The sequence below is a fragment of the Lacrimispora sp. genome (assembly GCF_046972725.1).
Lineage (GTDB): Bacteria > Bacillota > Clostridia > Lachnospirales > Lachnospiraceae > Lacrimispora.
Genome location: NZ_JBKVXF010000002.1, coordinates 1 through 115,343, shown reverse-complemented (window position 1 = coordinate 115,343; position 115,343 = coordinate 1). Strand labels below are relative to the sequence as shown.

General features: G+C 43.2%; 112 protein-coding genes and 4 tRNA genes (1 of these 116 running past the window's edge). 14 read left to right on the top strand and 102 right to left on the bottom strand.

Going from position 1 to position 115,343, the window contains the following annotated elements:
* The 20 genes from ACLTWA_RS08765 to mtaB all read right to left on the bottom strand — a co-directional run.
* Positions 1-321: the start of a transketolase gene (locus ACLTWA_RS08765; RefSeq protein ID WP_412328109.1), read on the bottom strand. The gene continues 495 nt to the left of window position 1, outside the view; only the first 321 of its 816 coding nucleotides appear in the window; its start codon is at positions 319-321; its stop codon lies off the left edge, out of view.
* Between the two features lie 34 nt (positions 322-355).
* Complete coding sequence (locus ACLTWA_RS08760; protein ID WP_412327319.1) at positions 356-1,363, bottom strand: ABC transporter permease; 1,008 nt, start codon at positions 1,361-1,363, stop codon at positions 356-358.
* Positions 1,357-2,865 carry a sugar ABC transporter ATP-binding protein gene (locus ACLTWA_RS08755; protein ID WP_412327318.1) on the bottom strand — a complete coding sequence of 503 codons (1,509 nt, stop codon included), beginning with the start codon at positions 2,863-2,865 and terminating at the stop codon, positions 1,357-1,359. The genes ACLTWA_RS08760 and ACLTWA_RS08755 overlap by 7 nt, the downstream gene beginning before the upstream one ends.
* Positions 2,866-2,914: 49 nt before the next feature.
* Positions 2,915-3,913: a sugar ABC transporter substrate-binding protein gene (locus tag ACLTWA_RS08750; protein ID WP_412327317.1), complete on the bottom strand. Its 999-nt coding sequence runs from the start codon at positions 3,911-3,913 to the stop codon at positions 2,915-2,917.
* A gap of 322 nt (positions 3,914-4,235) precedes the next feature.
* Positions 4,236-4,931 carry a FadR/GntR family transcriptional regulator gene (locus ACLTWA_RS08745; RefSeq protein ID WP_412327316.1) on the bottom strand — a complete coding sequence of 232 codons (696 nt, stop codon included), beginning with the start codon at positions 4,929-4,931 and terminating at the stop codon, positions 4,236-4,238.
* 233 nt (positions 4,932-5,164) lie between these two features.
* The gene (locus ACLTWA_RS08740; protein WP_412327315.1) at positions 5,165-6,553 is read right to left on the bottom strand and encodes a glycine--tRNA ligase; all 1,389 of its coding nucleotides are present in this window, start codon (positions 6,551-6,553) and stop codon (positions 5,165-5,167) included.
* A gap of 14 nt (positions 6,554-6,567) precedes the next feature.
* The gene (locus ACLTWA_RS08735) at positions 6,568-7,197 is read right to left on the bottom strand and encodes a hypothetical protein (protein ID WP_412327314.1); all 630 of its coding nucleotides are present in this window, start codon (positions 7,195-7,197) and stop codon (positions 6,568-6,570) included.
* Positions 7,198-7,395: 198 nt separating this feature from the next.
* A complete protein-coding gene (recO, locus tag ACLTWA_RS08730) occupies positions 7,396-8,046 on the bottom strand; it encodes a DNA repair protein RecO (protein WP_412327313.1) in 651 nt (216 codons plus the stop codon).
* A 15-nt stretch (positions 8,047-8,061) separates the two neighbouring features.
* On the bottom strand, positions 8,062-8,967 hold the full coding sequence (era, locus tag ACLTWA_RS08725) for a GTPase Era (RefSeq protein WP_412327312.1): 906 nt from the start codon (positions 8,965-8,967) through the stop codon (positions 8,062-8,064).
* A gap of 17 nt (positions 8,968-8,984) precedes the next feature.
* On the bottom strand, positions 8,985-11,909 hold the full coding sequence (locus ACLTWA_RS08720) for an insulinase family protein (protein ID WP_412327311.1): 2,925 nt from the start codon (positions 11,907-11,909) through the stop codon (positions 8,985-8,987).
* Positions 11,910-11,942: 33 nt separating this feature from the next.
* Positions 11,943-12,764 carry a YdcF family protein gene (locus ACLTWA_RS08715; protein WP_412327310.1) on the bottom strand — a complete coding sequence of 274 codons (822 nt, stop codon included), beginning with the start codon at positions 12,762-12,764 and terminating at the stop codon, positions 11,943-11,945.
* Positions 12,765-12,977: 213 nt separating this feature from the next.
* Positions 12,978-14,210, bottom strand: a complete 1,233-nt coding sequence (locus ACLTWA_RS08710; RefSeq protein WP_412327309.1) for a peptidase U32 family protein — start codon at positions 14,208-14,210, stop codon at positions 12,978-12,980.
* A 19-nt stretch (positions 14,211-14,229) separates the two neighbouring features.
* Positions 14,230-14,871: an O-methyltransferase gene (locus ACLTWA_RS08705; protein WP_412327308.1), complete on the bottom strand. Its 642-nt coding sequence runs from the start codon at positions 14,869-14,871 to the stop codon at positions 14,230-14,232.
* Positions 14,868-15,263 carry an endolytic transglycosylase MltG gene (locus tag ACLTWA_RS08700; RefSeq protein ID WP_412327307.1) on the bottom strand — a complete coding sequence of 132 codons (396 nt, stop codon included), beginning with the start codon at positions 15,261-15,263 and terminating at the stop codon, positions 14,868-14,870. Before ACLTWA_RS08700 ends, ACLTWA_RS08705 begins: the two co-directional genes overlap by 4 nt.
* Positions 15,264-15,312: 49 nt before the next feature.
* Positions 15,313-16,965, bottom strand: a complete 1,653-nt coding sequence (locus tag ACLTWA_RS08695) for a ribonuclease J (RefSeq protein ID WP_412328108.1) — start codon at positions 16,963-16,965, stop codon at positions 15,313-15,315.
* Positions 16,966-17,092: 127 nt separating this feature from the next.
* Complete coding sequence (locus ACLTWA_RS08690; RefSeq protein WP_412327306.1) at positions 17,093-17,368, bottom strand: hypothetical protein; 276 nt, start codon at positions 17,366-17,368, stop codon at positions 17,093-17,095.
* A 52-nt stretch (positions 17,369-17,420) separates the two neighbouring features.
* Entirely contained in the window at positions 17,421-17,702 is a 282-nt protein-coding gene (locus ACLTWA_RS08685; protein WP_412327305.1) for a DUF1292 domain-containing protein, read from the bottom strand.
* Positions 17,699-18,133 carry a Holliday junction resolvase RuvX gene (gene ruvX / locus ACLTWA_RS08680; RefSeq protein WP_412327304.1) on the bottom strand — a complete coding sequence of 145 codons (435 nt, stop codon included), beginning with the start codon at positions 18,131-18,133 and terminating at the stop codon, positions 17,699-17,701. The genes ACLTWA_RS08685 and ruvX overlap by 4 nt, the downstream gene beginning before the upstream one ends.
* Positions 18,134-18,261: 128 nt before the next feature.
* Positions 18,262-18,522, bottom strand: coding sequence for an IreB family regulatory phosphoprotein (locus ACLTWA_RS08675; RefSeq protein ID WP_394522983.1), 261 nt, complete (start codon positions 18,520-18,522; stop codon positions 18,262-18,264).
* Between the two features lie 67 nt (positions 18,523-18,589).
* The gene (mtaB, locus tag ACLTWA_RS08670) at positions 18,590-19,921 is read right to left on the bottom strand and encodes a tRNA (N(6)-L-threonylcarbamoyladenosine(37)-C(2))-methylthiotransferase MtaB (protein WP_412327303.1); all 1,332 of its coding nucleotides are present in this window, start codon (positions 19,919-19,921) and stop codon (positions 18,590-18,592) included.
* Positions 19,922-20,069: 148 nt separating this feature from the next.
* Between mtaB and ACLTWA_RS08665 the strand changes: the two genes are divergently transcribed.
* Positions 20,070-20,303, top strand: coding sequence for an HPr family phosphocarrier protein (locus ACLTWA_RS08665; RefSeq protein ID WP_412327302.1), 234 nt, complete (start codon positions 20,070-20,072; stop codon positions 20,301-20,303).
* A gap of 56 nt (positions 20,304-20,359) precedes the next feature.
* Here ACLTWA_RS08665 and thiI read toward each other — a convergent pair whose 3' ends face one another.
* The 10 genes from thiI to hrcA all read right to left on the bottom strand — a co-directional run bounded on the left by thiI (position 20,360) and on the right by hrcA (position 31,266).
* Positions 20,360-21,538, bottom strand: coding sequence for a tRNA uracil 4-sulfurtransferase ThiI (thiI, locus tag ACLTWA_RS08660; RefSeq protein WP_412327301.1), 1,179 nt, complete (start codon positions 21,536-21,538; stop codon positions 20,360-20,362).
* Between the two features lie 26 nt (positions 21,539-21,564).
* Entirely contained in the window at positions 21,565-22,719 is a 1,155-nt protein-coding gene (locus ACLTWA_RS08655) for a cysteine desulfurase family protein (protein WP_412327300.1), read from the bottom strand.
* Between the two features lie 63 nt (positions 22,720-22,782).
* Positions 22,783-23,520: a 16S rRNA (uracil(1498)-N(3))-methyltransferase gene (locus ACLTWA_RS08650; protein ID WP_412327299.1), complete on the bottom strand. Its 738-nt coding sequence runs from the start codon at positions 23,518-23,520 to the stop codon at positions 22,783-22,785.
* A 13-nt stretch (positions 23,521-23,533) separates the two neighbouring features.
* A complete protein-coding gene (gene prmA, locus ACLTWA_RS08645; protein ID WP_412327298.1) occupies positions 23,534-24,496 on the bottom strand; it encodes a 50S ribosomal protein L11 methyltransferase in 963 nt (320 codons plus the stop codon).
* Between the two features lie 10 nt (positions 24,497-24,506).
* Positions 24,507-25,250 (bottom strand): sulfite exporter TauE/SafE family protein, encoded by a 744-nt coding sequence (locus ACLTWA_RS08640; protein WP_412327297.1) that lies wholly within the window; start codon positions 25,248-25,250, stop codon positions 24,507-24,509.
* A gap of 476 nt (positions 25,251-25,726) precedes the next feature.
* On the bottom strand, positions 25,727-26,290 hold the full coding sequence (locus tag ACLTWA_RS08635; protein WP_412327296.1) for a glucan-binding protein: 564 nt from the start codon (positions 26,288-26,290) through the stop codon (positions 25,727-25,729).
* A gap of 40 nt (positions 26,291-26,330) precedes the next feature.
* A complete protein-coding gene (dnaJ, locus tag ACLTWA_RS08630; protein ID WP_412327295.1) occupies positions 26,331-27,470 on the bottom strand; it encodes a molecular chaperone DnaJ in 1,140 nt (379 codons plus the stop codon).
* 170 nt (positions 27,471-27,640) lie between these two features.
* On the bottom strand, positions 27,641-29,503 hold the full coding sequence (gene dnaK / locus ACLTWA_RS08625; protein WP_412327294.1) for a molecular chaperone DnaK: 1,863 nt from the start codon (positions 29,501-29,503) through the stop codon (positions 27,641-27,643).
* 60 nt (positions 29,504-29,563) lie between these two features.
* Positions 29,564-30,199 carry a nucleotide exchange factor GrpE gene (gene grpE, locus ACLTWA_RS08620; protein WP_412328106.1) on the bottom strand — a complete coding sequence of 212 codons (636 nt, stop codon included), beginning with the start codon at positions 30,197-30,199 and terminating at the stop codon, positions 29,564-29,566.
* 17 nt (positions 30,200-30,216) lie between these two features.
* Positions 30,217-31,266 carry a heat-inducible transcriptional repressor HrcA gene (gene hrcA / locus ACLTWA_RS08615; RefSeq protein WP_412327293.1) on the bottom strand — a complete coding sequence of 350 codons (1,050 nt, stop codon included), beginning with the start codon at positions 31,264-31,266 and terminating at the stop codon, positions 30,217-30,219.
* A gap of 266 nt (positions 31,267-31,532) precedes the next feature.
* Between hrcA and ACLTWA_RS08610 the strand changes: the two genes are divergently transcribed.
* Positions 31,533-32,105, top strand: a complete 573-nt coding sequence (locus tag ACLTWA_RS08610) for a 3D domain-containing protein (RefSeq protein ID WP_412327292.1) — start codon at positions 31,533-31,535, stop codon at positions 32,103-32,105.
* Between the two features lie 306 nt (positions 32,106-32,411).
* Positions 32,412-33,116, top strand: a complete 705-nt coding sequence (locus ACLTWA_RS08605; RefSeq protein ID WP_412327291.1) for a 3D domain-containing protein — start codon at positions 32,412-32,414, stop codon at positions 33,114-33,116.
* Between the two features lie 115 nt (positions 33,117-33,231).
* Here the strand turns inward: ACLTWA_RS08605 and hemW are convergent, their stop codons facing one another.
* The 4 genes from hemW to gpr form a co-directional block, all read right to left on the bottom strand.
* Complete coding sequence (gene hemW, locus ACLTWA_RS08600) at positions 33,232-34,446, bottom strand: radical SAM family heme chaperone HemW (RefSeq protein WP_412327290.1); 1,215 nt, start codon at positions 34,444-34,446, stop codon at positions 33,232-33,234.
* Positions 34,436-36,250: a translation elongation factor 4 gene (gene lepA, locus ACLTWA_RS08595; protein ID WP_412327289.1), complete on the bottom strand. Its 1,815-nt coding sequence runs from the start codon at positions 36,248-36,250 to the stop codon at positions 34,436-34,438. Before lepA ends, hemW begins: the two co-directional genes overlap by 11 nt.
* A 772-nt stretch (positions 36,251-37,022) precedes the next feature.
* Positions 37,023-38,399, bottom strand: coding sequence for a stage II sporulation protein P (locus ACLTWA_RS08590; RefSeq protein ID WP_412327288.1), 1,377 nt, complete (start codon positions 38,397-38,399; stop codon positions 37,023-37,025).
* Positions 38,400-38,454: 55 nt separating this feature from the next.
* Positions 38,455-39,432 carry a GPR endopeptidase gene (gene gpr / locus ACLTWA_RS08585; RefSeq protein WP_412327287.1) on the bottom strand — a complete coding sequence of 326 codons (978 nt, stop codon included), beginning with the start codon at positions 39,430-39,432 and terminating at the stop codon, positions 38,455-38,457.
* A 177-nt stretch (positions 39,433-39,609) separates the two neighbouring features.
* Between gpr and rpsT the strand changes: the two genes are divergently transcribed.
* Positions 39,610-39,873: a 30S ribosomal protein S20 gene (gene rpsT, locus ACLTWA_RS08580; RefSeq protein ID WP_394523001.1), complete on the top strand. Its 264-nt coding sequence runs from the start codon at positions 39,610-39,612 to the stop codon at positions 39,871-39,873.
* 118 nt (positions 39,874-39,991) lie between these two features.
* On the opposite strand, the gene ACLTWA_RS08575 is transcribed toward rpsT, so the two are convergent.
* The 20 genes from ACLTWA_RS08575 to ACLTWA_RS08480 all read right to left on the bottom strand — a co-directional run bounded on the left by ACLTWA_RS08575 (position 39,992) and on the right by ACLTWA_RS08480 (position 54,125).
* Entirely contained in the window at positions 39,992-40,822 is an 831-nt protein-coding gene (locus ACLTWA_RS08575; RefSeq protein WP_412327286.1) for an N-acetylmuramoyl-L-alanine amidase, read from the bottom strand.
* A gap of 1 nt (position 40,823) precedes the next feature.
* Positions 40,824-40,979, bottom strand: a complete 156-nt coding sequence (locus ACLTWA_RS08570; protein WP_412327285.1) for a hypothetical protein — start codon at positions 40,977-40,979, stop codon at positions 40,824-40,826.
* 102 nt (positions 40,980-41,081) lie between these two features.
* Complete coding sequence (locus ACLTWA_RS08565; RefSeq protein WP_412327284.1) at positions 41,082-41,501, bottom strand: holin family protein; 420 nt, start codon at positions 41,499-41,501, stop codon at positions 41,082-41,084.
* Positions 41,502-41,503: 2 nt separating this feature from the next.
* Entirely contained in the window at positions 41,504-41,653 is a 150-nt protein-coding gene (locus ACLTWA_RS08560) for an XkdX family protein (RefSeq protein ID WP_412327283.1), read from the bottom strand.
* Complete coding sequence (locus tag ACLTWA_RS08555) at positions 41,646-42,107, bottom strand: hypothetical protein (RefSeq protein WP_412327282.1); 462 nt, start codon at positions 42,105-42,107, stop codon at positions 41,646-41,648. The genes ACLTWA_RS08560 and ACLTWA_RS08555 overlap by 8 nt, the downstream gene beginning before the upstream one ends.
* A gap of 19 nt (positions 42,108-42,126) precedes the next feature.
* Positions 42,127-44,271: a hypothetical protein gene (locus ACLTWA_RS08550; RefSeq protein WP_412327281.1), complete on the bottom strand. Its 2,145-nt coding sequence runs from the start codon at positions 44,269-44,271 to the stop codon at positions 42,127-42,129.
* Positions 44,261-44,815 (bottom strand): putative phage tail protein, encoded by a 555-nt coding sequence (locus tag ACLTWA_RS08545; RefSeq protein ID WP_412327280.1) that lies wholly within the window; start codon positions 44,813-44,815, stop codon positions 44,261-44,263. The genes ACLTWA_RS08550 and ACLTWA_RS08545 overlap by 11 nt, the downstream gene beginning before the upstream one ends.
* A complete protein-coding gene (locus ACLTWA_RS08540; protein ID WP_412327279.1) occupies positions 44,799-45,878 on the bottom strand; it encodes a baseplate J/gp47 family protein in 1,080 nt (359 codons plus the stop codon). Before ACLTWA_RS08540 ends, ACLTWA_RS08545 begins: the two co-directional genes overlap by 17 nt.
* Positions 45,878-46,279, bottom strand: coding sequence for a DUF2634 domain-containing protein (locus ACLTWA_RS08535; RefSeq protein ID WP_412327278.1), 402 nt, complete (start codon positions 46,277-46,279; stop codon positions 45,878-45,880). Before ACLTWA_RS08535 ends, ACLTWA_RS08540 begins: the two co-directional genes overlap by 1 nt.
* 15 nt (positions 46,280-46,294) lie before the next feature.
* A complete protein-coding gene (locus ACLTWA_RS08530) occupies positions 46,295-46,609 on the bottom strand; it encodes a DUF2577 domain-containing protein (RefSeq protein ID WP_412327277.1) in 315 nt (104 codons plus the stop codon).
* Positions 46,602-47,558, bottom strand: coding sequence for a hydrolase (locus ACLTWA_RS08525; protein ID WP_412327276.1), 957 nt, complete (start codon positions 47,556-47,558; stop codon positions 46,602-46,604). The genes ACLTWA_RS08530 and ACLTWA_RS08525 overlap by 8 nt, the downstream gene beginning before the upstream one ends.
* A gap of 14 nt (positions 47,559-47,572) precedes the next feature.
* Positions 47,573-48,238: a LysM peptidoglycan-binding domain-containing protein gene (locus ACLTWA_RS08520; RefSeq protein ID WP_412327275.1), complete on the bottom strand. Its 666-nt coding sequence runs from the start codon at positions 48,236-48,238 to the stop codon at positions 47,573-47,575.
* Positions 48,238-50,724, bottom strand: coding sequence for a phage tail tape measure protein (locus ACLTWA_RS08515; RefSeq protein WP_412328105.1), 2,487 nt, complete (start codon positions 50,722-50,724; stop codon positions 48,238-48,240). The genes ACLTWA_RS08520 and ACLTWA_RS08515 overlap by 1 nt, the downstream gene beginning before the upstream one ends.
* Before the next feature lie 66 nt (positions 50,725-50,790).
* The gene (locus ACLTWA_RS08510) at positions 50,791-50,958 is read right to left on the bottom strand and encodes a hypothetical protein (protein ID WP_412327274.1); all 168 of its coding nucleotides are present in this window, start codon (positions 50,956-50,958) and stop codon (positions 50,791-50,793) included.
* 14 nt (positions 50,959-50,972) lie between these two features.
* Positions 50,973-51,401, bottom strand: a complete 429-nt coding sequence (locus tag ACLTWA_RS08505) for a phage tail assembly chaperone (RefSeq protein ID WP_412327273.1) — start codon at positions 51,399-51,401, stop codon at positions 50,973-50,975.
* 21 nt (positions 51,402-51,422) lie between these two features.
* A complete protein-coding gene (locus tag ACLTWA_RS08500) occupies positions 51,423-51,896 on the bottom strand; it encodes a phage tail tube protein (protein ID WP_412327272.1) in 474 nt (157 codons plus the stop codon).
* 17 nt (positions 51,897-51,913) lie between these two features.
* Positions 51,914-53,212, bottom strand: coding sequence for a phage tail sheath family protein (locus ACLTWA_RS08495; protein WP_412327271.1), 1,299 nt, complete (start codon positions 53,210-53,212; stop codon positions 51,914-51,916).
* Complete coding sequence (locus ACLTWA_RS08490) at positions 53,206-53,403, bottom strand: hypothetical protein (protein WP_412327270.1); 198 nt, start codon at positions 53,401-53,403, stop codon at positions 53,206-53,208. Before ACLTWA_RS08490 ends, ACLTWA_RS08495 begins: the two co-directional genes overlap by 7 nt.
* Positions 53,404-53,416: 13 nt before the next feature.
* Entirely contained in the window at positions 53,417-53,830 is a 414-nt protein-coding gene (locus ACLTWA_RS08485; protein ID WP_412327269.1) for a DUF6838 family protein, read from the bottom strand.
* Between the two features lie 64 nt (positions 53,831-53,894).
* Complete coding sequence (locus ACLTWA_RS08480; protein ID WP_412327268.1) at positions 53,895-54,125, bottom strand: toxin-antitoxin system, antitoxin component, Xre family protein; 231 nt, start codon at positions 54,123-54,125, stop codon at positions 53,895-53,897.
* Positions 54,126-54,261: 136 nt separating this feature from the next.
* On the opposite strand from ACLTWA_RS08480, the gene ACLTWA_RS08475 reads away from it, so the two are divergent.
* From ACLTWA_RS08475 to ACLTWA_RS08465, 3 genes are read left to right on the top strand one after another with little or no spacing between them, the layout of a single operon-like run.
* The gene (locus ACLTWA_RS08475) at positions 54,262-54,744 is read left to right on the top strand and encodes a helix-turn-helix domain-containing protein (protein WP_412327267.1); all 483 of its coding nucleotides are present in this window, start codon (positions 54,262-54,264) and stop codon (positions 54,742-54,744) included.
* A gap of 24 nt (positions 54,745-54,768) precedes the next feature.
* Positions 54,769-55,224 (top strand): ImmA/IrrE family metallo-endopeptidase, encoded by a 456-nt coding sequence (locus ACLTWA_RS08470; RefSeq protein ID WP_412327266.1) that lies wholly within the window; start codon positions 54,769-54,771, stop codon positions 55,222-55,224.
* A gap of 56 nt (positions 55,225-55,280) precedes the next feature.
* Positions 55,281-55,478 carry a DUF6774 domain-containing protein gene (locus tag ACLTWA_RS08465; RefSeq protein WP_412327265.1) on the top strand — a complete coding sequence of 66 codons (198 nt, stop codon included), beginning with the start codon at positions 55,281-55,283 and terminating at the stop codon, positions 55,476-55,478.
* Between the two features lie 100 nt (positions 55,479-55,578).
* On the opposite strand, the gene holA is transcribed toward ACLTWA_RS08465, so the two are convergent.
* The 11 genes from holA to gap form a co-directional block, all read right to left on the bottom strand.
* On the bottom strand, positions 55,579-56,550 hold the full coding sequence (gene holA / locus ACLTWA_RS08460; RefSeq protein ID WP_412327264.1) for a DNA polymerase III subunit delta: 972 nt from the start codon (positions 56,548-56,550) through the stop codon (positions 55,579-55,581).
* A gap of 26 nt (positions 56,551-56,576) precedes the next feature.
* Positions 56,577-58,955 (bottom strand): DNA internalization-related competence protein ComEC/Rec2, encoded by a 2,379-nt coding sequence (locus ACLTWA_RS08455; RefSeq protein ID WP_412327263.1) that lies wholly within the window; start codon positions 58,953-58,955, stop codon positions 56,577-56,579.
* A 53-nt stretch (positions 58,956-59,008) separates the two neighbouring features.
* The gene (locus tag ACLTWA_RS08450; protein ID WP_412327262.1) at positions 59,009-59,995 is read right to left on the bottom strand and encodes a GerMN domain-containing protein; all 987 of its coding nucleotides are present in this window, start codon (positions 59,993-59,995) and stop codon (positions 59,009-59,011) included.
* Positions 59,996-60,011: 16 nt separating this feature from the next.
* The gene (locus ACLTWA_RS08445) at positions 60,012-61,454 is read right to left on the bottom strand and encodes a sensor histidine kinase (RefSeq protein WP_412327261.1); all 1,443 of its coding nucleotides are present in this window, start codon (positions 61,452-61,454) and stop codon (positions 60,012-60,014) included.
* A 29-nt stretch (positions 61,455-61,483) separates the two neighbouring features.
* Complete coding sequence (locus ACLTWA_RS08440) at positions 61,484-62,350, bottom strand: DegV family protein (RefSeq protein ID WP_412327260.1); 867 nt, start codon at positions 62,348-62,350, stop codon at positions 61,484-61,486.
* 25 nt (positions 62,351-62,375) lie between these two features.
* The gene (locus ACLTWA_RS08435) at positions 62,376-64,145 is read right to left on the bottom strand and encodes an ABC transporter ATP-binding protein (protein WP_412327259.1); all 1,770 of its coding nucleotides are present in this window, start codon (positions 64,143-64,145) and stop codon (positions 62,376-62,378) included.
* Positions 64,146-64,153: 8 nt separating this feature from the next.
* Entirely contained in the window at positions 64,154-65,401 is a 1,248-nt protein-coding gene (locus ACLTWA_RS08430; protein WP_412327258.1) for a hypothetical protein, read from the bottom strand.
* 151 nt (positions 65,402-65,552) lie between these two features.
* On the bottom strand, positions 65,553-67,091 hold the full coding sequence (gene gpmI / locus ACLTWA_RS08425) for a 2,3-bisphosphoglycerate-independent phosphoglycerate mutase (RefSeq protein ID WP_412327257.1): 1,539 nt from the start codon (positions 67,089-67,091) through the stop codon (positions 65,553-65,555).
* A gap of 70 nt (positions 67,092-67,161) precedes the next feature.
* The gene (tpiA, locus tag ACLTWA_RS08420; RefSeq protein ID WP_412327256.1) at positions 67,162-67,914 is read right to left on the bottom strand and encodes a triose-phosphate isomerase; all 753 of its coding nucleotides are present in this window, start codon (positions 67,912-67,914) and stop codon (positions 67,162-67,164) included.
* Between the two features lie 88 nt (positions 67,915-68,002).
* Entirely contained in the window at positions 68,003-69,214 is a 1,212-nt protein-coding gene (locus tag ACLTWA_RS08415; protein WP_412327255.1) for a phosphoglycerate kinase, read from the bottom strand.
* A gap of 72 nt (positions 69,215-69,286) precedes the next feature.
* Positions 69,287-70,318 (bottom strand): type I glyceraldehyde-3-phosphate dehydrogenase, encoded by a 1,032-nt coding sequence (gene gap, locus ACLTWA_RS08410; protein WP_412327254.1) that lies wholly within the window; start codon positions 70,316-70,318, stop codon positions 69,287-69,289.
* A 318-nt stretch (positions 70,319-70,636) separates the two neighbouring features.
* Here gap and ACLTWA_RS08405 point away from each other — a divergent pair, with 318 nt between their 5' ends.
* Genes ACLTWA_RS08405 through sdaAA form a run of 3 tightly spaced genes read left to right on the top strand, consistent with a single transcriptional unit; the run spans position 70,637 to position 73,051 of the window.
* Positions 70,637-71,434, top strand: coding sequence for a histidinol-phosphatase HisJ family protein (locus ACLTWA_RS08405; RefSeq protein ID WP_412327253.1), 798 nt, complete (start codon positions 70,637-70,639; stop codon positions 71,432-71,434).
* 49 nt (positions 71,435-71,483) lie between these two features.
* A complete protein-coding gene (gene sdaAB, locus ACLTWA_RS08400; RefSeq protein WP_412327252.1) occupies positions 71,484-72,143 on the top strand; it encodes an L-serine ammonia-lyase, iron-sulfur-dependent subunit beta in 660 nt (219 codons plus the stop codon).
* A gap of 29 nt (positions 72,144-72,172) precedes the next feature.
* Positions 72,173-73,051 (top strand): L-serine ammonia-lyase, iron-sulfur-dependent, subunit alpha, encoded by an 879-nt coding sequence (gene sdaAA / locus ACLTWA_RS08395; RefSeq protein ID WP_412327251.1) that lies wholly within the window; start codon positions 72,173-72,175, stop codon positions 73,049-73,051.
* A 137-nt stretch (positions 73,052-73,188) separates the two neighbouring features.
* Here sdaAA and argH read toward each other — a convergent pair whose 3' ends face one another.
* From argH to ACLTWA_RS08345, 10 genes are all read right to left on the bottom strand, one after another.
* Positions 73,189-74,562, bottom strand: a complete 1,374-nt coding sequence (argH, locus tag ACLTWA_RS08390) for an argininosuccinate lyase (RefSeq protein ID WP_412327250.1) — start codon at positions 74,560-74,562, stop codon at positions 73,189-73,191.
* Between the two features lie 23 nt (positions 74,563-74,585).
* Positions 74,586-77,447 (bottom strand): YfhO family protein, encoded by a 2,862-nt coding sequence (locus ACLTWA_RS08385; protein ID WP_412327249.1) that lies wholly within the window; start codon positions 77,445-77,447, stop codon positions 74,586-74,588.
* Positions 77,448-77,462: 15 nt separating this feature from the next.
* Complete coding sequence (locus ACLTWA_RS08380; RefSeq protein ID WP_412327248.1) at positions 77,463-77,888, bottom strand: GtrA family protein; 426 nt, start codon at positions 77,886-77,888, stop codon at positions 77,463-77,465.
* A gap of 67 nt (positions 77,889-77,955) precedes the next feature.
* Complete coding sequence (locus ACLTWA_RS08375; RefSeq protein WP_412327247.1) at positions 77,956-78,957, bottom strand: FAD:protein FMN transferase; 1,002 nt, start codon at positions 78,955-78,957, stop codon at positions 77,956-77,958.
* Positions 78,958-79,125: 168 nt separating this feature from the next.
* On the bottom strand, positions 79,126-80,316 hold the full coding sequence (locus ACLTWA_RS08370; RefSeq protein WP_412327246.1) for an iron-containing alcohol dehydrogenase: 1,191 nt from the start codon (positions 80,314-80,316) through the stop codon (positions 79,126-79,128).
* A 122-nt stretch (positions 80,317-80,438) separates the two neighbouring features.
* Entirely contained in the window at positions 80,439-81,356 is a 918-nt protein-coding gene (locus tag ACLTWA_RS08365) for a LysR family transcriptional regulator (RefSeq protein ID WP_412327245.1), read from the bottom strand.
* On the bottom strand, positions 81,353-82,036 hold the full coding sequence (locus ACLTWA_RS08360) for a redox-sensing transcriptional repressor Rex (RefSeq protein ID WP_412327244.1): 684 nt from the start codon (positions 82,034-82,036) through the stop codon (positions 81,353-81,355). Before ACLTWA_RS08360 ends, ACLTWA_RS08365 begins: the two co-directional genes overlap by 4 nt.
* An 18-nt stretch (positions 82,037-82,054) precedes the next feature.
* Positions 82,055-83,764, bottom strand: coding sequence for an ABC-ATPase domain-containing protein (locus ACLTWA_RS08355; RefSeq protein ID WP_412327243.1), 1,710 nt, complete (start codon positions 83,762-83,764; stop codon positions 82,055-82,057).
* Positions 83,761-84,825, bottom strand: a complete 1,065-nt coding sequence (gene queA, locus ACLTWA_RS08350) for a tRNA preQ1(34) S-adenosylmethionine ribosyltransferase-isomerase QueA (protein ID WP_412327242.1) — start codon at positions 84,823-84,825, stop codon at positions 83,761-83,763. Before queA ends, ACLTWA_RS08355 begins: the two co-directional genes overlap by 4 nt.
* Positions 84,826-84,887: 62 nt before the next feature.
* A complete protein-coding gene (locus tag ACLTWA_RS08345; RefSeq protein WP_412327241.1) occupies positions 84,888-85,697 on the bottom strand; it encodes a hypothetical protein in 810 nt (269 codons plus the stop codon).
* Between the two features lie 112 nt (positions 85,698-85,809).
* Between ACLTWA_RS08345 and ACLTWA_RS08340 the strand changes: the two genes are divergently transcribed.
* Together ACLTWA_RS08340 and ACLTWA_RS08335 are read left to right on the top strand one after the other, a co-directional pair.
* Positions 85,810-85,881 (top strand) — tRNA-Arg (locus ACLTWA_RS08340).
* Positions 85,882-86,829: 948 nt separating this feature from the next.
* Positions 86,830-87,573 carry a class I SAM-dependent methyltransferase gene (locus tag ACLTWA_RS08335; RefSeq protein ID WP_412327240.1) on the top strand — a complete coding sequence of 248 codons (744 nt, stop codon included), beginning with the start codon at positions 86,830-86,832 and terminating at the stop codon, positions 87,571-87,573.
* A 258-nt stretch (positions 87,574-87,831) separates the two neighbouring features.
* Here ACLTWA_RS08335 and ACLTWA_RS08330 read toward each other — a convergent pair whose 3' ends face one another.
* Both ACLTWA_RS08330 and ACLTWA_RS08325 read right to left on the bottom strand, forming a co-directional pair.
* Entirely contained in the window at positions 87,832-88,146 is a 315-nt protein-coding gene (locus ACLTWA_RS08330) for a hypothetical protein (RefSeq protein ID WP_412327239.1), read from the bottom strand.
* Positions 88,147-88,935: 789 nt separating this feature from the next.
* A complete protein-coding gene (locus ACLTWA_RS08325; protein ID WP_412327238.1) occupies positions 88,936-89,181 on the bottom strand; it encodes a hypothetical protein in 246 nt (81 codons plus the stop codon).
* A 360-nt stretch (positions 89,182-89,541) separates the two neighbouring features.
* Here ACLTWA_RS08325 and ACLTWA_RS08320 point away from each other — a divergent pair, with 360 nt between their 5' ends.
* Positions 89,542-90,507, top strand: a complete 966-nt coding sequence (locus ACLTWA_RS08320; protein WP_412327237.1) for a DUF5688 family protein — start codon at positions 89,542-89,544, stop codon at positions 90,505-90,507.
* On the opposite strand, the gene ACLTWA_RS08315 is transcribed toward ACLTWA_RS08320, so the two are convergent.
* From ACLTWA_RS08315 to uvrB, 5 genes are all read right to left on the bottom strand, one after another.
* Positions 90,470-90,889, bottom strand: a complete 420-nt coding sequence (locus tag ACLTWA_RS08315; protein ID WP_412327236.1) for a threonine/serine exporter family protein — start codon at positions 90,887-90,889, stop codon at positions 90,470-90,472. The two genes, ACLTWA_RS08320 and ACLTWA_RS08315, sit on opposite strands and share 38 nt — an antisense overlap.
* Positions 90,883-91,659 (bottom strand): threonine/serine exporter family protein, encoded by a 777-nt coding sequence (locus ACLTWA_RS08310; RefSeq protein WP_412327235.1) that lies wholly within the window; start codon positions 91,657-91,659, stop codon positions 90,883-90,885. The genes ACLTWA_RS08315 and ACLTWA_RS08310 overlap by 7 nt, the downstream gene beginning before the upstream one ends.
* Before the next feature lie 17 nt (positions 91,660-91,676).
* Positions 91,677-93,680, bottom strand: a complete 2,004-nt coding sequence (gene feoB / locus ACLTWA_RS08305) for a ferrous iron transport protein B (RefSeq protein ID WP_412327234.1) — start codon at positions 93,678-93,680, stop codon at positions 91,677-91,679.
* Complete coding sequence (locus ACLTWA_RS08300; RefSeq protein WP_412327233.1) at positions 93,673-93,912, bottom strand: FeoA family protein; 240 nt, start codon at positions 93,910-93,912, stop codon at positions 93,673-93,675. The genes feoB and ACLTWA_RS08300 overlap by 8 nt, the downstream gene beginning before the upstream one ends.
* 119 nt (positions 93,913-94,031) lie before the next feature.
* On the bottom strand, positions 94,032-96,017 hold the full coding sequence (gene uvrB / locus ACLTWA_RS08295) for an excinuclease ABC subunit UvrB (RefSeq protein WP_412327232.1): 1,986 nt from the start codon (positions 96,015-96,017) through the stop codon (positions 94,032-94,034).
* Positions 96,018-96,309: 292 nt separating this feature from the next.
* On the opposite strand from uvrB, the gene ACLTWA_RS08290 reads away from it, so the two are divergent.
* Positions 96,310-97,335 (top strand): threonine aldolase family protein, encoded by a 1,026-nt coding sequence (locus ACLTWA_RS08290; RefSeq protein ID WP_412327231.1) that lies wholly within the window; start codon positions 96,310-96,312, stop codon positions 97,333-97,335.
* Positions 97,336-97,417: 82 nt separating this feature from the next.
* On the opposite strand, the gene ACLTWA_RS08285 is transcribed toward ACLTWA_RS08290, so the two are convergent.
* The 20 genes from ACLTWA_RS08285 to ACLTWA_RS08190 all read right to left on the bottom strand — a co-directional run bounded on the left by ACLTWA_RS08285 (position 97,418) and on the right by ACLTWA_RS08190 (position 115,154).
* Positions 97,418-98,716 carry a S41 family peptidase gene (locus ACLTWA_RS08285; RefSeq protein ID WP_412327230.1) on the bottom strand — a complete coding sequence of 433 codons (1,299 nt, stop codon included), beginning with the start codon at positions 98,714-98,716 and terminating at the stop codon, positions 97,418-97,420.
* 22 nt (positions 98,717-98,738) lie between these two features.
* On the bottom strand, positions 98,739-99,941 hold the full coding sequence (locus ACLTWA_RS08280) for a murein hydrolase activator EnvC family protein (protein ID WP_412327229.1): 1,203 nt from the start codon (positions 99,939-99,941) through the stop codon (positions 98,739-98,741).
* 12 nt (positions 99,942-99,953) lie between these two features.
* Positions 99,954-100,862: a permease-like cell division protein FtsX gene (ftsX, locus tag ACLTWA_RS08275; protein ID WP_412327228.1), complete on the bottom strand. Its 909-nt coding sequence runs from the start codon at positions 100,860-100,862 to the stop codon at positions 99,954-99,956.
* Positions 100,852-101,538, bottom strand: coding sequence for a cell division ATP-binding protein FtsE (gene ftsE / locus ACLTWA_RS08270; RefSeq protein WP_412327227.1), 687 nt, complete (start codon positions 101,536-101,538; stop codon positions 100,852-100,854). The genes ftsX and ftsE overlap by 11 nt, the downstream gene beginning before the upstream one ends.
* 252 nt (positions 101,539-101,790) lie before the next feature.
* Positions 101,791-102,879, bottom strand: coding sequence for a PucR family transcriptional regulator (locus ACLTWA_RS08265; protein ID WP_412327226.1), 1,089 nt, complete (start codon positions 102,877-102,879; stop codon positions 101,791-101,793).
* A gap of 103 nt (positions 102,880-102,982) precedes the next feature.
* Entirely contained in the window at positions 102,983-104,095 is a 1,113-nt protein-coding gene (locus ACLTWA_RS08260; protein ID WP_412327225.1) for an ABC transporter ATP-binding protein, read from the bottom strand.
* 321 nt (positions 104,096-104,416) lie between these two features.
* Positions 104,417-105,001, bottom strand: a complete 585-nt coding sequence (locus ACLTWA_RS08255; RefSeq protein ID WP_412327224.1) for a class I SAM-dependent methyltransferase — start codon at positions 104,999-105,001, stop codon at positions 104,417-104,419.
* A 28-nt stretch (positions 105,002-105,029) separates the two neighbouring features.
* Positions 105,030-105,869 (bottom strand): S1 RNA-binding domain-containing protein, encoded by an 840-nt coding sequence (locus ACLTWA_RS08250; protein WP_412327223.1) that lies wholly within the window; start codon positions 105,867-105,869, stop codon positions 105,030-105,032.
* Position 105,870: 1 nt separating this feature from the next.
* Entirely contained in the window at positions 105,871-106,596 is a 726-nt protein-coding gene (locus ACLTWA_RS08245; RefSeq protein ID WP_412327222.1) for an acyl-[acyl-carrier-protein] thioesterase, read from the bottom strand.
* A 178-nt stretch (positions 106,597-106,774) separates the two neighbouring features.
* Positions 106,775-106,847 (bottom strand) — tRNA-Gln (locus ACLTWA_RS08240).
* Positions 106,848-107,007: 160 nt separating this feature from the next.
* Positions 107,008-107,079 (bottom strand) — tRNA-Gln (locus ACLTWA_RS08235).
* Between the two features lie 232 nt (positions 107,080-107,311).
* Positions 107,312-108,763 (bottom strand): hypothetical protein, encoded by a 1,452-nt coding sequence (locus ACLTWA_RS08230; protein ID WP_412327221.1) that lies wholly within the window; start codon positions 108,761-108,763, stop codon positions 107,312-107,314.
* Between the two features lie 8 nt (positions 108,764-108,771).
* On the bottom strand, positions 108,772-109,350 hold the full coding sequence (locus ACLTWA_RS08225; RefSeq protein WP_412327219.1) for an RNA polymerase sigma factor: 579 nt from the start codon (positions 109,348-109,350) through the stop codon (positions 108,772-108,774).
* A gap of 76 nt (positions 109,351-109,426) precedes the next feature.
* Entirely contained in the window at positions 109,427-110,605 is a 1,179-nt protein-coding gene (locus tag ACLTWA_RS08220; protein WP_412327217.1) for a cation diffusion facilitator family transporter, read from the bottom strand.
* A gap of 22 nt (positions 110,606-110,627) precedes the next feature.
* Positions 110,628-111,374 (bottom strand): tRNA pseudouridine(38-40) synthase TruA, encoded by a 747-nt coding sequence (truA, locus tag ACLTWA_RS08215; protein WP_412327215.1) that lies wholly within the window; start codon positions 111,372-111,374, stop codon positions 110,628-110,630.
* A complete protein-coding gene (locus ACLTWA_RS08210) occupies positions 111,340-111,819 on the bottom strand; it encodes a VanZ family protein (RefSeq protein WP_412327213.1) in 480 nt (159 codons plus the stop codon). The genes truA and ACLTWA_RS08210 overlap by 35 nt, the downstream gene beginning before the upstream one ends.
* A gap of 2 nt (positions 111,820-111,821) precedes the next feature.
* Entirely contained in the window at positions 111,822-112,991 is a 1,170-nt protein-coding gene (locus ACLTWA_RS08205) for an aminotransferase class I/II-fold pyridoxal phosphate-dependent enzyme (protein ID WP_412327211.1), read from the bottom strand.
* 133 nt (positions 112,992-113,124) lie between these two features.
* On the bottom strand, positions 113,125-113,742 hold the full coding sequence (locus ACLTWA_RS08200) for a L,D-transpeptidase family protein (RefSeq protein ID WP_412327209.1): 618 nt from the start codon (positions 113,740-113,742) through the stop codon (positions 113,125-113,127).
* A gap of 249 nt (positions 113,743-113,991) precedes the next feature.
* Positions 113,992-114,585, bottom strand: a complete 594-nt coding sequence (locus ACLTWA_RS08195) for an AAA family ATPase (RefSeq protein WP_412328104.1) — start codon at positions 114,583-114,585, stop codon at positions 113,992-113,994.
* 496 nt (positions 114,586-115,081) lie between these two features.
* Positions 115,082-115,154: transfer RNA gene (locus ACLTWA_RS08190), tRNA-Gly, on the bottom strand.
* Positions 115,155-115,343 lie beyond the last annotated feature (189 nt).

Below are 115,343 nucleotides of genomic sequence, written 5' to 3'. Positions count from 1 at the left end.
GACCTTTTTTGCATCCGGATGCCCCTGAAGGATGCTGTGAAGCTGTCTGAAATTCTTAAATTCCGCTTTATCAAAAAATCCCATTTCACCTAATACTGCATAGTAGCAGGGGGCTGCATGTCCTTTGCTCAGTACAAAACGGTCCCGGTCTTCCATATCCGGATTCTTAGGGTCCACCCGCATCTGAGTATAAAACAGTGCCGCCAAAAGTTCTACCGCAGATAAAGAGCCGCCTGGATGGCCGCTGCCTGCATCGGCTGTCATATTGATAATATCTTTACGAATATCTTTGCATATCTTTTTTAGATCCATTATGTCCATCATGTTATTGTGCCTCCGTCTAATTTATGAACATTCACTTTTTCAGTGAGCCTCTTTTTTTCAGGTAATCCACATATACCGCTCCAAGAATAACAATACCTTTTACTACAAACTGCCAGTAGCTGTTTATTTTAAGCAGATTCATTCCGTTATTCAATACTCCAATGATCAGTACACCAATGACTGTACCGCCAAGAGTACCAATACCGCCGTTAAAGCTGGTACCTCCGAGAACAGAAGCCGCAATGGCATCACGCTCAAAGCCTTCACCTACAGAGGGCTGACCGGAATACAGTCTTGCTGCCAGAACGACCCCGGCAAGTGCTGCCATCACTCCGCTGATGATAAATACTCTGACCTGAATCCATTTGGTATCAACCCCAGCGTATTTTGCAGCTTCCTTATTGCCTCCCGTCGCATATACGTGACGGCCAAAGGAAGTGCGGTTCAAAATAAAATAAAGAATAATAAATGATACGATTACAAATACAACGGGAATGGGGATTCCAAAGACGCTGCCCACCCCCATGTTGTTGAATATTTCGTTGTTGGACTGGGCCGGCTGACCTCCTGTCAGAATATAACTGATGCCGCGTACAATGATCTGGGTGGACAATGTTACGATAAACGGTGGTAACGTAGTGTGTGAGATAACATATCCATTGAAAAATCCAATGACTGCTCCAAAAAGCAAGGGAACCAGAATGCAGATGATTAAGGGAAATCCTGCATTGGCACACCTTACGGCTATAACACCGGAAGCCGCTACTACGGAACCTACGGACAAGTCAATGCCGCCGCAGATCAATACGCAGGTGATACCAAATGCAATGAAGCAGTTGACACATACCTGACGAAGTACGCTGAAAAGGTTGTTTTTAACGAGAAATGTATCGGTTGTAACAGATAATACAATACACAGGAATACCAATGCGATCATAGCTGCCATATTGCGCCTCAGCCAGATATAAAAGGGATTGGCATTCCACAAGCCTGATGCCTTTAACCGGGGGGTCTCTGTTTGATTTTTCCTGTTTAACATACGGAATGTTCTCCTCCTACTGCATATGACATAATGGTTTCCTGGGTAATCTCTTCTTCCTGAAAGTCCAATATTCCTGCCAGACAGCCTTCCCGCATAATCGCGATCCGACTGGAGTTATTGATGATCTCAGGAAGTTCTGAGGAAATCATAATAATGGAAACCCCTTCTTCTGCAAGGGTGTGCATCAGCTTATAGATTTCCGCTTTCGCACCTACGTCGATCCCTCTGGTAGGTTCATCAAGAATCAACACCTTAGGCTTTGCAGCCAGCCATTTTGATATAACGATTTTCTGCTGGTTTCCTCCGGAAAGTTCTCCGGCCGATTGTTCTGTGGAGGCCATCTTTATGGACAGCTTCTGTCTAAACTCATTAACAATCTCTGCCTCTTTCTTTCTATCCACATTCAGATGATGGATAAATTCAGAGAGCACCTGGAAGGTTAAATTGGTTCCGATGGTGTGTCCCAGAAAAAGCCCCTGCTCCTTCCGCTCCTCCGGCACCAGCGCTATACCCGCACTAATGGCATCTTTGGGCTTTGTGATGGAAAGTTTCTTTCCTTCCAGCCACACCTCACCAGACTGAATGGGATCAATCCCAAACAAAGCAAGTGCCAGCTCGGTCCGTCCTGCTCCCACCAGTCCGGAAAATCCCAGGATTTCTCCTTTTTTTAATGTAAAGCTGATATTTGAGACTTTACCTGTTGTTACATTCTTTACTTCCATGATGACCTCACCGCCTGCTACACGTCTGTTTCCATAAATGCTATTGAACTCACGGCCTACCATCATGCTGATCAATTCATTCTCTGTAGTTTCATCTGTGTTTCTGGTACCGATAAATTTTCCATCCCGAAGTACAGTTACAGAATCACATACTTTAAACGTCTCTTCCATTCGGTGGGAAATATAGATCATAGCAACGCCAGCTTTTTTCAGACGGTCTATCTGGGAGAACAGATTTTCCGTCTCGCTATGGGATAAGGAGGCGGTCGGTTCATCAAGAATCAGGATCTTTGCTCCCTCATTGACGGCCCTGGCAATTTCAATCATCTGCTGCTGCGCTACGGATAATCCGCGGATCAGCATTCCGGCATCCAACAGGAGTCCTAACTGATCCAGTGCCGCCTGCGCCTCCTGCTTCATCTTCCGGTAGTCCACCATGTTCCAGTGATTTTTAGGCTCCCGGCCCAGAAAAATGTTTTCAGCAATCGTCATTTCAGGAACATTAGTGATTTCCTGATGAATAAAACTGACCCCATACGTTCTGGCATCGTCCACACTTTTTATGGAGGCTTCTTTTCCTTCCATATAAATCGTGCCGGAATCAGCGGTGAAAATGCCCCCAAGTATTTTCATCAATGTGGACTTGCCTGCACCATTTTCTCCCATGAGCGCCCGAACTTCTCCGGGCTTTATGGAAATGCTGACTCCGTCAAGGACAATATTGGTACCAAACGCCTTGGTTATATCTTTCATTTCAAAAACATAATCCATTGACATGCTTTTCACTCCTAATCTGCATTCCTGCTTAAAGTCAGCGCTTTACGGATTACTGATCTACATTCTCCTTGGTAATGATAGACATTGGCACCACTACCTTCTCCTCAACGGTCTTGCCTGAAAGCAGCCTGTATGCAGTTTCAATACATGTAGTTCCAATTCCTGCCGGATCCTGTGCAGCAGAAGCTACCATTTCTCCAGAACGGATAAAGCCCTTTCCTTCATCAGAACCATCGATTGAAACCACTTTTGTATGTTCTAATCTTCCTGCTTCCTTCAGTGCTGCAATCGCGCCGCGGGCAGTTGGATCGTTAATGGTGAATACACCGTCAATTACCGGATTTGCATTGATAAAATCTACCATGATCGGCTGAGAATAATCGGACTTTGGCTTTTCCACATCTCTGGTCTGAATGATTTCGATGTCTGGATAATTCTTTAATTCCTCTTCAAAACCGATCTGACGATCATAACAAACCTCTGTAATACTATAGGTAATTTCAACAACCTTTCCCTTTCCGCCAAGGGCTTCTGCAAGAGCCGTTGCACAAAGCTTTCCAGCCTCCTTATTATCAGATACAACGGTACACTGAACCAGTTCCGGATTTTTTACAGCAGTATTGAAAGCAATAACCGGAATACCGGCCTCTTTACATGCTTCCAGTGTGGCACGTACACCTTCCGAGTTGATTGCTGAAATGCAGATTACATCGACGCCCTGATTGATCATATCGGCAACATCGTTCATCTGTTTATTCTGATCACCGCCAGCATCCTGTATAATCAGTTCATCATCCGGTCCTGTCAACGCTGCCTGCATCGCGTCTTTGATCTGAATAAAAAACACATTGGTTAAATCCGGTGCAGAAACACCAATCTTAATTGGTTTTGCAGAAGTTTCAGTCCCTGCTGCCCTGGTTGTTTCTTTGGCTTGAGCCCCAGTTGTTTCAGTGCTGCCTCCACTTGTAGTCTCCTTCTCTGCAGAACTACAAGCAGACAAAGAGAATGCCATTATAACGGATAAGACGATTGCTGTAACTTTTCTCATAATAGTAACCCACCTCTCAAGATTTGAATTCTTATCACATATCTTTAATACATTTTGTTTTTATCCCCTGTTTTTGCTACAAGGCCATATATATTGTATGATATCATTCCTTAATACCTTCCCGGGCTTGTATTTTTTGTATGCTGTCATACAATATCGGCATCCTCATAATACATCTTTACTTAAAATTTGTCAATAGAATTTTAAAATTTATGCACATTACACAACGCGCTGTTTATAACAGCAAAAAAAGAACCAAAAGGCACTGCTAATCTGGCCTCCGGTTCTTACTGCTGTATCTGTTTATTTTTATCCGTTTCTTTTACCGCCTTATAATCACATTCAAATCTGTATTGATGAGAGCAATATGTCTTTTGGCATAAAGCTCTGCAACCTCTTCATCCCGCACCATTAAAGCATCGATGATGTCCTGATGGGCTTTGATGGCATTACGGGCATTCTGAGGAACCTGAAATGTCTTTAAACGGAAATCACGTATGCACTCGTCTATTTTTTTACAGATAAATATCATCATCTTATTCCTGCTCGCTTCTACGATCTGTCGGTGAAGCCTTTCATCGTACTTCGCCATGCCGGTAATATCCTCTTCCTCTACCGCACGTATAAACCGCATATGAGTCCGCTCTATCTGCTCCAGCTCTACATCAGTGGCACGTTTGGCAATCAATCTGGCACATAAAGGCTCTATTGCACTTCGTACCTCCATATAATCCATCAATTCCACTTCATTTTTCAGAAACCATTCTGCCAGTTCTTCCTGTCCAAGCTCCTTTTTACTAACCAGAAATGCTCCGCGTCCAGGCCTTATTTCAACCAGCCCTTTGGCCTCGAGAATACGGAATGCCTCCCTGACAGTGCCGCGTCCTACCGAAAGTTTCTCACACCATTCTTTTTCTGTAGGTAATTTTTCACCGACCTCTATTCCATCGGCTTCAATAAAGTCCTTCATACTATTTACTACCTGCTGCACGATCGGTATTCTGGAAACCTCTGTCATGTTATTCGCTCCCTCTTCCTTTTATCATTTGTAAAAATCAATGATGTCATACAATCATTGTAGCACATTTCAAAAAAACTGCAAACATAAACATATTTTTTCCTGGTTTTTATGACCCATCAGACAATTTTCATCATTTTCCTTCCTGTTCTGACAAATCGATCCAAAAGACTTTGACATGAAAAATGCAGGAAAGACCTTATTTCGTCTATCCTGCATTTGATTGATATTATTTAAAACTGAAACTTGTCTTCAAAATAGGCTTTCAGCTCTGCAATCGGAACTCGCACCTGTTCCATGGTATCACGGTCACGAACCGTCACTGCATGATCTTCTTCCGAATCAAAATCATAGGTAATACAGAACGGAGTACCGATCTCATCCTGTCTTCTGTACCGCTTGCCGATGTTTCCTCTGTCGTCAAATTCACAGTTATAGTATTTACGCAGTTCAGCAAATACCTTTTCTGCACCTTCATTTAACTTCTTGGAAAGGGGGAGCACACCGATCTTAACCGGTGCAATGGCCGGATGGAAATGAAGCACGGTACGCACATCGCCGTCTGCAATCTCCTCTTCATCATAAGCAGAGCAAAGGAATGCAAGAGTCACACGGTCAGCGCCCAGAGACGGCTCAATGACATATGGAATATAGCGTTCCTTCTTTTCATCATCAAAATAAGTCAGATCCTGGCCAGAGGTGGTCTGATGCTGATTTAAATCGTAATCGGTCCGGTCAGCAATTCCCCATAATTCTCCCCAGCCGAATGGGAACAGGAACTCAATGTCAGAGGTCGCCTTGCTGTAAAAGGAAAGCTCTTCCTTCTCATGATCTCTGACACGCATCTCGTCATCCTTGATGCCAAGATTCTTTAACCAGGCAATGCAGTAGTCTTTCCAATATGCGAACCACTCCAGATCCGTATCCGGTTCGCAGAAGAACTCCAGTTCCATCTGCTCAAATTCTCTGGTACGGAAGGTGAAGTTTCCTGGTGTGATCTCATTACGGAAGGATTTACCGATCTGGCCGATACCAAACGGAATCTTCTTTCTGGAAGTCCTCTGAACATTTTTAAAGTTTACAAAAATACCCTGAGCCGTTTCAGGTCTTAAGTATACAGTATTCTTGGCGTCTTCGGTTACGCCCTGAAAGGTTTTGAACATTAAGTTGAACTGGCGGATGTCGGTGAAATCATGCTTGCCGCAGCTTGGACAGCAGATATTCTTCTCATCGATATAGCGCTTCATCTCCTCCTGAGACCATGCATCCACAGATCCTTCGATGGTGATGTTATTCTCAGCCATGTAATCTTCAATGATTTTATCCGCACGGAAACGCTCCTTGCAGGCCTTGCAGTCCATAAGCGGGTCTGAAAATCCTCCTAAGTGTCCGGAGGCGATCCATGTCTGGGAATTCATTAAGATCGCGCAGTCCACGCCTACATTATAAGGACTTTCCTGTATAAATTTCTGCCACCATGCTTTTTTTACGTTGTTCTTAAGCTCTACGCCTAAATTTCCGTAATCCCATGTATTGGCAAGACCTCCGTAAATCTCAGAACCGGGATAAACAAATCCTCTTGATTTTGCAAGTCCTACAATCTTTTCCATTGTCTTTTCCATTGTCTTAACCTCTCTTATTTAAAAATGATGTAACTTTTTCCCTCTGCTGTCTGCACCGTATAGGAATCCTTTACGACAACGTTATCCGATACAAATAACAGCTTTCCTTCTGTCTGTATGGTTACAGGATTTTTCGATTCTACAACCACGGCATGACTCTGGCCCTTTTGGGTCAGCGCTTTTTTTTCTGCCTGTTTTCCGTCGGAGGCTTTTAAAAATATCACGCCCTCTGTCTCACTTTGTCCGAGTACATCAGAAAATGTACTGACAGAAATAGAATCCACCTGGTTTTCCTTATCCTCATACTCGGCAGCAAAACCTGCCAGATCGCCGCCTGACTTATATTTGAATATCATCCGGGCAGTGCCTTTTTCCATGCTGCAGGAATCCAGGGTAACGGCTCCTTCTCCATGAGCTCCGTTATATGCCAGAGCAGCTTCCTCCAGATATGCCTTTAATTCATCTGCATTGTAGTAATCCTTTTCTTCATATGTTTCTACCGTTGCTGTCTGAAATACACCGTCTCCCGTTACAAATATTCTGCTGCTCTCCGCATTCAGAGCGTTGCTGCCGCCTCTTCCCAGACATCCCGTCAGCATTCCTGCTGCAATCACTGCAGCCAGAACCGCTTTTCTTTTTTTCATCCATTTTCCTCCTGAATTGAATCCGCGGTGTTGCCGGTGAATCCAAAGGATTCACCAGCTCACAGGCATTCGCCCTATGAATCAGGATGCAGAAAATCTTTCTTATGTGCAAGCACAACGAAAAAATTTCTGCATCCTGAATCGCACTGCTCATCGCATACGTGGATTATACCAAATGCCTTCTATCATTTCAATACTTTACTCTATCATGGTCTGCAAAATCTCCAGAGAATGAAATTCCCGGTCTACATAACGTTTTTTATTGATTTCTACACAGCGGCCGAACTCTTTAAGCACCTGATCGGTTAAGACAAACGTATAAAGATGCTCCACCGGAGATGCAATCACATACTCCCATGCATAATTGGCGGAATCGCTGACCGGAAGGGGAGGAGACTCCGTATATTCGCCGTTGATTACCATGGATTTCAACTCAAAAATTCTTTGTACCAGTTCATTTTTTAAGGCTGGTTTTAATAAAGCCCGTACAGACTGGTACAGCAGCTTTAAAAGCCCGGTCCCGTTCTCATTCTCTCTGGAATAATAATCGGCCAGCTCCAGAAAGTAGGAACCGTAACAGGCCGCCTCCATATCCAGAGCCAGGCCCTCAAAATAATTGGTGATTTCCGCTGACTGCAGGGTATAGGAATCCCTGCCCTCATACAGGGAAAACAGTCCAAAGGCGAAGGGCCGGCTGGCTCCCATCAGCTGGCTGCCCGGTCTTCTTGCTCCTCTGGCAAATGCAGTGATCTTTCCTCTTTCCCTGGTAAGCAGCACAAGACGCTTATCCATCTCTCCCACCGGGGAGGTTTTAATTACCATCCCCGTCAGTTTTTCAACTTCCCTCAATTCCTCTCACCGCTTTTAGATATCTTTTTGATTGTATCCATAATTCTTCATATAAAGCTCGCTGTCCCGCCATTCCTTGCGGACCTTTACCCAAAGCTGTAAATTGACCTTGGTATCCAGCAGATCCTCGATCTCTCTGCGGGCAGAGCTGCCGATCCGTTTCAGCATGGCTCCCCCCTTTCCGATGACGATTCCTTTGTGGGATTCCCGCTCACAGACAATGTTGGCCTCCAGATCGATGATTCCGTTTTCCCGCTCCTTCATCTTTTCCACGGTCACAGCAATTCCGTGAGGGATCTCATCCTTTAACAGCCGGAGCGCCTTCTCTCTGATCAGCTCAGCAGAAATCTGGCGCATAGGCTGGTCTGTGACCGTATCTTCGTCGTAATACTGAGGCCCGTATGGAAGATATTTATAAATCAATTCCAGCATCAGACTGGTATTTTTATCTTTCAAAGCGGATACCGGCACGATCTCTGCAAACTGGCAGATATCCTTATAGGCGTTCATAAAGGTAAGGATCTCCTCCTGGTTTTTTACCGTATCGATTTTATTGATTACAAGAATCACAGGCGTCTTTACGGAACGGAGCTGCTCTGCAATATGCTGCTCTCCTGCCCCGATGTAGGTGGTAGGCTCCACCAGCCACAGGACCACATCCACTTCTTTTAAGGTGTGTTCCGCCACACTTACCATATATTCTCCCAGCTTGTTCTTCGCCTTGTGGATCCCCGGAGTGTCCAGAAATATGATCTGTCCTCTCTCATCCGTATATACTGTCTGAATCCGGTTTCTCGTGGTCTGAGGCTTATCAGAAGTTATGGCGATCTTCTGACCGATCAAGCGGTTCATCAGGGTAGACTTTCCAACGTTGGGACGTCCGATCAGAGTAACAAAGCCTGATTTATAATTTGTATCCATATAGGTTCTCCTTTGAGTTATGAGTGGAATAAGTTCTTCGTCTCTCCAAAGAGATCCTTTTCCGCTGCGATTTTATCTTCGTTCCCGATCACACAGAGACTTCCTGTGGCAAGAACCGCTTTTACAAGAGGCGCCAGCTTCCGGATGTCCTCCTGTGTGGCATTTAGTACTTCTTCCCGTTCTTTTGCCATCATTTCCTGATCAACTCCGGATAAATAGGCGGAAAGACCTCTGTTGCCTCTGGTAGATGGGGGATAAGGAACGTCCATGTCGCTGATAGTACCGATGACATATTTGGTCATGTCACGGTCCTCTACCTGAAAATTCTCCAGATAATCCACAACCCCTTCGTAAATCTTGTTGGTCTCTTTTAAATTGGGATCCCGGTAGGAAGCAAAATACCCTTCGCCGGAACGGCCGAAACCGCTCATACAGCCGTAAGCTCCTCCCTTGACCCTTAAATTAATCCAAAGGTAATCATAGCTTAAAATCACCTTTAATATCTTAAGAGCTCCGGTATACTCTTCCCCGCTTCCTAAAAAGGTTCCGCATCTTGCCACATAATTGACCTGAGATGCCGTAGCAAACCCTTCGTTTCTGTTTCCTGACTGGAACACATAGGGATAGCGCTTTTCTGTTCCTTTTGGAAGCACATCCGTAAGTTTTTTCATGGCATCGGGAAGAAGCCGGTAGCCTTCTTCATCTGCGGTGTAGCTGACAAGCATGTTGCCGGTGGTAAAAAGCTTCTCCATAACGGATTTTAACCGGGCAATCACCGCCTGCTTATTGGCTGCATATTCTTTTTCCAGATTTTCAAGAAATTCATAATATCCGATTCCCCCGGTCAGATCATTATAGGAAGAGGTGGCGGAAAAATAGGATGTGGCTCTTGCAACTGCTGCCGAATGACAGGCTCCCTCCAGCTTCATTCTTGCTCTGGATCTTGTTTCGCTGATCACATCGCCCATACGCTTCTCATCATCAAGTATGGAACGGGTCAGTATCTCCGCAAGAATGGAAAAGCCGAAATCCAGCTTATCATAAAGCACCCTTGCACTTGCCATAAAAAATCCCTTAAATTTCCCCTTCTGGACCAAATCCGGGTAAGAGGTCACGCTAAAGCTCACGCCACCGCTGTTTAGATGGATCTCACTGGTCAAATCCCCATAAGTGAAGTTTTCTGTATTCACATAACCCAGCAGGGACTTTAAAAATCCCACATAAGGCAGGTCTTCCACCGGTACGGCAGAAGTGTCAAACAGGACCTTTAAATAGCCGATGCCTGAGGTGAACATCTCATGATGAATGACCTTTACACCGTGAGCCTCTTTTTCTGTCCAGATGATCTCTTCGGGTTCCCTGCTGATATCCTCTCTGCGAAGCATCGGAATCTTTTCCAAATCCTTCTGAGGAGACGGGGATTCCTGATATTCCTTAAGTGCACGGGTCTGTTCCACCAGATGGTTAATCTCAGCCTCAGAAAGAGAGGCTTTGTAGGCTGCCAGTTTTCTGGCTGTCTTTTCGTCTTCCTCTGCGGTTAAGTTCTTTTTCGGGCTTACGGTTAAGACGGCTTCAAAGGGATTATCCAGAAGATATTCCCGGATCAGCTGCTCAAAATATCCGTCATCCACCACCTTTTTTAAATAATCAAAGGTTTTTTGATATTCCAGATGTGTCATGGGGTCACCGTCATAGAGCCAGCTGTCCATACACTGAAGGCCGTACATCAGTCCTTTGGGTGCTGAGCCGTAATCCGCTTCCCGGTAACGGAACTCATAATAGTTCATCCCTGCTTTCAGGCTCTTCCGGTTGATTCCTTCATCGGCAAGTTTTCTTAAAGTCCCCTTTACAACTGCAAGGAACTCTCCCTTTTGGTCCGGATTGGCATTCTTTGCAACTACGGAAAAATAGGGCTGTAAAATCCCGCTGTCATAACCGCCCATAATGTCCTGGCCGATTCCTGCATCAATCAGTGCCTGCTTTAAAGGTGCACCAGGCGCATCAAGCAGCGTGTACTCTAATATCTGAAATGCCACATAATGCAGAGGGTCCAGGTTGTTGCCTATTACCGTACTGACGGATAGATAAGTGGCATTATCGGCTGATTCCCCTTCGGTAATGGAATAAAAGGTCTCTGCTTCCACCGGTTTCTCAAAGGGCTTCTGGCTGATGATCCTGGAATCAATGGAAATCTCATCATAATGGCTTAAATATTCTTCATCAAGCCATGTAAGTTTCTCTGCCATATCCATATCGCCGTAGAGATAGATATAGCTGTTGGAGGGATGGTAATACCTTCTGTGAAAGTCCAGAAAATCTTCATACGTCAGATCCGGAATAAACGCCGGATCTCCTCCTGACTCCTGTCCATAACAATTCTCCGGGAACAGGACCTTCCTGGTGAAACGGTCAAGGACTTCATCCGGAGAAGAAAAAGCTCCCTTCATCTCATTGTAAACAACTCCGTTGTAAATCAAATCCGCTTCCGGGCTTTCCAGCTCATAATGCCAGCCTTCCTGCATGAAGATCTTTGGCTCTCTGTAAATATTTGGATGAAACACTGCATCCATATAGACATTCATTAAATTCTGAAAATCCTTTTCGTTGCAGCTGGCTACAGGATACACAGTCTTATCGGGATAAGTCATGGCATTTAAAAAGGTATTCAAAGAACCTTTTACCAGTTCTACAAAGGGATCTTTTAAAGGGAATTTCTCTGAGCCGCAAAGCACGCTGTGTTCCAGTATGTGTGCCACTCCGGTACTGTCTGCGGGCGGAGTACGAAAGCCGATGGAAAAAACCTTGTTATCATCGTCACAGGACACGGCAAAGATTCTTGCCCCGCTCTTTTTATGGCGGAGTACCCAGCCTGCTGCCTGGATTTCCTTAATTTCTTTTTCTTCTACAACCTCATAGGCTGCCAGGTTATACAAATCACTCATTCTTTTTTATTCCTCCTGCAAAATAAGTATTATTTACATATTGCCCACTAATTTGTCTTTTAATATGGCCGCACACTCTCTTACACAAAAGTGTACAAAAAGAACGGGGTCAGATTCGCAGGAAATACCATAAATATCCGGAATTCCCCATTTCTTTGCGATCTGCTGGGCACGGAATACATGAAAATCACTGGTCAATACCCCGATCTTAATGGGCTTATCCGGAACCAGCGCAAATGTACCGGGCTCCATGAAGACGGGACTCTTCTGCTTCTTTTCTTTCTTCGCCTTCTGATCCTCTTCAATGGCCACACGGCTGTATGCGATGTTCTCCACTGTACTGTGAGAACGCATCTCCAAAATCAGCTGTTCTTCTCTGACACCGTTAAATACCAGATAATCCCTCATGGCCTCTGCCTCGCTGACCGGCTCATCATCTCCCCTGGCCCCGGAAAGAACCAGTATGGTCCCCGGGTTTTCATCCAGGTAATCAATGGCCTTATCCAGACGTTTTTTTAATGACTTGCTGATTCCGTTCTCTTTGACTCTGGCTCCCAATACGATCACATAGTCAAGCCTTGACGTATCACGGGCAGCAACTCCGGTAAATACTAAAATTTCAACCACTGTAAATACAAGAATCCCGGTGCAGCAAATGGTCACCAGCGATACCGGCAGCCATAAAGGAATCTTGTCCTTATGCCGCATATAAGTCTTCCAGCCTAGTAAAAAAAACACACAAACAGCCGCAAGCACCAGCCAGATAAACGAAAAGGAAGTCGTTATTCCGGAATAAACAGCAATTATGACATAATAGATCACACATAAAGCAGCGATCAGCCATAAAATCCACATAATAGGAACCCCTCCGTTCTGCACGTTCTAACTCCAGGTAATATCTGGGTATAATCCTTATATAGCATACCACAAGAACGTAATTTCTACAACAGCCACGAAAAATACCGCTCCAGGCATTTCCCAATAAAAAAAGCCAGATAAGACAATAAATACTCTTTGTTGTCTACCTGGCTTTTATGATTTACGTTTTATTGATAAATTTTATTTCTTTTATTCCTTCATTTCGCTTCTGCGCAGAATGTCGTATTGCTTCATATCCACTCCCAGATCCACGTAGATGATCTGTCTGGAATGAGGAGCACTCTCCTGGAAAACACCCTCTTCATTATAGATTGCCTTTACCACAGCTTCGATATTTCTGCCGTCCGGCTTCATGACCTCAATGGTCTCTCCTACCGTGAATTTGTTCTTCTGCTGGATCCGGGCATAGCCTCTGTCATCGACGGATTCAATGGTTCCGATATAGGTGTAATTTTTCACATAGGTATTGCTGTCATAGATCTGTGTGCTGGAATCTGCTTTGCCAAAATAAAATCCGGTAGTAAACTCCCGGTAGGTGCATTTGCCGATCTCAGAACGATACCAGTCCATATTCTCCTCATAGAGCTTCGGGTCTTTTTTATAATCATCAATGGCCTTCCGGTAGGTTCTTGCCACAGTCGCCACATATAAGGCAGTTTTCATACGGCCTTCGATCTTAAAGCTGTCGATTCCGGCATCGATCATCTCCGGAATATGTTCGATCATGCAGAGATCCTTGGAATTGAAGATGTAGGTCCCCCGTTCATTTTCATAAACCGGCATGTATTCGCCGGGGCGCTGTTCTTCCACAATGGAATATTTCCAGCGGCACGGGTGGGTGCATGCCCCCTGGTTCGCATCTCTTCCCGCCATAAAGTTGCTGAGCAGGCACCGTCCGGAATAGGATATACACATGGCTCCGTGCATAAAGCTTTCGATCTCCATATCATCCGGGATCCTGCTGCGGATTTCCTTGATCTCCGCAAGAGAAAGCTCTCTGGCAGTGACCACACGTTTGGCCCCAAGCTGATGCCAGAATAAGTAGGTTCCGTAATTGGTATTATTGGCCTGGGTGCTGATGTGGATCTCCATATCCGGAAGAATGCGCTTTGCAATTGCAAAAACTCCGGGATCCGAAATAATCAGGGCATCCGGATTGATTTCCTTTAATTCTTTAAAATACTCTTCCACTCCCGGAAGATCATCATTATGAGCCAGAATATTGGCTGTAATGTATACCTTTACTCCATGTTCATGGGCAAATGCAATGCCTTCCCGGATTTCATCCTGTGTAAAATTCTTTGCCTTGGCACGCAGTCCAAAGGCCTCTCCTCCCAGGTAAACAGCGTCGGCGCCGTAAACCACTGCGGTCTTTAATACGTCTAAGCTGCCTGCCGGGATCAAAAGTTCCGTCTTTCTCATGAAACTCCTCTCTCGTGTTTTACTTTCTTATGCTAACCGTAATTCCGTCACCGATGGGGACAATGGCAGTAGTCAGGAAGGGAGAATGCTTTAATTCATATAAATATTCCCTCATCCTCCCGTGAATGGTCCGGTTACGCCGTTCCACCGTATAACGGGATTCAATAATGTCTCCATCCTGGAGAACATTATCCGATATGAGCATACCGCCGGTTCTCATAAGTTCCAAAATTCTCGGAAGCCACGCCAGATACTGCCCCTTGGCCGCATCCATAAAGACAAGGTCAAAGGGGCCGCAAAGCCCCTTTAACAGTTCCTGCGCATCTCCTTCCAATAAAGTGATGCGGTTGGTTTCCCCGGCCTTTTCAAAATTGCTTCTGGCTTCCGGTATCCTTTTTTCATATTTTTCTATGGTTGTGATATGACAGTCAGGAGCCATGACCTGAGCCATCAAAAGAGCAGAATACCCAACAGCGGTCCCTACTTCTAGAATGGCTTTTGGATTCATGGCTGCTGTCATGGTTTTTAAGAAGGCAGCCGTCTCCTCTCGAATGACAGGAACTCCATTCTCCCTTGCTTTTTTACCGATCTCATGAATCAGAGGAGCTTCCCCCGGTTCCAGAGACTTAATATAATCAGTGATTCGGTCATTGACGATCATTCTTTCCCTTCCTTTTCCTCTGTATTCTCATTCATCATCTGAAGGATCTCCCTGGAGGTCATGGAAGTATTCAATGTGTAGCTTCCCGGATTTGCCTTATAATTAAAGAACTCTGCCTGTATGATAAAGGAATATTCATTGGCAATCAAGCCTTTGTCCTTCAAAAGTTTTGCCACACTGGTAATCGAAGCGCCTTTTTCAATGGTTACACTTATATCCTGTCCCGGTTCCGCTTCCATGGCTGATGCATAGAAAATTTCGTGGCCGAACTCATAGCCCCTTGTAATTCCTTCGTAAAGAAGAAGGATCATAAGGGCAAGAACTATAAGCCTTATGGACAGGGAAATAATCGCTCCTGTTATTTTGTTGATTTCTTCTGTTGTCCGGCTCATAAATTTCCATTCCTTTCATGTTAAAGGCACGGTTATTCCTCGCTCATTCCTATACTTCCATAATGATGGGAAGAATCATCGGATTACGCTTCATTCTCTTCCACAGGAAGTCGCTTAAGCTGTCTCTGATGATATTCTTAATCTTTCCCCAGTCATTGATATGCCGGTTCAGACAGTCCTGGACAGCATCACTTACAATGACCCTGGCTTCTTCCATTAAGTCTTCAGATTCCCTTACATATACGAAACCTCTGGATACAATATCAGGTCCGGCCAGTAACTGGTTGGAGTATTTCTCCAGTGTCAGAACCACTACGATAATTCCGTTCTGTGCCAGATTCTGACGGTCTCTCAATACAATATTACCAACATCCCCGACTCCGAGACCATCCACAAGGATCGCTCCCGACTGGACGTGGTCAACGATCTTGCAGGATTCCTGGCCTAATTCCACCACATCACCGGAAGACATAATGATAATATTTTCCTTTGGCATTCCCATGGCCAGCACCAGATTCCTCTGAGCCATTAAATGTCTGTACTCTCCATGAACAGGAATGGAAAACTTGGGACGAACCAGCGCATACATCAGCTTGATTTCTTCCTGGCATGCATGTCCGGATACGTGGGTATCTTCACAGATTACCTCAGCCCCCTTCATAGAAAGCTCATTGACTACCTTGGAAACAGCCTTTTCATTGCCTGGAATCGGGTTGGAGCTTAATATGATTACATCGTTTGGCTTGATGGATACTTTTTTATGGGTACTGCTTGCCATACGGGAAAGCGCTGCCATGGATTCTCCCTGGCTTCCGGTTGTAATAAGGACCGTCTGCTCGTCAGGATAATTCTTAAGCTGGTCGATATCAATCAGTGTTCCCTCCGGAATGCTGATATAGCCAAGCTCACTTGCCGTACCAATGACATTGACCATACTGCGTCCTTCTACCACTACCTTGCGTCCGTACTTTGCCGCAGAGTTGATGACCTGCTGCACACGGTCCACGTTAGACGCAAAGGTTGCAACGATAATACGGTTGTTCTTATGATCTGCAAATATATTGTCAAAAGCCTTGCCTACGGTCTTCTCCGAAGGCGTAAATCCGGGCCTTACCGCATTGGTGCTGTCACATAAAAGGGCCAGAACCCCTTTCTTTCCAAGCTCTGCAAAACGTTCAAGGTCTGCGATTTCTCCAAATACGGGAGTATAATCGATCTTAAAGTCGCCGGTATGAAGAATCACGCCTGCCGGAGAGAATATAGCCAGTGCAGAAGCATCTGCGATGCTGTGGTTTGTCTTGATGAATTCAATGCGGAAACACCCCAGGTTGATGGACTGTCCGTGCTTGATCACCTTTCTCTTTGTGTTCTTTAAAAGATTATGTTCTTTTAATTTGTTCTCGATGAGACCAATGGTCAGCTTTGTTCCGTATACCGGCACATTGATCTCTTTTAAAATATAAGGAAGGGCACCGATGTGATCCTCATGTCCGTGAGTGATTACAAAGCCCTTAACCTTTTCAATATTCTGCTTCAAATAGGAAACATCCGGTATTACCAGATCAATTCCAAGCATATCATCCGTAGGAAATGCGAGTCCGCAGTCTACCACAATAATGCTGTCTTCGCATTCAAAAGCAGTGATATTCATACCAATCTGCTCCATTCCTCCTAATGGAATGATTTTAACTTTCGCATTCATGTCTTGTTTTTTCAATCTTTTACCTCCATTTTATCATTTCCCGTTCTGTTCTCTCCATTGCCTCCCGGCATTCCTGCAATACCCGAAGAGCTATACTTCCTGATCCGTTCCCATAAATCCTGACTGGTCAGAAAGTGCCTGCTCCAGAGTATTCAACAAGCCGCCTGGAAGGAAAATACGTTTCTGCACCGGCTGTAAATTGCATGATGATGATGTCCTGACTCACGACCGAAGCCCCCAGCGCACAGGGGGCAAACCCATCGTCAGAACTAACCTTATCAAAGACCGATCGATCCACCTGCACAGTCCTGCAAATCGAGGCAGGTCCCATCTCCGGATACCTCTGTCTGGCCAGATCATCGATCTCTTCCGCAGTCAGATGCTGTCCGGGGCTCTCTGCCATGAGTTTCAGTACCAGCATGAGCTGGATGGTTAAGCCTCTTCATCAATCATCATCATTTTTCAATATCTACACCCGCTCCGTCAAGCAGTTCGGAAAATATTTTAAATAAATAATCTATTTCGTTATCATCCTCTACAAACTCATACAAAGCATCGGATTCTTCCCGCTTTGACAAATCCTTTAAGATGTAACATTCTCCTTCTTCGTCATCATCTGCCGCATCGGTTACAAGCAGATAATTCATACCATTGATTCTGGTTTCTTCCAAAACAAAAAAATCTACAGATTCCCCTGTGTCCGTTGCCAGGGTGATTTTCTTTTCTTCGCTGTTCATTCTTTATCTCCTGTTGGTAAGCTGTCTAAATAGCCTTGCAGAATCAGCCCTGCCGCCACCTTATCGATGACCGCTTTTCTGTTTTCCCGTCTTACTCCGCTTTCCATTAATATCCGTTCCGATGCTACGGTAGTCAGCCTCTCATCCCAAAGGATCACAGGAAGCCCGGTCCGTCTTGCAAGCATCTCTTTGAACTGTTCTGTTTTTTCAGCCCGGTCACCGATCGTATTATTCATATTCTTAGGATATCCCAAAACTATGGTTTCAATCTCAAATTCCCGAATCAGTTCTTCGATTCGGGCACAGGTTTTTCTCAGTTTGTTCTCTTCTTCTCTCGTAATTGTCTCCACACCCTGTGCAGTTATACCCAGCATGTCAGAAACCGCAACTCCTACAGTTCTAGAACCAAAATCCAGTCCCATGATTCTCATATTTTACTCTCCACGTCAAATTTATGCAACAAAACAAAGCTGGTGCGCAGCCAACTGTATAAAAACAAACTGCCAGAATCCGCCTGTTCCACTTCATCTGACAGCTAGACTTAAGATTATCCACGTCGTTACTTTAACATCGTATCGATATATACCCGCATCAGTTCTTCCAGAATCTCGTCCCGTTCTACTTTCATGATTAGACTCCTGGCGTTCTTATGACTGGTAATATAGGTTGGATCTCCTGACATAATATAACCCACGATCTGGTTAATGGGATTATAGCCCTTCTCTGTGAGGGCAATATAAACCTGTTCCAGTACCTGGCTTACGTCCATTTTATTTTCCTGCACTGCTTTGAAAAATTGTGTGTTATGAATATCGCCCATGTTTCTCACGTCCTTTAACTGTTCTCCTATATTTTAAACCATAATCATGGATTCGGCAAGATAAAAATTAATTTTGTCCGTTAATGTTTAGAAACACAATCTCATCGGTAAGCATTTCTCCCAGTGTTCCTTCCACGATTTTCCCTTTTAATCCTTCTTCATAAGGGACTACGGCTTTTACATATTCTCTGGTATGGCCGATCATATAAGTGGTTCCATTGCACTCATAGGCTTCCTCCATAAGGACCTGGGCCCTGCTGCCTATGCAGGACTTCCGGTAAGCCAGAGACATCTCTTTTTCCAGCTTTAAAAGTTCGTTGCTTCTTATTGATTTTACAGATTCCGGTACCTGGTCCGGCATCTGGGCCGCCCTGGTACCATTTCTTTTTGAATACTTAAACACATGCATTTCATAAAAGTGTATCTTTTCAAGATATTCCCTGGTAATCAAAAATTCTTCTTCCGTCTCTCCGGGAAACCCTACGATTACATCCGTAGTAATGGCAGGATTATGAAATGCCTTCCGAAGAATCCTGCAGCAATTGAAATACTCTTCTGCGGTGTAATGGCGGTTCATACGCTTTAAGGTACTGTCACATCCGCTTTGTAAGGATAAGTGGAAATGGGGACAAATTTTATGAAGGGAAGACAGGGTCGATGCAAATTCTTCGGTCACGATCCGGGGCTCCAGAGAACCCATACGGATTCGTTCCAGCCCTTCGATCTCATGAATGCGTACAATCAGATCCAGTAGGGTAAGACGTTCTTCCTCTATAAAATCCTTTCCATAAGAGCTTAAATGAATGCCGGTCAGCACCACTTCCTGAAAGCCTGAGGCCACCAGGCGCTTAATTTCCTCCGCTACCTCTTCCGGCCTGCGGCTTCGCACCTGTCCTCTGGTAAAGGGAATGATGCAGTAGCTGCAAAACTGGCTGCAGCCATCCTGCACCTTTATAAAAGCCCTCGTATGATCTGCTATTTTATCAATAGAAAGACCTTCGTATTCCCTGGTTCCCCGGATGTCGATAATGGTTTCCTCCAGTTCTTCCTCCCGGTCTGCAAAATAATCTTCCAGAATGGTTACCAGTTCTGTCTTTTTATTATTTCCGATCACCAGATCCACAGCCTCATCCTTTTTCAGTTCTTCTCCTGCTGCCTGCACATAACAACCGGCGGCAACGACAACAGCATCTGGATTCATATTTTTTGCCCGGTGAAGCATCTGTCTGGATTTCCTGTCTGCCATATTGGTTACGGAGCATGTATTTATAATATAAACATCCGCCTCTTCTGTAAAGGGGACAATTTCATATCCCGCGTGTTCCAGAAGCTGCTGCATGGCCTCTGTTTCGTATGAATTAACCTTACATCCAAGGTTGTGCAGGGCTGCCTTTCTCATTTTATTTTCTCCTATCTAAATTATCGGTTTATTCGTGTATTTTTCATGTAAAATTACCATTGACTTTTATAAGATATGTCAGTAGTATTGAAGGGAAAAGAGGACTATCCCTCAATAAAGAAAAGAGTTCATCAAAGGAGGTTTTCACATGAAAACAGTTCGTATATCTTTAAATTCCATTGACAAAGTAAAATCATTCGTAAACGATTTAACAAAATTTGACACTGACTTTGATCTTGTTTCCGGCAGATATGTGATCGACGCAAAATCTATTATGGGTATTTTCAGCCTGGATCTTTCCAAGCCAATCGACTTAAACATTCACTCCGAGAATGAAGTGGATGAAATCATCAAGGTTTTATCTCCATATATTGTAGATTAATGAAAAATCAGATTTTAAAAAAGGGGTCCGGCCTTTGATGCCGGTCCCCTTTTTCTTTAACACCAGACCTTTTCCACTGTGCTTATGGCCGTCTCAATAAGTTCTTCGATTTTCTCCGCCAGATTTTCCTCGGAACGTTTGATCATCTTTAAGCTCGGCTTTGTTACCGGGTGCTTTGCTACAAATATGGTACAGCAGTCCTCAAAGGGGAGCACAGAAGTCTCATAAGTACCGATTTTTTCTGCTACATCAACGATTTCCTGCTTGTCAAACCCGATCACCGGACGGAATACCGGGATGGTAGCCGCTGCATCGGTTGCTGCCAGCGACTGCATGGTCTGAGATGCCACCTGTCCGATGCTTTCTCCTGTAATGAGGGCGGAAGCACCGCTTTCTTCTGCCAGGCGCTCTGCGATCTGCATCATATACCGTCTCATGATGATCGTAAGCTCTTCATGAGGACATTTGTCATAGATATAAAGCTGAATATCCGTAAAATTCACAATATGAAGCCGGATCGCACCGGAGTATCTGGAAACCAGCCTTGCCAGATCCACAACCTTCTGTTTTGCGCGGTCGCTGGTATATGGCGGCGCATGGAAATAAACGGCGTCGATCTTCACTCCGCGCTTTGCGATCATGTAGCCTGCAACCGGACTGTCAATGCCGCCGGATAATAGTAGCATGGCTTTTCCATTAGTTCCTACCGGCATACCGCCCGGACCTGGAATCACATGGGAATAGATATTGATTTTATTACGCACTTCTACTTGCAGCATGACTTCCGGGTGATGGACATCCACCTTTGTCTCCGGAAATCTATCAAGAATGATTTCTCCCAAATCCCGGTTGATCTGTTCAGAATTAACCGGATATCTTTTGTTGCCTCTGCGCGTATTGACTTTAAAGGTGAACTTCTTATCCTCATAAAATTCTTCAACATAGGATAAGACCTGTTTCTTTAAATCTTCATAGCCATTGTCCTCTACCTGTACCATAGGACAGATGGCTGCTATGCCAAAGACCCGCTTTAAAGCAGAAACCACCTCATCAAAATCAAATTCTGATTCTGCCGCGGCATAAATTCTACCTGATTCCTTGGTTACTGTAAAATCTCCGTCTACTCGTTTTAAAGAATGGCGGATATTCGTTACCAGGGCATCTTCAAATAGGTAACGGTTCTTTCCCTTTACGCCAATTTCTGCGTACTTGATTAAAAATGATTTATATTGCATCTGTTGTCCTTTCTCTGAAACACTTCCTACCCTCTCTGATACCGTCTGAGCACAGGGAGAAGTTCTTTTAACTTATCAATACAGTAATCCACTTCTTCTCTCGTATTAAAAATCCCGAAGCTGAACCGAAGGGTGGAATCCAAAAGCTCCGGTTTTACACCGATTCCTTTTAATGTACCGCTGACTGCCGGGTGATTGGAGGAACAGGCCGATCCGGAAGACACATAAATCCCCTTTTCTTCCAATGCGTGCAAAAGCACTTCACTGCGGGTCCCTGCAAAGCTGGCGCTTACGATCTGAGGGGCTGATAATTCCCCGGGACAGCTGTTTACAGTCACGCCTTCTATCTCTTTTAACCGTTCGATCATATAATCCTTTAGATCCATAAGAGCCTGAACCTTCTTTGAATGGTCCGTATACATGATTTTAGCTGCAACGGCAAAGCCTGCGATCCCCGGAACATTCTCCGTACCGGAACGCATACCTCTTTGCTGTCCTCCGCCGTAGATCAGGGGCCTGATCTTCACGTTCTGGTCAATATACAAAAATCCCACGCCCTTTGGACCATGGATCTTATGAGAGCTGACCGACAAAAGATCGATGCCCTGACGCTTGGGACGTATGACGAATTTCCCATAGGCCTGAATGCCATCCACATGGAAGACAATGGCAGGATTCTTCTTTTTTATTACCTTTGAAATGGCTTCAATAGGTTCCACCGCACCAATCTCATTGTTTACATACATGATCGAAACCAGGATCGTCTCCGGGCGGATGGCGGCTTCCAGTTCTTTAAGAGAAATGTGTCCCTGAGAATCAACCGGAAGGTAGGTAACGGAAAACCCCTGTTCCTCTAAAAATGACAGAGGATTATACACGGAGGCATGCTCAATACCGGTGCTGATAATATGGTTCCCGGCCCGTTTATTTGCCATAGCCGTTTCAATCAAAGCCATATTATTGGACTCGGAACCGCCGGAGGTAAAAACGATCTCCTTTGGTGCAACCTTTAACGTATTGGCAATGGTCTCTGCCGCCTCTTTGATATACTGCTCCGCTTCCATTCCTTTTTTATGTTTTGCAGAAGGATTGCCATAATCCTCCGTCATAGTCTTTAAAACTATATCCTTAACCGGCTCCAGTACTTTTGTAGTAGCCGAATTATCAAAATAAACTTCCATCTATGTTTTATTTCACTCCTTTTCCAGGCAAACAGCAACAAACCGGCTGCCAGGAAGCTGTCTCTAAGGTTCCAGTAAAAATGACAGCACCGATAATACGGAAAGACCGGCTGTTTCGGTTCTTAAAATCCGTTTTCCCAGAGTAATCGGTCTGGCACCAAAGCTTTTTGCAAGTTCTATTTCCGAATCTTCAAAGCCGCCTTCCGGCCCGATAAATATCCCTGCATTCATTCCAGGCTTTATGGCGGAAAGGATCTGTCTTGTTTCTTCCATGCCCTTTGCATGTTCAAACGGAATCACTGTCATATCAAATTCTTTTGAAAGGGCAAGAGCTTTTTCAAAGGTCATGACTCCGGCAACCTCAGGCACGATCAGCCTTCCGGACTGTTTGGCCGCACTTTCTGAGACCGCACTCCATCGGCGGAGCTTTGATTCTTCTTTCTTTTTATCTAATTTCACTACCGTACGTCTGGTTTCTACCGGAACAATCTGGTAGACTCCAAGCTCCACGGCTTTCTGGATAATAAATTCCATCTTATCACTCTTTGGAAGCCCCTGAAACAGGTAAATTTTTGCAGGCAGTTCCTTTCCTGCCTCATCTACAGACAGGATCCTGGCTATGACTTCTGTAGAGGTCACTGATACGATCTCACACAGATAATCCTTATCCACACCATTGCTGATTAAGACTTCTTCCCCGGCACCCATGCGCAGAACATTCTTCATATGGTTCACATCCGGGCCGGTGATACGGATGCTGTCTTCTCCGATCTGGTCCTGATGAATAAAAAAGTGATACATCTTATCCCTCTTTCTATTTTTTTCTGACCGTTACGGAAACCCATTCTCCCTGATAGGTGATCTCCACCAGCTCAAAGGCCTGATTTTCAGCAAATGCTTTCTTCACCGCTTCTTCCTTCATATTAATGATACCGGAAGTGATAAAAATACCGCCTTTTTTTATGTGAACAGGAATTTCCTTCTGAAGCAGAATAATAATGTCCGCCAGAATGTTTGCCACAACCACATCATAGGCTTCAAAACCGACTTTTTTCTGAACTTCTTCGTCATCAATGATATTTCCTTTTAAAACATGGAACTTTTCCGGCGGGATTTGGTTGGCTTCCATATTTTCCTTTACGGCAACGATGGCGTTCTCATCAAGGTCCGTTCCAAACACCTCTTTTGCGCCCAGCTTCAACCCGGTGATTCCAAGAATTCCGCTTCCGGTTCCTACATCAAGAAGCTTTGTTTCCGGTGTTACGTATTTTTTAAGCTGCCGGATACAAAGCTGTGTTGTCTCATGCTGCCCGGTTCCGAATGCCGTACCTGGATCGATCTCGATCAAAAGCTTGTCCTCATGTTCCTTTGGAACCTCTTCCCAGGTAGGCTTGATCAGAATATCGTCAACGGTGAATGGTTTAAAGTACTGCTTCCAGTTATTGATCCAGTCCTTATCTTCCGTTTCCCCTGATTCCATGGTACAGGCGCCCAGATCCGTAAACATGGAAAGCTCAGAAAGTCCTTCCTCCACCCGTTTTAACATCTCTTCAATATTAACGCCAGAATCAGGATCCAGATAAAAGCTCACCTTTGCAACCCCTTCATCCGGCGGAAGTTCCGGCAGGATATCAATGAACATTCCTTTCGTCTCCGCTTCCGTAAGAGGCGTATTATCCTCAATCTCAATTCCTTCTATTCCAATTTCATCAAACATGCTGCTGATTAAATCTACAGCTTCCGTTGTTGTTGTCAGTGTAAACTTTTTCCATCTCATAACAATCTTCCTATCCTTTTATAATTTTCAAAAACAGGCAGAGGAGCACCAGAAGTACCACAGGGCGCACGATCTTCAATCCGTTTTTTACGACAAGTCCTGACCCGATGTAATGACCTGCAATGCAGAAAAGCCCGGATGCAAGGCCCAAAGGGATCAAAACCTTTCCATTTATTAAAAATGTCACCAGCGCGGCGATGTTAGAGGACAGATTGATCACCTTTGTCGTACCGGAAGCATTTCTTACATTCATTTTAGCAAGACCGGTCAGTAAAAGCAGTAAAAATGTGCCGGTTCCCGGTCCATAAAATCCATCGTAACATCCTACCACCAAAGCGGCTCCCATGCTGATGAGCATCTGCTTTTTATGGGATATGATGATTTCTTTCACATCTCCCATATTTTTATTCTTAAGAACATAGAAAGCCACAACCGGAAGTACCACAATCATCATGCCTTTTAATACCCCTTCGCTGGCAAGCAATGATAAATGAGCTCCTATGACAGAACCGATGACTGCAAATAAAGCTGCAAGCAATGACAGCTTGCTATTGATAAATCCATTTTTTGCAAAACGGGCCGTTGATATAACCGTTCCCATAGTAGAACTCATCTTATTGGTTCCAAGGGCCATATGAGGCGGTATTCCTGCTGCCATGAAGGCCGGCAGGGAGATTAACCCTCCTCCCCCTGCAATGGAATCAATAAAGCCTGCAAGAAAAACAAGGGGACACACGATCAGATACTGGTACATATAAAGGTTCCTTTCTTTTGTCCAAACTAAACCACATGATATCATAACATACAATGAAATTGGTTGCAAGCGTATAAAATCACGGGACTTTTCCTGTATTTTCTACTTTTAAAAAAAATTTTAAAAAATTTCAATAAAAGATGCAATAAAAATATAATCTGGTGCATTAACTAATTGAACGGATGAAAAAGACTTCTGTTTCATTCCGGGAACAAGGGCAAAAAACATATCAAGTAAACGAAATTCCTTGATGCATTACACCCCATCACACCCGCCTGAGTTTCCGGAACTGAAACAGAATCTGTTTTCACAAAATTACAATCACATGTAATAAGAAATTGTAATAAATAAAAGCAGGGGATATATCTGATGATTGAAGCATTCAAAAAATCAGATATATCCCCTGCTTTTTATTTTTGTTTCAAAAAAAGGAAAAGGCACAACAGAATGATCTCTGTCATACCTTTTTCACATTTTTATTTTAAGGCACCATCTTCCCCCACCTGATACCCGTCAGGCGTCACCGTATTGACAAGCAGCTTTCCTAAAGAACCATCGGACATGGTATTAAAATAATAGGCCCTGCCTTCGATGATCTGCCAGCCAATCCGCATGGAACCCAAAGTTCCGTCATCCACCGGATTTAAATAAAACCTGTTACCGTTCTGATCCGTAAACCAGCCGGTCTGCATATGACCGCCCTGATCAAACCGGTACCATCTTCCATCAATGTACTTCCAGCCGTTGGAAGGCCAGGTTCCGTCGCTGTACTGGAACCACCAGCCGCCTGGGCTGTAACGCCATCCCCGTTCATAGCTATAGCTTCCCGGGCCATCATCGTCATCATCTTCCTCCTCGTCATCCCAGCAGTCAGATGAAAAACTCCCCTCAATCGGGCCCTGAAACGTGGTACCGGAACCATGAAAGCCTGGAAAATTCCGGATTTCCTGTGACTCGTCAGCCAGCGCATTCTTCGGTAATAAAATCCCAAGAATCACAAAGGCTGCTGCAAGTGCCAGTTTTCTCTGAAACTTTTTCATTCTTTCCCTTTCTTCTCCAATCATGTATCAGTCCGGAAATCTATTTAAAAAGTCCTTTCTTTTTATGCTTCTCTCCTTCGCCGATGCCGTTCATGGCATCTTCAAACTTGCGAAGAGCCTCCTTCTGGGCTTCTGTCATGCGCTCCGGTACCTGAACGACCAAAGTTACATAATGATCCCCGCGAACCGCACGGTTTCTCAGAGTTGGGACTCCTTTTCCTTTCAAACGGACCTTAGTGTCAGTCTGTGTTCCTGCTTTTACTTCATATTCCACCTCGCCATCCACGGTCTTAATACGGATGGTTCCTCCTAATGCTGCAGTTGCAAAGGAAATCGGAACGGTTGAAAAGATGTTGGTATCCTGACGCTTGAAGATCGGATGGTTTGACACAACAACCTCCACCAAAAGATCTCCCCGTTCTCCGCCATTGGTACCTGGCTCTCCGGCTCCAGCCAGACGCACGGCCTGACCGTTGTCAACTCCTGCCGGAACATTGACTTTTATTTTCTTTCTCTTTGTAATGTAACCGGTTCCATAACAGTCCGGACATTTATCTTTAATGATTTTCCCTGTTCCTCCGCAATCCGGACAGGTCTGTACATTCTGCACCTGACCAAAGAAAGACTGCTGTGTGTACATGATCTTTCCTTTTCCGTTACATTTCGGACATGTCACAGGGGAAGTTCCTGCCCTTGCACCGCTTCCATGACAGGAAGCGCACTCTTCTTTAAAATTGATCTCAATCTCTTTTTCGCAGCCAAAAATCGCCTCTTCAAAGGTGATCCGGATGCTGGTTCTGACATTGGCACCTCTTGATGGCCCATTGTAATGGGCGCTGCTTCTACCGCGTCCACCGCCAAAAATATCTCCGAATATGTCTCCGAATATATCTCCCATATCAGCTCCGCCAAAATCAAACCCTCCGAATCCGCCGGCTCCTGCACTTCCGTCAAAAGCGGCTGATCCAAACTGGTCATACTGGCGTCTCTTTTCAGGATCACTTAATACACTGTAAGCTTCGGAAGCCTGTTTAAACTTCTCCGCTGCCACAGCATCTCCGGAATTCGTGTCAGGATGGTATTTCTTAGCCAATGCCCTGTAAGCTTTCTTAAGCGCTGCGTCATCCGCATCTCTGGGAACGCCCAGGATCTCATAATAATCTTTTTTACTCTCTGCCATCTTAGGTCTACCTTTCATAAACTAAGGAAGTCCGGCAGGACACAGCCTGCCGAACGGATAAGCTCCCTTAAGCTTTGCCTGCACCAGTTTTTATAGAACTTACGCCTGTAGAAAAAGTGCTGTATCACTACAACACTTTTTCCACAGCCCTGTCAATCGACCAGACTAGTTTACACCTCTTTGTAATCACCGTCAACTACATCGCTGTCCTGATAGGATGCATCTGCTGCTCCCATATCAGGGCCTGCGCCTGCTGCTCCGCCCTGTGCCTGTGCCTGCTCATAAACCTTTGCAAACAGTGCCTGTGCGCTGGTCATCAGTTTTTCCTTGCCGGCCTTAATATCTTCGACCTGAGCATCGGTCATCTCATCGATAGGAGCTCTGTTGATCGCTTCTTTTAAGGCATTTAAGTCTGCTTCGACCACTGCTTTATCGTTGGCATCGATCTTATCTCCGACTTCCTGCAGAGCTTTCTCTGTCTGGAATACCAGGGAATCCGCATCATTTCTGGCATCAATGCCTTCTTTGCGTTTCTTATCCTGTGCTTCATATTCAGCTGCTTCCTTCACTGCCTTTTCGATATCAGCATCTGACATGTTAGAGCCGGAAGTAATGGTGATGTGCTGTTCTTTTCCGGTTCCCAAATCTTTTGCAGAAACATTTACAATACCGTTGGCATCGATATCGAAAGTAACCTCGATCTGCGGAACACCTCTTCTTGCAGGCGGAATTCCATCAAGACGGAACTGGCCTAAGGTCTTATTGTCTCTTGCAAACTGTCTTTCTCCCTGTACTACATGGATATCAACGGCAGTCTGGTTGTCTGCTGCAGTGGAGAAAATCTGGCTCTTCTTTGTAGGAATCGTAGTATTTCTTTCAATCAGTTTGGTAGCTACACCGCCCATTGTCTCGATGGACAGGGAAAGTGGAGTTACGTCTAACAGAAGAATATCACCTGCACCTGCATCACCTGCAAGCTTACCGCCCTGGATGCTTGCACCGATGGCAACACATTCATCAGGATTCAGGGATTTGGAAGGCTCCTTGCCTGTCAGCTGTTTTACCTTTTCCTGAGCTGCCAGCATACGGGTGGAACCACCGACTAAGAGCACCTTTCCTAAATCGCTTGTGGAGATACCTGCATCTTTTAATGCATTCTGAACCGGAATGGTAGAACGCTCAATAAGGTCTGCAGTCAATTCATCAAATTTCGCTCTGGTCAAGTTCATATCCAGATGTTTTGGTCCTTCTGCAGTAGCAGTAATGAACGGAAGGTTGATGTTGGTAGTCGTAGAGGAAGAAAGTTCTTTCTTTGCTTTCTCTGCTGCTTCCTTTAATCTCTGCATTGCCATCTTGTCACCGGACAAGTCAACGCCTTCTGCCTTCTTAAATTCATCTACCATCCACTGGGTAATACGGTTATCAAAATCATCACCGCCAAGGAATGTATCTCCATTGGTAGAAAGCACTTCGATTACACCGTCACCAATTTCAATAACAGAAACATCAAAGGTACCGCCGCCTAAATCGTATACCATGATCTTCTGTTCTTTTTCATTGTCAAGGCCGTATGCCAGAGCTGCTGCTGTCGGCTCGTTGATGATACGTTTTACATCAAGACCGGCAATCTTACCGGCATCTTTGGTTGCCTGACGCTGAGCATCGTTAAAGTAAGCCGGAACAGTGATCACTGCTTCTGTTACTTTTTCTCCTAAATAAGCCTCTGCATCTGCTTTTAATTTCTGAAGAATCATTGCAGAAATCTCCTGAGGACTGTAGCTCTTGCCATCAATGGTCACTTTATAATCAGTACCCATATGTCTCTTGATGGAAGAGATGGTGCGGTCCGCATTTGTAACTGCCTGACGTTTTGCAGGCTCTCCTACCAGTCTTTCTCCATTCTTTGTAAATGCAACGACAGACGGAGTTGTTCTTACACCTTCACTGTTAGGGATTACGACTGGTTTACCGCCTTCCATAACGGCTACACAGCTATTTGTTGTACCTAAGTCAATACCAATGATCTTGCCCATAGTTTTTTCCTCCTATTTATGAAACAAATGTAATATGTTATCTGATTTTATGATCTATTGTTAATTAGCTACCTGCACCATGGAGTGTCTTACCACAGTGTCCCGGTAGGTATAACCCTTTTGAAGCTCCTGGGCCACTATATTCTCTCCCAGGGATTCATCTTCAATGTGCATCACTGCATTGTGGAAATTAGGATCAAACGGCATTCCAACCGCTTCAATGGGTTTTACGCCTGCATCCTCCAATGCTTTTACAAGCTGCTTGTAAATCTTTTCCATTCCTTCTGCAAAGGGCGTTGCCTTTTCCTCTTCCGGAATTGCGGCCAAACCTCTTTCAAAATTATCAACGACCGGTAAAATCCGTTCGATGATGTCTTTTGCTCCGATTTCAAACATGGCTGACTTTTCTTTTTCTGTTCTCTTTCTATAGTTGTCAAATTCAGCCATACTTCTTTGCAGACGGTCTGTCAGCTCTTCAATCTTGTCATCCTTTGGATCATTCTTCTCTTTCTTTTTACCAAAAAAGCCTTTTTTTCCGGCTTCGCTTTTGGCACTGTCCTCTTCCTTTTGATCTGTCTCAGAAGGAGTCTCTTCCGGACAGGCCTCTGTGTCTTCTATCTCTTTTTCAGAGGAAACAGCATCTTCCGGATTAACGGCCTCGTCTGCCAGCTTTTCATCTGCTTTTACATCTTCCATGCTCAATGTTCTACCCTCTACCTTTCATCTTTTTTCAATATTGTATCCAACTGCGTCATTAAATTACGCAGAGTGCTTAAAACCTTTTCATAATCCATGCGCTTTGGACCAATAATACCAATGGTACCGCGAAGTCCTTCTCCAAGCTCATAATTAGCGGTTACAATGCTGCAGTCTTTCATATTCTTAACAGGCGCTTCATCGCCGATGTATACCTGTATTCCGGAATTTTCTTCTGAGCCGTTGACATCATCAACCAGTTCCTGAAGAAGTTCTTTCTGTTCCAGGGTTCCAATCAGCTTGCTTGCCTTATCTCCATCGCTTAATTCGGGATATTTAAAAATATTGGTTGCACCGCTGGTATAAATCTGAAGATCTTCATCATCTGCACGAATGGCTGCTGCCACTTCCGTAAGCACACAGTCAACGACCTCTGAATGAGGACCGGCCTGAAATTTCAGCCTGCTGATGACATCAAGATTGATTTCTTCTATACTTAGTCCGTTTAAGGCACTGTTTAGAAGAATGTTAAGATTTAAAAGTGCTTCCTCTTCCAATTCCTTTTGAATGGGAATTATGGTATTCTTTATAATGTTCCCCTCAATGACGATGACCACAAGAAGCTTCCTTTCATCCACTTTGGAAAGCTGTATAAACTTCAGCTTGTTCCGCTGATACTGGGGAGCGCTTATCATGGCTGCGTAATTGGTGTTCTGGGCTAAAAGCTTTGCCATCTGTTTTAACAGAAGCTCCACCCGGTCCACTCTCTTTAGCATCAGATCCTTGATTTCAGTAACTTCTTCTTCCTTTTCCTGCATGATCTGATCTACATAAAACCGATATCCTCTGTCAGAGGGAATTCTGCCTGCCGAAGTATGGGGCTGCATGATATAGCCCAGTTCCTCCAAGTCAGACATCTCATTACGGATTGTGGCGGAGCTTAAATGCAAATCCGTATACTTTGAAATCGTACGGGATCCAACCGGTTCCCCGGTTTCCAGATAAGTTTTAATTATCGCTTTTAAGATCGTCACTTTCCGTTCATCAAGCTGATCTTTATCTTTCAAACTGCCACGCTCCTTTCCTGAGTTGTTATTAGCACTCAACGTTTAGGAGTGCTAACATCTTCTTTTCATAATATATGCTTTTTTTCAACATTTGTCAATACATTCCCATAAAAAAATTCCGTTAAGTTTTTGTGACTGCTTTCTACATTTTTTCTCATTCTTCAAGCATTTATTACAAAGCTATTGACAATTTATGCTTGACATTTAACACTTTTGTAATATAATAGTAAATGATACACCAAAACAACACGATTGCGAGGTAAATCATGAAGTGTTTTTTAAGTAAATTACGAATCACTGGACTCCTGACATTCCTTTGTATCCTGCTGTTATCTACAACTGCAATGGCAGAAGAAGTTTCGGGAAAAGAAAAGACTGCAGAGGATGTATCGTCCGAAAGTGTCCAAACAGATAAGCAAACCATAAAAAACGAAACAGGAAGCGAAGAAAGCTCTGAAAGCGAAAAAGCAGCGGAGAAAGAAATCGGACCTGGTATAAAGGAAGAAACAGAACCACCAAAAACAGAGCCAGCTGGACCTGTTTATGAAAAAGGAGCATCACTGGGACTTTTTTCTGCTACTGCCTATTGCCCCAGCAAGAGCGGTAAGATCGGCCGGACTTACTCCGGAACCATACCGAAAGCAGGACATACGCTTTCCGCAGACATCACGCTCCTGCCGATTGGCACGAAGGTCATGATCGATGATGTGGTCTACACAGTAGAAGATACCGGAAGCAGCATCAAAGGAAATAAGATTGATATTTTCTTTGGCAGCCGGGAAGAAGCACTGAACTTTGGAAGACAGACAAAGGAATTATTTGCAGTGACTGTGAAATAATTCAAGTCCATATGGCGCCCAGAAAAGCGAGTTGTTCGCTTTCTGAGGTGCTTTTTTTATTGTACGGAAAAGTTCCTCCGATCTTTCTTAATTTTACAAAAAAACACCTTCCAGCTCTTTTATATCATACAAAGCACTTGGCGCAGGAATGCAATGGACAGAATTTTTTATATGGATAAGATTGACAAATCCGGAAAAAAGTGTAAAATATGTACTTATCTCTCATTTATTACAAATGTGTTACATATAATTATAATATCATTAAATTATATTACGGTTTGTTAAAAGAAAGGAAGTACCTGAAATATGCAAAAAAGAAAGAATATCCAACGGTTCCTCGGAACTTTACTAATGATGGTATCTGTATTTCTAAGTACATTCGACGCTTATGCCCTTCCGGTAACTGGTATCATTGACGGGGCCGATGAAAAAAGTGTCAGGGGCTGGGCATTAAACAGTTCCGATCCTTCCGTACCGGTTGATGTAAAGGTGGTCATTCTCAATCAAACCAGCGGACAGGTTGCCGCAGAGCTTTACACCACCGCTTCCCTGCACCGGGAAGATTTAACGGAACAGGGGACCGGGGGGTACGGATTTGAAGTAAGCGTTCCCTGGGACAGCTATGGTAACGGCACCTACCTGATCGAAGCCTTTGCAGCAGGGCAGAAGCTTTCTGGCACCAAAGTCCATGGGGTCGGTGTTACAGCTCCTGTTACCACTCTCCGTTCCTTAGGCATTTTCCGTACCACTGCCTACTGTCCCTGCAGACAATGCTCCGGGAAATGGGGCGGACTTACGAGCACCGGAACCATTGCCACCGCAAACCATACCATCTCTGTGGACCCCCGCGTGATCCCTTACGGAAGCCGTCTGATGATCGGCGGTGTTCTTTACACCGCGGAAGACTGCGGAGGCGGAGTAAAGGGGCGGCATGTTGATATCTTTTTTAATACCCATGGAGAGACCCGCGGATATGGCTCCCGGAATGTAGAAGTTTATCTGGTACAGTAATTGGACACATACCTCCTCCTTTCTGAAAGAAAGCCATGAAAAAACAGGCGATTGAAGCAATATAGAGTTCTACTCCATTTGCTGCTATGCCTGTTTTTTATTCCTGAAAACAAATTTATAACAGGAACTGACTCATTACATAATTGCTCAGGTCAATCCCCCGTGTGGTCAGACGGTAATACCCGTCTTTAAATTCCATTAAACCATCCCGCTCCAGCCCTTCAAGGATATGTCCATACACATTCCGGATATTCTGACCAAAATTACTTACAAATCCGTGAGCGGAAACTCCTCTTGTAAGACGCAGCCCCAAAAACATATACTCTTCCATCTTTTCATCAATGCCGAGCCGTTCAAATTCCTGCCGAAGCACCCGGTTAAAATCTTCCTCCTGATGAAAATGGGCACTGCGGTAATCGTTTAAATCAGCAGTGTTGTGGAACCGGCAGCCATTCATATAAGAAGATGCTCCCAGCCCAAGGCCGAGATATTCTATGCCGGTCCAGTAGCCAATATTATGCCTGCATTCATATCCCTTTTTGGAATAGTTGGAGATTTCATACCGGTTATAGCCCTGCTCTTTTAAAAAATCCCGGGTCAAATAATACATTTCCCTTTCGGAATCCTCATCCGGCAGATCCGGCAAAGCCATTAAATGACGGCGTTCCTCTGCAGTCATGGCAGGGCTTTCCATTTCCACATGCTTCCCGTAACGGTCGTAGAACGGAGTTCCTTCTTCCACGATGAGGCTATAGGCAGATATATGCTCCGGTTTTAACATGGTCACCTTTTTTAAGGTGTTCTTCCAGGATTCCACAGTCTGCCCGGGAATTGCCGAAATAAGGTCCACATTCACATTATCAAAGCCTGCCATACGAACCCGCTGATAACTTTTCAAAAATTCGTCATAGGTATGAATTCTTCCAAGATAGCGCAGCTCCTTATCATCAGCAGACTGTAAGCCTACGCTGATACGGTTGACGCCTGCACTGCGGTATAAGGAAAGCCCTTCCGCCGTAACGGTGCCGGGATTTGCCTCCAGGGTTATCTCTGCTTCCGGGTGAATATCAAAGTGGGTCTTTATGGCAGTAAGAAGGGAAACCATATCTTCTGCCTTTAATATAGAAGGAGTCCCTCCTCCTATGAATACACTGACCACCTGATAATCTCCGGCACCAGCACTCTGATATTCTATCTCTTCCAATAACTTATCCGTGTAATCCCGCTGCATCTGCACATTTCCCGGAAATGAAAGGAAATCACAGTAAGCACATTTGCGTGCACAGAACGGAATATGCACGTAGACCTCCAAATTCTTTTTATTCATCATCTAATTTCAGTACGCTCATAAATGCCTTCTGCGGTATTTCCACATTACCCACCTGGCGCATACGTTTTTTACCTTCCTTCTGCTTTTCAAGAAGTTTTTTCTTACGTGAAATATCGCCGCCGTAGCATTTGGCAAGGACGTCTTTTCTCATAGCCTTAACGGTTTCACGGGCAATGATCTTGCCGCCGATGGCAGCCTGTATTGGGATTTCAAAAAGCTGTCTTGGGATTTCATCCTTTAACTTCTCACACATTCTTCTGCCTCTGTCGTAGGCGGATTCTGCATGGACGATAAAGGACAAGGCATCCACTTCTTCCTTATTCACAAGTATATCCAGCTTTACAAGCTCCGAACGCTCATAACCTTTCAGTTCATAGTCAAAGGAGGCATAGCCTCTGGAACGGGATTTTAAAGCATCAAAGAAATCATAGATGATCTCATTGAGAGGAAGCTCATATTTTAACATGGCTCTTGTGGCTTCCATATATTCCATACCAAGGTAAACGCCCCGGCGCTCCTGGCAAAGCTTCATGATAGCGCCCACAAATTCTGTGGTCACCATAATCTCTGCGCTGACAATGGGCTCTTCCATATATTCGATTTCCGCAGGGTCCGGAAGATTGGAGGGGTTTGTAAGCTCCAGCATTTCACCGTTCCTTTTGTACACCCGGTACACAACACTGGGAGCTGTGGTCACAAGATCAAGATTGTATTCTCTTTCCAAACGTTCCTGGATTACTTCCAGATGCAGGAGTCCTAAAAATCCGCACCGGAAACCAAATCCAAGGGCCAGAGAGGTCTCCGGCTCGAAAAACAGAGAGGCGTCATTTAACTGAAGCTTTTCCAGTGCTTCCCGCAGATCATTATAGCGTGCTCCATCGGCAGGATAGAGTCCGCAATAAACCATGGAGGTTACTTTCTTATAACCGGAAAGAGGCTCGCTGCACGGCCTGCCTGCATGGGTAATGGTATCACCTACCGCCGTTTCCTTCACGTTCTTGATGCTGGCAGCCAGATAACCTACCATGCCTGCACTCAGTTCCTCACAGGGAATAAACTGGCCGGCTCCGAAGTAGCCCACTTCCACCACGTCCTCCACCGCACCGGTTGCCATCATAAGCACTTTATCACCCTTTTTTAAGGTTCCTTCCTTCACACGGAAGAATACGATAACTCCCTTGTAGGAATCATAGAAAGAGTCAAAGATCAGGGCTTTTAAAGGTGCATCAGGATCACCGGCCGGAGCAGGGATCTTTTCAACGATGGCCTCTAACACATCCTCCACATTCAATCCGGTCTTTGCCGATACCCGGGGAGCATCCTGGGCTTCGATTCCTATAACGTCCTCGATTTCCTGCACCACACGGTCCGGCTCTGCACTTGGCAGGTCGATCTTATTTAAAACCGGAAACACGTCAAGGTTATGATCCAGTGCCATATAGACATTGGCCAGTGTCTGTGCCTCGATTCCCTGGGAAGCATCCACAACCAGGATCGCACCGTCACAGGCCGCAAGACTTCTGGATACCTCATAATTAAAATCCACATGACCCGGTGTATCGATCATGTTAAAGATATACTCTTCCCCGTCCTTTGCTTTATAAACGGTACGTACCGCCTGTGCTTTGATGGTGATTCCCCGTTCCCGTTCCAAATCCATATTATCAAGCACCTGAGCCTGCATCTCCCGGCTGGTAAGCAGTCCTGTTTTTTCTATAATTCTGTCTGCAAGGGTTGATTTCCCGTGATCAATATGAGCGATAATACAAAAATTACGTATCTTATTCTGCTGGGCAGCTGCCATAAAGTTAACTCCTCTTTTCTGATGATTCTGAACAGTTCCAGCACTTTCCGTAACAAAAGACAAGCCGCCAGAATCCTGTGATATCTATAAAAATATACCATTAAAATCACTGATTGTCCACTGTGAAAGCGATGAATTTCCCTGCCGTTATGCTGGAAAAACCCATTCCCAGTTGAAGATATTCATAATATCAGTATGGACAAGAACCAGTGAAAATCGGCCTTGTCCATAAATTCCCATAAATTCTATAATTGTTTTTCTGAATTGCATTAGTAATAACTGTTTTTATTTGCTTTCAATTAGCTTTAAGGCAAAATCGGGAACGTTACCGCCATCCATCATTCCATAACCGGCGGACGGAATAACTGCTACCGGTATTCCGTCAGGATCGTTTTTTTGCATTTGAAAAAGTATAGGCTGCCTGGGCCCCCATCAAAGCAACATCCAGCCCCTTTATATGTTTGAAAAGCTGGCTTACCGGAAATGCTGCAATATCTGGAAGATCATTACATGAATGCCACCTTAAACTCGACCGCCAGTTTTTTGCTACAGGAAGTTCCTTTAAGAAATTAATACAAAACCGGAAAATGGCACGTACCAAATTCCTTATTATTAATTCTAATCTGCCAATTGATGATCTTGCACATGAAGTCGGTTGTAATAAAATTTAAGTTTCTTTTATAAAAAGTTTTCTGAGCTATATGGTTTAAAACCTGGTGAATACAGAAAATCATGTTTATAATTAATGGAAGGAAAAAGGGTTTTATCGTGGTCAATTTCCCTTTAACACCATATCAAGAACTTCAGCAAGGGGTTCCATGGCATTTAATGCTTCCTGATATGTATTTGTCTGAGCGCCTACTTCAATCAGGGAAGACCTTGCTCTCAAATGCTGGTTGTAACGAAGCCCTTTTATGTATATTTTCCGGGTAAGGTTTGGGAAATAGGCTGCGGAATCAAGCTGCATCTGAAAGCTGAAGGCAAGATTCTTTTCCCGGTAGGGATTTGGCAGGTATTCTATAGGGCCCTCCGGAGTCTGACTGACACCGTTAAAAAACATTATGGGAGCAGTTGGTTTCCCGTTTACCTGATTGACCATATGAAGACTTTCATTTACCCCATCCCGGTGAATATCAAGGATCACTTCAATGGAAGGATTTTTCTGCAAAATACCTGTAATTCCTTCAAGTGCATAAGTATAGGCTTTATTCCGGTCCAGTTTTCCGTTTTGCAGGTCGTAAACAGAGGTATCGTGTATGACATTATATCCTTTATCGGTTAGGAGCCTGGTGAGATAGGTCCCGATTCCTACAACGGTGGCATCTGGCTTATCAGGCCCGTGATCCGCAAATTCCTCCTGGGAATGGGTATGGTAAATAAGTATCTGAGGCTTGTCATTTCCACCCTCCAGCGTGAAGTCCTCTGCCAGGAAATGATCCGCTTTCATAAGATCTCTGCCTGCTGTGGTGGAGGTATGTATGCTGTAGAAATGCTTCATAAGAAAATCATAATCAGCCAGCTGTTCTTTTCTATATGTGGTCCCCACAATCGGCCAGACATTACTGGCGGCACAGGTGAGAGAGTCATTCTTTCCGGCATTCACGTCTTGCCCCTGATTCTGATCGTTTGTATCTGCCGTTTCCTGTCCGGAAGAAGTTTCCGGTATCTGCTCTCCCTGGGCATTTTTCGTTCCTGCATTCACAGAGCCGTCCTCTCCGCTTTCTTCTCCGCCGTCATAAAGCAGAAAACTATGTTCTTCATAAAATTTCCCGCTTTCCAAATATCCTTGATAGGAGGGGTCTGCCTCTTCATAAGCGCTGTCTCCTTTGCTTCCGCCACCGGCAAAGCGGAAAAGAGGGGACTGGTTCATTAAGAAATGAAAGAATGCGCTGCCGATGGAGCCTTCGTTCTTCCCTGTCTCGTTTCCGTTTTTTTCTTCATCCCACACAGCCGCAGGATACTGGTGCCGCCAGATATAGGAAACGCCAAAACCAGCCCCCTCTTTTACCAACTCCTCTGCCTTGCTTAAATCTGCCTTTTTCCCGGCCTCAGAAGCTTCTCTTATACTTAAGAAAACGGCCAGAATCAGGATTACTGCAATCATCATATTTTTTATGAGCCGATTAAAATAATTATTTCTCTTATCCATAGCCGCCTTCCTGCATAATCATTCTTAATATCCTATGCAGAAGGCCTGTCATTTACTACGAATCTTCCTGTCCTAAAAATGCCAGATGGATTCCTTCTGAGATGGTAAAACTCAGTTCCTTAACTGTTTCATCGATATCCGGAGGGGTCACATAAAGAGGACCAAACTCCGGTTCCAGCAATTCCTTGATCAAATCGTACTGCTCATCAGAACTGAGCTTTCCGATAAAATCTCCCATCCCCTTTGTTTCCATATTTTCCGACAAAGCTCCGATCATGGCAGAAACCGTATCATGAACAATGGCAGCGGCACCAACAACCGTAGGAACACCAATGGCCATAACCGGAATTCCAAGGCTTTCCTCTGTCAGACTGTGCCTGTGGTTCCCAACTCCGGATCCCGGGTGAATGCCCGTATCTGTAAGCTGTATGGTTGTACCCAGACGTTTTACACTTCTTGCCGCCAGCGCATCGATGACAATAATTAAATCCGGCTTCGTTTCTTTGATGATTCCCTTTAAGATCTCCGCACTCTCCATACCGGTCTGGGCCATAACGCCAGGTACAATTCCGCTGATCACCGGCATACTTTTCCCCTTCCAGAAATCCTCTCCATACTGGACCTTTAGATGTCTTGTCACCTGGAGATTGTTAAGGACTCTCGGACCCAGGGAATCCGGCGTTACGGATGAATTTCCAAGGCCGGCCACCAGCACATGAAAGTCAGGTTTCCGGTAATTCTTTCCTTCTAACAGGCGGCTGATCTGGTTTGCCAGCTCTTCGGAAACTTCTCTGTGATAATCTTCGTCTTTGAGGGAAAGCTCATCTGCCTCCAGAGTAATGTAGGTGCCAATGGGTTTTCCCATGGCCTTTTCGCCTTTTTTGTCTAAAATTTTCACCTCGGTCATCTTTATGTGGCTGTCAGAACGATGCCATTCCCGAAGCGACACACCGGAGATTTCACCTCCGTCTCCAGGAAAACTTTCTTTTTCTTCTACCGCCAGATCGGTACGCACTTCAAACGTGTTTTCCATTTCTTCCTCCTTTCCACCATTTCTTAGGTATTTTCTGCAAAAAAGCTGGAATTATGTATTGACATATGGTATGAAATTCGTTAAAATACAAAGGTATGTTTACATTGAACTGTCCGTGTCCAGGCTTTGATGCAAAACAAAGAATAATCATATATCATTTTATTGGAGGTGTACAGATTGGCTAACATTAAATCTGCAAAGAAAAGAATCTTAGTAAACGAGACTAAGGCTGCTAGAAACAAAGCGATCAGATCCAAAGTGAAAACATCTATCAAAAAGGTAGAGGCTGCTATTAATGCCGGTGACAAGGCTGCTGCACAGGCTAATTTAATCAGCACTATCACAGAGATTGATAAGGCTGCTACCAAGGGCGTATATCATAAGAATAACGCTTCCAGGAAAGTATCCAGAATCACTAAAGCTGTTAACGCGATGGCTTAATTCATAGAAAAAACATTTATCCTGTTCAGACAAACCCGCTGAATGGGATTTTTTGTTGTGGATGCCTGGAGCTTCAACGATAAAAGGCGGGGCCGTTTTACCGGTCACCCGCCTTTTATTATACGATCTTAAGCGCACCTTCCTCATCGGTACTTAATGATATGGTCCCTCGAAACATGCTGCCGTCTTCTGTGGCTCTGTAAAGCTGGCCCTTCCAGATGATCCACTGGTCCTTTGCCATAGAACCATCGTCTGCCAGGTAATACCACTTTTCATCAGCTCCGGTTTTCCAGGTGTTTTTTACCATATGGCCGGCATCATCAAACCAGTACCATTTCTCACCGTCTTTATACCAGTCATTTTTTACATAACTGCCGGTATTTCCCAAATAAAACCTCCAGCCGCCGTCTTCCTCTATCCAACCGGATTTTAACTCTGCGGCTGTTACCAGCGTATCTTTAAATCCCTGCCAGGTATGCCTGGTGTGATTGTAAACATAGGGATTGGGGCAGATCTTTCCGGTTACATCGTAGTGACGTATTACATTTTCCTTAGGGACACCATATTTTTTCATCAGTTCCTTTGTCAGTTCCGATGCTGATTTTACTGTTGCATCTTCAAAATACCAATCTCTGCTGGTGTCTGTCTGGAGCCCTTTGTTTCTGACACATAATTCGATTCCAAGGCTGTTGCTGTTTCTGCATTCCGGGTGTTTGTAGGTCTTCGCACCGCAATGCCATGCAATGTTTTTGTCCTCTACAGACTGCCATATTTCTCCGTTAAATCCCACAAAATAATGGGCACTGGCGCCAATATACTGGGAGGCATAATATTTGCAGTTTGCTTCTGCTCCGCCTAAGGCCCCTACATAATGAATGACTATATATTTGATGCGGCCGATATTGCCGTTTGAATAGTTATATGGCGTTAATAGTTGATGAACTTCCATGTCAAATCCCTTCCCTTCTGCCTGAAAACCCCATCTCATCCGGGTGAAAGGACTCCCGGAAACGCGTGATTTCCGATTCGTCGGAATCCTTTAGATTTTCCTGGATTCCCATCAGTTCCAGGCGGGACATATCCTTTGTTGCCTCACTTTTTACCATAACTCTCACCTTGTCCTTTCTATTATATTACATTTTATGATATGAGAGAGTAAGGTAGAATGTCCCGGATATGGATTGATGGGGAAATCAGCTTTATATTTTTTATTTTGATGGCTCAGACTTCTGATTTAAAATGTTTATGGCTTTTGTTATAACAGTAGGAAGAGGGAGCCCCATAAGCCCTGCGTTCTCTACTATGGAAATCAGTTCGTTTGCCATAAAACCGATGACAACGGTATCCCGTATGTAGGTTGTCCCAATGGATAGATCCAGCCGGTGGGCGATCAGGACAAAGAACAGGGTCATGCTTTTTCTGCATAACCCTTTCCATCCGGCTTTGGATTCCAGGGTGCCTGTCTCGGTTTTTGTGCTGCTGTGAAATACTCCTGCTACTGCCAGGCCAGAGAAAAAATCAATGGCCATGAAGAGGAGCAGGGTGGCGATGCTGGTGTCCCAGCCGCCAAATAGGGGGGCTATGATACTGCCTGTTATGCCTACTGCTGTGCATAAAATATTTTTCATTATTATATTCCTCGCTTTGTTTCATACTCTTTTCCTGTGATCTCCCGGTATTCGTCCGCTGTGATCCATTTAGCTACTGCATTCCAAACCCAATTTAAGGGCCATAATTCCGTAATGTAAAAACTCTTTACCTTTTCAAAATTCTTACTCATAATCTACCTCCGTTTCAACTCCTGAAATCATCTGTAAATAAGCCAATTGAGCATTAAGATTGGTAATTTGTTTCTTCTGCGACTGTAATTCATCCTGAATATTTGGAGTTCTGTATTCCACGATAACAACTTCCCCCATAACTTCTTTATGTTTGGTTACGGTGTTTCCACTCTCATTGGTTTCCTCTACTGGTTCAATTCCAATTGGGAAAGAAGATTGTAAGGACATTAGACCAGTATACACCAGATTATCCTGTTTCCATTCTTCTACACCGTCCGCATCGTATTTTGTAACGGTGGTATTTTCGGAGAGATTTTTATGTATATCCGTCACCTTGTTTGATCCGATGATGATAGCGACCTTGGAAGTGTACCCGATCAAATCGTTTAAGCTACAACTGCCTTTTGCAATATTATAAGTTTTATTTCCAACTTTAATCGTTTCAAATTTCATATTCGCCTTTTTTCCTTCCTTATGAGTTTGTAAAATACGTACATGACATCATTATCGAGTACCCAGTGCTAACACTAGATATTGTTTTACAATGTAATGTACCATCATTATTCATTTGAGCATATGACATCAAATTATCATGTACAGTAATGGCTGCTCCCACATAAGTGGGTGGAAATCCATATATCATATACACAGTACCACCTGATAATGGTGTCGTTATTGTTGCACGTATTTGAACTGTTATCATTGCAGCACCATTTGAATTTCCGTGTCTAATATATCCGCCTTGAAGTGTTGCCCAAGTACATGATAACCCTGAAGTATTTAGACCGGATATTTGAGTACCACTTTCACCAATAATCATACTTCCAGAAAGAGAATTAGTGAAAGTATCTCCCTGCATTCTATTATTTACAAGTGTTACCTTAGCACTATTTGTAGCATATATCCCAGTACTGTTATTATTACCATCACAACCGGCAATGTATGCATGTGAATCATCTACATGAATTCCTATCAAGTGGCTTGAGATTTCAACTCTCACAACATCAATATTACTGTGGTTAGTAACATATATTGCGGTTAAATGAGATTTAGTGTTTTCAATTATTTTCATGTCGTAAAGTCGCACCGAATCAGATCGATCTACTCGTATAGGTTCTATAAATGCACCATTTTCATCCGTACATTCAATCATTCGTAGACCCTTAATGATAACGGTCGATGATGAAGCAAATATTCGGAATGATGATACAATACATTTATCAGAAGAAGTATAACTAGAATAGTTTTTGCTTTGTATTTCTATATGCCCACTATGATATCCCTGAATTATCACATTTTCAGGATAAGTACCTTCATCAATAATAACGGTAGCAGTATACCCTCCTAAATTTTTCGGTAACATATCTATCACATATTGTATGGTCTTAAATGGGTTGTCTTCAGTACCACCACCTGTAATATCACTACCATTATTTGATACAAACAATGTTATGTGAGATTGTAATGACCCTATCTTGGCACCAAATATAGAGGATATGATACCACCGCTGCGAATATCCGTGGTATGTACTGCATTTGGCTGATTACCTGCTGTTGTAATAATAGAACCATCTACTGCCACTAATGCAATTCCATTATTGGTACCAATGTTATTAATTGACTGAACTTTACTATTATTGAAAACATATATTGCATGAGTGTGGTTTGATAATTCTGAATTAGTTACAATAACATTACTACGTTTCACTATAATGCTTGTCATTAGAGGGTTATTTACTACACTCTTTATATATGATAATGTAACATTCATAGTATTATAAATTTCCACAGCATTATGACGATCATCTTCGCATATGTTTATTGAATTAATCTCAATCGCAGCAGTACATTCTCTAATATGTAATGATTTGATAATACAATTTATATTTATAGCATCTGGTTTATTTGAGCATAAAATTATACTACCATTTGTATAACTGATAATTTCAACATCTTCCTCACATGCACCATTACCAAGAATAATTTTAACCTCATGTGAATTTAAATTTTTTGGGATCAAACTCAATGCATATGTAATAGTTTTAAATGGTTTCGATGAAGAACCGTCCCCCGTGGTATCACTTCCGGTAGTTGCAACATACACCGTTAAGTTGTCATCAAGGGGCTTTGTATCCTTCAGAAATTTCTCAACTTTTCCCATGAAAACTTTTGTTGTCTCTCCCTCACCCGGAACCGGATACCTTTCTGTAGTACTTTCCAACGCCCCAATAACAGTCCCCGAAATATCCCCGCCAGAAGCCGAAACCTTCCCATTCCAGTCATTCTTTTCCGTATCAGTCACAAAGCGATGTGCAGCATCAGGAGTTAAGTCCTTTGCTTTTCCAGAAAAAGCCACATCTTTCATTTCTGAAAACCACTTTTTTATTTTCCCATGAGTTACGGATAAGGTTTCTCCCGATTCTATATTCTCTTTTAAGACTTCCTGCTCATATTCCGTAATAACTTCCGATGCGTCGCCATTTTTATCCATTTTCTTTTCGTTCAGCTCATTAAGAGACTCATCCAAAAGATCCATAGTCTTGTTGTATTCTGAAATATCATAGAAATCATCCGCTTCCGGTTTTGGAAGCTTATAGTTGTTTGTTTCATTCGCCACTGATAAGCACCTCATTTCTTATATGCCTGTGATTCCAGGCTCCCAATTGTTTATGTGTGAATTTGTGAAGCAAACCATGCTGGTTATAAAGAAGATCCAAATCAATCACCATATTGCATGGCACGAATTCTTCCAACAATGCTCTCACTTCGTTTAAATTTCGTTTGCTTTTCAAAGCTACACGGACTATGACTCTCTTTTCCGGAGTAATATCCAGCATGTATCCATCTTCTCCGCACAACACCTCCAGCTTTTGTCTTAATGTTACTTTGGTATACGGAATGATCCGGTTCCACTTGGATAACACCTTAAAGCGCCTGTCTTCCAGTGTGTCCTTAGATAATACCTGCATTTGCAGCATTTTTTCGTAACGGCGCAGATTTTCTGCATCTGAACCTGATATAAACTGATTCTGAAACAGCACCTCAGTCTCATCTTCCATTTGCTGGATCTCCGGCCCTATGACTTCCTGAATAGCACGCATTTCCTCATATTCCTTAAGGAAATCCGGTATATAGGACAATAAATCAACTTCTCGAATCAATTTCAATCCCTCCATATACCGGAATCTGATTTTTACTCAGTTCCAGATTTTCTGCAGCTCCATTGATCTGCGTATCTTTGATGTCATATATACCTTCTAACGCCAGTATTCTGGCTTCTATCTGGGATATTCTTACGATACAGCCATGATCCCCCAGACCTTCCCAGGATGCCCTAAGCTCTTTTAAGTAAGCTTCTGCCGCTTCTTTGATTTGAGCCTGCATGGTCTCTCCCCCATAACTGCTCTCATATTCCAGAGTGCATTTTATCTGAATCTTAACTTCTTCTGCCGTATCGACGGTTACCACATGATCGATAGGGGCCAGACCATCTCCATTTCCGGACATTGCCGGATCGATTGCGTCCTGCACTGTTTGTATCAGCAGCTCTGACGCTTTATTATAGTTGGAATCCAAAATGGTCAGCTTTACTGTGGAAGCTCCATTCCATGCCCTTGTAATTTTTGTGGCACCAACCCCTGGGATTCCATTGGTCTTATCCAGATAATCCTTACGGTTTCCGCTAAATGACTTTTCCATAAATGAATTGATATAGGCCTTACGGAATACCTCTGTGTCCTCTTCGTCTTCTCCGGGAATCAGAAGCTCTGTCAATTCAATCGATGTAAGCCCTGAGATATTTTCCACCGGAACCAAACGTCCAATCTGACGATTGCCAACGGCACCTGCTGTTTCACAGGTCAATTGATAGACACCATTCCCAATTATTTTTGTAACGGTATAATAGTAAATACCAAGACGAAACCGCTGACCTGATTCTATGGTAACCGTCTCAGGGACTGCAACTGCTTTAAAAACGGCGTTTGTTGCCGGCCTTGGCTCCATGCCTCTCTCTGCAGCCCTGCGGATTAAATTTTCTCTGGAAGCCGTTTCCGCAAATGTCTCCCTTAATATGGTATCAAATTCTATGTACATGACCTGCATTTCCGCTGCTGCCGGTGCTAATGCCGTATAAATAAGAGACCCTTCCCTCTTATCAATTCCATTGGGAACACGGTCCAGCATACGGCTCATAATCGTCTCATACGTCATATCCTCATACATTAAATATTCACCTCTTTCTCTGCCTCAACTTCTCCCCATACGGTATGCACGGTAAATGATACATGGAGCTTCCTTTCAGATAAATCAAAGGAAAACGAATCCACATCTGATATCCTGTCATCCTGCTGCAGCGCTTCTCTGATCCGCTTTTTAATTTTTGCTTTAACCAGTCCTGTCGGTTTCCCAAACATACCTTTAAGTTCCATGCCATAGCTCCAGCTATAGATCAGCCATTCAAAACGTTCTGTATTAAGAATACAATAAACAGACTGTTTCACTGCTTCCAAGCCATCTACCATATCAATGATTCTTTTCTTTTCCGGATCCATCCGAAATGTCTTTGAAGGCCTTTGAACAATTTTTAAATTTCTTTGTAAAATATCACCTGCTGCCGGAAGCATAAAATCTCTCCTTTCTTACCATACGCCTATGACCACATACTGCTGACCGCCCCTTTTTTGAAGAAGAAGCACCTTTTTTCCTGTTTTTAATACACCTTTTACAGTAACTGCTACTTCCCCTGTTCCTGGAATGCTGAGGATGCGTTCATGGTCTTTCAATTGTTCAGGGATAATGATCTGGGAATGGAATAAAGTGGTTTTCTGGCTTATCTGAATCTCCATAGGATTTTCATTTATTATTGTCCCTGGTATAACATCGCACGGATCTCCTGCTTCCATTGCCTGAATGACAATCCTTTTTATATTTTCAACCCATTCCACATCAGCCATTAATATTTGCTCCTCTCAAGGTTAAATCCATAGTATGGATTCCAGTGTCAATTTTGTGGGTTACGGATTCAACTAATAGATAATTCTTAAGAACCATATCTTTGATATCCATCACCACCGGAATCAGACAGCCTGCCCGCACTCTGATATCCCCAAATGCATCTTTTATGGTCAGAGTTCTGGAAGGCTGGTTGTGCTTGGTTAATTTCTTTTCCGCAATTACCTGTCCGTCAACCCCTTCGTCAATGGTTTCATCTTTTTGGAGAACCCCCCACTTATTGATATTTTCTAAACTTTTCACCATATAAATTTCTCTTTTCTTCGTCGTATTGTTATCATGATAGAGCTTGATCTGATTATATGTATTACTGTCTATGCTGACCTTGTAGTCATAATCCTGGGCTGTTCTATCATCAATGACAACATCCAGCTTCATATTCTCCATATCATTCAAAGTCAGTTTTCCAGCATCATCGTAAAATACAAACAGCTTTTTCTGATAGATCATGGCAAGGTTTAAATTGTTCATAATAATATCAAACAGTGTTTTATCTTTTTCATTTCTGCTTAGCTTTTCTCCGGTATCCACTAATTTTCCAACATTTAAGTTATAATCCCCTGCAATCATTTTAATCAAATCACCAGTCGTTAAATCCGTATAATTATAGCTGTCTTTATTTTTCAGATACCGGAGCTGGTCGTAAGCGGTAATTTTCACCTGACCGCTGCTGTTCCAGCTTCTTTCAAATATAAATCCGAAAAAAACCACGGTCCCATCTACATCCAGCCGGAGGGCATTGCCCTCCTCAATGTTCAGGATGCCATCCGGGATCAAAGTAAACGTACATTTCCCCGGCTGTCCGCTTAGCTGTATCTCCCAGGTGATACTCCCCTGGACCACAGGCTCATAAACTGTTTTTCCATTTTGGATATATAAATGCGCTTCCATTGCTCCCTTCCTTTCTATGGCATCGTAAGAATCTGACCTGGGTAAATAAGATTGGGATTTTTTACCTTATCCCGGTTTAAATTGTAGATTTCCTGCCACCGGCTGCCATTGCCAAGCTGCTTTTTGGAAATTGACCAAAGACAGTCTCCTTTTATTACCGTATAGGTTTTGGCCTGAGGCGGTTCCCCCTGCCGGTCTTCCCCGGATTTTGCTGCTTCTGCATTTTCCTTATCCAAAAGAATAAAATTCATGATGTGAGTTCCATAATGCCTGTATTCTTTCAACGTAAGCGATATAAGAACATCAAGTCCTTCGGACACATCATCAGATACTTTGTATTCTTCCAAAGTAACATCCAAACTGGTGTCAAAAAAACTGCCTCCGCCTGCTCCTTCACGAACCACAATCAATTCAAATGGGGTTTTCCCTTTTTTTAATTCCGCAAGCCTTTCTATAAATGCTTCTGCATCATCAAAGCTTCCATCCCACACCGCACAAGGGTAATCCATCTGTGGAATTATTATATCAATGCTGATTTCTGCAAGACCTGCAGGTTTTAGAAGGTTAATTTCTTCTCCATTTATTAAGTTTACCGTCTTATTCTGGCTGCTGTACTTGATTGGAATTTTTTCAGGCGGCAAAGGAAGCAGCATATCATCAATATAAATTTCATAAGCCATTATCCATTCACCCCTTCCGCAAAGGAACAAAGTACTTCCGCTGTTGTATCACTGAGCATACGCAGAACATTATCTACATCTGCTACATTTTTAATGGTGTTGTTGTTATTTACATCCAGCTTCAATTCAGCAAGCGTAAACCGGTTGATTATCTCCTGCTCCGCTGCTTCCCGCATATATTTTAAATCTTCATCCATCACATCCATGGTATCTGCCATAGCCGCAGTGTTCATGGCGGTATCACCGGTGTTTTTACTTATGCTGTCTGAGATTCCTGATGCCCCGGGTGAATTATCTTGATTGTTCCGGTTGAAATTGCTCTCAATTGAAGAAAGGTCCGGCTGATTTCCATTGTTTGAATCCCCACCAAATGAAGAAGGATCAAACAGATTATTTTTATCTCCCAGAATTCCTTTCATATCACCAAAACCACCACCAAGCAGATTGCTATTGGCTCCCTTATCATAAGCATTTTTACCAGATTCTGTATAGCTTTTGCGTTCCTTGGGGAATCCAAATTGCTCTGCTAATTCCTCCATATCCAAAGGTTTAAATTTTTCTTCATACTTTCCGTTTCCATGATCCTTTGCAAATTTATCTCCCAATGAAGATAAATCTTCTCTCCAGACTTTTACCGAAGCTTCCATATCTTTCCCGAAAACCAAATCTAAGCCTTTTGCTATTTTCTGAATTACACTAAGAACCGAATCTGCCATATCGAAGAAAAGATGAATAATTGAACCAACCGGATCATTAAATAGATTTGCAAAGAAATTTGCAAAAGCAACCCCTTTGTTTACTATAAATTCAATCACAGCAAATACTAATTCACACATTTGCATAATACTGTTTTGAATAAATGCTGCTACGATAGAGAAAGCAGCGCATATTAATCCAGTCGCGCTGTATGAAGTCCCGGCAAATTTATTAACGATTGCCACTGCTGCATAAAATACTGCAATTAAAGCAATTATAGCTATAATTATAAGACCGATCGGAGATACCCAAAACGCTGTATTCAATGCATTCTGTGCAGTTTCTAAAATTAAAGTTGCTGCTGCTCCTGCTAATTCACAAGCTTTTTTTGCATTTAAAGCCGCAATAATTCCATATATAACCGGCCCAATAATCGACCAATTATCTGAAACAAATCCTCCTACAAGTCCAATACCGTAGCCCAACATGCCAAAAATTCCGTTGATATTTTCTACATTTCCTTGCAGTCCTGTTGTAAAGTCATTGAGCGTACTGGTTATAACATCAACCACTCCGGTCATAGGACCTGCCAAACCCATATTAATGGTATTTACAAGACTTGTAAGCGCACTGGTCGCATCACTGAACTTAAGCTGATTTAGTTCATTTAAATTTTGAGAAGTGATTTGGACTGATCCGTCTAAATTGGATAAAGCAGCTAAGCCCTGTTGCCCCAATTCTCCCCAAGAGTCTCCAAATAATTTTGTTCCGGCAATATTCCTGCTTACTGAATCATCCATATTATTAAGCGCGTTTACCGTCTCTAAAAAAGCTTGCCTTGCTGTCTCCCCACCGCTTCCAAAAGCTTCTGTCATTTTTCCAGCATCAAGTCCCAGCGCAGAAAATCCTTCTGAAGCCTCCTGTCCTCCGCTGACAGCTTTTGCTGAAAACTCACTCACCGCATTTCCCAGCATGCCAACTGAAACATTGCCATTTTGTGCTCCATGAATCAGCATATTAAACATTTCCTGACCACCAAGACCCAGATTCTGAAACTTCTCGCTGCTCTCGTTAATCGTTTGCAGAAGATCACCATTTTTATTTAAGCCAGCCTGTGTCGCCTGAATGATCAAATCAAAGGATTCTGCCCCTTCTAAGCCAAACTGCTGCTGGAGCATGCCGGCAGATTTTATACTGTCTGTCAGACCGTATCCAAAGGTATCCTGCAAAAGCAGTCCTGCACGGGTTACCTGTTCTAAGCCTTCTCCTGTTTTTCCTGTCATTTGATAAACGGAGGACAGGCTCTGAGCCGCTTCCTGGGGACTTTTGCTCATATTGTCTTTATATAAATTTTGAGCACTTTGCTTAGCCGTATTAAGGTTTTCACCCTTCAACCCGGTTTGAGCTTGAATGGAATTGCCGGCCATTTTTACATTATTTGCCTGTGCGATTATATCCATCGGACTATTAGCAAGTCCAATTTTATCCATACTGCTCATAACTGTTTTCCATGCTTTATTGACCTTTTTGATCCTATCCTCTTGTCGCTCTGTAGATTTATTCAGATTTTTCTGCTTTTTATCTGCCTCAGATATACTTTCTGTTACTTCTCTATATTCTCCATCTATAATATCAAGACTTTTTTCTATTGATGCAAATGATGGAAAGGCCAACGATCTTGAAGCATTTCTCTGAAAATTTTCCAACGATCTTGTGGCGCTTTGAATCGAATTATCAATGATACTTAACACCTTGCTTGCTCCATCATAGATCTGAAGCGAATATTCCACTGAAGCCAATTAAATTTCCTCCTTTCCGCCCATATTCGGAAGGGCTCTCACAGGCACCCTTCCCCTTTACCGATATCTCCCTGCCTTTGCCTTGGCAGCCTCTTTTTTATCATTTTCCAGCTTCAACTGCACGGCTGCCATAACAAAAGCCCGCTCATACCGGTCAAGACTTAAAAACTCATGAGGCCATTTGTGGAGCTTATGGAGGCAATAGTAGGCAATATTTGCCTCCATATCGCCTCCCTCAATTAGTTTTTTGCCTCTTCCACCTGTTCTTCCAGGGTAGTGTCAAAACCATTCACCTGCTGAATGCGCTCCAGGTAACCGGCGTATTCTCCGGCTGTCAGCATGGCTTTTAACAGCGCATCCGCACCCATTACATGGTAGGAATCCTGCAGACCTTTATCATTTAAATTGGGATAAACCGTACACTCTGCAGCCAGTTTTCCAAGATATAAATTAAAATCTGTCTCCTGTGTGTACTGACCCTTTTTGCCTGTCACAGGCACTCTTTTTGTACATTCTCTTCTTAAATCTTCATCTTCCTTGGAAGTGATGGCTTTGATCTCCCATTCCACCGGTTTTTTATCGGCTCCTACAAACCGTCTGGATGCTACAAACTTCTCACGATCCGCTTTCACAGCATTCTGGCTTAAAAAACAACTTAAATCTCCCATAATCTTATTCTCCTTTTTTCTTTACTGCATTCCTGCAACTGTTCCGAACCGCTCCGGCATTTCCCAGCTTTCAAATGTAAACTCAAATTCGTCCTCAAGGTATTCACCGGTCGCGTCAAATTTTGTTATAATCCCGCCATTTAAGTTACAGTCCTTTAAAATAATGGTCTGGCGGCCCACACTTGAAGTAGGGTCTTCATTTGTAACCTGAATATCAAAATAGATGTCTTTTCCAGACTGCTGATACTTATACAAAATATCCCGGAAAATACTGGTGTTGTAATGGAAGGTTGCAGAACCGGTTCCCTTCATTCCAACCGTCTTGTTGCCTTTCATTGCCCTTCCTAAAATCGGAATTTCGGACTTCACCTTCTCAATTTTTGCTTCCAGTTTTAATGCCTGCATAAAATTGTAACGTTCATTTTCAATGGTGATATAACACTCTGCTTTTGTTGCGCTGATTGCATCCCACGCGTTCATTGTAATATTACTCATTATTCATTACCTCCTTTTTATGATACAACAACTGTCATGTATAAAATGCTCATACAATTAACTGGCTGGACCGGGAAATTGACCACAACGGATCTCTTTCCTTCCCCTTTTTCTACGGTGATTGCTTCCGAATCCAGAGCCTCAATGGCCCGTAAAACTGCCAGCTGCTTTCCATATGTAACGATCTCATTCCAGAGACTTACCCTGCCTGCGGCATCATTGGAAATCTTTCCAAGATAACGTGTATTAAATAAAGAAGCGATATCATTCCCAATCTGATCCAGAACCCGAATGGTCTGATTGTTGGAGAAATCCTCTCCTTTTTCACTGGTATAAGTGACCAGTGTATTGATGTCTGTTAGCACCCGGATCCCATCTAAGACCTTATGAAAAAGGAACTTTCCTGCTTTCATGCCGTTTGCAAGCTGAGTCTGTGTATAGGAAGTCTTAACCGTGTACTCTCCGTCATAGATTCTGTTTTCGTTGGTCTTATTGATCTCACAGGCAGCCTCTGCTCCTGTTACCCAATAAACAAGTCCTACCGGAGACTCCTCTGTTTCATTTTCAACGGAAATAATTCCTTCATGGTCGGCTTTCTCATATTGATGCATGACCGTCTGAAATTTGACACCTGCTTCGTCTCTCATCCGTTTTGTAAAAGCAACAAACAAAGCTTTCACCTTATCATCTGCAGAAGGGCAGCAAAGAGTTTGAAATGAAGTGCTTTCTATCTTATTTAAAAATACGGTATAATCCTCACCGGTTACACTGCTTCCATTGGTACCGCCCGTAAATGGAAGTCCGGCTGCTTCAGCAAGAGATGCCTCTTTTTTAAAGGTAACATATTGATTGTCCTTTAATTCCAAAGCCGCTGCTACTGTCTGAGCGTCCACCTCTCTGCCTGCAAACAGAGTTTTTACATCAAATTTATTTTCATCATCAACATTTTTTGTAATGATTGTCATCAGACTGTTTCCCCGTTCGCCGGAATACTTTGCCACAGCGTAATCATTGGAACTTTTTATCCCATCATTTAAGCGGTAAAAAATCCCTTTTGTCATATTTTTAAACAATTCTCTGATTGGAAGCATCGGGTCCTCATCTGCAGAATAGCCAAAAATTTCTTTTGCATTTTTCTGAAATTCTTCTGAAGTGACCTCAAATACCTCTTTTTCCGGTCCCCAGGACAGGACCATGGGGATTGCTGCCACACCACGGGTTCCTAAAGACGCATTTGCAGAAACACTGTTTACAAAGTTAATATACGCACCTGGAAACACCTTATTTTGAACTGTAAAATTTCCTCCACCTAACATACTTTCACCTTTCCTTTCATAAATCGATTCATAATTTCATCTGCCTCGGACCGCGTGTATCGCGTTCCATCTTCAAGCAGGGCACACAATAAATCACTTTGATTGCAATACCGTTCTGAACATACAAGCTGTTTCTTTGTAAAACGTTCACTGTCTGCCTGCTTTTTTAACTTTTCATCATTCTTTGCCAAAACTGCACCTCTCTTACATTAGTTTCATGTGTTCCATTGACGGTTCCGCCGTATGGGATTTTAAAATATAAATCTGATAATCCACCTGAAAATCTAAGATTCCTCCCTCAATCGTTCCATTTCTGCTGCTGCCTTTAAAAGAGGAACCGTCTTCTGCAATGACATATTCAAACTCGTTCATCAGAATATCCAGTACCTGATTTATTTCTCTGGAAGCATTCTCCGATTCTTTCGGATAATATTTAACAGAAACTCCAATGCTGCGGAAATACCGGCTGCCATTGACCGGCTGTTCTTCAGAATTTGTGATCCCAACTTGAAAACAAGGTTTACTAACTCCCTCGCCAAGGGGATTTACAAAGGTTACTATTTCCGGAAAATGGATCTGCAGCTTCTTTACAATCCCATCCAGAATTTCGTTATACATGCATTCCCTCCTTCGTCTTTTTCTTATCTGCCATTCCAGCACCTCCTCTCCATCCTCCAATTCACTATGTAGTCTTTTTGTCTACATTGTCAGTAAAAAAAATTTCGTCTCTCTTTTTCAAAGACGTAATCTTCAGCAACTGACACAAGCCTTTGATTTCTCCAGCCTTAAATTGGCTCTCATTATTGATTTTCCTGAGAAATCCATAGTTGGATAAGCCTAGTTCCGCTGCTATCCAGCCCTTTTTCAATCCGGACCGCTTGATCTCCTCATTCAGACGAACCGTATCTGTCATATCCGCCCTCCTTCTTGTAGTCATTTCGTCTACATTTGCTACTATACTCCTCTGTATCATTTTTGTCAACACATTTTCGGAATTTTGTTGAAAAGTTTTCTACAGCGTGGTATAATACCGATATGGAGGTGATCCTATGGAGATAGGTCATATCATTAAAAAGAGGCGGGAAGAACTTGGTATTTCCCAGGAAGAGCTGGCATTAAAGGCTGGCTATAAATCCCGTTCATCCATTAATAAGATCGAGGTGGATGGCAGAGGACTTCCTCAGTCAAAGATTGCGGCGATTGCAAAAGCACTGAAAACCACCCCTGCATTTTTAATGGGATGGGAGAATGACACTGCTTCTGCATTTGATTATGTCAGCAGCTGCTTCGGCATGGATGCCGGAGAGATGCTTGAGAATTTCCACCAACTGAATGAAAAAGGTCAGAAAGAAGCATTAAAGCGTGTAAAAGAAATGACACATATCCCTGAGTATATCAAGGATCAGGGCAATGCAAGGATTGTGGATAGACAGGATAAATCCTACCTTGCTCCTGTGGCAGCTCATGAGAGAACGGATATAGAAGTGACTGAGGATATGAAACGGCACGATGATGCATTTTTTGATGAATAAAATTAACTCGCTGAGGTGATTTGATTGAATTATGAAGCATTATTAGAAGAAGCGGAATCCATTGGAATTACCATAAAAGAAAAACCGCTGATCGCCAACGACGGACGGATCCGGGGTACTAATATCCTGATCCGCCAAAATATGCCGGACTGCCAGAAGGCCTGTGTGCTGGCAGAAGAACTGGGCCACTACCACACCACCACCGGCGATATTTTAGACCAGTCTGATGTCAGCAACCGGAAACAGGAGCGTACAGCAAGGCTCTGGGCCTATAATAAGATGATTACCCTGGAAAAGCTGGTTGCAGCCAAGGAAGCCGGCTGCCGGAACGGTTATGAGACTGCAGAATATTTAGATGTAACGGAAGAATTTTTGCAGGAGGCTATCTCCTGCTACCATGCGAAATATGGAAAGGGCTTTCAAAAAGACAATTATCTCATTCTTTTTGAACCATTTAATATTTATAAGCTGTTAGATTAAAATTTCTCTGTCTTGTTACGGTTCTCTTACATATACTATTCAGAGGTGATGTCTTTATGCAATCCTGTGATCTTGTCATGTTCGTTTCCTCTCTGGCCTGCTGTATTGCAAAAGACAGGACCGATGAGGAAATCGCACTGCTCAGCTGTATCTTTTCCCAACTGGGTGACACTCTGGGAACCATTTCTGCCCAGGAGGCTCTCTGCTCCAGTTGTTTTGATAAAGATCCGTGTTGCTGCAAAGATGAGAACTAACAAGCAGCTTCCTTTAAGATACACCGGAAAAAACCCAAAAGTATCATGCATATGGCAGGTCTGCATGATACTTTTGGGTTTTACTATATTCTCTGATTCTTTAATACTTGTGTGTCAGCAAAAGCTCCACTGCCAGCCGGTCTAATAGCTTTCCGGTCTTTACCGCTTCTTCTGCATCCACACACAGATTCACATAGGAAAGGATGGCTTCCTTAGAAAAGGATCTTGCCTGAGGCATGATTTTTCCGGCAGCAAACGGCGGAATCTTAAGCTTTGATGCAATCCCGCTTTTATCCATGCCTTTTCCCATCAATTCCTTCACCTGCAGCAGCTGGTTAAACTGCCTGGCAATCAGGAACAGGATTCTCATAGGAGGTTCTTTTAACGTCAAAAGATCCTCGTATAAATCCATAGCCTTTCTCGTCTGCCGGTTGACAATGGCAGTTACCATTTCAAAAATCTTATTGGTGACCCGTTCGGTACAGATCGCCTCCACATCTTCAGCGGTGATTATATCTCTGCCGAGCGTATAGCTGACCAGCTTTTCCAGTTCCATTCGTATGTTTTCCATATCATCCCCGGTCTTGCTCAAAAAAAGCTCCATGGTATTTCCCGTGATCTTTTTTCCTTCTCTGGACAACAGGGTGCCTGCCCATTTTGCAAGCTGCCCCAGGTCCTGGCGCCCCATCTCACAGACATAACCGACCTCTTTCACCTTTTTAAACATCCTGCTTCGCTTATCCACTTCGGATTCCACGAATATCATACAGGTAGTATCCGGAATCTGGGACAAATAAGCTGCCAGTTCCTCTGCCGGACTCTTGAAAAATCCGCTGTCTTCAATAAGAATCAGCCGCTTTTCCGCAAAAAAGGGCATGGTATCTGACAGGCTGATCAGTTCCTTTATATCGATTCCTTTCCCTTCAAACTGATTGAAATTGACGGTATCTCCATCGGTTATGGCAGCCTTCATTTTATTTTTATAGCTGTTCTTTAAAAATACTTCGTCTCCGTATATAAGATACACCGGCTTAAAGCTGTGTTCTTTCATATCCTGAGTCAACGTCTGCATGATGCCTTTCCTCTCTTTTTCCTTCTTTAATTATACCCATAGAATCCGTCTCCGTCAACGTAACTGGAAAAATGGATTTTAAACCCATCGGTCCATAAGCGGATGGCTCCGCACTCTGCCGTTTTAAATACTTCCACGCCCAGGTTCTCCAACCGTTCCACCACTTCTTTGTGAGGATGTCCGTAAGAATTATTTTCTCCATAAGAAATAACTGCCCAGCGGGGAGAAAGCGCTTCAAGAAAATCTTCACCGGAAGAATACCTTGATCCATGATGAGCGGTTTTCAGAACATTGATTTCAGAAAGCTTCTCCTTACCAAACCGCTCCAAAAGCCTGTGCTCCTCTTTCTCTCCCATATCTCCGGTAAACAGCATGTGACAGTTTTCATAGTCCATCTTCAGAACCTCAGACTGTTCATTCACATCTTCCGGAACATCTGAAAAACCGGGATAGAGGCAGGTAATCTTTAATCCTTCCACTGAAACTTCATCGCCGCCTGCCAGATATATCACTTTGGTCCCCCGCATTCTGGCAAGCCTTGCCAGCTCCTTTATATTTTCATCCTCCTTTCCCTGACAGGGAAGCATGATAGTTTCAATTCTGATGTCATCACTGCTTTCCAGCAAAAATTGAACACCGCTGAAATGATCCAAATCCCCATGGCTGACAAATGCATAGGTGATCACGGAAACGCCCAGAGATTTCAGACATGGTTCCAGCGTATATTCCCCCAGAGATTTTTTAGAAGAGCTGCCTCCATCTACAAGCACTGCAGACTTTCCGGTCCGCAAAAGAATCCCGTCTCCCTGTCCTACATCAAGGAACGTGGCCTCCAGTCCCTTTACCGGTGCAGGTTTAAAGAACAGAATGCAAAATCCATACAGTACAAAAAGGAGCAGAAGGCGCCTGACGCAGGAAAAAGATTTTTTCCCGTCCTCATCGTTCCTGCAGGCAGGTCCTGTAACTTTCAGCAGAAAAAACAAAGCCGTTACAAAAAATCCGTAAGCCACAAGGCGTTCCGTATCAGGCCGCCCAAAGGTTAAATTATTATAAGGGAGTTTCGCAATATTTTTACAAGAAAATTCATAGAAATTAAGAATGTAATGACCGATCCCTGCTGCCCCAATTCCCAACAAGGGACAAAGGCTTCCAAGGAGAATTACGGCAAGTCCGGAATAAACAACTGCGTCCATAAGAGGGATCGCAATAAAGTTTAAAAATATCCCATAAAGGGGAAGCTGATAAAAATGGTATAACACCACAGGTAAGGTAACTACCTGAATTGCGATTGCAGTTGATACCGCCCGGGCAACTGGGTGTTCTTTCCCTGCCCATTCTGCCATGACAGGCATCATACCTCCGATTGCAAAGACGGCTCCAAAAGACAACTGCACTCCGCCTTGCATCAGGATCAGGGGAGATTTCAGTGTCAGCAGGATCAGAGCCAGAGAGGCAGAAGATAAAAGATCATAGGTCCTGCCAAGATAAGAAGCCAGAAATGATAGGACCATCATAATCACTGCTCTGGCTACAGACGGGGAATTGCCGGTCAATATTCCGTACAGAATCACCAGTATGGCACTGACCGCTCCCGCCATTCCATAACCAAGGCCCGTCTTTCGAAGAATCCGGTAGAAAAACAGCCCGATGACTGACATATGCATCCCACTGATGGCCAAAAGATGAGCGATCCCGTTTTTCTGGTAAAGATCATTGATTTCTTTTGGGATTCCCTCTTTATCTCCAATCACCGCCGCCACAAAAATACCCGCATCCTTTTCTCCGGTAAGTCTGTAAAAGATTCCGATGATCCATAGCTTTACCTGCCGGATTCCTTCAAGGACCGGATCCTTGCGGCGGTCTAAGACAAGCAGTTCCTCACCGTAAAGCTTAAAATCCAGATCCATAGCTTTATAAAATTCCCTGGAATCAAATTCTCCCGGATTCCTGGCTTTTGAAAAAGCGCTGCCTTCTCCCCGTATCAAGACGGTCTGGCCGATACCAAGCTCTTTTAAGCCTGCCATACTTCCTTCTTTTTCTTTCTTTTCAAAATCCTTGAATGTCACCATCAGACCGGGGACTATAAAGAAGTTTGTTTTGTCCCGGTTTTTTACACCGCCTTGACAGACCTGGTTATCTTTCAGCAGAATTTTAAGGGTACCGTCTGCCTCCTCTATAGAAGTGATCTTCCCTCTGGCTTCCACATAAGTCTCCGCAAGTGCTTCGACCGCTTCGTCCCGTCTTTCCCAGCTTCGTTGATCCGTGAGTGCCCAGGCTGCTCCCAGATACAAGAAAAGGAGAGGCAGCAGGATCCACCAAAAGTCTCTGCCTCTCCAATAACCATAAACAATCAGCCCGGCAGCAAAAAATGCCGGAATCAAAAGCCATGATGTCAGAGCCAGCAAAGCGGCAGTCTCTCCAAGTACAAATCCCCCTGCGATCAGACATAATGGGCGTTTTATTGTTTATTTCCTCCTGTTTCACTCAATGCTTCTTCATTTTCCGCATTGTAATCCAGATTTCGTTCAAACACCTGGTTTAAAGAGATGGAGTCCCGGAACATATATTCCTGAGAACCATTGACCGTAATCTGCACCTTGTTGATGGAAGTCACCGCAGCCAGAGAATTGACGATAGAATAAATAGGAATATACTCTTTTACTTCCAGGGTATTATTTAAAAATGAAGAATCAAAATTTATATAACATACGTTTTCGTTGACTGACACATTAAGAAGCCGGGTCTCCTTTGGCAAGGTAGGATTCATTCCCTTCCGCCCCGGCCCCGCGATCAGCTGCTCAATGACCAGCTTCTCTAAAGAAGTATTCACATAATGCACAACTTCTCTTGTCTCTCTTTCCAGCTTCTCGCCGGTCTCATCAGCGAAATACAGCACCAGCTCCGTCTTCTCATAGGAGTTGACATTGCTGATATTATCAATAAAATCCGAATTAGCCAAAGGCCCCACCGGGCTCCCCGAGCTATCCATCAGAGGCTGCTCTGCGGTATATACCGTTACATAATCCACCCCTTCCACCTGGGTCAGAGTTCTTACCAGCGAAGCTCTGCATAAGATCTCTCTGGTACTGTTCATCAGAGAATAGTTATTGTCAAAATACAGATAAAGGACCTTATCCTCCAGTTTATAACGTTCAAATCCTACCTTATCCGGCACTGCCGCCTGCCGGTCCAGATCCTTTGGCACGGTCCGCAGCTGCTCAATCAGATTGGAGATTTCCCAATCAGTTGCCGGACCTTTATTGTCTTCCGGCTTTTGAGGCATGATGTATTTCTGAGGTTCCATCCTTGTCATGGCAGAATTCAAATAGTAGATCTGATATACACGGCCGGAAGCCTCTGCCTCTGTTTTTTCTTTTCTCTGGCATCCGGTCAGGCAGAACAGACACACCAGGAGGATACATAAAATGCTTTTTCGTCTCATCATATAACTCCTCCTGTTCCTATGAGATATAAGTGAGAGGAATCCGCACGGTAAATGTGGTTCCTTCTCCCTCTTTGCTTTGAAGTTTTAAGGCACCCTGATGCATGAGAATGATCTTTTTTGTGATGGAAAGGCCAAGACCGGTACCTCCGGTTTCTCTGGACCTTGCTTTGTCGACCCGGTAAAACCGTTCAAATACATGCTCCTGGAATTCCTCCGGAATGCCGATGCCGGAATCTGCCACCTTCACATAGAAAAACTTATGGTCTGCATCAAGAGTGACCCGGACCCAGCCGCCTTCCACATTATATTTGATCGCATTCTCCACCAGATTGCTGAGGGCCAGGGAAAGCTTCATCTCATCCACATCCGCAGTAACCTCCCGAATGCTTTCAAAGATCAGTTCCACATTGCGCTTTCCTGCAATCGGACGGAGCCTCTTTAAAATCAGTTCCAGCAGACCGTTGATATTTACCTGAGCAATATTTAGATTTCCTCCGGAAGTCTTGTCCATCCGTACCAGCGCCAGAAGATCATCAATAATCTTACTCTCCCGTTCGATCTCCACGGAAATATCGCTCATAAACTCCCGGTACAGTTCTACCGGTGCATCTTCCATTCCAATGAGGGAATCTGCAAGCACCCGGATGGATGTGATTGGAGTTTTCAGTTCGTGGGATACATTGGATACAAATTCTTCCCTGGACTGATCGACTGCCTTAAGTTTTTTTAACGCAAGGTTTATGGAATCTGTTATTTCCATCGTCTCCTTGTATGCATGGGAGCTTATGGTCTCTTCCATATTTCCTTCCGCTGCACGGTTTAAAATATGCTGCAGTTTTTTAAACGGCTTCATAATAAGCTTTGCCACCAGATACACCACAATGCCCAGTATGGACAAAATCATAATATTTAAAAGAGAGCCCTTTTCCGATACCTCAGAAACCCGGTTAAGGATATCTTCTGTTGAAGCGGTAATGATCATCACTCCGTCGATTTCCTTATCCTGGCTGTTGGAATAAACAGGAATAGTCAAAGCGGAATAGCGTTTCTCAGGATTATATTTGCTGCTGTTCTCTCCGCTGAAGCACTTAACCACCTCTTCCGATACATTAATCTTTCCCAGTGACAGAGAAAATGTATCACTGATGATCCGGAAGCTGCGGTTGACCACCACGATTCTGCCGTTAAACATGTCCGCTTTTACCGACATCTCATTATCCAGCAAAGGGTCCTTGGGTTCCATTGTCATATATCCGCTTCTGGTCATCTTATTGCTTAAAATCCAGCACTGGTTTTGAATATCCTGCATTCTGGATTCGATTAAATTCTGCTTATAAGACCCAAGCATTACCGGATTCTGGATAAAAACCGGTACGCTTCCCACCAGGAATAAGACGATGATCAGGGTAAGGCGCAGGCTTATGGTATGTTTTATTTTTAATAATTTAAACGGAAACATATCCCCATACCTCCAACTTTCCCCTTTCATCATAGATCCAGACGTTTCGTACAGGCAATAGCAAGTGCTCCGGGGCCGATGTGGCAGGATACGCTTAATGACAGATGATCCACATAGATTTCACCGGTCTTTGGAAACAGTTCCTCTAATTCCTGTTTAAATTCCAGGGCAGCCGCTTCATTCTCAGAATGAGCTACAGCAATACAGGTATGAACGCCTTCCGGATCTTTAAAGCGTTCCTCCATATCCTTTTTGGCGGCCATGATCATCATCGTTTTCGCCTGTTTCATCGTCCTTGCCTTAGCAAAAGCATCAAGCTTTTCCCCCTGTATGGTCAATACCGGCTTAATCCGGAGAAAGGACCCTAACAGTGCGGCAGCCGGAGTAATTCTTCCGCCCTTTTTTAAGTACTCCAACGTATCCAGCGTAATATAAATGCTTGAATCCATCTTTGTATCTTCCAGCTTTTTCCGGATATCCTGGCCTGACATACCGGCATCCGCCATCTTCTTCGCTTCCAGAACAGACTGCCTTAATGTAACGGAAATCCGCTGATTATTTACAACAAATACCTTTCCCTCATAATCTTCTGCCAGCATCATTGCCGTGTGGCAGGAGCTGCTTAAACCGCTGGACATGGGAATATGGACCACTTCATCGTATTCCTCAAGAAGCCTGTTCCAAAAATCCATAATATCTGCCGGAGACGGCTGGGAGGTGGAGATATCAATTCCGCCTTTCAGCTTTTCATAGAATTCCTTCCGGGTCAGGCTGATATCCTCATAATACGTTTCATCGCCCATCATGAATGGCATGGGTATTACATAAATTCCAGCTTCCTCACCCTGCTTCTGTGTAATTCCGCTGTTACTGTCTGTTAATATCGCTACTTTCATTTCCGTTCTCCTCTATTTCTCAATCTCAGCCCTCTGCCTCCGTTTCTCTTACAGAGGTATAAAGCTGATAATACATTCCTCTCTTTAAGAGAAGTTCTTCATGATTCCCCTCCTCCGCGATCCGGCCGTCAGAAAGAACCAGAATCCGGTCCGCATTCTGAATGGTGGTAAGGCGGTGAGCAATGGTAAGTGTGGTTCGTCCCTTAGAAAGCCGCTCCAAAGACTGAGAAACCAGATATTCACTCTCATTATCCAAAGCAGAAGTCGCTTCGTCAAGAATCAGCACCGGCGGGTTTTTAAGGAATACCCTGGCAATGCTGATACGCTGTTTTTGTCCGCCGGACAGCTTCACGCCCCGTTCTCCCACATAAGTATCATAGCCATCCTTCAGCCCCATAATAAATTCATGGGCACCGGCCAGCTTTGCTGCCTCACAGACATCCTCTTTGGAAGCTCCCGGACAGCCATACTCAATATTTTCAAAGACTGTGCCGGAAAACAGATATACATCCTGCTGGACAACACCGACTGCACTTCGCAGGCTTTCTAATGTTACCTGCTTTATATCATGTCCGTCAAGAAGAATCCTTCCTTCCGTCGGATCATAAAAACGGGGGACCAAATTACATAAGGTAGTCTTTCCGCCTCCGGAAGGTCCCACCAACGCAACCTTTTCTCCAGGCTTTATCTCCAGATTAATATCGCTCAATACCGGATTATGGTCATCGGGATATTCAAAGGATACATGTTCAAACGCAATGCTTCCTTTTACATCCTTTAAAGGAGCCGCCCCCTCTTCATTAAAAATGTCGATATCCGCATCCATAAGCTCCATAAAGCGTTCGATCCCTGTCATGCCTCTCTGGAACTGCTCTGCAAATTCAATGATTCTTCGAATGGTCGCAAGAAGAGTGGTCACATAAAGAATATAGGCAACCAGATCTCCGGGTTTAATAATTCCCCTGATCATGAAAATTCCGCCGGCTATGATAACCACCACATACATCAGACCGTCAAACATACGGATGGTATTCTGGAATGCAGCCATATATTTGTAGGTTTTCCGCTTGATATTAAGAAATTCCAGATTATCATGACTGAACTTTTCAATCTCGATCTTCTCATTGGCAAAGGCCCGGACCACCCGGTTTCCCAAAAGACTGTCTTCGATTCTTGCATTCAGCTCTCCGATGTGGTTTCTCTGATGTTTAAACGCTCGTTTTACCTGAAGATTAAAATAGATACAGGATGCTCCCATAACCGGAATCAAAAGGAAAATGAGCAGAGTCAGTGGAAGGCTGATTCTTGACAGAATGAGAAAAGAGACCACAGTCTTTATAAATGCAATGAAAAATTCTTCCGGACAATGATGGGAAAATTCCGTCACGTCAAATAAATCACTGGTGATCCTTGACATGATCTGACCGACCTTGGTGTTATTAAAGTAATTATCCGACAGCTTCTGCAAATGGGAAAAGGCATCCTGTCTCATATCCGTCTCAAGGGCTGCTCCCATAACATGCCCGGTATAAGCCATATAAAAGCTCGCAAGACCGTCAATAATCCTCAACGCGAAATAAAGAAGTCCAATGCTTACGATGGTCTTGACCGACAAAGAAGCCACGTCCCTTAATCCCTGATTTGTAATATAGCGCAAAATAAGCGGCAGCACCATCTCACAAACCGTAGTCAAAGAAGCGCAGAACAAGTCCATGACCATGATTTTGGTGTATTTTTTATAATAGGGCACAAAGCGTTTCAGCAAAGTGCCCGTTTTCATCTCATTTTCTTTCATACGATCCTCTACTCTGTAATTTTAATGTTCTTAATAAGGCTTAAAGCCCACTCTTTTTCTCCCGGCTTTCTGCTGATAATATTTATATTCATACGCTGTTCTTTATAAAGCACCTGGGCAGACATTGCATAAATGGTCTCTCCCTTTATTTCCTCCGGTTCATAAAAAGCAGTCCTTACTCTGGCCTCTCCCATGTTAAAATCCACAGTTTCTTCCACTTTCCCCTGTTCAAACCATTGGCTTTTAAACTCGGCCTGCCGTCCTTCAAAGACCGCTGCATAAATATAATAATCATGGCCTCCATACAAAATCCCGTCAAAATAGTGATCCATAATTCCGGGATCTCCATCATCATATAAAAAATTTCCCGGTATTCCAAAGCTCATATTGCCGATTTTCCGGTAAACCAGATGCTTCCTGCAGCCGATGGCATTCTCTTCATGGAAGGAAACCGCATCCTCTATGTCCATGGGAGCATGATGATGAAGGCCGCAGACCTCCAGATATTCCTTTTTCGGAAACGGAATCCTCCGGTCCATAGTAAGGGCTTTTTCCAGCAGATCAATGATGGTCTCATTGACTTCTCTGTCCTGCTCACTACGGTCCGATGGCATAAAGCAGCAAAACTGATTCAGCAAGACCATCGCACTGTTTCTATAAAACCAGGCGTCCTTTTCCACTTCATTCCATACGAAAAAATCCCTGGCAAATGCCACACTCATTCCGGAATTCGCCATGCCTTTCAGTTCTTTATATGAAAATGACCGGATATGGGTAATCAGCTTTCCCTCCTGGCGCTCCGGTATGTAGTAAACCGCAGGCCAGCAAAACAGGTATTCCCCGCTTTCCTTCCACCCGGATACCAGATCCATAAGATCTGAAAACCACTGATAGAAGTATTTCTGCCTCATAGCAAGAAAATCCCGCCGGATAAAATATCCCGTCCGGTCTTCAACCTTAAGCTTTAATCGTTCTTTCCCTGCAAGCTGCTCCAAAAAATCAATAACAGCCGCATGAAAACCAGGACCGGCAATATTTGTCTGGCTCTCCCCCTGCAGTTTTTGTTTCTTCCATTGAAACCAGATATAGCCTTCCGGGCAAAGCTGGACCAGCAAAAATCCGTCCATTCGGTAACATTGGTATCCCATTTCCTTCACCAGATTTTTTGTCATGCGCTCTGCATTCTGACAATTCCAGACGATTCCGGAAAATATTTTTTTCTTAGGCTCCAAAGAAAATCTGATTCGAATACTCATGCGAAACCCTTCCTAACATATCTTTTTATATTCTATCGTATTTCTGTTAGAAATGGAAGCCTAAAACGAATTTGGACAAATATAATTTTCCCATGAGCTAAAAATAAGAGCCTTCCAGCAAATACACCGGAAAGCCCTCATTCTTAACCGTTTATTTTACAAGCAATGATTTTCCTGTCATCTCTTTCGGCTGCTGCATACCCATCAGTTCAATCAGAGTCGGAGCAATGTCAGCAAGACAGCCGCCTTCTCTCAGCTTATAAGACGGGTCTGCATTTACCAGGATAAACGGTACCGGATTGGTGGTATGTGCGGTAAACGGTTCTCCTGTTTCATAATCCAGAAGCTGCTCTGCATTTCCGTGGTCTGCACAGATAAACAGTACGCCATCCGTTTCCTTAATGGCATCCACAACCTTTCCAACACACGCATCAATGGTCTCGATCGCCTGAATGGCAGCAGATTCGATTCCGGTATGGCCAACCATATCCGGATTTGCAAAATTAACAATCACCACATCGTACTTATTGGAACGAATGGCATCTGTCAGTTTCTCACAAACGACAGGTGCGCTCATCTCAGGCTGCAAATCATAAGTGGCAACCTTGGGAGAAGGAACTAAAATCCGGTCCTCTCCTTTGTTCGGTTCTTCCACACCCCCATTAAAGAAGAAGGTTACATGGGCATATTTTTCGGTTTCAGCGATTCTTGCCTGAGTTAAGTTATTCTGAGCAAGGAATTCACCAAAGGTATTTGTAATGGATTCTTTTTTAAATGCAACAAGCTTATTCTTAATGGTCTCATCATAATTGGTAAAGCATACAAAGGTCAGATCAAGGCGTTTCTCTCTCTCAAAGCCTTTAAAATCATCATCACAGAACGCTCTTGTCAGCTCACGGGCACGGTCCGGACGGAAGTTAAAGAAAATCACGGAATCATGATTTTTAACAGTTGCAAGAGGCTTTCCGCCTTCAGTCACTACAAGCGGCTCCACAAATTCATCAAAAACCTTTGCATCGTAGGAGGCCTGAATGCCTTCTGTTGCTGACTGTGCATAATTCCCTTCGCCTTTGGAAAGGGCACGGTAAGCCCGTTCCACACGGTCCCAACGGTTGTCACGGTCCATGGCATAATAACGTCCTGCTACGGAAGCCACTTTACCAACACCCAGTTCTTTCATCTTCGCTTCCAGTGCCTCTACGAAGCCCTTTCCGGAAGCCGGAGGCGTATCACGGCCGTCCAGGAAACAATGAACATAAACTTTTTCAAGGCCGTTTCTCTTAGCCAGCTCAAGCAGGCCGTAAATATGGTCAATATGGCTGTGTACACCGCCGTCTGAAACCAGTCCCCACATATGAAGGGCTGAATCGTTCTTTTTGCAGTTCTCCACTGCCTGTAAAAATTCCGGTACTTCAAAGAAGTCACCGTCTGCTATGGATTTGGTAATTCTTGTAAGCTCCTGATATACGATGCGGCCTGCACCCATATTCAGATGTCCCACTTCTGAATTGCCCATCTGTCCATCAGGAAGACCTACGGCTAAACCGCTGGCATTTCCCTTTACAAACGGACACTGGCTCATCAGCTGGTCCATGATCGGGGTCTTTGCTTCACAAACAGCGTTATGCTCACAGTTATCATTTAATCCATAACCATCAAGTATCATCAATACAACTGGCTTTTTGCTCATAACTAGTTCTCCTTTTTCCGCCAAAAACTGCCGACCCTGGTCTACGATAAATGGAGTCGGCAGAATTTAATTATTTTTTGTAATTAACAATTGCGCCAAAATCCGGTTTTAAGGAAGCTCCGCCAACCAGTCCGCCGTCAATATCAGGCTGGGCAAACAGTTCTGGTGCGCTGCTTGCAGATACGGACCCGCCGTACTGGATGCGGATAGCCGCTGCGGTAGCTTCATCGTAGATTTCCCTGATGCACTCACGAATTGCACTGCAGACCTCCTGTGCCTGCTCCGTTGTCGCTACCTTACCGGTACCAATGGCCCAGATGGGCTCATAAGCGATTACCGCTTCTTTTGCCTGTTCTGCAGTCACATTTAAGAAAGCGATCTTTATCTGCTGGCGGATCCAGTCAAGTGTGATTCCCTGTTCTCTCTGAGTTAAGGATTCTCCACAGCAGACGATCGGAGTAATTCCGTATTCAAATGCCTTTAATACCTTTTTGTTCACTGTCTCGTCGGACTCTGCAAAGTATTCTCTTCTTTCAGAATGTCCGATAATCACATATTTTACTCCAACATCTTTTAACATGGCAGGAGAAATCTCACCGGTATAAGCGCCCTTGTCTTCAAAATACATGTTCTCTGCCCCAATGTTGATATTAGAGCCCTTTGCTGCTTCCATAGCCGGAACAATATCAATTGCCGGTACGCAGAAAACAACATCGACCTCATCATTGGCAACCAGAGGTTTCAAGGTATTAACAAGAGCAACCGCCTCTGTTGGCGTCATATTCATCTTCCAGTTTCCTGCTACGATTTTTCTTCTAGACATACAATTATCCTTCCTTATTCATCGCTCACTAAGACATAGCCTCTTGCTTAAAAGCCCGGACGTTCACCGCCCGGGCCGGTATCTGCTATTATTGATTGTCAGCTGCAGCTACGCCTGGCAGTTCTTTTCCTTCCAGGAACTCTAAGGATGCGCCGCCGCCGGTAGAGATATGAGTCATCTTATCTGCAAATCCAAGTCTCTTAACCGCATTTACGGAATCACCGCCGCCGATTACGGTAGTTGCATCGGCAAGGTCTGCGACCGCACGGCATACCTCCAGGGTTCCCTCTGCAAAGTTGGAGAATTCAAAAACACCCATAGGTCCGTTCCAGACAACAGTCTTTGCTCCATTTAATGCTTCCTTATAAAGGGTGATGGTCTTCGGTCCGATGTCAAATCCTGACCAGCCGGCCTCAATGGTTTCTACCACTTTTCTCTCTGTATCATTGGAAAACTCTTTTCCTTCTACGTGGTCAACAGGAAGAAGAAGATTTACACCTTTTTCTTTTGCTTTTCCGATCATTTCTAACGCATAATCAAGCTTATCTTCCTCACATAAGGAATTACCGATCTCCTGGCCCTGAGCCTTTAAAAAGGTATATGCCATACCTCCGCCGATGATTAAGGTATCTACCTTATCAAGCAGGTTATTGATAACGTTGATCTTATCAGAAACCTTTGCTCCGCCCAGGATAGCCACGAAAGGACGAACCGGATTCTCAACTGCCTGGCCTAAGAATTTGATTTCCTTTTCCATCAGATAGCCAACCACATTCGTGGTGGTATATTTGGTAACACCTACGTTGGAGCAGTGTGCTCTGTGAGCCGTACCGAATGCATCGTTTACAAAAATGCCGTCGCTGAAAGCAGCCAGCTCTTTTGCATAGGCTTCTGCATTCTCATCTTTTCCGTACTTTGTCTCTTCCGCTCTGTAACGTGTGTTCTGAAGAAGCAGCACTTCGCCGTCCTTTAATTCTGCAGCAACCTTCTGAGTCTCAGGTCCTGTTACCTTTGGATCATTAACAAACTTTACGGAAACACCAAGTCTCTCGCTCAAAGCCGGAGCTACCGGTTCTAAGGACATCTCCGGAAGAGGCTCACCCTTTGGCTTTCCCAAATGAGAGCAGAGAATCACCTTTGCACCCTGATCCAATAATTTTTTAATCGTAGGAATCGCTCCATCGATACGGTTATAGTTCTGGATTACTCCATCCTTTAACGGAACGTTAAAATCACATCTCACTAATACTTTCTTCCCCTGTAATCCGGTTAAATCATCAATTGTTTTCTTGTTAAGCATGCTCTTATATGCCCCTTTCCAGTAAAATAATAAAAGGGCCCGGTCCTTTACGACCGGACCCTCCGTGGATCATTAGCCTAATTCAGCGAAGTACTTGATTGTACGAACCATCTGGCTTGTGTAAGAATTCTCATTGTCATACCAGGAAACAACCTGTACCTGATATAAGTCATCACCAATCTTTGAAACCATTGTCTGAGTAGCATCAAACAGGGAACCAAATTTCATACCGATAACATCAGAAGATACGATCTCATCTGTATTATAACCGAAGGATTCGCTTGCTGCTGCCTTCATAGCTGCGTTGATGCCTTCTTTTGTTACATCAGTACCCTTAACAACTGCGATTAAGATTGTAGTAGAACCTGTAGGAACCGGAACACGCTGTGCGGAGCCGATTAACTTGCCGTTTAATTCCGGAATAACCAGACCGATTGCTTTTGCAGCACCAGTAGAGTTAGGAACAATATTAGCAGCGCCTGCTCTTGCTCTTCTTAAATCACCTTTTCTGTGAGGTCCGTCAAGGATCATCTGATCGCCTGTATAAGCATGAATGGTGCTCATGATACCGGACTGGATCGGTGCGTAATCGTTAAGAGCCTTAGCCATAGGAGCTAAACAGTTTGTTGTACAGGAAGCTGCAGAGATGATCTTGTCTTCTGCTGTTAAGATATTCTCGTTAACGCTGTAAACGATGGTTGGCAGATCATTGCCTGCCGGAGCAGAGATAACAACCTTCTTAGCGCCTGCATCGATATGAGCCTGAGATTTCTCTTTGGAGCAGTAGAAACCGGTACACTCTAAAACTACGTCAACACCGACTTTACCCCAAGGAAGATTTGCAGCATCTTTCTCAGCGTAGATTTTAATATTTTTTCCATCAACCGTGATTGAATCTTCAAAAGCTTCAACTGTATGAACGTTCTCGCCGTAATGTCCTGCGTATCCGCCCTGTGCAGTGTCATATTTTAATAAATGAGCTAACATCTTTGGATCTGTTAAATCGTTAATTGCTACTACTTCATAGCCTTCTGCGCCAAACATCTGTCTGAAAGCAAGACGACCAATACGTCCGAAACCGTTAATTGCAACTTTTACTGCCATAATTCAATTCCTCCTAAGAATAAAATTGATGTGATTGTTAAATAATAATCAACTACCTTTTATTTTACCTAATATCCCAATAAATAGCAAGTCTTTTTTTATTTTATCTTCTCCTATTATAGAACTTCTTTTTTGAATTATACATATGTCTTAAGAAATTTCATATTTTTTCTGCCTGCAGCGTCAGCGGGATTACTTTCTAATGGCAGCAGAGAATCCTGTAAGGTTTTGTATTAATTTTGATATTTCTCCCGATTCTCTCCGTTGCTTTTCTTCCTTATTTTGTTTATAATAAATTCAACTTGAAAGGAGGGCCTCATGCTGCCAGATTATCATTTTCACACAATCTTTTCCGGAGATTCTAATACTCCGGTAAGGGCCCAGTTCGACCGTGCCGTTGCACTTGGAATGAAATCCCTTTGTGTCACAGACCACCATGACTATGATGTGGATTCAGAAATCGATTTTACCCTTGATATAAACAGATATTTTGAAACCATGACCAGGTTAAAGGAAGAATATAAAAACCAGCTCGACCTCCGCATAGGAATTGAGCTGGGCCTTCAGACTCATCTGGAAGAATATTTTAAAGCATTGCTGTCAGACTATCCCTTTGATTATGTCATCGGCTCCACTCATTTTATCGGCCGGAAGGACCCGGCTTATCCGGAATTTTTCGAAGGAAAGAAAGAGGAAGAAGCATATCTTGAGTATTTTCAGGTCACACTGGATAATGTAAAGCATCTAAACACTTATGACACTGCCGGACACATGGATTACATCATCCGTTACGGCCCCAATAAAGCCGATCACTACCGTTACGATACGTACCGGGATATCTTTGATGAAATCTTAAAAGCAATCATTGAACACGGCAAGGGAATTGAATGCAATACGGCCGGCTTCCGGAAAGGAATCCATCAGCCAAATCCCGGAAGGGAAATCATCAAACGGTACCGGGAGCTTGGCGGGGAAATCATAACCATTGGCTCCGATGCCCATATTCCAGAGGATCTGGGGGCAGATTTTCACACGGCCAGGGAGATTTTGCTTTCCTGCGGATTTTCCTATTATACGGAATTCAAGCAACGGATACCGGAATTTATCCCCTTATGAAAAAATTCAAAGATGAATATAGAAAATGTACCAGAATTGGAGAAGAATTATGAATGTATTTGATATCGTGGGACCTGTTATGATCGGCCCCTCCAGCTCTCATACAGCCGGTGCCGCACGAATCGGTAAGACTGCTGCCATGCTGTTAGGTGCTCCCGTTGCAAAGGCGGACATCCTTTTTCACGGTTCCTTTGCAAAAACCTACAGAGGCCACGGTACGGATAAAGCCATTGTCGGCGGAATTTTGAAAATGGATCCCTGGGATTCCGGTATCCGGACCAGCATGGAGACAGCAGAAAAACAGGGGATCTCCATCAACTTCCGCACAGGAACCCTTGAGAATGCCCACCCAAACACTGCTCTTGTCACACTGATTTCCCCAAAAGGCAAAACCATTACCGTCCAGGGCTCTTCCATTGGCGGCGGCAACATTGTCATCACCAGGGTAAATGACATGGAAGTTTATTTTACCGGACAAAAGACCACCCTGATTGTCATGCATCAGGATGTTCCGGGTATCATTGCCCATGTGACCAATCTGGTGGCAGCAGGCAATGCCAACATCTGCAATTTCCGCTTAAACCGGCAGGAAAAGGGGGGATTAGCCATCATGACCCTTGAGATGGATTCTGATTTTGACGACGCTCTTGTTTCACAGATCAAATCCATTCCATTTGTTTATAATACCATATTATTAAAATTAAATTGATGTTAAAGCGATCAATATAGGAGAAACTCATGAAACTTAAATATAATTCTGTGGAGGAACTGGTGAATGCCTCACTTTCAGCCAACAAAAAAATATCGGAGATTGTCCTGGAAGAACAGGCAGAGGATATGGAACTTACTGCAGAAGCAGTCTATGCCACCATGGAAAAAAGCTTTGATGTCATGAAGCAATCCGTTTTAAACGGTATGGATGAGACACTTCGTTCCTCCAGCGGACTTTCGGGAGGCGCTGCAGCAAAGCTGAAAAAAGCAGTGGATGAGGGGCGCAATCACTATGGCCACCTTCTTGGGAATGCCCTCAGCATGGCTCTTGCCGTAACAGAGTACAATTCCTGTATGGGACAGATCGTTGCTGCACCAACTGCCGGCTCCTGCGGCGTTATTCCGGCAGCCCTCATTTCCGTTATGGAAGAATATGACCTGCCAAAGCATGACATCATTATGGCCCTGTTCACTGCTTCTGCCATTGGCATGGTCATTGCCAAATGCGCCAGCATCGCAGGAGCCGAAGGCGGGTGTCAGGCAGAAGTCGGCTCTGCCTCCGCTATGGCCGCCGCTGCCCTGTCAGAAATCTTTGGCGGTACCCCTCAGATGATTTCCGACAGCTGCGCCATTGCTTTAAAAAATACGCTAGGCCTGGTCTGTGACCCGGTCGCCGGTCTGGTGGAGGTTCCCTGTATCAAACGCAATGCCATGGGGGTTGCCAATGCCTTTACCGCATCTGAACTGGCTCTTGCCGGAATCCCAAGCGTGATTCCAGCCGACGAGGTGATCCTTGCCATGAAACAGGTGGGCCAGCAGATGTCATCCTCTCTCCGGGAAACTGCAGAAGGAGGACTGGCTGCCACTCCAACCGGCTGCCGGCTATGCAAAAAGATTTTTGGTTAGCCAGTGAAAAAGGCCCGCTGCAAAATGGACTGCAGATACCAGTTTTAACGTTGATATACTACGTCTGGTATTCTCTTTCCATTTTACAACAGGCCTTTTTTAATATATCCGTAAATTTATACAGATTTATTTAACTTTTACTGCTCCAGCTTCTTTTTATAGATTCCGATCACCTTTTTCATCGCTTCCTGTCCGGGTGCTCCGATGGTCATTCGTTTTTCCACGCAGGTCTTCAAACTGATTGCTTCATAAATATCTTCCTCAAATACAGGGCTGATTGCCTTGTATTCTTCCATGGTCATATCATCGAGTGCGATCCCCTTCTCAATACAGAAAAGCACCAGCTGTCCCACAATCCCATGAGCATCACGGAAAGGTACGCCGTGATTCACCAGATAGTCTGCCGCATCGGTAGCATTGGTAAAGCCGTTCTTTGCACTGCTTTCCATCACATCCTTGCGAAAGGACATGGAAGAAATCATTCCTGTAAAAAGAGCCAGACAGCCTTTTACTGTGTCAATGGCGTCAAAGGTCAGCTCCTTATCTTCCTGCATGTCTTTGTTATAAGCAAGCGGAATTCCCTTCATCGTGGTGAGCATGGAAACCAGTGCTCCATACACCCGTCCTGCTTTTCCCCGGATGAGCTCTGCAATGTCCGGATTCTTTTTCTGAGGCATAATGCTGCTTCCCGTACTATAGGAATCATCGATCTCAACGAAACGGTATTCGTTGGTATTCCAGATGATGATCTCCTCACAGAATCTGCTTAGATGCATGGCGATGGTCGAAAGGGCACTTAACAGTTCAATCAGATAATCACGGTCCGAAACAGAATCCATGCTGTTTAAGGTTGGTCCGTCAAACCCCAGAAGCTCTGCGGTATATTCCCGGTCCAGGGGATAGGTGGTCCCTGCCAGGGCACCGGAACCAAGAGGGCAGTAATTCATACGTTTTCTGATATCAGAAAGGCGTGATAAATCCCGGTCGAACATCTCAAAGTAAGCCCCTACATGATGAGCCAGAGTAATTGGCTGTGCCTTCTGCAGATGGGTAAATCCCGGCATATAGGTATCGATATGTTCTTCCATCAGCGCTACAAGCTCTGTTAAAAGCCCTTTCACCAGACCGGAAAGCTCGTCGATCTCATCTCTGGTATAAAGCTTCATATCAAGTGCCACCTGGTCATTCCGGCTTCGTCCCGTATGAAGGCGTTTTCCGGCTTCCCCGATTCGCTCTGTTAATACGGCTTCCACAAAGGAATGAATGTCTTCATGCTCTGCAGTAATTTCTAAAACGCCGTTTTCTAAATCTTCCCGGATTCCCATAAGACCTTTCACAATCGTATCCCGGTCCTGCTCCGATAAAATCCCCTGTTTTGCCAGCATCTTTACGTGAGCGATGCTGCCTTCAATATCCTGATGGTAAAATTTCTGATCAAAGGATATGGATGCATTAAAATTGTGTACCAGCTGATTCGTTTCCTTTGTGAAGCGTCCGCCCCATAATTTCATAATTAAATCTCCTCTTTTCGTTGTTAGTCACTTGTATGAACCCGCATGGGGCTGCGTTTTTTTCTGTTTCTGATAGAACATCCGCCTATTACAAGAAGAATCAAAATACTTCCTGCGGTAATACTGCCGCCCAGTTTCAGTCCCTCCGGCATATATTTTAGTGATATCTCATGGGTTCCTGCAGTCAAATGGACACTTAAAAAGGTATCAAATATCTTATAAGCCTCCACCTTTTTGCCATCTACCCAGATCGTCCATCCTTTGTCATAGGGAATGCTTAAAAACAATAAACCGGCCCGGTCTGCATCCACACTTCCCTTTATTTCTGTATCCGTCCACGTGGTCAGCTTTAAAGAATTCCTGTTCAGGATATCATAAACAGACTTAAGTCCCTCCGGGCTGAACCGGTAGGCAACCGCCACCAGATCCTGTTCATTGTCTTCGTTGTTTATTGTAACCGTTTCTCCGGCTTTTACCGCTCCAAGCTCCAGCAAATAGCCGCGGCTTACATTATCAAAGCTCTTCGACCGTTCTCCTATGAAAGCATTTACCTTTTCCACTTTTTTATTGCTTACATAAACGTAATAGCTGCCATCTTCTTCGGGAGTAAAGGTAAAGCTGGTTCCATTGATTTCACTTGGCACCTCTGCAAGAACAGGCTTTGCTCCCAATACCACTGATAAGTCATTCTGCACCTCTGCAGGATTGGTCAGTTCCAGCTGCCAGTTATTTTCCAGGTCATAAGGCATCATGAATCCCAAAGACAAGGCATACGTATTTTCACGCAGATACATCTCTTCCCCTGTAGAAACCAGAGTTGAAATATCATCCTGACCTTCCGCTTCTTCTGAATACAGTCCATATTTGACCGCAAAAAGGGAATCTACCAGGGGCGTACTTCCTGTAATGCTGTAAGCATTGGTAGAGCTTTCGCACCCCAGCTTTTTAAAAAACCTGGTCAGGTCTGCATTGGCCGTGGATGAGAATAAGGATACCGAAGGAAAATTGAGCCAGGCTCCGTCATTCTTTGTTTTCCGTGTGACTTTTTCCACCCGGTAAAAGGAATCATTGGGCATTAAACTGGAAGCCAGTTCAGACGCCGCTTTATTATCCTTTATATAACTGGTTCTGCTGGTAGTGGTCACACTTGTCACAGTCGTATTGACTGCGGCCTCTAATGACACAATCCCAAGAGTCACAAGAACCAGTACATTTCTGCTGATTCCATTTTGATAAAGCCGGATTATCCCTGCATAGGCCGCCAGGAATAAAATCGCTGCGTAGAATACAGAAAAGTGATAGGCATCATCTGTAATCAGCTTTTGAGCCAGCAATACAAAGATCACTGAGGCAAAAAATGCCAGCACAATATGCTTCCACGGGGTTTCCTGCAAATGGATGTAAGCATTATAACAAACCATAAGCATAAGGAAAATATAAAGAAAGGATTGTCTGCATGGAAGGCTGTTCGGATAATGGAATCCATGCCAGATAAAATTCAGTACGTTCACGGAAAAGCTTGCAAAGAAAAACAGAAGCAGTGAACACATGATGACTTTGTCCTTCCTCCGGATCTTTCTGCTGCCCAGATACAAAAGAAAGAACATGAAAATCCCAACTCCGCAGTAAATATTCGGCCAGTGATCCAGTCCGATCTCCGTTTCTACAGCCGGAAGATGTCTTGCTATCATATCAAAAATGGAGAAGTAAGAACTAAACGTCTGGGGGAAATTAAAATCTCCGGACGCAGTCATCTGCAGGGCATAGATTTCCGGCAGCAGGATAACGGCGGAAAGTCCTCCCGCAAGGAGGGAAAACAGTGCAAAATGGCCAATATTGACAAAGACTTCTTTCCACGGCCTCTTCCCCTCTAATAAAAGAAGAGAAACGAAATAGAACACCATAAAAATACATATCATAATAGATATGTAATAGTTTGATAAAATTGATAACCCAAGAGTTATGCAATAGAGAAAACATTTCTTCTCCTTAACCAGCCGTTCCAATCCAAACATAATCACCGGAAATAACAAAATACAGTCCAGCCACATAATGTTCCAGCTGTAAGCTGCCATATATCCTGACAATGCATAAAAGATGCCAAAGAATGCAATCCCAAAATCATTGGTCTTAAAATGCTTTCTTAAATACCATGCGAAACTGAGTCCGCTGAGCCCGATCTTAAACACAATCATATAAGTCATAAATTCTATCACATGATCTTTCGGGCAGAAAATAAGCAGCCAGTTCAAAGGGCTGGCCAAATAATATGCGTACAGCGCAGCAAAGTTCACACCCATTCCGATATCCCAGCTGTATAACAGGCTGCCTCCATGGGTCAGCTTATAACGGAATTCAGAAAAAAAGGGGGCGTACTGATGATACATATCCGTTCGAAGAAAGCTTTCCTCTCCGAATGGGAAAATCCCTCTTTGGGCAAATATGATGATCATAATGACTACCGGCACAAAAAAAGCCGCTATCAGCCCGTCGGCAGGTCTCACCAGGCTGGCTGTCACTGACTCTTTTTTATGAAACACCTCATGCTTCCCCGACAGCAAGCCTCTTCTGACCTTTTTACGGGTCCTGTCCGCTTCAGGTTCTTCTATTCTGATATCTTCATCCGGAAAGTCCTCCGATTGCAAAAGCTTTTTGCCATACAGTTCTTCCATACCATCAACCGGATCATCCGGATGGGCTTTTGATGCAGAGGAAACATCCGGTTCAATCCCTGCCATATCCTGCGGATTCTTAATTTTGATTTCTTCGCTGTCCTTCGCTTTCAAGCCTGTTTCCCCTGTTGTATCTTCTTTTCCATCTGATGTCATTCTTAACATATCCTCTAGTTCTTTTGATATCTTTTCAATCTCGTCATCATGTTCCATTTCATTTACCTCTCTTTACAGGGGTTTTTCCTCACTTTTTCGGAATATGAAAAGTTTGCTGAATACATAGTTCACAACAACAACAACTATGGATACCAGTACTTTGCTTACATATTCATCCATATTGAGCCAGGAAACCATAATCACCATTAGAACCATTTCCATGACGCCTGACGCAGCTCTGCATGCGGTAAAGGAAGTCACTTCCTTCATTACACAGGCAAGATGCAGGTCATAGCTTTGAAAAACGAAAATTTTATTCACAACAAAAGCAAACAGGACCGATACAACCCAGGCTGCCGCTGTTGCAATGCGGTAATCTACGCCGGTTCTCACCATCATGCCATAGACCACCCAGTTCACAAGCGTTGTCAGCACCCCAAATATCAGATAGGAAATGACTTCACGGTTCATGAACTTGTCCCATATTTTTTTAAGCATTTCTTTTTCTCCTGTAAAATCACATTTCCTCTATTGTATTATAGGGCTGGGGAATTGTAAAGAGATTCTAAGGGTTGACTTCCAGAAACTTCTCTGCACCATCCGAATAATAAACTTCATAATCATCTGTTATAAAAATTCCATAAATTCCATCTAAGGAATTGACCAGCTTCAGTCCCTCATCCAGTCCCAGAGAGAAGCAGGCCGTGGTCATTCCATCCCCATCAGCAGAAATATCTGATAAAATCGTAACAGAAATCAGGCCATTTTGAAAGGGGTATCCGTCCCGTGGATTCAAAAGATGGTGATAATTAACTCCATCCTTTATAAAATGGCGCTCATAAACACCGGAAGATACGACAGACATATCTTTGATATTCAGCGTTTCTATCGTCTCACTCCTGTCTGCAAAAGGCTTTTGAAGGCCGATTTTAAATGGAGTCCCGTCAGGCTTTTCTCCTACACATAGAACATTTCCGCCCAAATTGATAATGGCACTTTTTACGCCCTGTTCCAAAAGATAATCTTTTAACCGGTCTGCAATATACCCCTTGGCAACGCCCCCAAAGTCAATAGTAGTATCCGGAGACAAAAAAGTAAGATCGTTCCCTTCCAGTTTCAAATTCTTATAATTTACCTTTAAAACCGCTTCTTTAATATCTTTTTCCGATGGAATCACAGGACTTTCAGCGGTGAAATTCCACAAGGACGACAAAGGCTCTATGGTAACATCAAAGCCTCCATTGGAACGTTCCGAATAGATCTGCGCTTCGGAGATAAGTGCCTTTACATCATCAGACACCGTCACTGTCTGCTGGTCAGAAGACCGGTGATTCAGTTTGTAGACTTCGCTTCCCTCAAGAGTCTTGCTAAAAATATTTTCATAAGACCGGCATAATTCCAGACAGCCTTCCAGTATTTTGGGATCATCCTTATCATAAATTGTTACTGTAACAAATGTATTTAACATAAAGCCCGATTTGCTGATCGGCTCTATGTTTCTTTGACAACCAGAAAGCAGCATTGCAGCCAGTCCTGCAATCAGAATCATGGTCTTTCCTATTCTCATTTAGTCTCCTCCATCTTACAGGCAGCAGCCAGTGTATCAGCTTTTCATTTTTCCAGATTACCATATCACAGATGGATTTTACTGTCAAACGCCTTTTTACGCACCATAGGCGCAAAACCAAAGGGTTCTGCGCCTACGACTCACACTGCATATATGTTTCAGTGATTCTTAAAAATCAACCTCTTTATCATAGTAACAACAAGCTAACAGCTTCTCCATCTCTGCCGGAGTAACCGTTCTTGGGTTGGAGCCGGTACAAGCATCACCAACTGCCAACTCAGCTACTGACGCTATTTTTTCATTGAACTCTGCTTCATCAATGATTCCTCCCTCATAATCCTTAATGCAGGAAGGAATATGGAGTTTTTCATTCATGGATTGTATCTCAGCAATAAGTGCATCCACCAGTTCCCCGTCTGTATTGCCCTTAAGTCCAATGAAGCTGGCAATCTCACCATAACGTTTGGCTGCATCGGAAACCTTGGAATTGAATTTGATTACCTTTGGCAGATACATTGCATTTGCACAGCCATGAACAATATGTCCGCCGGAATAAGCAGCACCAGTCTTATGAGCCATGGAATGAACGATTCCTAACAGTGCATTGGAAAATGCCATACCTGCAAGACACTGTGCATTGTGCATACGGGCACGTGCATCCATATTGCCGTTATAAGAATCAATCAGATCATTATGTATCATCTTGATGGCATGAAGCGCAAGAGGATCGGTGTAATCACAGTGAAGCGTGGATACGTATGCTTCAATTGCATGGGTCATGGCATCCATACCGGTAAATGCAGTCAGCTTCTGGGGCATCGTCTCAGCCAGGTCCGGATCAACGATGGCTACGTCCGGAGTGATGTTAAAGTCTGCCAACGGATACTTGATTCCCTTTTTATAATCGGTAATAACACTGAATGCCGTTACTTCGGTAGCTGTACCGGAAGTAGACGGAATTGCGCAAAACTTTGCCTTTGTCCGTAAAGACGGGAAATTAAACGGAATACATAAATCTTCAAAGGTAACATCCGGATACTCATAAAATGTCCACATTGCTTTTGCCGCATCAATCGGAGAACCACCGCCGATTGCAACGATCCAGTCAGGCTGAAATTCACGCATTACCTCAGCACCTTTTAACACCGTATCCACACTTGGATCCGGTTCTACCCCTTCAAATAACTTTACTTCTAATCCAGCCTCTTTTAAATAAGCCTCCACCCTGTCAAGAAATCCAAACCGTTTCATCGAACCGCCGCCGACTACCACGATAGCCTTACGTCCCTTTAAGTTCTTAAGTTCCTCTAAGGCACCTTTTCCGTGATATAAGTCTCTCGGTAATGTAAATCTAGCCATGTTATAACCCTCCTTATGAATTTCCAGTTATTACTATATAATATTGTAGTCCAATTGGACAGGAAATACAAAGGTAAAAAGGTATATATCAGTATATAAATATTGATATATATTTAACATTCTTAACAGAACAACGGCTTGAACTTTTCCAGCTCTTTTATAAATTTTTTCTCCAGGCAGCTAAGGGAATATCCCTTGCGGTATACCAAAGCATCCTGATATACCGGAGTCTTTCTTTTACATCTCCGCTCCACCAGATGATACCTTTTTAACATCTGGGGAGGCATGGGAGAAACCCACATATAGGTATCCGGACTCTCACACAAAAGATCAAACTGGCTCCCCCGTTCAAATACAAATATACGTTTTGCCAAATCCAGAATACTTCTGTCTCTTTCCCCCTCTCCCTGCCGGCTTGAAAAACCATCGCCGTGAGAGATCTCAATGTATGGGATTAAATCCTCCGGTTCTATGTCTTGTTTTCCTGCCAAAGGGTGATGGGAAGAGAAAAGAAGCCTTAATGAATAATGAAACAAAGGTTCCATGACCAGACCCTTTGCGGCAGAAGTCTGTCCGTAATAAGCTTCAGAAGAAGACTGGTACCTGATGATCCCCAAACGGTACTCCCCTGTCTCCACATCCCTTAACGTATCGGCGGTATTGGTCTCCCGCAGCCAGACCGCCATGGCTTCCTCCTGACTAAAAGCCCTGATTAACCGGGTGCATGCAAGACTTATATAGCTGGCTCTTGGCATAGAAAGAGAAAAATTGATGCCAGTTACCTGATCTGGCTTATATAGATGTTCCATTTCTTCAATCTGTACCAGGACATTCCTGGCGTATTTTAAAAAGACCCTTCCTCTCTCCGTAGGCACCACACCTTTCGGAGTCCTTCGGAAAATAGGTGCACCAAGACTTTCCTCCAGGCTCTTGATCGCCTTGCTCAGATTGGGCTGGTCCATATAAAGATTGGCTGCCGCCTGCGTAATAGAGCCTGTTTTTTCCACCTCAACCGCATATTGCAATAATACAGTGTTCAATCATTTTCCCCCTTTGCCTGCTGCCTTCCTTTCTTTTCGGCTTCATAAAGATACTTGGACAGCGCAGCCAGAGAAACTGCCATATTCTCATTCTGCACCAGAACATGTTCCGGCACAGATAAATGGATGGGAGCAAAATTCCAGATTGCTCTCACTCCTGCTGCCACCAGATGGTCACAGACTTCCTGAGCTGCCTGCGCAGGAACCGTGATGATTCCAATATGTATGTTCCTTCTCTTACAAAGACTTTCAAGTTTTCCAAAAGGCAGAACCATCTTTCCTCCAATTTTGGTATTCACTTTTCTTCCATCAGTGTCAAAAGCCATCACAATTTCTACACCATACTGCTCAAACCCTTTGTAAGAAAGCAATGCTTTCCCCAAAGAGCCTGCTCCCACAAGTACCGCCTGATTGCTGTTATGATATCCCAGGAACTCTTCGATGTCCTTAATTAGTTCCATGACCTGATATCCCATTTTGGGTTTTCCGCCATTTGTGGTCACCATAGCCAGATCCTTTCGCACCTGAACCTCATTTAACTGAAGATCCATGGCGATGGAGGGGGCTGATATGGTTTCCGTTTCCTCTTTAAGCTTACCTTCCAGATAATGATGGTATATCGGCAGACGTTCCAGAGTCTTTCTGGATATGCCTCCGACCATATGTTTTTTTTCTTCCATAAGCAATATCCTTACCTTTTAAAACGTCAGGCTCCGGCACCGGTTAAATGCCGCAAAAATCTCCTGTCTCCTGGGAAGTGCCAGATTTACAGGAAGATTCCCCTTCTCTCCCAGAAAATCCAGGCCTTCTTCTTTCACCCTATATTCCAGTTCATCAACGATCCGCACCAGTGTTTTCTTTCCGTCAATCAAGCGGGCGCCTGCGTATTGAAGAAAAAATCCCAGTGCTGCAACCTGTTCCGCATCTGCAATCTGTTCCACATAACGCAAATCAACAATCTCATGGTCGATTTTTAAGCTGTCCTGTCCCAAAACCTTTATCTTAGACCGTTCCTCTTTTCCTCCGGTTTTCAGGGCAAGAGGCACACGGCAAAGATTTATTTCCGGCAGGTCAAGTGGAAAAATCCCTTCTCCGTATTCCGCCGCCGCTTTCTTTGCAAATTCTGTGATTTCCACCGGCACATAAGAATCCATCTGAATCACACAATCTGCTGCATGAAAATAAGCTCCGGAGCTTCCAGCGACAAGTATGGTGGAAATTCCTTTACGCTCATATATTTCCCGGATCCGTTCCACAAAAGGAGTGATCGGTTCCTTATCCCGGCTGACCACCTGCTGCATCAACCGGTCCCTGATCATAAAGTTGGTGGCACTGGTATCTTCATCGATTAAAAATACCCCGGCTCCGCTTTCCATGGCCTCTGCCAACCCGGCCGCCTGAGAAGTGCTTCCGCTGGCATCTTCTGTAGAAAACCGAACGGTATCCCGATGATCCGGAAGATTATTAATAAATGCAGAGATATCCACTTTCTTTACGCTTCTTCCATCTTCGGCCCGAAGCTTTACTGCCGAATTTTCTGTAACAACAAACTCTCTTCCGTCTCCGGCAATATGGTTATATACGCCTTTTTCCAAAGCCTTCAAAAGTGTAGATTTCCCATGGTATCCGCCGCCCACAATAAGCGTAACACCTTTTGGGATACCCATTCCTTTGATACTGCCTTGATTGGGAAGGGAAATTTCCACTTCCATGGCTGCAGGCGATTGAAAAGGAACCGCCTGTTTCATAGGTTTTTCCGAGACTCCGGACTGCCTTGGCAAAATTGCTCCATTTGCCACAAATGCTGCCAGTCCCAGGTCAGTAAGACGGCTCCGAAGGAACTGTTGATCCTCTGCCAGTTTTCTTACCTCATGAATCTGTCTTTTTTTCTGATCAGGATAAGAATGGTAAAAACAGATTTCTGCAGCACAGGAAGGCAGAAAATCAAACAGTATCTTTATGAGTTCCTCCGAACGGATGGTTCTTCCATTGGCTGGAAATCCCACTTCAAGACGAAAGCTCAGGCTGCCGTCTGCCCGATTGATCCGGCAGGCCGTGCGGTCCAATATCTCCTGCCCCGGGCGGCTGATGGAGAGCAGCCCGCTTTTTCCTGAGCCTTTTGCCTTAAAACGATACTGCTCCAAAATTTCTCCAAACTTCCGTAACAGATGGTCGGAAAGAGCAACTCTTTTGTATTCCATATCATAGGAAGCTGGAGGAAATCCCGCATTATTCCCATCGACGCGAATGCTGATCCTGGAAGGAGAGGCAAACGGATCTCCCTGGACATGATCGATGGACAATACGTAACCTGGAAAACGGTATTGCCCTTTGGCTCCTTTGTATGCCGGATACCCTTTCCCATCCACAGAACGGAGAAATTGTTTTAAATCTTCGGATGTTTTCATGAAACGTTCCCTCCATGTTCCTGTTCTTTAGAAAGATCCGTCAGAAACATTGCATCACCGAAGCTGAAAAACCGGTAGCGTTCTTTTATGGCCTCGTCATAAGCATGCAGCACATGTTCCCGTCCTGCAAGGGCGGAAACCAGCATGACAAGGGTGGACTCCGGCAAATGGAAATTCGTGATCAGACAGTCTAAGATCTTAAAACGGTATCCGGGATAAATAAAGATTTCCGTCCATCCGGTTCCCGCTTTTAAAATTCCGTCTTCCGTTGACGCAGATTCAACGGTCCGGCAGCTGGTAGTCCCTACACAAACGACTCTTCCGCCATTTTTCTTCGTATCATTGACTTTTTTAGCTTCCCCCTCCTCAACAATGTAGAACTCGGAATGCATATGATGGGATTCTATTTCCTCCACTTTCACCGGCCGAAACGTACCAAGGCCAACATGCAGAGTCACATGGGCAATGGAAATCCCCTTGTCTTCAATCTCTTTTAACAGTTCTTTTGTAAAATGAAGACCTGCAGTCGGTGCTGCCGCTGAACCCTCGTGCTTTGCATATACGGTCTGATACCGGTTTTTATCCTGAAGTTGATGAGTGATATAGGGAGGCAACGGCATCTGCCCCAGGCGGTCTAAGATCTCTTCAAAGATACCGTCATAGGTAAACTGAATCAGGCGGTTTCCTTCTTCTACCACATCAATGACGGTTCCTTTTAGCAAACCTTCCCCAAAGGAAATAACGGTCCCAACCTTTGCCTTTTTGCCCGGCTTTACAAGCGTCTCCCAAATATCATTCTCTTTTCTTTTTAAAAGCAGAATTTCAATTTTTGCTTCTGTCCCCTCCTTCACTCCAAAGAGTCTGGCCGGAATTACCTTTGTATCATTAATGACCAGACAGTCTCCTTTTCTTAAATAAGAAAGGATATCCCTGAAATGCCTGTGTTCAATTTCCCCTGTGTGCTTATCAAGTACCAAAAGCCTGGAAGCGGAACGGTCCAAAAGAGGATCCTGTGCAATCAGCTCCTGAGGTAAATCAAAATTAAAATCTTTCACGTTCATAAATATTTATCTCCTTTGTCAAAAATGCCCCTCTGCACGGTGCCACGCAGAGAAGCATCTGTTTACATATTGTTGGTCTGGCTGCCGGACTCCGCTGCAGGCTCCGTCTCTTCTGCGGAACCCTCTTTTTCAGCCGGTGAAGCAGCGCTCTCTTCTGATTCTTCCTTCTGGTCCATCAAAGTATGATAAACAGCCAGAAGATTCTCATCAGACTTTAATGCTTTATCCAGACCCTCATTTACTTCCTTCGCCAATTTCTGAACCTGATCAGACCGATTGGCTTCATCCATAAATCCGGATTGATTTTTATCCGTATTAGCTACCAGATAATAGGTATCATCTGTTCCTTTTTTTGAATAACACACAATCAGGCTTGGAGCTAAGGTCTCCGCCTGACGGAACTTAATGTCGAACTTCGCATAAACAAGATAATCTCCTTCTGAAAGCCCTGGAGCGGTGTAGCATACCAGATTCTCATAATCCTGATAAAACTTTACTTCCTCTTCCAGTCTGGCACTCTGCTGATTCAGTTCCTGTTCCGGACAAGTACCTCCGTATACCTCAGAAAGAGCTTCCAAATCACAGGTTTTTCTCGCCTTAAAGTAAGCTTCCATCAATTCATGGATCTCAGGCACAGCCTCTTTTTTCAAAGTAATCTCTGCCATAGCCCCTGCTTCTGACCCGCTTTCCTCTGTTCCGGCAGCAGATCCGCCCCCATTCCCTGACTCATTCTTATGGTCTTTTCCGGGTTCATCAAGTACAACTACGACAATCATAAGTATAATGACTATCAGCGGAACGGCTAGAAACTTTAGGTTTTTTTTCGTCTCTTCTTTCATACCGTTCTTCCATTTTTCCAATAAGTGCTTCATATAGGCTTGACCTCCTGGAGAATGAATCTCCTCTTCATTTTAACAAAAAAACCGATAAAAATCAACAAATACTCTTGCGCATTGAAAGGATTTATAGTAGAATGTAAAAGATGCATCTGTAGCTCAGTGGATAGAGCAATGGCCTCCGGAGCCGTGTGCGTAGGTTCGATTCCTATCAGATGCACTATTTTTTTGCCCTTTTTTATATTTCTAATAGTCTTTATTTCATAAGGATTCTCTTGTGTCTGAGCACATGGATTGTGTAATCTTCTGCTTTCACCGTACCTAGAACACTTAAAATCAGCAGCAGAACAGGCATATGCTTAAAGAGCTGATTATTACTCTGCAATAATGTAATATTGAATTCATACATTTTTTCAGTTATATATTCTGGCAAAATCTTAGCTTTTTTTCTTTACATTCATATAGCGTTCGATAGGTAATTGAACCGCTGGACATGGATCAAATGTCATCTTTTGACAATTGTAAGCATATTGAAATACCCCTTTGACAAATTCTTAATGCTTCTTGACTGTTGAATATGTTTCTAAAGCTGATAAATCGTACATCATAGCTTAAATATCCTTTTAAAATAGATTTCCCGGTTAAAGATAGCCTATGTAATTACAAACAGCATTATATGTCTGGTCCAATCAGTCATATGACACTGGCTTTCATATAGAATATTTTAATGTTTTCATCCAAAACTCTGCATATCATAAAATGATGTAGCCTCTGCTCTAACAGTATATTTAGTCCTGTCCTCATTATATTCCTTAATTTTTACGTTTGAGTTCTCGTTCAGACTTGGCAGTAAATATTACGCATCGGAGAACGGTTAAGTATTTTGACTACAATTTTCATCATAATGCTTTATGCTTACCTAGCAGGGTCCCAAAAGACCCTTCCTAATCTTACACGAAAGTTACGAGCTAACGACTTGTTACTTTATAAAAATTTATTGGGATCTTCTGAAACCATTCTATTCTTACACTGTGTAAGTATATTTGAAAAGCTTACCTTTCAAATTAGTTTTTGAGAATATATTTTGCTTTTTAAACTGAAATATAGTATAATCATTTATCAAAAAAGATTCGTCTATCTGGAATTCATATAAAAGGAGTACTATATCATGGAGTGGAAAAGTGAATTATATGATACATCGCAAGCATTTGTTTCGGAATATGGAAAAGATTTAATTTCTTTGGTTCCGAAAAAGACAGGTAGTATTCTTGATCTTGGTTGTGGTACAGGGGATCTGACACAAAAGCTAAACGAATTCTGCAATCAAGTCATCGGAATTGATGGTTCAAAGGAAATGATAGCAACAGCAAGAAATAAATATCCAAATTTGCACTTTGATGTGATGGATGCTTGTCAAATTCCTTGGCAAAATGAATTTGATGTTATCTTTTCCAATGCTGTTTTTCATTGGATTCCCAATCAAAAACTACTGCTTGAGAAGATTATCCGTGCTTTAAAAGAGAACGGACTTCTGATTTGCGAGTTTGGTGCCTCCGGAAACATATCGCAAATTGAAACTGCATATAGAACCGTCTTAAAATCCTACCAAAATTATTATGAAAATCCGTTTTTCTTTCCTACTGTTGAAGCGTATTCCCACCTTTTAAGAGAAGCTGGTTTTACAATTGAAAAAATATATGATTATGACCGCCCTACTCCTTTACCAGATGGCAAAAACGGGTTAAGAAAGTGGATGTTGCAGTTTTTTTCTGAAAGCCTTTCCGTGTACGACCCGGACCAGCAAAATCATATTTTTGAGGATGTTGAACAGCTACTATTTGAAAAAATGTATAATGGAACAACATGGACTGCGGATTATCGAAGAATCCGAGTTGTTTCTCGTAAAGCATAATACAGGAAGCTGGTTTTATTCTATCTCCTGCATCGGAAAATTCTATGTATTTTCCACATATCACGGTCTAATTTTAGCGGATAATCTTTTGCATCTGTTTTTTATTGGAAACTGTCAGGTATTTTCATAGACTTTCTATCAGGATTTATACACGCTCAAACAGGCATACCAGAATCCCTCATCAGGTATGCCTGTGATTTTATCATCAAAATACTGTCTGCAAAGGCAACAAAGCCTGCCATTTTATTCTCTTATGCATCATAGTTCTTCCTCAATAATTTCAGCTTCTTCATATCTTTTTATTAACAGATTAAACTCATTGATAACTCTTAAGGCGATTCTGCTGTTCTCATGATATTTTTGATTGGAAAACGCAAAATAAGAACTTATTCCGGTACTGTCCTGTATGGTCCAATGCATGACCCGCTCTTTTAAATCAATGGTAAATCTGACTTTAATAAACCTGCGATAGAGGTAGCTGGAAGACGAAAATTTATCTTTATCCGGCTTAAAACCGTTTTTTAATAAAAGCGAACTGGTAACATCAGCTTTCACTCTATATTCCTGCTGCATGATACACTCTCCTTTTCGTACATCCATCCAAAAACTATCCGGTGTTTTAATTCTCACCGCGGCTTTCATAATTAAAAGCCGCGGTGCCGCTATGAGATAACTTATCTCATATTCATAGGACCGTACAATAGCCCTATGGATTTATGAAAACACCAGAGGTGATTAAAAAAAGTTACTCTATATATAATATATGAATAAAACCTTGCAGCGAACCGCCCGCCGATAACTTCCTTGCTGTTGCATTGCAAAGCATGAGCAAAATTATCAGAACTATGCATTTATGCTTAACGTATGTTTTTTCTTCTTCGGTTGTGCCTGACTAAAAGAAAAAAGGACTCTCCTTGTCTTTAAAACTAAATAAGATATATAAAACATCAAACAATTCCAAAACTTCAATATATTCCAGTCCCAGATTCTATTTATAAATAAAAATCAATGCTTTACCAATGAAATGGCATGATTGAAAACTTATCCCCTGAAACAATAAATAGTAACTGACCTCTAAGCAGCCTGCTTTCTTAAAAGAAATTATTTCCCTAATTGTACTTCATACTTGCCGCTAAGTCGAACATATGTTCTTTTCTCTATAGTAACACTCCAGAACACGTAAGTCAAGTACAGTCGGAACATTTTTTAGTTTTCAATTTATTTTATACAAGCAAAAAAACCGGTTTCCCCGGCTTTTTGCATTTAAAATATATAACCATTTAAACTCACTTAGGCTTGTGCCAATAACCACAGCACAAGCCCATACAAGTTAAATCATTGCTATTTTTTTATTATTTTCTCTTACTCCTCAACCTCATGCAGCTTCCTGTCCCCGTTCAAATTAATAATTCCTGCCACAAATTCCTTCTTTTTCTCCACAACAATCCGATACCCCTTAGCCACAAAGAACAATCCCAGAACAAAAAGTCCCATAAAAATTATGAGAAAAGAAGTTTCACTTCCATTCCCCACATTCCACGCATTCCCGATCATTGAAAATAAGCAAATTAAAATCCCCATTACATAATAAGAAACCTTTTTACTCATAATTTTTATCCTCCTGTTTTTTTATAATAATTATAACACATAATGGTGTTAAAAATTGTTAATTTTAACCATTTTCCATCGTATTCTCACAAAAAACACTTCTACTAACTTTTTTATCAAATAGAAGGTCAATTCCCCTGACTCTAAACTCTTCAACCCTCATTTCATCATCAAATTATCTTAAAGCATATTGTCTTTTCCCCATAACTCCGCTATAATAGAACCACCAATCACATCTAAAATCATTTCCACATTTCTTACGGTTCCTATAATGAATTCCAACCACAAAAAGAACCGATCAAATCCAGTTGTAAATCTGCAATCAGCAATTTACATAAATCACATCTAAGGAGGTATACCATGGTATACAAAACATTTCTTGAAACTGTCAAACAATCTGTAGGAGAGCGGCTTGGTTCCGACTTTACGCTGACGCTGCATTCCATTACAAAAAACAATGGTCTGATTCACGATGGACTGTGCATTGCAAAGGCAGGTGAGAAAGCCGCACCCACCATTTACTTAAACCAATTTTACAAACCTTTTCAAAGCGGAATCCCTATCACAGAAATCATCGAAGATATCCTGCTGCTTTATCAGGCGAACCGGCTTCCCGATCATATTCATCTTGATGCGCTTACTTCTCCGGAATACATAAAAACCAAAATTATTTACCGCCTGATTAATGAACCAGCCAACAAAGACCAGTTATCAGATATTCCACACATCTCCTATCCAGATCTGGATTTATGTCTCATTTTTTGTCTGTCTCTCCACCGGTCACAAGATGATCTGTTGACCGCCCTCATCCACAACAATCACCAAAATACCTGGAACTTAACCACAGAAGAATTATTCCAGGCTGCAAAAATCAATACCCCCCGCCTTTTCCCTGCCCGCATCCGTTCCCTCTCAGAAGTCATAAAAGATATCGCCAGAAATACCGCAGACGAAGATATAAAAGAAGAAGATTTATTTGAATTTTTTGATGCTGAACCACTGTCACCGCCAATGTATGTACTAACCAATCCAGCAGGCATCAATGGCGCTGCCTGTATGTTTTATGAAGGCATATTAAAAGACTTCGCTTCCTGCACAGACAGTGATTTAATCATCCTGCCTTCCAGCATTCACGAAGTCCTCATTATACCCAGCAGCAAAAATATATCCATAAAAGAACTAGCGGAAACCGTTTTCTCCATCAATCAGGAAGAGGTTCCCGAAGAAGACCGCCTGTCCAACCACATCTATCTCTATTCCAGAAAAAGCGATGAACTCACCATCGCATTCACTTCTTCTGCCCCAATCGGAACAAAGAATCCATAATAAAGACCGCCATGGCAATGGCTCCTGAAATCTGCAGGGTCTGCAGCAAATAATAACTGGAAAGCTCCGGATTGTTGCTGATCACATAGGATACACTTCGGTAAATAGAAGCTCCAGGCACTGACGGAAGAATTCCCGCCACTAAAAATACAGTTACCGGTGCCTTAAAGATTCTTGCAGAAATATGACTTGCCAAAGCCACTAAAAGCGTGGATAAAAATGCCGCAGTTATGACAGATCCTGCTGCGGCATCCACCAAAAGATACGCCAGCCAGCCTGCTGCTCCGATACTCCCAGCCAAAATCACATATTTCTTTGGTAATTCCAAAATCAGTGAAAAGCTAATCACTGCTAAAAAAGCACCTGCTGTCTGCACTACCATAAGAAGCCTCCCATCAGCCACTGGAACAGTCCCATACCGGCTCCTACTCCTGCTGCCACAGCCAAAGCTACCACCACCGCTTCCACCATTCTTGCGGTCCCGGAAGCATAATCACCATTTAATGTATCCCGAATAGCCGTAGTAAATATGACCCCTGGTACCAGAGGCATAATTGCTCCAATAATAATTATATCACTTTTAACTCCCGGCAGCAGCCACCGCTCCACAAATAAAGTGGTAACTGCAATCAAAAAGGCACACACACCATTGATACAAAAATCATTGAGCCGAAACCGAACAGATATTTCCATAGCTCCTGCAAGCACAGCGCCTGTTACTGCTGCAGCCAGACAATCCTTTCCTCCTCCGCCCAGCAAAAGAGTGAAAAATACTGCAACGCCTACGATCCCCACATCTTTCAGCCATCTGCTATACTGAATGGTATTACGTATTTCCTTCAGTTTTCCATGAGCCTCTTCTACCGTTAAAAGATCATTACAAAGTCTGCGTGATACATCATTGACCAGATAAACCCTGTTTAGATTTGTAGACCTTCCCGGTACCCTTCTGGCAACAGTAATCGCTTCGATAGAGGGATCATTTAGAGAGGCAAAGATTCCGGTAGAAAAGACAATTGCCTCTGCTGTCTCCCGCCCTGCCTTACGTAAAATATGATCGATTGTATTTTCTACCCGAAAAATTTCTGCGCCGCTTACTAACATAATTTCTCCTGCCAGCACTGCAGTTTCCACAAGCAGTTTATCATTCATTCACTTTTTCCTCAAAATCAAGTATAGAAAATAAGACTTCCAGCCTGAAACACCAGAACAGCGGCCAGCCAGGCCAAGAAAAGCTGAAAAAGCACCATTCCAATGGTCCATATCATGGAGCCCGTTTCCTTCTTTATGGTTGCAACAGCGGCAATACAGGGAGAATAAAGCAGGCAGAAAATCATAAGAGCATAAGCATTCACACCGCCAAACCCAAGGCTTCCAAGGCCAGCCAGAAGTTCTTCCATTCCCGCTGCCGAATTGACATTGCTGATTCCAAACAAAACAGAAAAACTGGAAACCACCACTTCTTTTGCAGAAAGCCCGGATATCAGTGCTACTGCAATCCTCCAGTCTCCCAACCCTGCAGGGCGCAGAACCGGAACGAGAACACGCCCGAAGATTGCTGCAAAGCTTTCCGATACATCGGTGACTAAACCGGATGGCCCTCCGTTTAACACAAACCAAAGCAGGATGGTTGCCAGGAAAATAGTGGTTCCTGCCTTGCTTAAATAATCCTTTACCTTATCCCATACATAGATGGCTACGGTTCTTCCATTAGGCATTTTGTATTCCGGAAGTTCGATAAGAAGTGTATCCCCTTCCTTTCCGCCTGCCAGGTGATGAGTGACAAATGCAATCACAATCGCCGCCATCAGACCTACAAGATATAGGGAATAAGCCACAGCCAATGCATGCTTTGGAAAGAACATTTCAGAAAACAGGACATAGATCGGAAGTTTTGCCGAACAGGACATAAATGGCGTTAGGAGTATAGTCCTTTTCCGGTCCTTATCGCCAGACAGAGCCCTTGTTGCCATTACAGCCGGAACCGTACAGCCAAACCCAAGCAGCATGGGCAAAAACGCTTTTCCAGATAATCCTACCCGTCCCATCACCTCATTCATCACATAAGCAACCCTTGCCATATATCCGCTGTCTTCCAGGAATGCCAATGCAAGAAACAAAATAAAAATATTCGGTAAAAATGTAAGAATCCCTCCAACGCCCGCTATAATGCCGTCAACTACTAACGATGTGATCCAGCCGGATGCATGTATTTTCTCCAGCAGCTGCTGCATGTAAGAAGAAAACAAATCCAGCGCGATCTCAAAATATTCCTTAAAAAAATCCCCTACGGTAAAGGTCAAAAAGAACACCAGTGCCATAATTCCCAGAAATAAAGGCATACCAAGCACCGGATGAGTAAAATACTGATCGGCCTTATCTGTAAGTGCAAAGCTTTCATCCCTGTTTGCCAGACATCGTTCAATAACTTCCTCGATATAATTATATTTCTGATTGATAATTTCCTTCTCATAATTATGATCAATGATTTCTTTTAAATCAAAAGGGAAATCATTCATTACCGTTTCATCATGTTCCAGACACTTGATCGCATACCATCTTGAATGATCCGGTTTCTTATAATGAGCCTTAAAAATCGTTTGTAATTTAGATATCCTGTTTTCAATTCCAGGTGTATATTTTACAATCACGCCCTGAAAAGGCTCTTTGTAACCATGAACGATGGTATCTAATAACACATCAAGTCCGGTCCGGTTTCTTGCTGAGACCGGTACCACAGGGATTGTTCCAAGCATACCGGAAAGACGGGGAAGGTCAATTTCCAATCCCCGCTCCTCTGCAAGATCCATCATGTTAAGTGCCAGGATCATTGGCTTTTTAAGCTCCAGAAGCTGCAGGGTCAAATACAGATTCCGCTCCAGAGAAGAAGCATCCACCACATTTACAATCACGTCCACTTCCCCGTCTTCCAGACACTTTCTCGTCACCTTTTCTTCCATGGTATAACAATTCAGGCTGTAGATTCCAGGTGTATCTATCACTCGTATGAGGCGGCCATTATAACGAACCATTCCTTCCATTCTCTCGACCGTAACTCCCGGCCAGTTCGCCACCTTTAACCTGGCTCCTGTGAATGCATTAAATAAAGTCGTTTTGCCGCAGTTAGGGTTTCCAACAAATCCAACACGGATCTCTTTATCTTCCTCATTCATGGCTGGCTGCCTCCCTTATTTCTATACCCTCTGAGATTTTTCTTCCAAGGGCAAGTCTGGTACCTCTTACTTTAATAATTACAGTACCGCTTCCCTTTTTATTCATCAGAGTTACAGGAGTAAGTTCTGTGACTCCCAAAGCCTCCAGCCGCCTCGTAATCGCTTCCTTTGCCATCACCCGGTATACAATGTATGTTTTCCCAATCTCCCCTTCATGAAGCTTCATGACCATCTCCTCTGCATGCAGACATCTTTTACCATCGCATCCATAGAAATTTTACTATTCCCCCCTTTTATTGTCAATGCCACCGCCTGTACCATTTTAAAATGTGCTTATGCGAGATTATCATCTTAGTCATCTATTTCCTGTAACATCTTCTTTATCTGAACCATACGGTCACGCAGCTTGGCGGCCTCTTCAAAATTCAGTTCCGCTGCTGCCTGATGCATCTTCTTTGTAAGTTCCCTGGAAAGCTTCTCCAGTTCTTTGGCATCCATGGATTCCGGATCTTTTTTAAAGTCTTCCTCTTTTTCAATAGCCGCTTTTGAAATCGCGATCAGATCCCTAACCGACTTTTTAATGGTGGTCGGCGTAATTCCATGTTCTTCGTTATACTTTTGCTGAATCGCCCTTCTCCGGTTCGTCTCTTCAATCGCCACCCGCATGGAATCTGTAATATGATCCGCATACATGATAACATGACCTTCTGAGTTTCTGGCCGCCCGTCCGATGGTCTGTATCAAGGATGTCTCCGAACGCAGGAAGCCCTCCTTATCCGCATCAAGAATAGCCACCAGCGTGATCTCAGGAATATCAAGGCCTTCCCGCAGCAGATTGATGCCCACCAGCACATCAAAGACATCCAGACGCATGTCACGGATTATCTCCGAACGCTCCAGCGTATCGATATCGGAATGTAAATATTTTATCCGGATTCCCACTTCTCTCATATAGTCGGTCAAGTCCTCCGCCATACGCTTAGTCAGTGTGGTAATCAGGACCTTATTTTTCTTCTCGATTTCTTTATTTACTTCAGAAACCAGATCGTCGATCTGCCCCTCCACCGGCCTTACATCAATCTCCGGATCAAGAAGACCTGTAGGACGTATGATCTGCTCCACTCTCATCAGCTCATGCTCGGCTTCATAAACGGAAGGAGTCGCAGAAACAAACAGCATCTGATTGATCTTGGATTCAAATTCCTGAAAATTCAAAGGACGGTTGTCCAGAGCAGAAGGAAGGCGGAACCCATAATTGACCAGAGTGGTCTTTCTGGAACGGTCTCCTGCATACATTCCCCTGATCTGAGGCAGAGTAATGTGAGATTCATCCACAATGATCAGAAAATCATCGGAGAAATAGTCAATAAGTGTAAACGGCGGTTCTCCTTCTTTTCCTCCGGTCAAATGTCTGGAATAATTTTCAATTCCTGAGCAGAAGCCTGTTTCCTTCATCATTTCCACATCAAAGTTGGTTCGTTCCGAGATTCTCTGGGCCTCTAAAAGTTTATCTTCGCTCTTAAAGTACTCCACCTGCTCCTTAAGCTCTGCCAGAATCGTCTGAGTCGCAAGCTCCAGCTTATCTTTGGAAACCACATAATGAGAAGCCGGAAATATAGCCACGTGGCCAAGCTCTGCCCGAATCTCACCGGTCAGAGTATCAATCTCCGTAATCCTTTCCACCTCATCGCCGAAGAATTCCACACGGTAAGCCTCACTGCCGGAATAGGATGGGAAAACTTCCACCACATCGCCTCTGACCCTGAAGGTTCCGCGCCTGAAGTCCATATCGTTTCTGTCATATTGGATTTCAATCAGCTTATGGATCATCTCGTCCCGGTCTTTTATCATACCAGGTCTTAACGAAATCACCATCTCCTTATAATCAATCGGGCTTCCCAATCCATAGATACAGGAAACCGATGCAATAATAATGACATCCTCACGTTCCGAAAGAGCTGCCGTGGCAGAATGACGGAGCTTATCAATCTCATCATTAATTGCAGAATCCTTTTCAATATAAGTATCTGATGACGGAACATAGGCTTCCGGCTGGTAATAATCATAGTAAGAAACAAAATACTCCACTGCATTCTCAGGAAAAAATTCCTTAAACTCACCGTAAAGCTGAGCAGCAAGAGTTTTATTATGAGCGATAATAAGAGTCGGTTTCTGGATTTTCTGAATGACATTGGCCATGGTAAATGTCTTACCCGAACCGGTAACACCTAATAATGTCTGGAATTGATTGCCTTCCTTAAAACCTTTCACCAGCTCTTCAATGGCCTTTGGCTGGTCACCGGTAGGCTCATATTCTGAATGTAATTTAAACTCCATGATTTTTTCACCTCCAAAATCTCTTATTACAGATTATATCATAGCAGAAACAAAAAGTATAGCCGGAAAAGAACATCAGTTCTGATGCTGAAACCGTTTTCAAATTACATATCCTACAGCAATCATTGTACGCAGATCATATCAGCCTATCCTCTGCACGTATAATTTTTCAAAGTATATCATAAATACTCCCACCATGCCAATTGATGTTACTGATTTTAAAACATATTGAATTTAAAACCTGTTTGGTATATGATAAATCTCATACAATCAAACAGCAGGAGGACATTTTATGTACAGCTTTAATAACGATTACAGCGAAGGCGCACACCCGAAGATACTGGAAGCCCTGATTCAGGAAAATCTAGTCCAGAACAGCGGGTACGGACTTGACACTCACAGCAGTCAGGCCATCGAACGGATCAAACAGGAGATCGGCCGTGATGATGCTGATATCCATTTCATAGTTGGAGGCACCCAAACCAATTTAATTACCATTGCAACTGCACTCCGTCCCTGGCAGGCCGTGATTTGTACGGATAAAGGCCATATCAATGTCCACGAAACCGGTGCCATTGAAGCCACAGGCCACAAAGTCATTGCCATGCCTGTAAAAGACGGAAAACTGACTCCTGCCGATGTATCAGAAGCACTTGACCATCATACAGATGAGCATATGGTACAGCCAAAGATGGTCTATATTTCCAACACCACTGAAATCGGAACCCAGTACAGCAAGGCGGAGCTGGAAGCCCTTCATCATTTCTGCCGGCAGAAAAATCTGTATTTATTTCTTGATGGCGCCCGTATTGGTTCTGCACTGACAAGCCCGGTCAATGACTTAACCCTTAAGGACATCGCAAAGCTCACAGATGTATTCTATATCGGAGGCACAAAAAACGGCGCCCTGTTTGGAGAAGCGCTTATCATCAATCATCCGGACCTAAAGCCAGATTTCCGTTTCATGATCAAACAGCGCGGCGCCATGCTTGCAAAAGGCTGGACACTTGGCATTCAGTTTAAAGAACTGTTTCAAAACAATCTTTTTTATGATTTGGCCGCTCATGCAAATGAAATGTCTGCCCTGTTAAAAAAAGGCATTGAATCATGCGGTTATTCCTTTTTTTCAGATTCCGTCACAAACCAGCTGTTTCCAATTTTCCCTGATTCCGTCATTGCAAAGCTGGAAAATGAATACCTTTTTTCCATACAGGAACGGTTTGACAGCAGTCATACCGTGATTCGTCTGGTTACTTCCTGGGCAACCAGAGAAGACGCATGCCGGGCATTTATCAAATCTCTGGAATCATGTAAATAATCCAATCGTTTCAGCTGACAAGATTAAAAAGCCTCTGTACGCCAGTTTTCCCGGCAACAGAGGCTTTAAATTTATATTCTTATTATTTCAATGCTTTAATTGCTTCCTGAAGCTGATTATCTTCCTCGTGTTCAATTTTGATCTTTGTTCTAAGACTTTCATCCAATTCAACCGGAACATCTGGCTCCAGCCCTTTTCCATGCAGGTCAAAACCACTTGGAGTATAGTAATGAGCCACTGTCATCTTAATGGCGGTCCCTTTATCTAGAGGAAACAGGGTCTGAACAATCCCTTTGCCAAAGGTCTTGGTTCCCACCAGCTTTGCTTTGTTATAGGCTTTTAGAGCCCCGGAAAATACTTCTGATGCACTGGCTGACTGGCCATTGACTAAAACTGCCATCGGAACATCCACCTGATGGCCGTCAGAAGCATAATACTGCTCTCCATTTCCATTCTTATCTGCCATATATACAAGAAGAGTCTTATCCTTCTTCTTTCTCACAAGATTTGGATCTCCCTGAATCACAAGATCATCCGGAAGAATATAGTCAAGCATAGAAACTACTGCATCCACAACACCGCCAGGGTTATTTCTTAAATCCACCACCAGCTTTTCCATTCCCTGCTTCTCAAGATCATCGACCGCACTCTTAAACTGGTCTGCAGTCACAGTGTCGAACTGGCTGACGGATATATAACCTACATGATCTGCCAGCATTTCATGCTCTACCGTAGGAACCGTGATCTGACGGCGTTCCATTGTCATATCAATATATTTTCCGGTATCCTTTCGAAGAACAGTAATGGTGACCGGAGTTCCCTCTTCTCCCTTGATATGGTCTTTAACAACAAGCTCCAGATCCATCCCTGTCACTTCCTGATCTCCGACCTTATATAACAGGTCACCCGGCAGGATCCCTGCTTCTGCACCAGGCGTTCCCTCAAAAACCTTGGTTACTGTAATAATTCCTGTGTCCGCACTCTGGCTGACCATCACTCCGATTCCGCAATATTCACCGGAGGTATCTTCCATCAGCTTGTTATACTCATCAGCCGTATAGTAAACCGTATAAGGATCTCCCAATCCATTTAGCATTCCCTTATAGATCCAGTCTTCCACATCATTGAGATTTTCATCAAAAAGATAGTACTTATCAATAACCGACTGGATCGTCTGTATCTTGGAAGCAATCCGGTTCATGTCTAAGTTTCCCTGCTGATTTTCTGCCTGAGCAGATTCCGCAGTCTGTCCTTTTCCATCAATAGCGGTTTTGCCGATCAGAAATATCCCCAAAGACATGCCTACAATAACAAGACCTGCTAATGCAGTTAGAAGTGCCCCGACAAGGGCACCCTTCCAAAATTTATTTTTACTTTCCACTGTCATTCTCCTATCTAGCTCATTATGGGCTAACGTATTTCGCCGGATTTACATAACTGCCATCTACCCTGATTCCAAAATGGAGGTGCGGTCCGGTAGAATATCCGGTAGAACCCACTTTTGCAATTATCTGCCCCTGTGTCACTTCCTGTCCAGCTGAAACCAAAAGTTCTGAACAGTGCATATACACGGTGTAAACACCCCCGCCATGGTGGATCATAATATAGTTGCCGGCAGAATAACTGTATGTAGATATTGTAACCGTACCTGATGCCGCCGCTAAAATGCTGTTTCCGGCAGCCGCACCAATATCAATTCCCTTATGGCTGGAGGAGGCTCCTTCCGTAGGGGATTCCCGATCGCCGAAATTTGAAGTAATCCTGCTTGAAGAAGGACAGGGCCATATGAATTTAATATTCCCGATCGCAACTGTATTATACGTTTTTCCCGCACTCTCAGCTGCTTTCCGCGCTTCTTCCTCTTTTTTCCGGATCTCAGCTTCCATATTCCTTATATGCTGTTCCTGCTCAGCAATATCCTTCTCAAGCTCTGCCAGGTTTCCTTCACCGGCACTGATCCGGCTTTGATAGCTTGCAAGCTCCGCATTCTTCTTCTCAATCAGGCTTTCCACATCCTGCTGCTTCTGATTGGCCGCTGCCTCAAAGGCCTTCAGCTCTTCATGCTCTGCCAAAAGTTCCTTCTCCCGCTGTTCCACCTCTTCTTTGGACCGCTTAAAACTCTCCAGCATTTTCCTATCATATGCAGCAATGCTCCGGATATATTCCACACGGTTAAAAAGCTGGGTGAGATCTCCCGACTTAAATAACAAGTCAAGGTAGTTCGTCTCACCCTTCTCATACATATATTGAATTCTCAGTTTCATATCCCGGTACTGGCGGTCCATGGTCTGCCTGGCCGCCTCCAACTCTGCATTTGCCGCTTCAAGCTCTGCTTCCTTGGTGCTGATCTGGGACTGAAGTGCATTCAGCTGCTTATTCAGGGAATCAAGCATGGTGTCCAGGCTTTTCACATAACCTGCGGCATCATTTCTTAATCCCTCCAGTTCTTTTAAGGTTGTTTCGATTTCCTTTTTTTCATCTTCTAAAGCAGAAGCTTGTTCCTTTGCTTCCTCCACATCAGTTTTGGTACCATAAGAAGGAAATATACATGACACCGTCATCATGCAACAAAGACCCGCTGCAAACAGACCTTTTTTTAATCTCATAGGCATTTCCCTTTATACTTTTAAATGCTTCCGAATAGTAAAGAAACTTACGAAAAAGCCGATTCCCAAACCGAGAGACAGCGCAGTTGCCGCCATATAAGGAAAGATGGCTTCCACTGGAAGGAACTGGAAAAGGCCCGATAAAATACTGAACTTTGTCACAACGTATTCGACCGCAGACCGGTAGAGGAAATAAATTGCAAGCAAAGGTAATGATGCCCCAACCAGACCAATAATGACTCCCTCCACAACAAACGGAGCCCGGATCATATAATCTGTGGCACCGATCAGCTTCATAATATGGTTTTCCGTCTTCCGGAACGCCGCAGCGACTGAAATCGTATTGCTAATAAGGAATATGGCCACTGCAAGCAAAATACCGATGATCAGCATAGAAAGAACTCCAATGACCTTATTTAAACTGTTCATTCCTTCTGCAGCAGTCTGAGAATAGTTGACTTTTCTCACCCCGTCAAGACTCTTTAACCAATTAACAACCTTTTCCTGATCCACCAGATCTTTTAAAAATACGGTGTAAGAAGAAGAATTGGCGAGAGGATTATCTGCCTCAAAACCTTCTGCCAGATCCTGCATATCACCAAAATATTCCTTTTTTGCTTCTTCCCATGCTTCTTCTGCAGAAATATATTTTATTTCCTTTACTTCTTCTCTGGCTTTTATTTTATTGCCAATTTCAGTAATCTTATTTTTATCCAGACCCTCTTCAAAAAATACAGTGATACCAACCGTACCTTCTGTATTTTTAATCACATGCTGCACGTTAATAACAATTGAAAAAAACAGGCAAAACAGAAAAATGCAGGCGGAAACAGTAGCAATAGACGCCAGAGAAAACAAAATATTTCTGCATATATTTTTTACCCCCTGCTTGAGGCAATACCAAAATGTACTAATTCTCATATGTATAACCGCCTTTTTTCTCGTCGCTCATGATGGCTCCCCGGTCCATCACAATCACTCTCTTTTTCATCCGGTCCACGATTTCCTGACTGTGAGTGACTACGATTACTGTAGTTCCCTGCTTATTTATCTCATTTAAAAGCTTCATGATCTCCATGGAATTATGTCCGTCTAAATTACCGGTAGGCTCATCTGCCAGAAGAATCTCCGGACGGTTAATCAAAGCCCTGGCAATGGCAACCCGCTGCTGCTCCCCGCCGGAAAGCTGCTGTGGGAAAAACTTATACTTTGAAGAAAGCCCTACCATCTTTAACATGGCAGGAACCGATTCTTTGATACTTCTTGTAGATGCCCCAATGACACGCTGTGCAAACGCAACGTTTTCGTACACATTCCGATCCTTTAACAACCGGAAATCCTGAAATATCATTCCCAGCTTACGTCTGTATTTGGGAATAAATCTTCTTGGCATCTTGCTTAAATTCATATCATTTACAATAATTTTGCCGGATGTTGGTTCCACCTCTTTGAGCAGCATCTTTAAGAGCGTGGATTTGCCCGAACCGCTGCGGCCGATGATAAATACAAATTCCCCATCCTCCACCGTTATGCTGACATTCCGAAGCGCCTTATTACCGGCTTCATATGTTTTACTTACATTCCATAGTTCTATCATTTCAGTCCTCTAACTCTTTGTGCTTTTCGTACTTTTGGCATGAAAGGAATCGATTTGCGGGGGATTGAGAAAAAAGAATGTATTCCCTCTATCCTGCAGCAGAACTTCTGCCCCGCAGCGAAACTTCGATTCCGCTTCGCTTCTTCTCAGTTTACGGGCTTCGCCCTATGAAAAGAGCCAGCAAGGCAGCTGCTTTTATGCAAGCATAACGCCGCTGTCTTATTGCCTCTTTTTGCACTGCTCACGGCATAGTTAATAATCTTGGTTTTCCATATACTTCATGTATTTAACAACCATTAGTGCGATCTTAAAAGTAATGGCATCCTCAAATACACGAAGATCCAGACCGGTGCTTTTTTGCAGTTTGTCCAAACGGTAAACCAGTGTGTTCCTGTGAATATAAAGCTGTCTGGATGTTTCAGACACGTTTAAGCTGTTCTCAAAGAATTTATTAATGGTTGTAAGAGTTTCCTCATCAAATTCATCCGGAGACTTTCCATCAAAAATTTCCTTGATAAACATACGGCATAATGGCAACGGAAGCTGATAAATCAGACGGCCGATCCCCAGCTTGCTGTATGCAACCACGTTTTTATTGCTGTAGAAAATTTTCCCTACATCCATGGCCATCTTCGCTTCTTTATAAGATCTGGAAACCTCTTTGATCTCACCTACAATGGTACCAAAGGCAACGTGTACCTGAGTCATTGCCTCAGTGTTCAGCATGTCCAGAATGGTATTCGCTGTCTTCTCTAAATCGTCGTAAGTCTCGCCTTCTTTTACTTCTTTTACAAGAATAATGTTCTTCTCATCCACAGCAGTAACAAAGTCCTTTGTCTTCGCCGCAAATAAGTTACGCACGGTTTCCAGTGCATTCACATCTTTTTCGTGCTGGGTTTCAATGATAAATACCACTCTTTTAATATTAGTTTCAATGTGGAGTTTTTTAGCTCTGTTGTATATATCTACTAAAAGCAGATTGTCAAGCAGCAGGTTTTTAATGAAATTATCTTTATCAAAACGTTCTTTATATGCAACCAAAAGGCTCTGGATCTGAAAAGTAGCCAGTTTGCCGACCATATACACATCATCGCTTCCTCCCTTGGCCAGGAGGATGTATTCTAACTGGTGTTCGTCAAAAACCTTGAAAAACTGATATCCCTGGATTACCTGGCTGTCAGCCGGAGAATCCACGAACGCCAGGATAGAACTTTCATAATCTTCCGCATCAGGAAATGTGGTAGCCAAAACCTTTCCTTCTGTATCACAAATACACAGATCAATTCTTGTTATCCCTTTTAATCCTTCAATGGTTGTTTGAAGTATTTGATTCGAAATCATGGCATATTCTCCTTTTTCGTAAATTTACCTTATTCTATATTAATGCAAAAAGAAAAAAAAAGCAAGCGAGTATCATACCCGCCTGCTTAAAATTTCATAATATTTAGTTTAAAACAACAAGTTCTGTATCTTTATCAAATACATGTATCTTGGATAAGTCAAGAGCAAGCTTAATGGTATCACCAGGTCTTGCTGTTGTACGAGGATTTACTCTTGCTGTAAAGGTGGAATCATCAATATCGAAGTATAAATAAACTTCTGCACCTAATAACTCATAAACTCTGATGGTTGCGTCAATGATACTGGAAGGAGAAGATGCAAGGAACGCTTCTTCATCATGTAAGTCTTCCGGACGGATTCCCAGGGTTACAGTCTTTCCAACATAACCGGCAGCCTCCAGCTTTTTCGCTTTGGACTCTGGAAGAGCAATTGTATTGCCGCCAAAGGTAAGTGTTACATCATTTCCGTTCTTAGCAACCGTTGCATCGATCAGGTTCATCTGAGGAGCACCGATAAATCCGGCAACGAACTTGTTGCCTGGCTTGTCGTAAAGATTCTGAGGAGAATCAACCTGCTGGATAACACCATCTTTCATAACTACGATTCTGGTACCAAGAGTCATAGCCTCTGTCTGATCATGTGTAACGTAAATAATGGTAGCCTGAAGTCTCTGATGTAACTTGGAGATCTCAATACGCATCTGACCTCTCAGCTTGGCATCAAGGTTTGACAGCGGCTCATCCATAAGGAATACTTTAGGATTACGTACAATGGCACGTCCCATAGCAACACGCTGTCTCTGTCCGCCGGATAATGCCTTTGGCTTACGGTCTAACAAATGCTCAAGGTCAAGAATTCTAGCTGCTTCATGAACCAGCTTTTCGATTTCTTCCTTTGGAGTCTTTCTGAGCTTCAGACCAAATGCCATATTATCGTATACGGACATATGCGGATAAAGAGCATAGTTCTGGAATACCATTGCGATATCTCTGTCTTTTGGTTCTACATCATTCATCAATTTGCCGTCAATGTAAAGTTCACCAGAAGAAATATCTTCCAGACCTGCAATCATACGAAGAGTGGTAGACTTACCGCATCCGGATGGTCCTACGAAAATAACAAATTCTTTATCCTCGATATCCAGATTAAAATCTTTAACTGCCTCAAATCCATTTGGATATCTTTTGACAATGTTCTTTAATGATAAACTAGCCATTTATTAATCCTCCTAAAAATATAATGTATATTCTATAGTCAGAACCTGCAGCCCCCACAGCTACGGCCCCTGTTTCTTGAAATAATCATACATGAATTAAATTTTATTTACCATATTGCTATTTACCAAAATCCGTTTGGGCCTTTTGGCTAATTTGTATAACCGTCAAAAAAATTGACTGAAACGTCAAAATAACAAAAGTTTGCCTTGGACATTTCTGTCTATATTCGATAGCGTATTCAAATCCCCTTTAATATTTAGTAATAAATTACAAGGCGGTGTCGAAATTTCCGGCACCGCCTTGTGTAAATTTATGTCATATTAACGTTTTTTTAAAAGGACATTTAACCAACGAACGTCAGAATGACCAGAACCAACATCATCGGTTTCCCAAAGCTTTAAAATTTCAAAGCGGCCGTTATCCCTTAGAAGCTCAGTCATGGAGTCTGGCGTAAAATCACTGAAATACCGCTTGCCCCGAAACCCTTCAAAATCTCCAAGCTTATATGACATATAAAGGATCCCTTTGTCATTTAAGGCCCTTGCTATCTTTGTAAGAATGTCAGACAGTTCCTTTTTGGGAGTATGAAGTAATGATGCGCATGCCCAGATTCCATCGAAAACGTTGTCAAAATCCATTTCCTCAAATGTCATCTGCAGCACTTCCAGACCAGTATGGATCTCTGCCAGCTTACACATCTCTTCCGATGCATCAAGCGGCGTCACATCATACCCCAGGTCATAGAACGTCAGGCTGTCTCTGCCTGAACCGCAGCCTAAATCCAGGATGGTGTCACCCTCATCCAGCAGATCCGTAAATTCCTTCATGATCTCTGACATATCCTGATTTACAGTCTCTTCAAATTCCTTTGCCGCATACTTATTATAATAGTCTATCGAGTCCAAAATAATCCTCCTGTTATCCGCTTACCCGCTATTTAATCTTTTCGATTTTGTTTTCCGTTATTTTAACTTTTCCTTCTTTTAGCAGATGTCCTATGGCACGCTTAAAAGCGTTCTTGCTCATAGAAAACTCCCGCTTAATGATTTCCGGATCTGCCTTATCTGTAAATGGCAGACTTCCATCAAACTGTGTTTCGATAATATCAATCACCCGTTCTGAATCTGCATCCATCTGAATATATGCCTTTTGTCTTGGGCTTAAGTCCAGCTTCCCGTCTTCCCGCACCTTGATGACCCTTGCAGTTATTTCATCACCTTCCCGGTAATTTTCAAATAATTCTTTTCGTGGGATCAAACCATAAAACTTATTATCCACCGCCACAAAAGCACCAAGAGTTTCGTTGATCTCATAAATAATGCCGGTTACCTGATCATCTTTTTTATAAGGAGACTCATTGCTCATGTAAGAATACACCCGCATGGTGGCAGCCAGACGTTTGCTTTTATCAATGTATAAGGCAACCAGCACCTGCTCGCCCTGGCGGACCTTGTGGGTCTGTTCCTTAAAAGGAAGAAGCAGATCCTTTTCAAGTCCCATGTCAAGAAATGCGCCGATTTTACCCACTTCTTTTACATTAAGTACTGCAGTTTCCCCCACCTTCAGTTTGGGTTCTGCCGTTGTAGCAATCAGACGGTCCTCGGAATCCTTGTAGATAAAAACATTGATTCTGTCTCCTGGTCCGGTGTTTTCTGGTACTTGCTTTTTGGGAAGAAGCACGGATACTTCTCCGTCATCACTTTCTCCAAGGTATACCCCAAACTCTTTGACCCTCTGTACGACCAGGGTCTGCATCTTTCCTAATTCAATCATCTTATATCCTCTCTGTTGTTCCCCGCAGCCAGATGACTGCATAAGCTGAACCTTCCCCATCACACAAAGAAACCGTATAACCTTCCTTTGTCCGGCTGACACGGGGATAAACTGCATCTCCAAAGACTGCCGCTTTTTTATATTCCACTCTCAGTTCTTCTACTTCCATTTCATCTGGAAGTGCTTCCCTGGCAATCTCCACATATTTCGCATTGTTGACATGATGGTTTGTGTCAATATGATGCTTGCTAACCGTAACCGGTTCCAAAGCCATGTAATCTTCCGGCAATTCAATCTTACGGGGCGCATAGTCCATGGAAAGTTTTTGTTCCGAGCCATCTCCGTATCCTCTGATGTCTTCCAGCTCAATTTTGACCGGACGGCCTTTTTTCGTATCAAACAAAAACCATACCGAATTTGCCCTTACCAGATAATCTCCATTCTTATCGCACATGGTAAAATTCCGGTAGCCGTAAAATCCCTTAAAATCATAAGGCCATGTACTGATCAGAATCTCTTCTCCCAGCACCGGATAACGGTCTACCACGATCTGCCAGGAGGAAAGCCACCATGCTTTATGACAATTCGTTAAGTAAGATATCCCCAACCCGTTGTCTTCTGACTGAAAGGTAGAGCAATCCTGCAGATAATTTAAGATACCTGTCAACGTCAGTTTTCCATATTCATCTGTCTCACTATAACGAACCCTGCTGCCGAAATTATACATTTCACACCTCTCATCAAAATTATATAACATTATAAAGCATTTTTATGCTCTTGTCCAGATAAACCAAAAACATCCTTTCCCTGCCTCACCGGTGAATTCTATCAAAAACAACCGCTCGACAATACCTTAACGTTTTTCACAAGCAAAAAACGGAACCCAAACAGGTTCCGTTATCAAACTGGGCTACAAGGATTCGAACCTTGAAAATGACGGAGTCAGAGTCCGTTGCCTTACCATTTGGCGATAGCCCATCACTACAACGAGACTGATTATACATGAAGTTACAAAATGTGTCAAGTATTTTTTCCAAATTATTCTAATTCTCTTCTTTTCATATCATTTTAATTCTGGACTCAACAAAAAAATAGCTTTGATCTTTCCATTCATCCGAAAAATCAAAGCAGATAATAACTGGGCTACAAGGATTCGAACCTTGAAATGACGGAGTCAGAGTCCGTTGCCTTACCATTTGGCGATAGCCCATTAACACAACGAATGTATTATACTACCGATTTTCTAATTGGTCAAGCACTATTTTAATATTTTTTTCTTCATTCTATCCGATTTTTAATAATGTCCTAATATACCACACAAAAATCATTTAAAACCATTAAACATCTGTCTGAAAATCGCAGTTCCAGGAAGAGTGCTGCTACCTGTTTTCAGAACATACTACTTCCCCCATAGCAGGCAAAGCATAAAAAGAAACCGCTCTTTAAGATGCGGTTTCTTTTACGGCCGACTGCTCCTGGGAAGCCGCTTTTTCACTGCTTTTTTCTATTTTTTCTGTTTCAGAAGGTACTTCGCCCGAAGAAGTGGTCTGCTCTGGCTCACTGGTCTCTTGTATCTCCTCGGTTTCTTCACTCTCATCCGATTCTTCCATATCCGGATTACCGATTACCGGGGTTTCAAAAAATCCTTTTACTGTGGTCTGTTTTCCAATCTTTGGAGAGATTCCTCCCAGAACAAATGTATATTCCAGTCCTCCTGCCAGCCCCGTCACATTTATTTCGCAATAACCGGAATCTGTATCCGTAACCTTTGCAGAATAAGTATTTCCATCTTCATCTTTGACAGAAACTGTAGGATTCTTCCATTTTACCTTCGTTTTAAAATGCACCATGACTACGCCGTCCTCAAAATCAACATAATCAATCTTGATTTTATCCGTAGATACAACCTCCTCCTCAGAAGAAGCCTCTGTAGAAGGCGGAACTGTAATTGCCTGCGGCTGAGTCTGGACAGGGATACTCTGTGGGGCCGTCTGACTCTCCGTCTCCAAAGGCAGCTGCTCGGAAGTGGTTTCCTCTGAGGAAAGAGTTTCTTCCACACTTTTTGTCTCACTTACCGTTGTAGCAGCAGGCTTATGGTCTGAAGTGGTTTCCTCTGTTATGCCGGTCTTTCCACCGACTGCATAGGATCGTTCGGTTATGACCTTAGCAATCTCCTCCATGGTAAGAGACGATAATTCCTTCATATCCTCCATGGTCAGCGATGAATTCTGGGCAATCAGCTCTTTTAAAAAATAAGCTTTTCCATAGGAGATTCCATATTGGTCAGCCAATTCTTTAACATCATCCTCTTCAATTACCTGCTGGTCATATACAACCGCCTTCAACTGTTTTTCTTCCAAAGTGCTCTGAATATCACTCACTACTGCAGAACGCAGGCTTTTGGCCTTCTTAACACTGTCATTGGCTACAGTAACCAATATGGCATTATCCATATCAGACAGATACCCATTTGTGACCATCGCGCCAATTACGGCATTTACTGCCACGTTTAAATCCACGCCCTTTAAATCCATTTGCAGCATAATACTTTCAGCATCTTTATTCAAAGCTTTAGCAGAAAGGACCTTATTATTTCTATTCACGGACAGTTCCACACTGGGGTTTACATCAATCCCAATAACGGAATCAACCCTTCCGTTCTGATACGTATAAGTTCCTCCGGCCAAAGCAATCATACAAAGACAGGCTGCTACCAAAGTGGCAAAGACCTTTTGCCTGATTACAGATGCCGGTCTGGCTGCACGTTCTTCATCTTCCTGAGGCGTGCTTAAATTAATTCGTTCCAAAACATCCGGAACCATATCCCGGGTTGCAGACTTTAAGCAGGCTTCGATCTGTTTTCTATTCAATTGTCTGCCATCTGATTGATTCATATCAAAGCCTACTCCTCTCTCAAATAATTTTCCAGTTTTTTCATGGCACGGTTATATCTGGAAAGGGCTGTTGCCAAAGGGATTTTTAAGCTTGAAGCAATTTCTCTGTGCTTCATGCCTGCCGATGTATGGAGCAGCACAATTTCCCGCTCTTCTTCTTTGAGAATGTTAAGAGCGGCAAGAAGCACCATCTTATCTGCTGCCATCTCTATGTCCTGACATACTTCTCCTGTCTCCATACCCGTCAAATCATCTATCGTAACATCCGAATCATGTTTTTGTTCCCGGAACTTCATGTAGCAAAGATTCCGCGCAATCGTAAACATCCAGGCCAAAGGCTTTCCCTGGGACTTATAGCTTTTGGCCGAAGTCCAGATCTTAAGGTAAGCTTCCTGCATGATTTCCTCTGCATCCTGGGGATTCTTTACAATGGACAGTATAAAACTGTACATATTACGATCCGTATTCTGATATAGCTGCCGAAAGGCCTCCTGATCCCCATATGCGACTTTATCAAGAAGTTTTTCGTCGCTTAAACGGCCATAATCTTCAGGCCCGTCAAGGCTCATCAATCCCATAAAAAGCATGGTTCCGATTTCCTTTCTACTTAGTTAATGCGGATTACTGTCATCTTATTGCATAAAATGGAAATTTTTTATTTCCTCATTTTTCCACCCCGAAACCGCTTTCCGTTGTTATGACCAGACAGCACCGTTTATCCGTCTCAGTTACTTTACTTATGATTTCTTCCTTCAACTGTTCTCTTTTCTTTTTGTCATACTCTCTTGGAAATACCAGATCAAAGATAAGATTAATTTGATTTTCACCATCAATCAGCCGGAAATCATGAAAAGAGATCCTGGTATCGATTCCATGAATTACATTTTCCAGCATGCTCCCAAATTCCAAGACTCTGGAATTTTTCGTTTCCACCGGATCCATATGGATTACCAGAAATATGCCAAATTTCTTCAACGCTTCTCTTTCAATTCTATCTACAATCTCATGAGAAACTTCCACATTCACATCATTGGGAACCTCCGCATGAATGGAAGCCATACTTCTGGATGGACCATAATTGTGGACAATTAAATCATGACTGCCAATAATCCCATCATAGCTTCCTACAAATTCCGTTATCTCACGATACAGCTTTGGATCAATAGGCTCTCCGATGAGAGGCGTAAGGGTTTCCCTTGCAATGTTCACGCCCGCCCACATAACGATTACAGAGACTACAAGGCCCACAATGCCGTCAATGTTAAGCCCCCATATGCCGTATATGCCCACGGATAAAATCGTTGCAGAAGTAGTTACTACATCCCCCAAAGAATCTGCCGCTGTCGCCTTCATTACTGACGACTGTATCCTTTGTCCCAGCGTCCGGTTAAAAAAACCAAGCCAAAGCTTCATACAAACAGATAATAATAAAATAACAATCGTTATCATCTTAAATGTCATTTCTTCCGGATGAAGAACTTTTCCCACAGACGTTTTGAACAGGGAAAATCCTACTTGTATGACTAAAAATGCCACGATGAATGCTGCGATGTATTCCACCCTTCCATGTCCAAAAGGATGATCCTCATCAGCAGGCTTCCCGGCCATTTTTACTCCGATAAAACCTATGATGGAAGAAGCTGCATCTGATAGATTATTAAATGCATCTGCCATGACTGATATACTGTTGACTAAAAGACCTGCAAAAAACTTGGCACAAAAAAGCAGAATATTACAGCAAATTCCGACCGTACTGGCCATAAGTCCATATCTTGTACGAACCTGAACATCTTCCGTATCTTTGTAATTCTTAACAAAAGTCCTTACCAAAAATTCAGTCATGTTTCTCCCTCCATGGCCCTTTTTATTCCTTATAGCACACCTTTTCCAGGAAAAGGCCTTCCGGCGGTGCCGTAAATCCAGCTTTACTCCGGTCCAGTGCAGCCAAAATATGTTTCAGCTCATCCGGTTTCCTTTTTCCCTCTCCCACTTCGATTAACGTCCCAGTAAGAATCCGAACCATATGATACAAAAACCCGTTTCCTGTAAATCGAATAAATAACCGGCTTCCCTCTTCCTCAAATTCGATATTCTTAATTGTCCTGACCGTAGATTTTTTCATTTTCTTATTAGCACAAAAGCTTTTAAAATCGTGCTCCCCAATAAGGAATGATGCTCCGCGTTTCATTGCTTCCACATCGAGGGACTTTCCAAGACCATAAATATACTTTCGCTCAAATACCCGTTTCTTTTCAGCTGTTTCAATCCGGTATAAATAGGTTTTTTCCTGGGCATTCAACCGGCTGTGAAACCTGTCATTCATACGCTCTACACTCTTTACTGAAATATCCTCCGGCAGATACTGATTTAAATAATCTTTTATTTCTCTTTCTGACAGATCGACATCCGCATGAAAATTTGCCACCTGAGCCAATGCGTGAACTCCTGCATCCGTTCTCCCTGAACCATGGACTTCCAAAGGGACACCTGCCATCCGCTCCAAGACACTTTCTATTTTTTCCTGTATCGTTTGATTTGTATTTCCCTGCTTCTGCCATCCATCATAACGGCTTCCGTCATATTCCAGAATCATTCGGTAATTTTTCAACATGTAATTTCTCCATTCTTTTGCAGATCAAATATATTCCTCCTGCAAACAAGGAACCAAAAGCTATACCGGCACAATCCAGCCACACATCGGAAATCTGTCCGGAGCGCCCTTCCACAAACAACTGAATGGTCTCATCCAAAAATGGCACCAGAAATCCCGCTAGAATATGCATAAACCAACGTGTATCTTCTTTAACACCAAGAGATTTTAACCACCGAAAGAGTAGAATCCCTAATAAGGCATATTCCGTAAAGTGTGCCATTTTGCGAAGGACATGCTCAGTAAGCCAAAACGCATTTACACCAAAGGTACTTAAAAATCCATGAACAAGCTCCAGCATCCGCCCGCTGTCTTTTGATGAAACTTCTGCTGCTTTCATAGAATTTGAATAAATAAACAGAATATATATGATAACAATCAGAGTCCATAAATACTTTTTCTTCAAATTTATTTCCTCAATATACCACTTTTATCAACCTGGTCCGCAGCCCTTTTTAGAACATCTTCATTCTGTACCAGTGCCATCCGGACAAAACCTTCCCCTGAAGGCCCAAAGGCACTGCCAGGTGTTACTAATACACCTGCACGCTCCAGCAAATTCGCTGCAAAGGCCATAGAGTCTGCAAAACCATCTGGTACCTTTGCCCAAACAAACATGGTTGCCTTTGGTTTTTCCAAATCCCATCCAATTTTTTTCAAACTGTCACAAAGAACATCTCTCCGTCTTTCATAAGCATTTCTTGTATCTGAAACACAAGACTGATCTCCTGTGATTGCTGCAATGGCTGCCTGCTGAATGGGCAGAAACATCCCATAATCCATATTGGATTTCAGAGTTTTCATCCTCCCTACCACCTCTTTGTTGCCAAGGCAAAAACCGACTCTTGCCCCAGCCAGCCCATAAGTTTTAGATAAGGAATTAAATTCCACTCCAACATCCTTCGCTCCTGGAAATCGCAAAAAGCTTCCGCATGTCTTTCCGTCAAAAACGAGTTCGCTGTATGCATTGTCATGAAGAACAATAATATCATATTTCTTAGCAAAGACAATCAATTCCTGATAAAAGGAATCCGGTGCCATAGCAGAAGTCGGATTATTTGGATATGAAACTAACATAAACTTTGCCTTTTTTGCAATCTCTTCCGGAATATCGCAAAAATCAATAATGTAATCGTTCTCTTTTTTTTGAGGCATGTAAAAAAGACTTGCTCCCGCTAATACCGGCCCATCAGCAAAGACAGGATAGCACGGATCCGGAACAAGTACTACATCTCCCTCATCAATAACAGATAATGCAATATGAGCCAGTCCTTCCTGAGAGCCCAGAAGAGAGCATATCTCCAGATCCGGGTCAAGAACTACCTGGTATCTTTTTTTATACCAAGAAGCAGCTGCTTCTAAAAGCTCCTTTTGGTCACGAATTGCATAAATATAATTTTCCGGCTTTGCTGCAGCCTCACATAAAGCTTCTCTGATGTGCTTTGCCGGCGGAATATTTGGTGTACCCACACTTAAGTCGATTACCTCTTCTCCCTTTTCTTCCTTCTGCTGTTTCATTTCCAACAGCTTGGAAAAAATCCCTTCCCCAAAACGATTCATTCTCTCTGAAAAATGCAATGGCTGTTCCACCTCTGTCTTTTCGTAATTTTCATAATGTAAGTTATTATAGTACAAAGACTCTTATAATACAAGGATAGCCGCAAAAAAAGTCCTCAATAGCGGCTTTTTCCGCACATTGAGGACTATGTAACTATGGTCCAATGGTAACTGGAACCCCCAAATTGCAATAACTCCATAACACATCCATAACATCATTATCCACTGCCACACAGCCGTGAGTATCGCCACCAGGAACTCTACACCCATGAATCATAATAGCTCCACCAAGAGGTGTGTCCCATGGAGGCTGCTTTCCTTCCAGATTGGCATTCACTATTTCATCATACTGCGCCTTCGTAATTATGCCATCAGCATACCCTCTTTCTGCATCCTTTATCCCTGGATAAGAAAGACCTAAAGAAAGATAAGCCACACTTTTATCGTTTCTTGTACAAACATAAAACTCTCCGCTTGGTGTCCTTAAATCTCCTTCCACCTTTTTATTGCCTTCCGCAGAGGATTTCCCCAAAGAAACCGGATATTCTGATATCAATACACCATTTTGTTTCAAAGAAAGTGTTTTCATTCGTTTACTTACATAAATAGTTACTCCATTTGTAGATTCCCTATTACCAGCCCCTATATTGGCTCCTGGCCCAACAATTGGATTGGCATAGCCAGTTATATTTAAAAGCATTGCCATGGCGAAAATTAGCACGCCTGATACCAGACGCTTCCAAAGTTTGCAGCCATTACTTTTTCGTCTCATTGATTCCATTCCTCTCTATTTTTTTTCATTATATCATGCATCTGGTAAAACATGGATTACAATATTCTTACATTTTACTGTTTTATTGTTTATATTATATAGACAATATACTTATTTTAAATCGGCACGCTTTAATATACACGTATCAGAAAAATTTCACTTATTACACTGCCTATATTATTGAAATACACTGCCTAGTCACGCCCCATGCCGCATTATAAAAACACTTTATCTGTCTCCATGCTTGTATTAAATGCATTTTAAATAGGCCATTACGGTATTAAAACACCCCTCTATACCTGCCAAACCACTGTCGAGGCATAAATGATAATTTTGCGCTTTTCCCCACTCGCAGCCAGTATAATATTGATAATATTCTTTCCGTTTCTTATCTACTTCCCGAATTTTATGTTCCATAATTTCAGGATCTGTACCAGTATTCAAAGAATTCATACGTTTCAAACGGTCTTCCATCTTTGCATATATGAAAAGATTAATACTATCTTCAAGAACTCTGTCCGCACAGCGTCCAACAATAATACATGGACCCTGTTCTGCCAGTTTTTTAATCACACGAGTCTGAGCAAGAAAGACCTGATCTGACATCGGTATTTCATAAAATAAAGAAAAAGGATTATAAAGTTGGTTCTCTAAGGTATTTTGCAGTACAGGAATCTTTTCAAAATATTTTAAAAACTTTTCCTCTGACAGTCCGCATTCCTCCGCCGATAAACCAATCAGTTCTTTATCATAAAAAGGAACCTTCAGTTCTTTCGCTAATTTAATTCCCAATTCACGCCCCCCACTGCCAAATTCCCTGCTTATAGTTATCACTTTATCCAACATATGCTCCTCCTTATCTTACTCTAGGCAGACTTTTCTTTTTTTCCATATGCAAAGGTTGTAAATCATCAACCCATTAACGGAACAAACGCAAAAAAGGTCTGCTTAAAGTATGTTCTCATCGCTTTGTTTGATAAATCAGTTTTAATATAATTGCATTTTACCACATAGTCCCAAAAACTATATAGCATAATTATATTATACATGATTTTTTTCAATTTTCACAAGAATTGAAAGAGAAATTATAAATGTTATATCTTCCCATAATTATATTTATATTTAAAGTACTTTTAGGATTGTGCCCCGGATCTTTTATATCTACATTTTTTCGTCTAACAATCCTTATTATTTCCCTCAAGCATTAATTGTACATCATAGGAGTATAATCAAACGGATTTATCCCTTTTCTTTGCTGTTCTGAATGTTCGATACTATATTCTTACACACAAAAAAACAGACCTCCAACTGGAAATCTGCTTCTGCTCTTCATATGAAGAGCGCGAGACGGGACTCGAACCCGCGACCCCGACCTTGGCAAGGTCGTACTCCACCAACTGAGCCACTCGCGCTTATTTCTTACTTCTTCTGGGCATATACCCTCAAAACCACACATTGTTATATATCTTCATCCGTTCTTTCCTCTTTATCAAAATACTAAGCTCGATAATACCTCGCTAAGTGTTTTGATATGCCTCGCACTAAACTCGTTAAGTGCTCTGGCGACCTAAACCAACCTGGTTAAGCCCTCGACCTATTAG

Coding starts and splice junctions, on each gene's coding strand:
- hemW (WP_412327290.1), bottom strand. CDS start 34,446: ATGATGAATAAAAAGAATTTGGAGGTCTACGTGCATATTCCGTTCTGT.
- ACLTWA_RS08605 (WP_412327291.1), top strand. CDS start 32,412: ATGCAAAAAAGAAAGAATATCCAACGGTTCCTCGGAACTTTACTAATG.
- argH (WP_412327250.1), bottom strand. CDS start 74,562: ATGAAATTATGGGGCGGACGCTTCACAAAGGAAACGAATCAGCTGGTA.
- ACLTWA_RS08355 (WP_412327243.1), bottom strand. CDS start 83,764: ATGAAAACATCCGAAGATTTAAAACAATTTCTCCGTTCTGTGGATGGG.
- gap (WP_412327254.1), bottom strand. CDS start 70,318: ATGGCAGTAAAAGTTGCAATTAACGGTTTCGGACGTATTGGTCGTCTT.
- ACLTWA_RS08655 (WP_412327300.1), bottom strand. CDS start 22,719: ATGGAAGTTTATTTTGATAATTCGGCTACTACAAAAGTACTGGAGCCG.
- holA (WP_412327264.1), bottom strand. CDS start 56,550: ATGCAGACGTTGACTCAGGATATGAAAGAACACAGCTTTAAGCCGGTG.
- ACLTWA_RS08610 (WP_412327292.1), top strand. CDS start 31,533: ATGAAGTGTTTTTTAAGTAAATTACGAATCACTGGACTCCTGACATTC.
- ACLTWA_RS08760 (WP_412327319.1), bottom strand. CDS start 1,363: ATGTTAAACAGGAAAAATCAAACAGAGACCCCCCGGTTAAAGGCATCA.
- ACLTWA_RS08370 (WP_412327246.1), bottom strand. CDS start 80,316: ATGGCTAGATTTACATTACCGAGAGACTTATATCACGGAAAAGGTGCC.
- ACLTWA_RS08250 (WP_412327223.1), bottom strand. CDS start 105,869: ATGATTGAATTAGGAAAGATGCAGACCCTGGTCGTACAGAGGGTCAAA.
- ACLTWA_RS08590 (WP_412327288.1), bottom strand. CDS start 38,399: ATGGATAAGAGAAATAATTATTTTAATCGGCTCATAAAAAATATGATG.
- ACLTWA_RS08320 (WP_412327237.1), top strand. CDS start 89,542: ATGGTATACAAAACATTTCTTGAAACTGTCAAACAATCTGTAGGAGAG.
- ACLTWA_RS08710 (WP_412327309.1), bottom strand. CDS start 14,210: ATGAGAAAGACGGAACTTTTGATCCCGGCAGGCAGCTTAGACGTATTA.
- ACLTWA_RS08500 (WP_412327272.1), bottom strand. CDS start 51,896: ATGAGTAATATTACAATGAACGCGTGGGATGCAATCAGCGCAACAAAA.
- truA (WP_412327215.1), bottom strand. CDS start 111,374: ATGTTGAAAAATTACCGAATGATTCTGGAATATGACGGAAGCCGTTAT.
- ACLTWA_RS08230 (WP_412327221.1), bottom strand. CDS start 108,763: ATGAATCAATCAGATGGCAGACAATTGAATAGAAAACAGATCGAAGCC.
- ACLTWA_RS08745 (WP_412327316.1), bottom strand. CDS start 4,931: ATGACAGAGGTTTCCAGAATACCGATCGTGCAGCAGGTAGTAAATAGT.
- ACLTWA_RS08675 (WP_394522983.1), bottom strand. CDS start 18,522: ATGGGCGATATTCATAACACACAATTTTTCAAAGCAGTGCAGGAAAAT.
- ACLTWA_RS08430 (WP_412327258.1), bottom strand. CDS start 65,401: ATGAGTATTCGAATCAGATTTTCTTTGGAGCCTAAGAAAAAAATATTT.
- grpE (WP_412328106.1), bottom strand. CDS start 30,199: ATGGAAGATGTAAAAGCAGATGAAAAGCTGGCAGACGAGGCCGTTAAT.
- gpmI (WP_412327257.1), bottom strand. CDS start 67,091: ATGAGCAAAAAGCCAGTTGTATTGATGATACTTGATGGTTATGGATTA.
- ACLTWA_RS08635 (WP_412327296.1), bottom strand. CDS start 26,290: ATGAAAAAGTTTCAGAGAAAACTGGCACTTGCAGCAGCCTTTGTGATT.
- lepA (WP_412327289.1), bottom strand. CDS start 36,250: ATGGCAGCTGCCCAGCAGAATAAGATACGTAATTTTTGTATTATCGCT.
- gpr (WP_412327287.1), bottom strand. CDS start 39,432: ATGGAAAACACGTTTGAAGTGCGTACCGATCTGGCGGTAGAAGAAAAA.
- queA (WP_412327242.1), bottom strand. CDS start 84,825: ATGAACGTGAAAGATTTTAATTTTGATTTACCTCAGGAGCTGATTGCA.
- ACLTWA_RS08540 (WP_412327279.1), bottom strand. CDS start 45,878: ATGTATGAGGATATGACGTATGAGACGATTATGAGCCGTATGCTGGAC.
- ACLTWA_RS08265 (WP_412327226.1), bottom strand. CDS start 102,879: ATGATTTCGAATCAAATACTTCAAACAACCATTGAAGGATTAAAAGGG.
- ACLTWA_RS08570 (WP_412327285.1), bottom strand. CDS start 40,979: ATGGTAAAAAGTGAGGCAACAAAGGATATGTCCCGCCTGGAACTGATG.
- ACLTWA_RS08690 (WP_412327306.1), bottom strand. CDS start 17,368: ATGGCAGAGAGCCCCGGACAGCATCTGACTGCGGAAGAGATCGATGAT.
- ACLTWA_RS08330 (WP_412327239.1), bottom strand. CDS start 88,146: ATGCAGCAGGAATATAGAGTGAAAGCTGATGTTACCAGTTCGCTTTTA.
- ACLTWA_RS08560 (WP_412327283.1), bottom strand. CDS start 41,653: ATGAGTAAGAATTTTGAAAAGGTAAAGAGTTTTTACATTACGGAATTA.
- ACLTWA_RS08640 (WP_412327297.1), bottom strand. CDS start 25,250: ATGTACCAGTATCTGATCGTGTGTCCCCTTGTTTTTCTTGCAGGCTTT.
- ACLTWA_RS08740 (WP_412327315.1), bottom strand. CDS start 6,553: ATGGAAAAGACAATGGAAAAGATTGTAGGACTTGCAAAATCAAGAGGA.
- ACLTWA_RS08345 (WP_412327241.1), bottom strand. CDS start 85,697: ATGAAGCACTTATTGGAAAAATGGAAGAACGGTATGAAAGAAGAGACG.
- ACLTWA_RS08225 (WP_412327219.1), bottom strand. CDS start 109,350: ATGCTTTTTATGGGATTGATGAGCCTTGACGGGCCTGAAGATTATGGC.
- ACLTWA_RS08310 (WP_412327235.1), bottom strand. CDS start 91,659: ATGAATGATAAACTGCTTGTGGAAACTGCAGTGCTGGCAGGAGAAATT.
- ACLTWA_RS08565 (WP_412327284.1), bottom strand. CDS start 41,501: ATGAAAAATATTTTATGCACAGCAGTAGGCATAACAGGCAGTATCATA.
- ACLTWA_RS08300 (WP_412327233.1), bottom strand. CDS start 93,912: ATGGTCATGAAGCTTCATGAAGGGGAGATTGGGAAAACATACATTGTA.
- ACLTWA_RS08755 (WP_412327318.1), bottom strand. CDS start 2,865: ATGTCAATGGATTATGTTTTTGAAATGAAAGATATAACCAAGGCGTTT.
- ACLTWA_RS08505 (WP_412327273.1), bottom strand. CDS start 51,401: ATGGGAGATTTAAGTTGTTTTTTAAGCCAGAATGCTGTGAAAGCGGAT.
- ACLTWA_RS08555 (WP_412327282.1), bottom strand. CDS start 42,107: ATGAAATTTGAAACGATTAAAGTTGGAAATAAAACTTATAATATTGCA.
- sdaAB (WP_412327252.1), top strand. CDS start 71,484: ATGAATGTATTTGATATCGTGGGACCTGTTATGATCGGCCCCTCCAGC.
- ACLTWA_RS08260 (WP_412327225.1), bottom strand. CDS start 104,095: ATGGCTAGTTTATCATTAAAGAACATTGTCAAAAGATATCCAAATGGA.
- ACLTWA_RS08450 (WP_412327262.1), bottom strand. CDS start 59,995: ATGATGAGACGAAAAAGCATTTTATGTATCCTCCTGGTGTGTCTGTTC.
- ACLTWA_RS08735 (WP_412327314.1), bottom strand. CDS start 7,197: ATGAAAAAAAGAAAAGCGGTTCTGGCTGCAGTGATTGCAGCAGGAATG.
- ACLTWA_RS08200 (WP_412327209.1), bottom strand. CDS start 113,742: ATGAGACGAAAAAGTAATGGCTGCAAACTTTGGAAGCGTCTGGTATCA.
- ACLTWA_RS08715 (WP_412327310.1), bottom strand. CDS start 12,764: ATGTGGATTTTATGGCTGATCGCTGCTTTATGTGTGATCTATTATGTC.
- ACLTWA_RS08700 (WP_412327307.1), bottom strand. CDS start 15,263: ATGAGCCGGACAACAGAAGAAATCAACAAAATAACAGGAGCGATTATT.
- feoB (WP_412327234.1), bottom strand. CDS start 93,680: ATGAATGAGGAAGATAAAGAGATCCGTGTTGGATTTGTTGGAAACCCT.
- ACLTWA_RS08360 (WP_412327244.1), bottom strand. CDS start 82,036: ATGGAAGAAAAAAAACATATGGTCGGAGGCATATCCAGAAAGACTCTG.
- ACLTWA_RS08750 (WP_412327317.1), bottom strand. CDS start 3,913: ATGAGAAAAGTTACAGCAATCGTCTTATCCGTTATAATGGCATTCTCT.
- ACLTWA_RS08480 (WP_412327268.1), bottom strand. CDS start 54,125: ATGACAGATACGGTTCGTCTGAATGAGGAGATCAAGCGGTCCGGATTG.
- ACLTWA_RS08435 (WP_412327259.1), bottom strand. CDS start 64,145: ATGAAAGAAAATGAGATGAAAACGGGCACTTTGCTGAAACGCTTTGTG.
- tpiA (WP_412327256.1), bottom strand. CDS start 67,914: ATGTCTAGAAGAAAAATCGTAGCAGGAAACTGGAAGATGAATATGACG.
- ACLTWA_RS08335 (WP_412327240.1), top strand. CDS start 86,830: ATGGAGTGGAAAAGTGAATTATATGATACATCGCAAGCATTTGTTTCG.
- ACLTWA_RS08375 (WP_412327247.1), bottom strand. CDS start 78,957: ATGAGAATAGGAAAGACCATGATTCTGATTGCAGGACTGGCTGCAATG.
- ACLTWA_RS08575 (WP_412327286.1), bottom strand. CDS start 40,822: ATGGAAGTTCATCAACTATTAACGCCATATAACTATTCAAACGGCAAT.
- ACLTWA_RS08705 (WP_412327308.1), bottom strand. CDS start 14,871: ATGATCGTCAATGACCGAATCACTGATTATATTAAGTCTCTGGAACCG.
- ACLTWA_RS08445 (WP_412327261.1), bottom strand. CDS start 61,454: ATGTTTCCGTTTAAATTATTAAAAATAAAACATACCATAAGCCTGCGC.
- mtaB (WP_412327303.1), bottom strand. CDS start 19,921: ATGAGAAAGGCAGCCCTGCACAACCTTGGATGTAAGGTTAATTCATAC.
- ftsX (WP_412327228.1), bottom strand. CDS start 100,862: ATGAGAATTAGTACATTTTGGTATTGCCTCAAGCAGGGGGTAAAAAAT.
- thiI (WP_412327301.1), bottom strand. CDS start 21,538: ATGCAATATAAATCATTTTTAATCAAGTACGCAGAAATTGGCGTAAAG.
- ACLTWA_RS08415 (WP_412327255.1), bottom strand. CDS start 69,214: ATGCTTAACAAGAAAACAATTGATGATTTAACCGGATTACAGGGGAAG.
- era (WP_412327312.1), bottom strand. CDS start 8,967: ATGGATACAAATTATAAATCAGGCTTTGTTACTCTGATCGGACGTCCC.
- dnaK (WP_412327294.1), bottom strand. CDS start 29,503: ATGGGCAAGATCATTGGTATTGACTTAGGTACAACAAATAGCTGTGTA.
- uvrB (WP_412327232.1), bottom strand. CDS start 96,017: ATGGAGTTTAAATTACATTCAGAATATGAGCCTACCGGTGACCAGCCA.
- ftsE (WP_412327227.1), bottom strand. CDS start 101,538: ATGATAGAACTATGGAATGTAAGTAAAACATATGAAGCCGGTAATAAG.
- ruvX (WP_412327304.1), bottom strand. CDS start 18,133: ATGAGAATCATGGGACTGGATTTTGGTTCTAGAACTGTAGGAGTTGCG.
- ACLTWA_RS08280 (WP_412327229.1), bottom strand. CDS start 99,941: ATGAGATTAAAAAAAGGTCTGTTTGCAGCGGGTCTTTGTTGCATGATG.
- ACLTWA_RS08510 (WP_412327274.1), bottom strand. CDS start 50,958: ATGGAGGCAAATATTGCCTACTATTGCCTCCATAAGCTCCACAAATGG.
- ACLTWA_RS08520 (WP_412327275.1), bottom strand. CDS start 48,238: ATGGCTTATGAAATTTATATTGATGATATGCTGCTTCCTTTGCCGCCT.
- prmA (WP_412327298.1), bottom strand. CDS start 24,496: ATGAGATGGAAAAAGTTTACACTGACAACAACAACGGAAGCTGTAGAT.
- ACLTWA_RS08465 (WP_412327265.1), top strand. CDS start 55,281: ATGCAATCCTGTGATCTTGTCATGTTCGTTTCCTCTCTGGCCTGCTGT.
- ACLTWA_RS08380 (WP_412327248.1), bottom strand. CDS start 77,888: ATGCTTAAAAAAATATGGGACAAGTTCATGAACCGTGAAGTCATTTCC.
- dnaJ (WP_412327295.1), bottom strand. CDS start 27,470: ATGGCAGAGAGTAAAAAAGATTATTATGAGATCCTGGGCGTTCCCAGA.
- ACLTWA_RS08475 (WP_412327267.1), top strand. CDS start 54,262: ATGGAGATAGGTCATATCATTAAAAAGAGGCGGGAAGAACTTGGTATT.
- ACLTWA_RS08485 (WP_412327269.1), bottom strand. CDS start 53,830: ATGTATAACGAAATTCTGGATGGGATTGTAAAGAAGCTGCAGATCCAT.
- sdaAA (WP_412327251.1), top strand. CDS start 72,173: ATGAAACTTAAATATAATTCTGTGGAGGAACTGGTGAATGCCTCACTT.
- ACLTWA_RS08325 (WP_412327238.1), bottom strand. CDS start 89,181: ATGAGTAAAAAGGTTTCTTATTATGTAATGGGGATTTTAATTTGCTTA.
- ACLTWA_RS08220 (WP_412327217.1), bottom strand. CDS start 110,605: ATGACTGAATTTTTGGTAAGGACTTTTGTTAAGAATTACAAAGATACG.
- ACLTWA_RS08385 (WP_412327249.1), bottom strand. CDS start 77,447: ATGGAACATGATGACGAGATTGAAAAGATATCAAAAGAACTAGAGGAT.
- ACLTWA_RS08440 (WP_412327260.1), bottom strand. CDS start 62,350: ATGAAAGTAGCGATATTAACAGACAGTAACAGCGGAATTACACAGAAG.
- ACLTWA_RS08290 (WP_412327231.1), top strand. CDS start 96,310: ATGTACAGCTTTAATAACGATTACAGCGAAGGCGCACACCCGAAGATA.
- ACLTWA_RS08495 (WP_412327271.1), bottom strand. CDS start 53,212: ATGTTAGGTGGAGGAAATTTTACAGTTCAAAATAAGGTGTTTCCAGGT.
- ACLTWA_RS08530 (WP_412327277.1), bottom strand. CDS start 46,609: ATGGCTGATGTGGAATGGGTTGAAAATATAAAAAGGATTGTCATTCAG.
- ACLTWA_RS08695 (WP_412328108.1), bottom strand. CDS start 16,965: ATGAATGCGAAAGTTAAAATCATTCCATTAGGAGGAATGGAGCAGATT.
- ACLTWA_RS08535 (WP_412327278.1), bottom strand. CDS start 46,279: ATGCTTCCGGCAGCAGGTGATATTTTACAAAGAAATTTAAAAATTGTT.
- ACLTWA_RS08245 (WP_412327222.1), bottom strand. CDS start 106,596: ATGTATAATTTCGGCAGCAGGGTTCGTTATAGTGAGACAGATGAATAT.
- ACLTWA_RS08315 (WP_412327236.1), bottom strand. CDS start 90,889: ATGGTAGTGCAGACAGCAGGTGCTTTTTTAGCAGTGATTAGCTTTTCA.
- ACLTWA_RS08665 (WP_412327302.1), top strand. CDS start 20,070: ATGAAAACAGTTCGTATATCTTTAAATTCCATTGACAAAGTAAAATCA.
- ACLTWA_RS08525 (WP_412327276.1), bottom strand. CDS start 47,558: ATGGAAGCGCATTTATATATCCAAAATGGAAAAACAGTTTATGAGCCT.
- ACLTWA_RS08405 (WP_412327253.1), top strand. CDS start 70,637: ATGCTGCCAGATTATCATTTTCACACAATCTTTTCCGGAGATTCTAAT.
- ACLTWA_RS08650 (WP_412327299.1), bottom strand. CDS start 23,520: ATGTATCACTTTTTTATTCATCAGGACCAGATCGGAGAAGACAGCATC.
- ACLTWA_RS08720 (WP_412327311.1), bottom strand. CDS start 11,909: ATGAGTGATTTGTATAACCTGGCAGCCTATGAGGTTGTAGAAGAAAAA.
- ACLTWA_RS08685 (WP_412327305.1), bottom strand. CDS start 17,702: ATGAACAGCGAAGAAAAGAAAATCACCCTGGCAACGGACACAGGGGAA.